Raw genomic sequence first — 111,858 nt, forward strand, 5'->3', positions numbered from 1 at the left:
TCTTCTGGGTCATGCCGGTCGCGTCGTCGGTCTCGTCGCGGACCGACAGGCCCGTCGCAAGATCGACGAACTTCGCCACACCGCCCCGTTCAGCGATGATCGGCAGCGTGTAGGGGTCCCATTCATAAAGCTTGGCGCCACGGATCACGCGATCGCCTTCCTTGACGAACAGCTTCGAGCCGTAGAACAGCTTGTGACTGGCGCGTTCCTGGCCCTGATCGTCCATGATCAGCAGCTGCATGCTGCGTGACATGACGACCATTTCGCCAAAGGCGTTCTCCAGCAGGTTTTCGTTGCGGAAAAGCACCTTGCCTTCATGCGATGCTGCCTGGAACGACTGCTGACCGCCCTGTGCGATGCCGCCAATGTGGAAGGTCCGCATCGTCAGCTGCGTGCCCGGTTCGCCGATCGACTGCGCAGCGATGATGCCGACAGCCTCGCCGATATTGACCAGCGTGCCGCGTGCAAGGTCGCGACCATAGCACAGCGCGCAAACGCCATCCTCGGATTCGCAGGTCAGCGCCGAGCGGATACGGACCGCCAGGACGCCGGCCTGTTCCACCGAGTCGGCCTTGCGCTCGTCGATCAGCTCGCCCTCGCGCACGATGATCTCGTCCTCTCCCGGGACCAGCACATCCTCGGCCGCGGTGCGGCCCAGAATACGCTCGCCCAAGGGCGCGATGACCTCGCCGTCGTTGATGGCTGCGGACGCCGTGATCGATTGCAGCGTGCCGCAATCATGCTCGCGGATGATGCAGTCCTGTGCCACGTCGACCAGACGACGGGTCAGGTAGCCCGAGTTCGCGGTCTTCAACGCGGTGTCCGACAGACCTTTCCGAGCGCCGTGGGTGGAGTTGAAGTATTCAAGAACGGTCAGGCCCTCCTTGAAGTTCGAGATGATCGGCGTCTCGATGATCTCGCCGTTCGGCTTGGCCATCAGGCCGCGCATGCCGCCAAGCTGCTTCATCTGGTTGGTCGAGCCGCGGGCGCCGGAATGGGCCATCATGTAGACCGAGTTGGGCTCTAGCTCGGCGCCATTCTCGTCCTTCTTGACGGCCGAGATGGTGGACATCATGGCCTCGGTCACCCGGTCGTTGCATTTCGACCAGGCGTCCACGACCTTGTTGTACTTCTCGCCCTGGGTGATCAGACCATCCAGATATTGCTGCTCGAACTCTTTGACCTGAGCCTGGACCTCGTCCACGATGGTCCACTTGTTGTCCGGGATCACCATGTCGTCCTTGCCGAAGCTGATACCGGCGCGGAACGCTTCACGGAAGCCAAGCGTCATGATCTGGTCACAGAAAATCACCGATTCCTTCTGGCCGCAGTAGCGGTAGACGGTGTCGATGACGTGCTGCACGTCCTTCTTGCGCTGCAGGCGGTTGGCCAGCTCGAACGGGGCCTTGGCATTCAGCGGCAGCAGCGCCCCCAGCCGGATGCGGCCCGGCGTGGTCTCGTAGCGGCGGATGACCTCCTGACCGTTCTCGTCGATCTGCTTGATGCGGGCGGTGATCTTGGCATGCAGATGCACCGCGCCGGCGGCGAGCGCATGTTCGACTTCTTCGACATTGGCGAAGGCCATGCCCTCGCCCTTCATGCCTTCGCGCATCATCGAGACGTAATAGAGGCCCAGGACCATATCCTGCGAAGGCACGATGATCGGCGCGCCGTTGGCGGGCGACAACACGTTGTTCGTCGACATCATCAGCACGCGCGCTTCAAGCTGCGCTTCCAGCGACAGCGGAACATGCACGGCCATCTGGTCGCCGTCGAAGTCGGCGTTGAAGGCCGAGCAGACCAGCGGGTGCAGCTGGATCGCCTTGCCTTCGATCAGGATCGGCTCGAACGCCTGGATGCCCAGCCGGTGCAGCGTGGGCGCGCGGTTCAGCAGGACCGGATGCTCGCGAATGACCTCGTCGAGGATGTCCCACACCTCGGGACGTTCCTTTTCGACCAGCTTCTTGGCCTGCTTGACGGTCGAGGACAGGCCCTTGGCCTCAAGCCGCGAATAGATGAACGGCTTGAACAGCTCGAGCGCCATCTTCTTGGGAAGACCGCACTGGTGCAGCTTCAACTCGGGGCCGGTCACGATGACCGAACGGCCCGAGAAGTCCACGCGCTTGCCCAGAAGGTTCTGGCGGAAGCGGCCCTGCTTGCCCTTGAGCATGTCGGAAAGCGACTTCAGCGGGCGACGATTGTTGCCCGTGATGACGCGGCCGCGACGGCCGTTGTCGAACAGCGCATCGACCGATTCCTGCAACATCCGCTTTTCGTTGCGGACGATGATGTCGGGCGCGCGCAGCTCGATCAGCCGCTTGAGGCGGTTGTTGCGGTTGATGACGCGGCGATAGAGGTCGTTCAGGTCAGAGGTCGCGAACCGGCCACCATCCAGCGGAACCAGCGGGCGCAGCTCCGGCGGGATGACCGGGATCACGGTCAGCACCATCCATTCCGGACGGTTGCCCGATTCCAGGAACGATTCGACGATTTTCAGCCGCTTGATGATCTTCTTCGGCTTCAGTTCGCCGGTTGCTTCCTTCAGATCCTCGCGCAGCTGATCTGCCGTCGCCGCCAGATCGATATTGGCCAGCATCGCGCGGATCGCCTCGGCGCCGATATCGGCGGTGAAGGCGTCGGCGCCGTAGTTGTCCTGGGCGTCAAGAAATTCCTCTTCGCTCAGCAGCTGTCCATAGGTCAGGTCGGTCAGGCCAGGCTCGATGACGACGTAGTTCTCGAAGTAGAGGATCCGCTCGAGGTCGCGCAGGGTCATGTCCAGCATCAGGCCGATGCGCGAGGGCAGCGACTTGAGGAACCAGATATGGGCGACCGGGGCGGCCAGTTCGATATGGCCCATCCGCTCGCGGCGGACCTTCTGCAAGGTCACTTCCACGCCGCATTTCTCGCAGACCAGGCCACGATACTTCATGCGCTTGTACTTGCCGCACAGGCATTCGTAATCCTTGATCGGACCAAAGATGCGCGCGCAGAACAACCCGTCACGCTCGGGCTTGAACGTCCGGTAGTTGATCGTTTCCGGTTTCTTCACCTCGCCGAAGGACCAGGCCAGAATTTCTTCAGGCGAAGCCAGCGAGATCTTGATTTCGCTGAACTGACGAGGCGCGGCCATCGGGTTCAGGGGGTTGGTGGCGAGTTCCTGGTTCATTTTTCAATCCTTGAAAGGGCGCGTTGGGGGTGAATGAGGGCTGGCGCCCTCACTCCTCCTCTTCCGCATCCAGGAGTTCCATGTTGAGGCCCAGACCCCGGACCTCCTTGACCAGCACGTTGAACGATTCCGGCACGCCAGCCTCGAAATTGTCCTCGCCCTTGACGATGGACTCGTAGACCTTGGTGCGGCCTGCAACGTCGTCCGACTTCACGGTCAGCATTTCCTGCAAGGTGTAGGCGGCGCCATAGGCTTCCAGTGCCCAGACCTCCATCTCACCCAGACGCTGGCCACCGAACTGGGCCTTGCCGCCCAAAGGCTGCTGCGTGACAAGGCTGTACGGTCCCGTCGAGCGGGCGTGCATCTTGTCATCGACCAGATGGTGCAGCTTGAGGACGTATTTCATCCCCACCGTGACCTTGCGGGCGAACTGTTCACCCGTCCGGCCATCGAACACCACCGACTGCCCCGAAGTGTCGAACCCGGCGCGCGTCAGCGCGTCGTTCACGTCAGCCTCTTTCGCGCCATCGAAGACCGGCGTGGCGATCGGCACGCCGGATCGCACCGTATCGGCGTGATCGCGCAGCGTCTCGTCGGCCATGCCCTCGAATGTCTCGGCATACAGATCGTCGCCGTAACCGATCCGCATTGCCTCCCGCACCGGAGCCATGTCGCCATTCCGGCGATAATTCTCCAGCGCCTCGTCGATCCTGATGCCCAGACCACGGCTGGCCCAGCCCATATGGGTTTCCAGGATCTGACCGACATTCATGCGCGACGGCACGCCCAGAGGGTTCAGCACCAGATCGACAGGGGTGCCATCCGCCAGGAACGGCATGTCCTCCATCGGCACGACCTTGGACACGACGCCCTTGTTGCCGTGACGACCGGCCATCTTGTCGCCGGCCTGCAGCTTGCGCTTCACGGCGACAAAGACCTTGACCATCTTCATGACGCCCGGCGGCAGGTCGTCGCCCTGGCGGACCTTTTCGACCTTGTCCTCGAAGCGATGCTCCAGCGCCTTCTTCTGGCTGTCGTATTGCTGGTTCAGCGCCTCGACTTCCTTGGCGATGTCCTCTTCGGCAACAGCAAGCTGCCACCACTGGCCGCGGCTCAGCGTGCCCAGCAGATCCTCGGTGATCTCGCTGTTCGGCTTGACGCCCTTGGGCCCCTTGACGGCGACCTTGCCCATGATCAGCGATTTCAGACGCGCATAGATGTTGCGGTCCAGGATCGCCTGTTCGTCGTCACGGTCGCGCGCCAGACGCTCGACTTCCTCGCGCTCGATCTGCAGGGCGCGTTCGTCCTTGTCCACGCCATGACGGTTGAAGACGCGCACCTCGACGATCGTGCCATAGGCCCCCGGCGGCAACCGCAGCGAAGTGTCGCGAACGTCGGACGCCTTTTCACCAAAGATGGCGCGCAGCAGCTTTTCTTCCGGCGTCATCGGGCTTTCGCCCTTGGGCGTGATCTTGCCCACAAGGATGTCGCCCGGCCCGACCTCGGCGCCAATATAGACGATGCCGGCCTCATCCAGATTGCGCAGCGCCTCTTCGCCCACGTTCGGGATGTCGCGGGTGATCTCTTCCGGCCCCAGCTTGGTGTCGCGGGCCGCCACCTCGTATTCGTCGATATGGATCGAGGTGAACACGTCGTCGCGGTGGATCCGCTCGGAAATGAGGATCGAGTCCTCGTAGTTGTAGCCATTCCAGGGCATGAACGCGACGACCACGTTGCGACCGATGGCCAGTTCACCCTGATCGGTCGAGGGGCCGTCGGCGATGACCTGCCCGCCCTCGACCTTCTCGCCCACCTTGACCAGCGGGCGCTGGTTGATGGTCGAGGACTGGTTCGAACGCTTGAACTTGCGCAGACGATAGATGTCCACGCCCGCGTCGCCCGCCTCCAGGCTTTCGGTGGCACGCACGACGATCCGCTGCGCATCGACCTGGTCGATGACCCCGCCCCGTCGCGCCATGATCGCGGCGCCGGAATCGCGGGCCACGATGGCCTCCATCCCGGTGCCGACGAACGGTGCCTCGGCGCGCAGCAGCGGCACGGCCTGACGCTGCATGTTCGAGCCCATCAGGGCGCGGTTTGCGTCGTCGTTTTCCAGGAACGGGATCAGTGCGGCGGCGACCGACACAAGCTGCTTGGGCGACACGTCGATCAGATCGACGGCATCGACCGGGTTCAGCATGAAGTCGCCCGACTGGCGCGTGCTGATCAGCTCGTCCACGAAATTGCCGTCCGCGTCCAGCGTCGCGTTGGCCTGCGCCACGGTATGGCGCATTTCCTCGGTCGCGGACATGTAGACCACGTCATCGGTGACCTTGCCCTCGATCACCTTGCGGTAAGGGGTTTCGATGAAGCCGTATTTGTTCACGCGCGCGAAGGTGGCCAGCGAGTTGATCAGGCCGATGTTCTGACCTTCCGGCGTCTCGATCGGGCACATCCGGCCGTAATGCGTCGGGTGAACGTCGCGGACCTCGAAGCCCGCACGCTCGCGCGTCAGACCGCCCGGCCCGAGCGCCGACAGGCGACGCTTGTGCGTCACTTCGGACAGCGGGTTGGTCTGGTCCATGAACTGCGACAGCTGGCTGCTGCCAAAGAATTCACGCACCGCCGCCGCCGCCGGCTTGGCGTTGATCAGATCCTGCGGCATCACCGTGTCGATCTCGACACCGGACATGCGCTCGCGGATCGCGCGCTCCATCCGCAGCAGACCGATGCGGTACTGGTTCTCCATCAATTCGCCGACCGACCTCACGCGGCGGTTGCCGAGATGGTCGATGTCGTCGATCTCGCCCTTGCCGTCGCGCAGTTCCACCAGGCCGCTCACGCAGGCCACGATATCCTCGTGGCGCAGCGTGCGCTGGGTGTCGGGCGCGTCCAGATTGAGACGCATGTTCATCTTGACGCGACCCACGGCCGAAAGGTCGTAGCGCTCGCTGTCAAAGAACAGGCTGTTGAACAACGTGCTGGCGGCCTCGACGGTGGGCGGCTCGCCGGGGCGCATGACGCGATAGATGTCCATCAGCGCCTGGTCGCGGTTCATGTTCTTGTCCGCAGCCATGGTATTGCGGATATAGGGACCGACATTGATGTGGTCGATGTCGAGGACCGGAACGTCGGTCACATCGTTGTCCAGCAGCACCTTCAGCAGGCCACCCGACAGGTCGCCCTGCTTGTCGTATTCGGCTGTGATCTCGTCGCCTGCTTCGGCATAGATCAGGCCGGTTTCCTCGTTGATGATGTCCTTGGAAACAAAGCGGCCGATGATGCGCTCGAACGGCACCAGCAGATTGACCTCCTCGCCCGTCTCCTGCAGCTTCTTCACCAGGCGCGGCGTGACCTTTTCGCCAGCCTTGGTGATGACCTCGCCGGTCTCGGCGTTGACCAGATCGAAGGCCGGGCGGGTGCCGCGCACGCGCTCGGGGAAGAACCTGGTGACCCAGCCCTGCTCGCGCCCCGATTTGCGCAGCCTGTAGTCCACCGTCTCGTAGAAGGCATCCATGATGCCTTCCTGATCCATGCCAAGCGCATAGAGCAGGGTCGTGACCGGCAGTTTCCGGCGCCTGTCGATGCGCGCGAAGACCAGGTCCTTGGCGTCGAATTCGAAGTCCAGCCAGCTGCCGCGATAGGGAATGATGCGGCAGGCGAACAGCAGCTTGCCCGAGGAATGGGTCTTGCCGCGATCATGGTCGAAGAACACGCCCGGGCTGCGGTGCATCTGCGACACGACGACGCGCTCGGTCCCGTTCACGATGAACGTGCCGTTCTGCGTCATCAGGGGCATGTCGCCCATGAAGACGTCCTGTTCCTTGATGTCCTTGACGGATTTCGCCCCGGTGTTCTCGTCCACATCGAACACGATCAGACGCAGCGTCACCTTCAGCGGTGCGGCATAGGTCATGTCGCGCTGCTGGCATTCCTCGACGTCGTATTTGGGCTTCTCCAGATCGTATTTCACGAATTCCAGCGTCGCTGTCTCGTTGAAATCCTTGATCGGGAACACCGACTGGAACACGCCCTGAATGCCGTCGCCATCATTGTGGCCGGTGCCCTCACCTGAATTCAGGAACAGGTCATACGAGGATTTCTGAACCTCGATCAGGTTCGGCATCTCCAGAACTTCACGGATGTTGCCATAGTAGCGCCGGATACGCTTCTGGCCGACATAAGCTTGCGCCATGGGGTCTTGTCACCTTTCGTCTTCGCGCGCGTTCCGGGTCGGGGCCCCCGGAACGCACCTACGAATGCAGGGGTGAGGTTCCATTCGTGCCGTGCGTCCCACCGCGCAGCTCCCGAACCTCGAACATGCCCTGAAGGAAGGTCTGACGGGCCTCAGCGCCCAAACCGCCCTTCAAGACAGGTTCGGCAGGGACCGGGATATCCCGGACCCTGCCCATTTCCGATCAGCCTGTCGGCCGATTACTTCAGCTCGACCTTGGCGCCAGCCGCTTCGAGCTTTTTCTTGATCTCTTCGGCGTCGGCCTTGGCAGCGCCTTCCTTGACCTTGCCGCCGGCTTCGACCAGGTCCTTGGCTTCCTTCAGGCCCAGGCCGGTGATGCCGCGAACTTCCTTGATCACGTTGATCTTGTTCGCGCCGGCTTCCAGCAGGACGACGTCGAATTCGGTCTTTTCCTCGACCTCTTCGGCGGCGGCCGCAGGGCCAGCCATCATCACGGCGCCGCCAGCGGCGGGCTCGATGCCGTATTCGTCTTTCAGGATGGTTTTCAGTTCCTGGGCTTCCAGCAGGGTCAGGCCCACGATTTCTTCGGCGAGTTTTTTCAGATCAGCCATTTTTCCGTTCTTTCCAGTTAGTGTTCCAACGTCGGGTCTTCAACCACCAGTCGGGAATGGGTTGCTTACGCAGCCTCACGTTCCTCAAGGGTCGTGAGGATGCTCGCGATGTTCGAAGCAGGCGCACCAATCGCACCGGCAATGCTGGAAGCAGGCGCACCGAGGCACGACACGATCTGAGCAATCAGCTCATCACGCGACGGCATCGAGGCGACGGCTTTCACACCGGCCGGATCCAGTGCCGAGTCACCCATCGCACCGCCCAGGATCACGAAACGATCGTTGTCCTTGGCGTATTTGTCGGCGATCCGGGCCGCAGCGGTCGGATCTTCCGAATAGGTGATCACGGTCATGCCCGTCAGGTAGTCTGCGATGCTCGCGCAGGGCTTACCTTCAAGGGCGATCTTGGCGAGCTTGTTCTTGGCGACGCGAACCGAACCACCGGCTTCGCGCATGCGCGAGCGGAGGTCCTGCATATGTGCAACCGTCATTCCCTCGTAGTGGGCAACCACCACGACGCCAGAGCTTTCAAAGATCTGGCCGAGTTCGTCGACCACCTGTTCTTTTTGCGCTCTATCCACGGTTTCACTCCAAGTTGGGGGTTTCCCCCCCGGCTCTCACTTTCCCGCGCCCGGAACCGGGCAACGGGTCGGGTCCGCAAGGGGCAAGATCGCCCGAAGATGTCCCCGAAAGGTATCCTCGGAAAAATGCTTCCCCATCTCAGGAAGGACATTAAGCGGGTCAGATCGAAATCGGGTCCCGCACCCTCCGTCTCGGACAGGACGGGGCGGCCTTGGCTGCCCCGTCATCCCCGGCTTTCGCCGGGAAACTCTCAGTTGGCGGTCGCCGAAACGACGTCCACCGACACGCCCGGTCCCATGGTCGAGCTGATCGAGACCTTTTTCATGTAGGTCCCTTTCGCGCCCGACGGCTTGGCCTTCTGCACCGCGTCGACGAAGGCGCGCAGGTTCTGGGCCAGCTTGTCCTCGTCGAACGAGACCTTGCCGATCCCGGCATGCACGACGCCCGCCTTCTCGGCCTTGAACTGGACCTCGCCGCCCTTGGCGTTGTTGACCGCGGCGGTCACGTCCATGGTCACCGTCCCGACCTTGGGGTTCGGCATCAGGTTGCGCGGACCCAGGATCTTGCCCAGGCGGCCGACCAGCGGCATCATGTCCGGCGTCGCGATGCAGCGGTCGAACTCGATCTTGCCGGACTGGATGGTCTCCATCAGGTCCTCGGCGCCGACGATATCCGCACCGGCGGCCGTGGCTTCGTCAGCCTTGGGGCCACGGGCGAACACGGCGACGCGAACGTCCTTGCCGGTCCCGGCCGGCAGCGTCACGACGCCCCGCACCATCTGGTCCGCATGGCGTGGATCGACGCCAAGGTTCAGCGCGATCTCGACGGTCTCGTCGAACCGGGCCGACGCGTTGCCCTTGACCAGCTTGACCGCGTCCTCGACGGTCAGATTGCTCTTGCCTTCGAAGGCGGCGCGGCCCGCGGCTTTTTTCTTTGCGATCTTCGCCATGGTCTAGCCCTTTACCTCGATACCGATCGACCGGGCCGAGCCCAGGATGATCTTCATCGCCTGATCGACATCGTTGGCGCTGAGATCGGCCATCTTGGCCTCGGCAATCTCGCGCACCTGCTTCACGGTCACATGGCCCGCGACATTGCGGCCCGGCTTGTCCGAGCCTTTCGGGCGGTTCCGCTTGCCGACCGACTTCAGGCCGGCCGCCTTTTTCAGCAGGAACGACGCCGGCGGCGTCTTCGTCTCGAAGCTGAACGACTTGTCGCCGTAATAGGTGATCACCACGGGAACGGGCGAACCCTGCTCCATTTCCTGCGTCCGAGCGTTGAACTCTTTGCAGAACGCCATGATGTTGATGCCGCGCTGACCCAGTGCGGGGCCAACGGGGGGCGACGGGTTCGCCTGACCCGCCTTGATTTGCAGCTTAAGCTGCCCGACGACTTTCTTGGCCATCTGGCCTTCTCCTTATCATCACGCCCCGGAAAGGGGCCGACTTAGCGGTGCGGCGTCAGCCTCCCGCGTCCAATCACGAGGCCTTGGAGACCTGCGTGAATTCCAGTTCGACCGGCGTCGGCCGGCCAAAGATCGAAACGGTGACCTTGATGCGCGACGACACCTCGTCCACCTCTTCGACCATCCCCGAAAAGCCCTCGAACGGCCCGTCGGTGACGTTCACCTTCTCACCCACATCAAAGCGAATCAGGTTCCGCGGCGCCGCCACCTCACCGTCAGCGGTGCGGTTGAGGATGGTGTTCACCTCCTCGTCACGCATCGGCATGGGCTTGCCCTGCGCACCGAGGAAGCCGGTGACACGATTGATCGAGTTCACCAGGTGATAGGTCCGGTCCGACATGTCCATGCGAACCAGGACATAGCCGGGCATGAAGCGACGCTCGGACGTGACCTTCTTGCCGCGACGGATCTCGATCACCTCTTCCGTGGGAACCAGAACCTCTTCGATTTCTTCCTCGAGGCCCTTCTCGACGGCGGCCTGCCGAATCGCCTCGGCGACCTTCTTCTCGAAGTTCGACAGGACGCTGACCGAATACCAACGTTTTGCCATGTGCCGATCGACCCCTGCTCGTGCCTGGGGAATCACCCGCGTGCTGCGTGCAACCCCCTGAATTCAAATCAGTCCAGAAAAATTGAAACAGGCGCGCATGCGAATTCGATGCACGCCGTTTGCCGGACAGTCGGGGGCAGATACCGCCGCGCGCCCGGGATTGCAAGCCCCGATCAGCCGCCCAGTGCCCGCAGCCCTTCGGTGAGGCCAAAGCGGATCGCCAGATCCACGAGGAAAAAGAACAGGCTGGTCAGCGCGGCCATGATGAACACCATGATCGTCGTGGTGATCACCTCGCGGCGGTTGGGCCAGGTGATCCGGGCGGCCTCGGCGCGGACCTGATTGATGAACTGGACGGGATTGGCCACGGACGGCTCCTTCGCGAAATCAAGCTGTCGTGTAACCGGCGGCGCCCGGCGATTCAAGCCCGCAGAAGGTCATCTCAAGCGCAGGTTATTGCCGCAACCACGCCCGGCCTACCGGACCGCCGCTCCATCACCGGCCAGGACTGCCACGCCGCGAGGGACAGGAGGCCAGCTTCGCCTCTCCAGCCAAGGCTGCCAGAAGGTCACCGGCTGGTGCTTGCGAACGGCCTGGCAGGGGCAGGGGGACTCGAACCCACGACCCTCGGTTTTGGAGACCGATGCTCTACCAACTGAGCTATACCCCTGTGGCCGTGGGACCGTTTACGGCAGAGCCGCGAACGGTGCAAGAGACTTTGAGCGATTGAGAAAGGCCGCGGGCGGCGGGCGCGGCGATACCGGTCTGGCGGTGATCGTCGTCAGCCGTGCCGGGGCCACCGGCGGCAAAACACCCCCTATTCTGCTGCATCGGCGGCAAGAAACCCGCCGGACTGGCGTGACCACAGCCGCGCATACAGTCCGCCGCCCTGCAACAGTTCGGCATGGCTGCCCTGTTCCACGATCCGCCCCTGATCCATCACCACCAGACGGTCCATCGCCGCGATGGTCGATAGCCGATGGGCGATCGCGATCACCGTCTTGCCCTGCATCAGCATCTCCAGACGCGACTGGATCGCCGCCTCGACCTCGCTGTCCAGTGCGCTGGTCGCCTCGTCCAGGATCAGGATCGGGGCGTCCTTCAGCGCCACCCGCGCGATCGCGATTCGCTGGCGCTGGCCGCCAGACAGCTTGACGCCCCGCTCTCCGACATGGGCGTCCAGCCCGCGCCGGCCGTAGCTGTCCGACAGACCCGGAACGAAGCCATGCGCCTCGGCCATCTGCAGCGCCTGCGAAATCTGATCCTCGGCCGCATCGGGGCGGCCATAGGCGATATTCTCGCGCACGGAACGATGCAGCAGCGAGCTGTCCTGCGTCACCACCCCGATGGCCGCGCGCAGGCTGTCCTGGGTGACCCGCGCGATGTCCTGGCCGTCGATGCTGATCCGCCCGCCCTCGATATCGTGAAACCGCAGCAGCAGGTTCACCAGGGTGGACTTGCCGGCGCCGGACCGGCCGACCAGCCCCACCCGCTCGCCAGGCGCGACCTGCAACGTCAGATCGTCAAGCACCGGCAGGGGGCGCGCGCCGGGAATGCCGCCATAGCGAAAGGTGACGCGGTCAAAGCGCACCTCGCCCGGCCCGGGTCGCAACGCGACCGCGCCCGGCGCATCCAGCACCTGCCGCGGCAAGGCGAGGCTGGAGATGCCGTCGCGCACGGTCCCGATATTCTCGAACAGAGAGGCGAACTCCCACGTGATCCAATGCGCCATGTTGTTCAGCCTCAGCGCCAGCGGGACCGCGACCGCCACGGCGCCGACCGCGACCCGCCCCTCGGACCACAGCCACAATCCCAGCGCGGTGACGGACCCGACCAGCGCCACGTTGATGATGTTCAGTGCCACGTCCTGAATCGTGCTGAGCCGCATCTGGCGGTGAACGGTGTGCAGGAAGGCGTCCATTCCGTCGCGCATCCAGGCCTCTTCCCGTGTCGAATGCGAGAACAGCTTGACCGTCGCGATATTGGTATAGCTGTCCACCACGCGCCCGGTCATGGCCGAGCGCGCATCGGCCTGATCCTGGGCGACCCGCCCCAACCGCGGGACGACCTGCCAAAGCATCACGCCATACGCGACCGCCCAAGCCAGGAAGGGCAGTGCCAGGCGCCAGTCCTGGCTGGCCGCCAGCGCGAGCGCGCCAAGGAAGTAGACCAGCACATAGCTGCCCACATCCATGATCTTCATGGCGACCTCGCGGACGGCCAGCGCCGTCTGCATCAGACGTTGCGCAATCCGGCCCGCGAACTCGTCCTGGAAATAGCCGATCGACTGGCGCAGCAGATAGCGGTGCGCCTGCCATCGGATGCGCTGGGGAAAATTGCCCATCAGCGACTGGTGCAGGACCAGAGAGGCAAACAGGTTCAGGACCGGCAGGCAGACCAGCAACACGACCGCGATGACCGCCAGCCGTGCCCCCTCCTGGGACCAGAAAACCTCGCGCGGGGTGTCGGACAGGCGATCGACCAGATCGCCCAGCCAGCCGAAAAGCATCACCTCGATCACGGCGATCACGGCCGAAAACAGGCCGACCGCCACCAGCCAGGGCATCGCGCCATGGCTGTAATGCAGCAGGAACGGCCACAAGCCGCGCGGCGGCGTGCCGGGGATATCGGACGGATAGGGATCGATGCGTCGTTCGAACCACGCGAACATGGGGTCCCCGGATTTGCGGCGGCACAGTCGGCAGGACAGAAGTGCTGGCCCGGGCGCGCGGCCAAGTCAAGCGGGCCGGCAACGGACGACCGTGCCGCGCTGATCTTTGATGGTCGATGGAACGATCCCCGGCCGGGCCGTGTTGACGTGCCGAATGCCGCGCGGGAAGCGTGGCCACGCCAGCCGCAAGGAGAATGCGATGACCATCAAGAACCTCAAGGACCTGTATCTGGACCAGCTGAAAGACCTGCATTCGGCCTGCAAGCAGTCGATGCCCGTGGTGACCGATCTTGGCCGCGCCGCGCAGTCGAAAGAGCTTACCGAGGCGCTTATCGCCGGCAATCAGGGCATCTCGCGCGGGATGGAGGTGCTGGCCGAGTTGTGCAACCGCCACGGCGTCGATCCGACCGGCGAACATTGCAAGGGCATGGAAGGTCTGGTCTTCGAGGCCAGAAAACACGGGATCGACACCGACTACGCCGATGCGGATGCCCGGGATGCGGCAATCATCACCCAGTATCAGCGCATGGCGCATTACGCGATCGCCGGTTATGGTTGCGTGCGGACATTCGCCAACCGGCTTGGCCTCGACGCTGACGCGGGTGCGTTGCAGGAATGCCTCGACCACACCTGGGAAGGTGACCGCAGGATGACGAAGATCGCCGAGAGCGGCGTCAACATGGCGGCTGTGGACGGCAAGTGATGCCGTCTGCGGGCGGGGCCTGTGGCCCCGTGGCTCAGTCTCGCGGCGGCGCGGTCATGCACCAGTGCCGCCGTTCTTTCGGGTTGAGGCGCACGGCCTCGATCATCCGCCGCAGGCGCTTGCCCATCCCCCAACCGCGATAGCGGATCTGCGATTGCTGCAGCAACGCGACCAGTTCGCCCGCATCAAGCCCCGCGACGCGGCGTTCCTGAAGATCCTCACGGGTCGGCGTGCGAATGCAGCGAAACAGCAGTGATGTCTTGCCGACATGGGCGAGAGGCTGGAAGAATTCCGCCAGCAGCAGCATGTGGGGAGGCAGCCAGAACTGGTCCCAGGCCAGAAAATCCTGATGATTGACGACCGATCGTCCGGCCACCAGGTGGGGGTAGAACGCGTCGGCGATGTGGTCTGTCAGCTGCGGCGTCTTTGCGGCGTCCACGATCAGCAGCGAGATGGGGCCGTCATCGATGCTCCAACCCATCTGCAGGATGTCGCCGCGATGAAGATGCAGACGGTCCTGCCAGGGCGCGAGCAGGCGGCGCGCGAGCGGCAGCATGTCCTCTCCATCGAAGGGCGGAATGCCGTGGGCATAGAGATGCGCCTGCTTGGCCTTGGGATCGGCGGTGAACCGATCATAGGCGTGGATCGCCGCAGGGCTTCCTGCGTCTTGCAGCCCCTGTGCCAGTCGCGCGGTCGAGCCACCTGCAAACGACCCCAGATCGACCACCGCGCCGTCGCCTCCGATCGCGTTTCTGGCCAGCCAATAGTAAAGTCGCTGCTCATGCGGATGAAGCATGGTCGGAACCGACCGGGCGCTGCCGAGCGCCGAGTTCGGCACCGCGCGCCACGGATGAGCCGCGTAATCAGAGGGGATCGAAAAGGCGCCGGACATGGGCGCGACCTTGCCGCGGGCCGGGCGAAAGTCAAGCCTCGCCTGGGAAGCGGCCTATCGGCGTGGCGATGCATCAGGCCTGAATTGCGCCTTCCGCCCCCTTTGGCCCGGGCCCGGGCGCCGAGCTGGGCGCACATTCGGTCACCCCGTGTAATCCGCATCCGTGACGTGGTCCTGCCAGTCCACCGCGCGGCCGTCCTGGCGTTCCTGAATGGCCAGGTGGCACATCGCGCGATCTGGCGAGGCGCCGTGCCAATGGCGTTCGCCCGGCTCGAACCAGACCACGTCGCCCGGATGCAGTTCCTCGATCCGGCCGCCTTCGCGCTGCGCGCGCCCAAGACCCGAGACGACAAGCAGTGTCTGGCCAAGCGGATGCGTGTGCCAGGCGGTCCGCGCGCCGGGTTCGAACGTCACCAGCACCGCGGCCACGCGCGCAGGATCGGGCGCCGTGACAACAGGCTCCATGCGGACCCTGCCGCTGAACCACTCGGCAGGGCCCGTGGTCGAGGCGCGGCTGGCGTTTCGGGTAATCTGCATGGCGGGCTCCTTTCGCGTGACGCTGGCACTCAAGCCTGCCAGCGATCATGCCGAATTGCCAAGGGCAATGTGGCCGCCTCGACGCAGGTCGGGGCGGCCCGCTGCGGCGAGGCGCTGCCGGTCAGAGATTGCCAGCCGACATCTCGCTGGCGATATGGTCCGCCTGCCGGATCGCCAGGGCGACGATCGTCAGGGTCGGATTCTCGGCCGCGCCGGTGGTGAACTGGCTGCCGTCGCTGACGAACAGGTTCGCGATGTCATGGCTTTGCCCCCATTTGTTGACCACGCCGTCCTCGGCCCGTTCCGACATGCGATTGGTCCCCAGATTGTGCGTCGATGGGTAGGGAGGCGTCGGCAGGGTGCGCGTCGCACCGACCGCCTTGTAGATCGCCTGTCCCTGCCCGTAGGCGTGGTTGCGCATCGCGATATCGTTCGGGTGGTCGGTGAAATGGACATTCGCCACCTTCAGCCCGAACTTGTCCTCGGTGTCGGACAGGGTCACGCGATTGTCGGCCTGGGGCATGTCCTCGCCCACGATCCACAGGCCGGCCATGTTCTCGTAGCTGTCCAGCGCCGTGGTGAATTCGCGCCCCCAGGCACCGGGATCAAGGAACGCCGCCATGAACGGCAGGCCCAGCGCCAGCGTCTCAAGCTCGTATCCGCCGACGAAACCGCGCGAGGGGTCGTGCCTTGCCTCGTCGCGGATGATCCCGGCCATGGTCGTGCCGCGCCACATGCGCACCGGCCGTTCGAAGGTCGCATAGACCGAGCCGGTGGTGTGCCGCATGTAGTTGCGCCCGACCTGGCCGCTGCTGTTGGCCAGCCCGTCCGGGAACCGGGACGAGGCCGAATTCAGCAGCAGCCGTGGACTTTCGAAGCTGTTCCCCGCGACGCAGACGATCCGCGCCCTCTGCATCTGCAGATTGCCATCCTTGTCGAAATACTCGACGCCGGTGACCTTGCCGGCATCGTCATGCCGGATGCGGGCGGCATGGGCATTGTCGCGAACCTCCAGATTGCCGGTCGCCTCGCCGCGCGGGATGTCGGTATAGGCCGCGGACCATTTCGCGCCCCATTTGCAGCCCTGAAAGCAGAAGCCGGTCTGCTGGCACGCCATCCGGTCATCGTATTCGACGCTGTTGATCGCCATGTTGCCGGTGTGGACGTCCTGGTAGCCAAGCGCCTTGGCGCCCTTCTCGAAGACCAGATAGTTGTTGCAGCCCGGCAGGCGCGGCCGGTCGCCCGTGCCGGTCACGCCAAGCTTGGCCTCGGCCTTGTCATACCACGGTGCCATCTCGGCCGCGTCGATGGGCCAGTCCAGCAGGTTTGCGCCCGCGACCGGACCGTAACTGGACAAGGCCTTCCATTCGTGGTCCTGAAAGCGCAGCGACGCGCCGGCCCAATGGACCGAGGTCCCGCCCACCGCCTTCACGATCCACGCGGGAAGTCCCGAGAAATCTCTGGCCACCCGCCAGTCGCCACTGGTCGGTCCAGGCCAGTTGCCCGAAGCTCTCCCATTCGTCGTTGAGATAGTCCTCGGGCAGGTAGCGCCCGCCCGCTTCCAGCGCCACGACCCTGACTCCCTTCTGCGCCAGTTCGTTGGCCAGCACGCCGCCACCCGCACCGGTGCCCACGATGACGACCACGCTGTCGTCGGTCAGTTCGAATTTTTTTGCCTCAGCCATGGTTGCTTGCCCTCCTCACAGCCAGTCGATGTCGTCGAAGCCGCGGTTGACATAACCGCCCTCAGAAAAGGACTCGCCCTGATAGCCGAAGATCGGCCAGATCTCTTTCTGGTTATAGAGCCCGGTCACCAGCCCGCCCCGCACGGTCTGGAAGAACGCGGTATCCTCGACACTGTGCAGGATCGCGACCCGCTCGGCCTCCCAGCCGGCGGCCAGATAGCTGTCAAAGCCCGCGGCCTGCGCGGCGGCATCCAGCGCGGCGATGCCATCGGCCACCTCGGCCTTGTGGTCCTCGGCGTCATAGCCCTTGACGGCAATGGCGTAGAAGCGGTCGCCCACCTTGTCATGCGGATAGATGTCGCGCGCCATCTGCAGCAGCGTTGCCATTTCGTGCTCGCTGATCGCGCTGACCTCGACCGCCCATGCGGCATCGGGCGCGGCGATGAAGCCCGCCCCCGCCACCGCCATGGCACCGGCCGCCGCGGCCCGCGACAACAGCGCGCGCCGGGTCAGCCCCTGCTTGCTCGGTTGAGACATGGTTCCTCCTCCCCTGTTGTTGGTCGGCGGTCCCTCCCCGGACCGCCGTTTTCGTCACTTGAAGCGGCCACCCCGCTTCAGCACCTCGATCTGGTAGCCATCCGGGTCGGCAATGAAGAAGAAGCGCGCGATCACCTCGCCGCCGGGCGCGAAATCCACCAGCTTGCGCGGGCCAAGGCCCAGAGCCTCCAGACGTGCATGCAGCCCGTCCACATCCTCGACGGAAAAGGCGACATGGCCATAGCCGTCGCCAAGGTCGTAGGGCTCGGTCCGGCCCTTGTTCACCGTCAGCTCAAGCTCGGTGTCGCTTTCCGCATTCGCGAGATAGATCAGCGTGAAGCTGTCGAAATCCAGCCGGTCAACGACCGTCAGCCCGAAACAGGTCTCGTAGAACGCAACCGAACGCGCCTCGTCCAGAACGCGGATCATCGAATGGATGTATTTCGCCATGCCGGGCCTCCCATGCCTGTCCGTCATCGGGCAAGTCTAGAAGGCGCGGTGCGGGCGCGGGTAGTAACGGGCTACTACAGGGGCGATTTCGCGCTATTCGGCGGCGATCGCCGGGCGCGACAGGTGGGGATCCTCGCCCAGATGGATGGTGCAGGCGCAGCGCAGCAGCGAGGTGAAGTTGCGCGCCTCGCCATGCCGTTCCAGCACCTCGCCATGCAGCCTGGAAATGAACGCCGGGGTGCTGAGCCCCTCGCGCGTGGCGATGTCGTCAAGAATGCGCCAGAAGGCCCGCTCGAGCCGGATCGAGGTCGATTGCCCGTTCAGCCGCAGGCTGCGGGTGACGGTTTCATAGCGTTCGGGGTCCTGGCCCGCGAAGATCTGGCACATCTTCATGATCTCGGATGATGGTGGATACGCAATTTTGCGGCAGATCGCCGGTTCGGTCAACGTATCCCTTCGGATGGTCCGGCTGTCCGGTGCGGTGTCGCGGTCAGGAAAAGTCGGCTCCCTGGTCGGGGTTGATGGTCCATGTGAAGGTGATCTCGTCGCGGTCATCGCCTCGATAAGCATCCCTGATATCAAGCACGTGAACAAGCGCTTGGTGACCTGCGGTGTTCCGCAAGACCACAATCTGGCCCTCTCGCGGCAGGACATGGCGGCTGCTGAAATCGAAGACGGTCGCATCGCGGATCTCCTCGAATGTCCCCGCACCTTGCGCCAGGGCGACAGCCTCCACGTCGGAAGTATCACGATAAAAAATATATTCTCTCGCCGCTCGCCCCTGAAAATTGCAAGGTGAACGAAAGCTCTTCACGACCGATGCTGAATCTGCGGTCGTTGCTGGAATGGTCGCATGACGCGCGGCCGCTCAGACGGCGATCGCGATAGCTGGGCTTCCAGGGCCAATACGATGCCATCAGGGTGGCGGTCCCGCCAACGAAGACCACCATGGGCTCCATCGGAAACGCCGAGCCGATGACCTCCAGCACGAACCAGATCAGCGACAGCGCCAGGAACACTAGTCCAAGCGCTGCGAGTATCCTTTTCTGACCCTTGGCAAGCCGGTATAGTTGCGTATGAGTCATCGTTCAGCAGGACCTTTCCGTTCAGCGTTATCCGACCGGACATAAGAGAAGGGGCCGCCCTTTCGGACGGCCCCTGTCACGCAATGTCGTTGCGGATCACTCGATGATTTTCGAGACGACGCCTGCGCCGACGGTGCGGCCGCCTTCGCGGATGGCGAAGCGCAGCTTTTCTTCCATGGCGATCGGGGCGATCAGCTCGACCTCGAATTTCAGGTTGTCGCCCGGCATCACCATCTCGGTGCCTTCCGGCAGCTTGACGGTCCCGGTGACATCCGTGGTGCGGAAGTAGAATTGCGGGCGGTAGTTCGCGAAGAACGGCGTGTGGCGGCCGCCTTCCTCCTTGGTCAGGATATAGGCCTCGGCCTCGAACTTGGTGTGCGGGTTGACCGATTTCGGCTTGCACAGCACCTGGCCGCGCTCGACCCCGTCACGCTCGATTCCGCGCAGCAGAACGCCCACATTGTCGCCCGCCTCTCCGCGGTCCAGCAGCTTGCGGAACATCTCGACGCCGGTGCAGGTGGTCTTCTTGGTCGGGCGGATGCCGACGATTTCCAGCTCGTCGCCCACGTTCACCGCGCCACGCTCGACCCGGCCCGTCACGACCGTGCCGCGGCCCGAGATCGAGAACACGTCCTCGATCGGCATCAGGAACGGCTGGTCCACGGCGCGCTCGGGCGTCGGGATGTAATCGTCCACCGCCTTGATCAGCTCGCGGATCGAGTTCTCGCCGATCTCGGGATCGCGGCCTTCCATCGCCGCCAGCGCCGAGCCCTTGACGATCGGAATGTCGTCGCCCGGATAGTCGTAGGAGGACAGCAGCTCGCGCACCTCCATCTCGACCAGTTCCAGCAGCTCCTCGTCATCCACCTGGTCGACCTTGTTCAGGTACACGACCATGTAGGGGATGCCGACCTGGCGGCCCAGAAGGATGTGCTCGCGCGTCTGCGGCATCGGGCCGTCGGCCGCGTTCACCACCAGGATCGCGCCGTCCATCTGCGCCGCTCCGGTGATCATGTTCTTCACGTAGTCGGCGTGGCCCGGGCAGTCCACATGCGCATAGTGGCGCGCATCGGATTCGTATTCCACATGCGCCGTCGAGATCGTGATCCCGCGCGCCTTCTCCTCGGGGGCCCCGTCGATCTGGTCATAGGCCCGGAAATCGCCGAAATACTTCGTGATCGCTGCCGTCAGAGTCGTCTTGCCGTGGTCAACGTGACCAATCGTCCCGATGTTAACATGCGGTTTGTTACGTTCGAACTTTGCCTTTGCCATCTAGGGCCTCCTGATCGCGGGGCGTGGCGTGACAGGCCCCCGGAATTTTGCGTGCGCCGCGATGTATAAGGCAGCACGGAAAAAATCAAGGGTGCCCGGACCGGCCGTCGCAGGTTCCTGCGGATCGCCGGAAACCTTGCGGCGGGCGCCTGGAACCGCTTTGCTGTCAGCGGCGTTCACAGTCTCAAACGGGTCGGCTTCTGCGGCCCTCCGACAACGAGAGGATGGATCATGAGCTTGATGAAAACCCTTGCCCGCGTGGCGGCCGGCGTGATGCTTGCCAAGGGAGTCGGTGCCGTGATGAGCAACCGCCAGCAGCAATCGCGCAACGACAGCGGCCGGACAGCGCGGCAGGGCAGCAGTGGCGGGTTGCTGGGCGACCTTCTTGGCAACAACACCACCGGTTCGGGCGGCAGCCTGACCGATCGGCTTGGTCAGGTGCTGGGCGGCCGCAGCGGCGCGGCCGGCACCGGTCGCCCCTATGGCGGGGCAGGCTCGACCGGCGCCCAGGGCGGCCTTGGCGGCATCCTCGACAGCCTGACGAATCGCGGCGGCAGCAGCGGTGGCGGGCTGAGTGACATTCTGGGTCAGTTGGGCGGCGGCGGCACGGGCCGCGGCACGGGCGGATCGGCGGGCGGATCGGCGGGCGGATCCGCGGGCGGCGGCCTGGGGGACCTGCTTGGCGGCCTTCTGGGTGGCGGCGCGGCGGGTGGCGCGGCGGGCGGGTCACTGGCGCGGAAGGATTCGCAGGATCGCAACGACGCCACCTTCGGCGAGCTTTTCAACGACGCCGTGGCGAAGGCCGACGAGCCCGAAATCGCCCCGACGCCGGAACAGAACGCCGTCGCGGGGTTGATGCTGAAGGCGATGATCCAGGCCGCCAAGTCGGACGGCAAGATCGATGAGGCCGAAAAACAGCGCCTGCTGGGCCATCTGGGCGATGATCTTGACGATGACGAACGCCAGTTCATCCGCGAGCAGATGGCCGCGCCGGTTGATGCCGCGGCGCTGGCGCAAGACGTCCCGAAGGGTCTGGAGGCGCAGGTCTATCTGATGTCGCTGATGGCCATCGACTTCGACAGCAAGGAAGAAGCGCAATATCTGCACAGCCTCGCAACGGCGCTTGGGATCGACCGGCAGGTCGTGAACGACCTGCACCGGGAGGTCGGCGTCACTTTGCTGTACAGCTGAAAACGCAGGATTCGCGCTCGCGGTGCAGGGCCTTCCGCCAACCGGGCCTGGCAAGCTTTCGGGCCATGGAAGTCGCGTGATCGGCCTTCAGTCCGGTTGATCGATCGCCACCTGTCTGGCACTGTACCCACCATAGGCAATCATCATATTTTTCAGAAGGATCAAACCATGCGCCTGATCAAGTCAGCCCTTGTCGCCGGCCTCATCGCCGTTCCTGTTCTCGCAACCGCTCAGTCGGGCGAAGACGCGCTTGAGGCGCGCCACGGTTACATGCGGATGCTGGCCATCAACATGGGCACGCTGGCCGGCATGGCGAAGGGCGAGATCGAGTACGACGAAGCCGCGGCCTCGACCGCCGGCGCGAATATCGCGGCTCTCAGCCAGTACGGCGCCGTGGCGCTGTTCGTGCCGGGAACCGCCAATGGCGAGATCGACGAGTCGGACGCGCTGCCTGCGATCTGGGAAAAGCCCGAGCAGTTCGCCCAGAAATTCACCGCCTTTGCCGAAGTTGCCTCCGGCGCATCGGAGGCGGTGAAAGGCGGGCAGGACAATGTCGGTCCGGCGCTGCAAAAGCTGGGTGGCACCTGCAAGGATTGCCATGACGACTTCCGCAAGCCCGAATGAGTCCTGTTCGAGAGGCGCGACGCGCCCGGGTCTGGGACCCGGCGCTGAGGGCATTTCACTGGATTCTGGCGGCGCTCGTGATCGCGAACTGGCTGCTTGGCCAGTTCGGACCCAACGTGATGACGCTGCATTTCTGGCTTGGTTACAGCATCGCCGGGTTGCTGCTGTTCAGGATCGTCTGGGGGTTGGTCGGTCCGGCACCGGCGCGGTTTGTCAGCTTCATCCGCGGTCCGCGCGCCATCCTGGACTACATGCGCCATCTCGGCAAACGCGAACCGAGCCTTTGGCCGGGCCACAATCCGCTTGGGGCATTGTCCGTCGTGGCGATGTTGCTGGCGCTGATCTGGCAGGTCGGGACCGGTCTGATCTCGGACCCGGAGGACTTCATCAATGTCGGGCCGCTGGCCGATCAGGTCTCGTCTGCCACCGCCCGAAAGGCGGTCGGCTGGCACCATCTTGGCGGCTCGATCATCCTGATCCTTGTGCTGCTGCACGTCGCGGTGATCCTGTATTACCGCTTCTGGAAGAACGAGGATCTGGTGCGACCGATGATCACCGGCTGGAAGTGGGTTCGACGCCGCTAGAGCCCAGCCTGCCGGATCGGGGAAGACGGTCGCGTGAACCGGAGGATGGCGCCGAAGCCGTCGCCCGGCATCAGGCGAACCGGTTGTCGCGGGGGAAGCCGCGCGGTGCCATGCGCCCCGCGGTGGCGCGCTTGCCCAGCCATTCCGTCAGGTCGCTTTCGGTGCGGGTCTTGCCGCCTGCCATCGGCCAGCTCAGCCCATCCGCCAATGTCAGGCACACGGCGTCGCTGAGACCGCCATCCTTGAACTTCTGAAGCCTCACACCCTTGCCGCGCGCCATCTCGGGCAGTTCCGACAGGGGGAAGACCAGCATCTTGCGATTGTCGCCGACCACCGCGACATGGTCGCCCGATACCTTGCGGCAAAGCAGCGCCGTGCCGTTCAGAACCTGCTTGCCGGTCTTGGTCTGGGCCAGAATGTCGCCTGCCTGGACGACGAACCCGTCCCCGGCCTTCGATGCGAGCAGATATTTCTCGCCCTCGCGCCACGGAAAGACGCAGATGACCTCGGCCTCGTTGGGCATGTCGACCATCAGTCTCAAGGGCTCGCCCATGCCACGCCCGCCGGGCAGGGTGTTGGCGGGCAGCGTGTAGAAGCGGCCGTTGCTGGCAAAGACCATCAGCTTGTCGGTCGTTTCGGCGTGCAGCGCCAGCCCCGGCCCGTCGCCATCCTTGAATTTCAGCTCTGCATCCAGCGGCTGATGACCCTTCATTGCGCGGATCCAGCCCATCTTCGACAGGATCACGGTCAGGGGCTCGCGTTCGATCATGGAATCCATGTCGATCGGTTCGACATCGGCCGCCTCGGTAATGCGGGTCCGGCGCTGGCCCTCGGGGGTGGACTTCCCGAACAGGTTGCGCACGTCTTTCAACTGGTCGCCGATGCTCGCCCATTGCGCGCCCTCGTCGGCCAGCATGGCCTGCAACCCCTCGCGTTCCTCAAGCAATGCGTCACGCTCGGCGCGCAGTTCGATTTCCTCAAGCTTGCGCAGCGCCCGCAAGCGCATGTTCAGGATTGCCTCGACCTGGATGTCGGACAGCGAAAATTCGGCCATCATCACCGATTTCGGCTCGTCTTCGTAACGGATGATCTCGATGACCCGGTCCAGATTCAGATAGGCGACCAGATAGCCCTCCAGCACCTCGAGCCGGGCGGCGATCTTGTCCAGCCGGAACGTCGCGCGCCGGATCAGAACCTCGCGGCGGTGATCCAGGAAGGCCCGCAACACCTCCTTGAGGGAACAGACCCTGGGCACCCTGCCGTCGATCAGAACGTTCATGTTCAGGCTGAACCGCACCTCGAGATCGCTGACGCGATACAGCGCGGCCATCAGCTGTTCGGGATCCACGGCGCGGGTGCGGGGCTCCAGCACGATCCGCACATCCTCGGCGGATTCGTCGCGGACATCGGCCAGGATCGGTATCTTCCTGGTCTGGATCAGTTCGGCGAGCCGTTCGATCAGCCTGGATTTCTGGACCTGGTAGGGGATCTGCGTGACAACGATCTGCCACTGGCCGCGCCCCAGATCCTCCTGCTGCCAGCTTGCCCTGACGCGAAAGCCGCCGCGACCGGTGCGATAGCTTTCAGCGATCGAATCGCGGCTTTCCACGATCACCCCGCCGGTCGGGAAATCCGGCCCCTGGATGATGCCCGCCAGCGTGTCGTCGCGCGCATCCGGCGTCTTGATCAGGTGCAGGCAGGCGTCGATGACCTCGTGCAGGTTATGCGGCGGAATGTTGGTGGCCATGCCGACCGCGATGCCCGATGCACCATTCGCCAGAAGGTTCGGAAAGGCCGCGGGCAGCACCACGGGCTCGGTCAGCGTGCCGTCGTAGTTGGGGCGGAAATCGACCGAGTTCTCGGCCAGGCCGTCCATCAGCGATTCCGACGCCTGCGCCAGTCGCGCCTCGGTGTAGCGGGCGGCGGCGGGATTGTCGCCGTCGATATTGCCGAAGTTCCCCTGCCCGTCCACCAGCGGATAACGCATCGCGAAATCCTGCGCGAGCCGCGCCATCGCGTCATAGATCGCCGCGTCGCCATGCGGGTGGTAATTGCCCATCACGTCACCGGTGATCTTCGCCGATTTCCGGAACGCGCCATTCGGCGACAGCCGCAACTCACGCATCGCGTAAAGGATGCGGCGATGCACCGGCTTCAGGCCGTCGCGCGCATCGGGCAGCGCGCGGTTCATGATCGTTGACAGCGCATAGGTCAGATAACGCTCGCCGATGGCGCGGCTCAGCGGTTCGGCCTGGGTGTTCTGTTCGGGGTCGAAGGGCAGATCGTCGGACATGCGCCACTGGATAGGCCGCGCCGCCGCCCCGGTCCAGCCGGAAAATCGTGGCGACGGAACGGTACCGGACGCGATGGCGTTGACCATCGCGATGGGTTAAGCAGACGGCAACGCGGCCTGCGAGGGACGATGACAGCGGGATGATACGACTGTTTGTGCTGATGGCGGTGACGCTGGCCGCGCTTTATGCGGTGATGTCGGTCTATGGTGCGGGCAACCCGCGCGCCGAACTTCGGCAGGCGCAACCCGCCCCGTCGCGCAGCGCCGCACGGGATGCCGGCAGTCGCAGCGTCCTGTCTGCGCCAGATCCGGCGCCGCTTGTCCTCGAGCCTGACGATCCGCCGCCTGCCGAGATGGTGCCGGCAAGCGAGCAGACGCCCGCAAGGGTCCGGGACTTTCCCGGCCCGCCGCTGCGCCCCTCGCCCGAGTATCGGGGCGCAGCCTCCGAGGCTTCTGCGCCCGGGCCGTCCGGCGCGACCGGGCCGATCCTGTATGTCACCGGCACGCGGGTGAATTTCCGCGCCGGCCCGTCCACCGGCGACCGGGTGATCGGGGCCCTGAACGGGGGCGAGGCTGTCGAGGCCCTTGGCCCCCCCGACAGCGACTGGGTCAATATCCGCGACAGCGACGGGCGCGTCGGATACATGTCCGGCCGGTTCCTGTCCGACACTCCGCCAGGCTGAGATGGCAGGCCGGGTCCTGATCACCGGATGCTCGTCCGGGATCGGCCTCGATGCCGCACGACGGCTACAGGCCGAGGGCTGGCAGGTCGTCGCGACCTGCCGGAACGCAGACGACATCGCGGCCCGGCAGGCTGAGGGGATGTCCTGCCTTCACCTCGAACTGTCCGATCCCGACAGCGTCGCGCGGCTGGTGGATCAGGTGCTGGCGGGTGGGCCACTGGACGCCCTGGTCAACAACGCGGCCTTCGCCCTGCCCGGCGCGGTCGAGGACATCTCTCGCGATGCGCTGCGCTCGATCTTCGAGGCGAACCTGTTCGGGACGCACGACCTGACGGTTCGCCTGATTCCGCATTTCCGTGCGCGCGGGGGCCGGATCGTCACCATAAGCTCGGTCCTGGGGCTGGTCGGCATTCCCTGGCGCGGCCCGTATGTGGCGACGAAATTCGCGCTGGAAGGGCTGAGCGACGTGCTGCGGATCGAGATGGCCAATACCGGCGTCAAGGTCATCCTGATCGAGCCCGGCCCGATCACCAGTCGCATCCGCCTGAACGCCATCCCGCATTTCGAGGCCTGGGTAAACTGGCGGGGCAGCGCGCGCGCGGATGAATACCGGTCTGTCCTGCTGAAGCGGCTCTACGAGCCCTCCGGCAAGGACCGTTTCGAACTGCCGCCCTCGGCGGTCAGCGACCGGATCCTGCGCGCCCTGACCGCTTCGCGACCAGCGCCGCGCTATTATGTCACGACCCCCACACGGCTGTCAGGCATCGGTCGGAGGATTTTGCCAACCCGCGCACTGGACTGGTTCGCGCGCCGCAGCTAGGGTCGCCGGCGAAAGGCGGTTTCCATGCAAGACAAGCCCCTGTTCTACGTCGTCGTTCTGGCGGTCCTGCTGGTCCTGGTCATCCTGGCGACCGGCATCGGCGGCTTTGCCCGCGGCGGCGAATTCAACCGCAAGCACGGCAACCGGCTGATGCGCTGGCGGATCATCGCGCAGGCCGTGGCCATCGCCCTGATCCTGCTGTTCATCTGGCTGAGGTCACGCTGATGGTCGTCCTGAACAAGATCTACACCCGCACCGGCGACAAGGGCGACACCGCACTGTCGGACGGCAGTCGCGTGGCCAAGCACGATCCGCGCGTCGAGGCCTATGGCAGCGTGGACGAATTGAACGCGACGCTCGGGCTGTGCCGACTGCACGCCAGCGGCCGGATGGCCGATCGGCTTGCGGTCATCCAGAACGACCTGTTCGACCTGGGTGCGGATCTGGCGCGCCCCGGCATGGCGGCCGACGAACAGGCGCCCTATCCGGTGCTGCGAATCATCGACGCTCAGGTCGTCCGGCTGGAATCCGAGATCGACGAGATGAACGCCGATCTGCGCCCGCTCCGCAGCTTCATCCTGCCCGGAGGGTCAGCCCTGGCCGCATATCTGCACCTGTCGCGCACCGTGGCGCGCCGGGCCGAACGTCGCGCGACAGAGCTTGCAGCGGCTGGCGATGTGAACGGCGCCGCGGTGCGTTACCTGAATCGGCTCAGCGACTGGCTGTTCGTGGCCAGCCGCCAGGCCAATGGCGGCGGGACCGAGGATGTGCTGTGGGTTCCCGGCGCCAGCCGTTAGCGACGGACTTTCTCGCATCGCGTCGCCTCGCCGCCGCAAACGCTGCGTCCAAGGACGTTTTTCCGCTGTAAATGCGCAAGGCCTGCCGCTAACAACGCCTCGACATATGACGCAATCAAGGGAGAGAAGCCCATGAAGGTTCTCGTGCCGGTCAAGCGCGTGATCGACTACAACGTGAAGGCTCGCGTAAAGGCGGACGGATCGGGGGTCGATCTGGCGAATGTGAAGATGTCGATGAACCCCTTTGACGAGATCGCCGTGGAAGAGGCGATCCGGCTCAAGGAAAAGGGTTTGGCCTCGGAGGTCGTCGCGGTCAGCATCGGCGTCAAGCAGGCCGCCGAGACGCTGCGCACGGCGCTGGCGATGGGCGCCGATCGCGCCATTCTCGTCATCGCCTCCGATGACGTTCATCAGGACATCGAGCCGCTGGCGGTCGCCAAGATTCTGGCGAAGCTGGTCGAAGAGGAGGCGCCTCAGCTGGTCATCGCCGGCAAGCAGGCAATCGACAACGACATGAATGCGACCGGCCAGATGCTGGCCGCGCTGCTGGGCTGGAGCCAGGCCACCTTTGCCAGCAAGCTGGAACTGGACGGCGAGACCGCCAGGGTCACGCGCGAGGTCGATGGCGGCTTGCAGACCATCGAGGTCAAGCTGCCCGCGATCGTGACCGCCGATCTGCGGCTGAACGAACCGCGCTATGCCAGCCTGCCCAATATCATGAAGGCGAAAAAGAAGCCGCTGGACGAAAAGACCGCCGCCGATCTGGGCGTCGATGTCAGCCCGCGGCTGGAAATCACCGGCACGCGCGAGCCTGAAGGCCGCAGCGCCGGCATCAAGGTCGGCTCGGTTGACGAGCTGGTGTCGAAACTGAAAGAAGCGGGGGTGATCTGATGGCTGTTCTGCTGCTGGGTGAAGTCACGAATGGCGAACTGAGCCGCGACTCGACCGCCAAGGCCGTGACCGCGCTGAAGACCCTGGGCGATGTGACGGTGCTGTGCGCCGGCGCATCCGCGAATGCGGCTGGCGAGGAGGCCGCGAAGATCGACGGCGTGGCCAAGGTGCTGGTGGCCGAGGACGCGCTTTACGGCCATCGGCTCGCCGAACCGGCCGCAGCGCTGCTGGTCAGCCTTGCGGGCGATTACGACCACATCGCCGCGCCGGCCACGACCGACGCCAAGAACATCATGCCGCGCGTCGCCGCGCTCTTGGACGTGATGGTCATCTCGGACGTGTCGGCGGTCATCGATGCGGACACGTTCGAACGCCCGGTCTATGCCGGCAACGCCATCCAGACCGTCAAGACGAAGGACCCCAAGAAGGTCCTGACGGTCCGCACGGCCAGCTACGATGCGGCGGGCGAAGGCGGCCCCGCACCGGTCGAGGCCATCGCCAAAGGCGAGGATCCGGCGCTGTCGAAATGGGTCGGAGACGAGGTCGCGGAAAGCGACCGGCCGGACCTGACCTCGGCAGGGCGCGTGGTGTCGGGCGGTCGCGGCGTGGGTTCCAAGGACGACTTCGCGATCATCGAGAAGCTGGCCGACAAGCTGGGCGCGGCCGTGGGCGCGTCCCGCGCGGCAGTCGATTCGGGCTATGCGCCGAACGACTGGCAGGTCGGCCAGACCGGCAAGGTCGTCGCACCGGAACTCTATGTCGCGATCGGCATCTCGGGCGCGATCCAGCATCTTGCGGGCATGAAGGACAGCAAGGTCATCGTCGCCATCAACAAGGACGAGGAGGCCCCGATCTTCCAGATCGCCGATTACGGGCTGGTGGGTGATCTGTTCACCACCGTCCCGGAACTGACGGAAAAGCTGTAGTCCGCACCGTCATCGTGACGATCGCCTGAGGGGCGCCGCATGGCGCCCCCACGCCGGCCGCCCCTGATCGTCAGGGGCGGTTTTGCATTGCAGCGTGCAGCCGCCCGCCCTATCGTCCCGGCGACACAGAACGAGGTGCGGACATGGCGATACAGTCGGTTGGGGTCATCGGAGCGGGCCAGATGGGCAACGGCATCGCGCATGTCTTTGCGCTTGCCGGCTATGACGTCCTGATGACCGATATCAGCCAGGACGCGCTGGACAAGGCGGTGTCGCTGATCGACCGCAACCTTGAACGCCAGGTCAGCCGCGAGAAGGTCTCGGCCAAGGACAAGAAGGCGGCGATGGACCGCATCTCGACCACGCTGACATTGTCGGAACTGGGGCAGACCGATCTGGTGATCGAGGCCGCGACCGAACGTGAAACGGTCAAGCACGCGATCTTCGAGGACCTTGTCCCGCATCTCAAGCCGGACACGATCCTGACCTCGAACACCTCGTCGATCTCGATCACGCGGCTGGCAAGCCGCACGGACCGGCCCGAGAAGTTCATGGGCTTCCATTTCATGAACCCGGTCCCGGTCATGCAGCTTGTCGAACTGATCCGCGGAATCGCAACCGACGAACCGACATACAAGGCGTTGATCGGGGTCGTCGAGAAGCTGGGCAAGACCGCCGCCAGCGCCGAGGATTTCCCCGGCTTCATCGTCAACCGGATCCTGATGCCGATGATCAACGAGGCCGTGTACACGCTGTATGAGGGCGTCGGCAACGTGAAGTCCATCGACAGCGCCATGAAGCTGGGGACCAATCACCCGATGGGGCCGCTGGAACTGGCCGATTTCATCGGGCTGGACACCTGCCTTGCGATCATGAACGTGCTGCATGAAGGCTTGGCGGACACCAAGTACCGCCCCTGCCCGCTGCTGACAAAATATGTCGAGGCCGGGTGGCTGGGCCGCAAGACCGGCCGCGGCTTCTATGACTATCGCGGCGAGGCCCCGGTCCCGACGCGTTGATACGGACGGCATCCACGCCCCTGCCCGCGCTCGCCGGCAACGCGGCAATCGGCGTCAGGGTCTGCTGATCCGATCCCGGCCGGACCGCCATCACCGTCACCAATGGTGTCGCCGCCGGCACGAGCGAGGCGTTGGTCGGCAATCTCGAAGGCGCCACGTTCACGCTCGCCGACAACAGGCCGGGTGCCGCCGCCATGATGGACGCCCGCAGGCTGTTCAGACAGCTGGTTTTCGATGCTCCCATCAAGTCCTCCTGATGGGCAGGATCCGGGCGAAGGAATGCAGCCGACGGCGGCCGCCGGCGCCTGGATCGCAGGAAATCCTCGCTCCGAGGCCGGGTGGCCGGAGGGCGTTAAGCCGCCGGACGCGCAACCCGGGACGGTCGCGATCATGGCGGCGGTGGGCAGGTGACGCCCAGGATCATCCTGATCCTGCTGGCGGACCAGCTGTCGGGGTTGCTTCTCCCCGATGGCCCCGCCGAATTTCCGCACACACCGAATCTGCTTCGACCTGCCGAACGCTCGACCCGCTTTGCCAACAGCCATGGCGGCAGCCCGGTTTGCGCCCCGGGGCCAGCCAGCCGCACGGGTTCGAAGAGCGGCTGACCGCCGACATCTGCCCTGCCGATTTCGGCTGGAAGCCAGATTGGCGCAACCCGGGCGAGCGCATCGACTGATGGTCCCGCAAGCTGGGCTCGGTTATGGACCCGAACCTGCTGGAAGACAGCCCGCGTTTTCCTCGCGGCGATTGAGACAGGGGGCCGGGTCTCGACCCGCCCCCCTGATCCAGGCGTCAGGCGTCGTCCTTGTGAGCGCGCTTTTCCATGAACTGGTCGAACTCCGCCTTGTCCTTGGCTTCCCGCAGTTTCTGCAGGAAGTCGACAAACTCGCGGTGCTCGTCCTCCAGCCGCTTCAGCGTCTCGTCGCGATAGGCGTCGAAAGCCGAATTGCCGGTGGGGGCCGCGTGATAGCGCGGCGCGTGGCTGCGTTTGCTGCATCCGAACATGCGTTTGCTCCAGATCATGTAGGCAAGGATGGCCAGACCGACCGGCCAGAAGGCGACGAAGCCCAGGATCATGGTGATGATCCAGGCGGGTCTGCCGCGTTCGTCCAGCCAGTCCCGCACCCGGGCCAGCGGGCCGGGGCCGCGCGAAGCCCGCATCGGATAGGCCGACATCTCGTGCGATGCACTCTGCATCTTTGTGATCCCTCCATGTTAATGTTAATCACATTTACATAGATGGGCGGTCCAGAGGCTGCGTCAAGAGAGCCGGAACATTTTTCTTATTCGGGAATAAGCCCCAGCCCGCGCAGATAGATGATGACGCCGCTTTCCAGCATCTCGGCCGGCTCGACCGAACTGCGCCCCCCCGGCTTGCCGCGCGAGAACAATTCCACGACGCCGTGGCTCATCGCCCAGACATGGTTGGCCACCATGCGCGCGGGCGGCCTTTGATCCGGCGGCAGCCGGCTCGCCAACGCCTCGGCCGCGCGCAGCAGGGTTCCCTGAGCGCGTTCGGACGCCTGCGCCAGTTGTGCATTCCCGGCGATGGAGACGCCCGATTCGAACATTGCCATGTAATGGCCGGGACGGTCCGACGCGAAATCCAGATAGGCCTGACCCATCCGGAGAAACGCGGTGAGCACGCGCGGGCGGCCCTCATCGAACGCCACCTCCAACCGGGTCGCGAAGTCCAGAAAGCCCTGACGTGCGACCTCTTCGATCAACTCGTCCCGGCCCTTGAAATGCCGATAGGGCGCAGCCGGAGAAACACCGGCACGCCGCGCGGCCTCTGCCAGCGTGAAGGCGTGCGGGCCAAGCTGTTCCACCAGCACGGCGGTCGCCTCGACCAGGGCCTGCCGCAGATTCCCGTGATGATAGGATTTCCGGTCGATCAAGTCAGATGACCTACATGCCTTCGCCAAAGTAGTCCGCGACCAGCGTCTCCAGAGCGTCGGCAAGCGGCAGCGCGTCCGGACCCGAGGTCGTGACGGTGATGCTGGAACCGCGCGGCGCGGTCAGCATCAGCAGCCCCATGATGGAATCGCCCGAGACACTCATCCCGTCCTTCGCGACCATGGCCTGCGCGTCGAACCGCTCGACCACGTCGACGAATTTGGCGCTGGCGCGGGCGTGCAGACCCTTTTCATTGATGATCGCCAGTTCCCGCGTGATCGATGCGCTCATCCCGCCTTGGTCCCCGCGTCCAGATCCGCTGCCGGCGGGACATTGTACGAGTTGATGTATTTGCGGCCCGCTTCCTTGGCAAAGGCCACCGCATCAACGACCGGCAGGTGACGCGACTTCGCCAGCTTGACCAGCATTGGCAGGTTGGCACCATAGAGGATCGTCCGGTCGCGGACCGCGCAGGCCGGCAAGGACAGGTTGGACGGCGAGCCGCCGAAAAGATCGGTCACCAGCACCACGCCGTCGCCGACATCCACGGAATCCGCCGCGACCTGAATCTCGGCGGTTTTTGCCGCACGGTCGTGGTCATCCTCGATCGCCACGACAGCGATTCCCGTCTGGGGCCCCACAACATGCAGGACCGCAGAGCGGTATTCCCGCGCCAGTCCGCCATGTGCAACGATGACAATCCCGATCAACGCGCCTCACCAAATTCCGAAGCCTGAAACCCGCCACCTTCCCGGTTGCCGCCAGGTTTTGGCTGCCTATCGCCCGAACGCTTTCCGCCGAAAGACAAGGGAATTGGCGCACGCCGTTCAAGCTCTCTGTGCCTTATTGACACCGGCCAACCGGCATCTGCAAGCGCGACCGCCATTTTTTCGGCCAGAGTGACGGAACGGTGTTGCCCACCGGTACACCCGAAACCGACCGAGAGATGCGTCTTGCCTTCGTCCAGATGCGCCGGCAGCAGGAACAGGATCAGGTCACGGATGCGGCTGAAGAACTCGTCGAACCGGGAATCCCGCGCGACGAAGTCCTGGACCGCCTGGTCCTGGCCCGTCATGCGACGCAAACCCTCTTCCCAATGCGGGTTGGCAAGGCAGCGGCAATCGAACATCAGATCGATGCCGCGCGGCACGCCGCGCTTGTAGCTGAAGGAATGCAGCGAAAGGCTGAGGCGATGGTCCTTGCGTGTATCGAACCAGCGCGTCAGTTCCGCCTTCAGGTCGTGGGGCGACAGTTCGCTGGTATCGACCAGCACGTCGGCCCGCGAGCGGATCGGCCCCAGAAGATCCAGTTCGGTTGTGACGCCGGTCAGCGGCGACCCGTCCGGCGCAAGCGGGTGACGCCGACGCGTCTCGTTGTAGCGGCGCACAAGCACCTCCAGCGCACAGTCCAGAAACAGAACCTCGGGGGCGTAGTCGGGATTGCGGGTCAGACGGTCGATCAACTCGATCACGTTCGAGGCCGAGAAGTCACGGTTCCGCACATCCAGCCCAAGCGCCAGCGGCGTCGGACGCCCCGGCCCGTCCAGCAAACGCGGGATCAGCGACAGCGGAAGGTTGTCGATCGCCTCGAAGCCCAGATCCTCAAGCACGTTGATCGCCGTCGACCGCCCCGCGCCCGACGGCCCGGTGACCAACACCAGTCGCTGCGCCTGGGGAACGCGGGCAATTCCCTGATCCTGAATTGCATCGTCCTGCGGCATGCAAAGAAAATCCTTCATCGGCGGTGCGCCATCGGTCATGCGACGCGTTCCGTCAGCAACAGCTGCCGCAACGCAGCATAAAGATGCGGTCGATACGGCCCCAGAACAAGTGGCAAGGCGAGCCCCAGCAAATCATAGCTTCGCGACTGTGGCAGCCGCGCGTCCTCTGACCGGCCCAGATCGACCACGGCCGCCAGCCGCACCGGTCCGTGCGCGGCACAGCGCAATATTCCCACCCCGCGCGCCTCGATCCGGCCGCGCAGCGGCTCCGGGCAGGACCCGACGACCCCGTCACCCTCGCGCCGCAGGTCGGTTCGGTCATCCGCCACCAGCTCCGCGCCCACCGCAATCATCTGCAAGGCCAGGCTCGACTTTCCCGCGCCGGCCGGCCCCAGGATCAGCAGGCCCCGCCCCGCAAGCGCAATCGTGGACGCGTGAATCTGGGTCATGCGAATCGCCTCCTGTCCCGATGATCCGGCAAAATGGTTAACCGCTGGCTCACATGCCCGCCAGATTCGGATTGTTGGCGATAACATTTGGTGTTTGCGTTAACCGTTAGCGCGCTCGGCTTTTTTCAACTCCCGGCCGTGCTATAGCCCGCGCATACTGTGTCACGGAATTGTCGCAGGCGAACTTGTAGTCAGGAGCGTTACGAAGATGAGCACGCGCGTGAACCCGAACTGCCGACTGGAGGATCAGGGAATCGAGGGACTCGGCCGGGTTTACTACAACCTGCTGGAGCCCGCGCTGATGACCGAAGCCATTGCCCGCGGCGAAGGCGTCCTGGGTCTGGGCGGCACCTTTCTTGCCACGACCGGCGACCATACCGGCCGGTCGCCCAAGGACAAGTTCGTCGTCCGGACCCCGGATGTCGAGGACAGCATCTGGTGGGAAAACAACGCTCCGATGCCGCCCGAGGCGTTCGACCGCCTGCATGCCGACATGCTTGGCCACATGAAGGGCCGCGACTATTTCGTCCAGGATCTTTACGGCGGCGCCGATCCCAGGGAACGGCTGGACGTCCGTGTCGTGACCGAACTGGCCTGGCACGGCCTCTTCATCCGCCACCTGCTGCGTCGCCCCGAGCCAGCCGAACTGGTTGGTTTCTCTCCGGAATTCACGATCATCAACTGCCCCGGCTTCAAGGCCGACCCGCAACGCCACGGCTGCCGCAGCGAGACCGTGATCGCGCTGAATTTCGAGAAGAAGCTGATCCTGATCGCCAACACCGCCTACGCCGGCGAGAACAAGAAGTCGGTCTTCACGCTGCTCAACTATCTGCTGCCGGCCAAGGGCATCATGCCGATGCATTGCAGCGCAAACCACGCGCCCGGGGACCCCGACGACAGCGCGATCTTCTTCGGCCTTTCCGGCACCGGCAAGACCACGCTTTCCGCCTGCGCGTCCCGGGTGCTGATCGGCGACGACGAGCATGGCTGGTCCGACGAGGGCATCTTCAACTTCGAGGGCGGCTGCTACGCCAAGACTCTCAACCTCTCGGCCAAGGCTGAACCCGAGATCTTCTCGACCACGTCGCGCTTCGGGACCGTGATCGAGAACATGGTCTACGACAAGGACACGCTGGAACTGGATTTCGAGGACAACTCGATCACCGACAACATGCGCTGCGCCTATCCGCTGGACGCAATCTCGAACGCGTCGGAAACCAGCCTCGGCGGGCATCCCAGGAACGTGATCATGCTGACCTGCGATGCGTTCGGCGTGCTGCCGCCCATCGCGCGGCTGACGCCCGCGCAGGCGATGTATCACTTCCTGTCCGGATTCACCGCGAAAACCCCGGGGACCGAGGTCGGCGTGGTCGAGCCGATCCCGACCTTCTCGACCTGTTTCGGCGCGCCCTTCATGCCGCGCCGCCCCGAAGTCTATGGCAAGCTGCTGGCCGAAAAGATCGCCCAGCACGGCGCATCCTGCTGGCTGGTCAACACGGGCTGGACCGGCGGCGCGTTCGGCACCGGCTCGCGGATGCCGATCAAGGCCACCCGCGCTCTGCTGGCGGCGGCGCTGGATGGCAGCCTGAACGACGTCGAATTCCGCCGGGATCCGAATTTCGGCTTCGAAGTTCCAGTGTCGGTCCCGGGCATATCGGACGTGCTGCTGGACCCTCGCCGGACCTGGGACGATCGGGCGTCCTATGATCGCCAGGCCGCAAAGCTGGTTCAGATGTTCAGCGAGAATTTCGCGCAGTATCTGGAAGGCATCGACGACGAGGTGCGCGCGGTCGCCATCGGCTGAACCCGCCGCCATCAGCAATTCACGGCCGCGCCCATCGCGCGGCCGTTTGCACAAGCCGCGACATCTCAGCCGTCCGCGGCGACCACGAACCCCGCCTCGGCCAGTTCCGCGAGAAGGCACCATGTGTCGGACAACAGCGTGGCCCGCGGCACGTCCGGATACAGGTCGGCCAGAAGCTCGGCCAGTTCGGTCACGTCGCCCGGGATCTCCAGCGCGGACCAGATGACATGCCCGACCGGATTGAGATGCCAGACCGTCTTGCCGCCGCGCGTCCAGAGAAAGGCGCTGCCCTCGACCTGTCGCAGCATGACGTTCGGGCGCTGTTTCCAGACCCGGTCGGGGTCGAAAGGCCGCGCCGGGCGCTCGGGTGGCGGCGGGGTCAGCGGGACGTGCAGTTCCGGACCGGGCTCCGGCTCACATTCGTCCGGCGCATCGGTCGCGAAATTGCGGCGCAGCAGGGCGACGGCTTCCTCAAGGTCGGAATACACCATCCGCAGGACCGTCAGCCGGCCCAGCAGGCACCTTGCCCCGGCGAAGGCGGCTTCGGCATCACCCAGATGCGCCATGTTCTGCGCCAGCAGATGGTGCAGCGCCTGATCCTGCGCCATCCGGTGCAACCGCGCCGCGCCATTCGCGCGTCGGTCCAGAACGATCAGGGTGGAGGGCTCCGCCATGGTGCCGTGCGGCGCCAGATTGTCCGACCGCAGATAGGCATAGCAGCGGTCGCGCGCCCCCGGCGTCTTGCGGACATGACGGAGGAAGTCGGGATGGCTGCGTCTGGGCATCGGCAGACGGATGCGCGGCGCGATGCCCAGCCCGACCGCCAGGCCCGAAGGGGTCAGCGGCAGCACATCGTCGCAGAAGATCGTGGCGTCGACCTCGGCGCCCAGGCGCGCGATCAGCGTGCTTTTTCCGGCACGTCTCGGGCCGGTCAGCATCACCAGGCCGCCCTGGAAACGGAACGCGCCGCAATGCAGTGCGAAGCTGCCGGGATTGGCATCAATCCACGATTCCGTCAGATCCGAGAGGACGGCGCAGCAGGCTTCCGCCAGGCCCAGCCCCGACAATTCATCCTCGTAAAAGGGCGACGCGGCCGTGAAGCCGTCGCGCCGGACAGCCACGCGGCTCAGCCGTTTCGCGTGCGCGCCCGAGGCAGGCGTCGGCCGGATTTCGGGTCGCCAGCCTTTGACCACCGAACTCAGCCCGCAGCGTAACCGATCGGCATCCACCAGCCGGATCGTCAGATCGGCCCCCGGAAAATGCAGGTCGGTCAGGCGTGCCGCGCCCGTGCCGTCCCGCGGTGGATCGGAGGCGCGCACTGCGCGCGCCTCCGGCTTGTCAGCATGCATCCGCATGGGCTAGCGCCGCGACGGGCGGGCGAAATTCCGCCGGCCATCGCTGGTCCGCGAAGGGCGCTGCTGCCGATTGCCGGCGCGGTCGGACCGGCTGCTGCGGCGCTGGCCGGACCGGTCGCGACCACGGCCACGACCACGGCCACGACCGCTGCCACTGCGACCGCTGCCGCCACGACCGCTGCCGTCACCACGGCCGCTGCCGTCACCACGGCCGCTGCCGCCACCACGGCCGCTGCCGCCACCCTGACCGCTGCCGCCACCCTGACCGCTGCCGCTGCTGGCGCGTGCGGAATCCAGACCCACAAGCGCGGGGGCGACATAAGCCACCCCGGCGGCAAGGCCAAGCTTGGCCAGCAGGCCACGGCGAGACAGATTCTTGTCGGTTTCGTCGGACATCTCATCCTCCTCGTGCTGTTGCAGACCGATCGTGCCGATCGGACCTCAAGGAAAACGTAGCACAAGGGGTTTTATTCCGCACAGCCTCTGCAGGGTTCGCGGAACCGGCACCGTTCGCCGGAATGGACCGTGCTCAGAGACCCAGACAGTATCGCATGATGGCCTTCTGGGCGTGCAGCCGGTTCTCGGCTTCGTCCCAGATGACCGAATGCAGACCGTCCATCACGGCACTGGTCACCTCATCCTCGCGATGGGCCGGCAGACAGTGCATGAACAGCGAATCCGGCTTGGCGCGCGCCATCAGCGCCTCGTTGACCTGATAGCCGCGCAGCTGGTTGTGGCGGCGTTCCTTGGCCGATTGCGGATCGTGCATGCTGACCCAGGTGTCGGCAAAGACCAGGTCCGCCCCCTCGACGGCCTTCGCCGGATCGCGCTCGATGAGGACGTTCACGCCCTGCGCCCGCGCGAAGTCCAGCGCCTCGCGTTCCGGATCCAGCGGCGGCGGGCCGGTGAAGGTGAAATCGAAACCGAACTGACCTGCCGCATGGATCACGCTGGCGCAGACATTGTTGCCGTCGCCCACCCAGACCACCTTGCGGCCGCCGATCGGGCCGCGATGTTCCTCGAATGTCATCACATCGGCCATGATCTGGCACGGATGGGTGCGGTTGGTCAGCCCGTTGATCACCGGCACATCGGCGTATTCGGCCATCTCTTGCAGCGTGGCCTCCTCGAAGGTGCGGATCATGATCAGGTCCACATAGCGCGACAGGACACGGGCGGTATCCGCGATCGTCTCGCCATGGCCAAGCTGCATTTCCGACCCCGACAGCACCATGGTCTGGCCGCCCATCTGGCGCACACCGACATCAAAGCTGACGCGGGTGCGGGTCGAGGGTTTCTCGAAGATCAGCGCGACCATCCGGCCAGCCAGCGGCTGATCGTCATCCGGTGTGCCCTTGGGACGGTTGTTTCGCGCGGTCTTCATGGCCTGCGCCTGGTCGATGATCGATCTCAGATCGTCCTTGGCGGTGTCGTGGATGTCCAGGAAATGCTTCATCTTGATGTCTTTCGGCGATTTCTTGCAGCAAGCCCGCTTGTGGCGGGCGGGTCAAGGGGGCGCTGTTCCCGCCGCGCGTTCCGCGCGACTCCCCCGGGATAGTTCGACACGGACGATGGGCTATCGTCGGCGCGTCATGACGCGGACGGTCTGGCCTGCCGAATCGGTGCGGGTCAGGTCGCCCGAAAAGCCCGCCTTTTCATAGGCGCGGATGGCGCGCAGGTTTTCGGGCGCCGGATCAATGACCAGCATCGAGGCGTCGCGCAGCAGCAGATCGCCAAGCACGCGCAGCCACGCGCCGCCCTTGCCCCGGCCCTGCGGCGAACCGAAAACGTCGATGGCGATGCTGTCCTGCGGCAGGCCCGCGAATTGTGGCGCGGGCCAGTGAAAGGCCGGATAGGTTTGTGCATAGCCAAGCGGCGTGTCGTTCTGCAGCGCGATCACCTGCCGGATCACCTCGTGTCCCAGATCCTCGCGCAGCAACGCGATCTGACGGTCAGGCCCCGGCCACCAGCGGGCGATCTGCGGATCGCGCAGCCATTCGGACAGCATCGGCAGATCGGCCTGCGTGACCGGTCTGAACCGGTAGTCAGGCATCGAGGCTTGCGGCGGCACGGTCCAGCCTTGCGACGGCCTCGGCGATGTCTTCGTCGCTGATGTTGAGCGGTGGCAGAAGGCGCAGCGTGTTGTCGGCTGCCGGCACGGTCAGGATATGCTGCGCATAGCCTTCCTTGACCAGATCGGCGGGCGCGGCCCTGCATTTCAAGCCCAGCATCAGCCCCTGGCCGCGCACGCCCTCGAAGATTTCGGGATGGCTTGCGACCAGACCCTCAAGCTTCTGGCGGAACAGCGCGGATTTGCGGTTCACCTCGGCCAGAAACGCGTCATCCGCGACGATCTCCATGACCCGGGCACCGACAGCGCAGGCCAGCGGATTGCCGCCATAGGTCGAGCCATGCGTCCCGGCGATCATCCCGGCCGCAGCCTCCTCGGTCGCCAGGACCGCGCCCAGCGGGAAGCCGCCGCCGATGCCCTTGGCGACCATCATGATGTCGGGCGCGATCCCCGCATATTCATGCGCGAACAGCCGGCCCGTGCGGCCCATCCCGCACTGCACCTCGTCCAGCACCAGCAAAGCGCCGGTCTGGTCGCACAGCGCCCGGATCTGGCGCAGGTCTTCATCGGCGATGGGGCGGATCCCCCCCTCGCCCTGCACCGGCTCCAGCATGACCGCTGCGGTGGCCCTGGTGATCGCCTCCTTCAGCGCGCCCATGTCGCCCCACGGCAATTGCCGGAAACCGGGCATCAGCGGGCCGAACCCCTTGACCATCTTTTCCGACCCCGCCGCCGCGATCGCACCGGTCGAGCGGCCGTGAAACGCGCCCTCGAAGGTCAGGATCTCGATGCGGTCCGGATCGCCGGCGTGATCCCAGTATTTGCGGACCATCTTGATCGCCAGCTCGGCCGCCTCGGTGCCGGAATTGGTGAAGAAGACGGTATCCGCGAACGTCCTTTCGACCAGAAGATCGGCCAGTTTTTCCTGCTGAGGGATCTGGTACAGGTTCGAGACATGCCAGATCCTGCCGGCCTGCTCGGTCAGCGCCGCGACCAGATCGGGGTTGGCGTGCCCCAGCACGTTGACCGCGATCCCCGATCCAAGATCCAGATAGCGGCTGCCGTCCGTGGCGATGGCCCAGGCACCCTCGCCGCGTTCAAAGGCGATGGGCGCGCGATTATAGGTTGGCAAAACGTGCGAAATCATGGCGGATTCCCCGGATGGCATGACAGGATTGAGGGCAGGCAGGATCGGACGGCGACTGTAACCCCGCAGGGCGGGGCGTCAACGTCGGGGACGGGTGCTGGGTACGGTCCATGCGATCATGGCAAAGCCATTAGCGCCGATTCGCCGCCCGTGCAATCAGGGTTTCATCCGATACCCCGAATTCAGCCAGCGCCAGCCCAGGGCCAGGATCGCCACCACCACCGCGACGCAGATCAGGAGTCCGCGCAGCGGCGGAGCGTCGCTGACCCCGGTCACGCCATAGCGCGCCCCGTCGATCAGATAGAAGATCGGGTTCCAGTGCGACAGGCTGCGGAACGGCTCGGGCAGGGACTGGACGGAATAGAATGTGCCGGACAGGAACGAAAGCGGCGTGATGACGAAATTCGTGATCGCCGCCATCTGGTCGAATTTCTGCGCCATGATCCCGGCCAGAATTCCCAGCCCGCCCAGCAGCAGCGCCGCCAGCAGCACGAATGTCGCCGCCCAGAACGGGTGGGCGATGCCCGCGCCGGTGACGATGACCATGCCGGTGCCGATCACCGCCGCCACCAGCCCGGCCCGCGCGACCGACCCGGCGAGATAGCCCGCCAGCAGTTCGGCCGCCGACAGCGGCGGCATCAGCGTATCGACGATGTTGCCCTGAACCTTGGCGGCGGTGATCGAGGACGAGGTGTTGGCGAAGGAATTCTGGATCACCGTCATCATCAGGATGCCGGGCCCCAGGAATTGCAGATAGGGAATCCCCATGATCAGCCCGCGTCCCTGCCCCAGCGCCAGCGCGAAGACCAGCACGAACAGGGCCGCCGTCATCAGCGGCGCAAAGATCGTCTGCTGCCAGACCGCCATGAAGCGCATCACCTCACGCCGCGCAAGCGTGGCCAGCCCCAGCCAGTTGACTCGGCCGAAACGGCGAACGCCCATCGCCGGGCGATCCTTGATCGTGATGCGGTTCATGCTGGCGGTCCTTGAATTCCTGCGCCCCGAGGTCTAGATCTCGGCATCCCGTTTGTGACGGGAGCAATCGCAGGTTTCAAGATGGGGCGGCAGGTCGGACCCGCCCGGAAAGGCAACCATGTCCTGGACGGATGAACGCGTCGAGACGCTGAAGCGCATGTGGGGCGAGGGCCAGTCGGCCAGCGCGATCGCCAAGGAGTTGGGCGGTGTGACCCGAAACGCGGTGATCGGCAAGGTCCATCGCCTGGGTCTGTCGAACCGCAACGAAGAGCCCGAGGCCGCGCCGGTTGCCGCCGCTGTCGCGGCCGAACCCGTGGCCGAAAAGAAACCCGCCAGCAAGCCCGCCGCCAATCCCGAACCCGCCGCCGAGCCGGTCGCGGAAAAGCCCGAGGCCGCGGCCGAGGAACCTGCGACCCAGCCGGCCTTCACCCCCGCCCTGCGACGCCCGATCGTCCCGGCAGGCCAGCCGCTACCGCCCCAGCCTTCGGCCAACGAGATCAGCCCCGAAGCCCTGGCCTCGGTCCGCGAGATCGAAAAGAAGGCCCGCAAGCTGACCCTGATGGAACTGACCGAACGCACCTGCAAATGGCCCATCGGCGATCCCGCGACCGAAAAATTCTGGTTCTGCGGCCTGCCCAGCCAGGCCGGGAAGCCCTATTGCGAAGCCCATGTCGGCGTCGCCTTCCAGCCCATGAGCTCGCGCCGCGACCGCCGTCGCTGATCGCCCGACGCACACGGATTGAGGGGCCGCCCGCGTGGCGGCCTTTTGTCGTGTGTCCCGGTTCCGTGCGCGCGTCACCGCATCCGCTTCGACCCGATACCCGGCCCTCTTCGCCGGGGCCCTTGGCGAAAGCGCGTGGCCGAAGCGCCGGCTCGCGCCCGCAGCCGGACCCGCACAGCCTCAGTCAGCGGACGGGATCACCCCATCGACCCAGGCCCGCAGGATCACCTGCGCCACAGCGCCCTTGCGGGCCGGCGCGATGCGGTCGTGCCGCCCCGCCAGCGCCTCGGCGATCTCGGCCTTGCCGACCCAGATCGCGTCCTCCAGCTCGTGCGGATCACGCGTGATCGCGGTCGTTTCGGCCCGGCCGGTGCAACCGATCATCAGCGACGCCGGAAATGGCCAGGGCTGCGAAGTGACATAGCGTACCTCGCCCACCATGATCCCGGCCTCTTCGGACACCTCGCGGCGAACCGCCTCTTCGATGGTTTCGCCGGGCTCCATGAAACCGGCCAGCAGCGAATACATGCGTTCGGGCCAGCCGGATTGCCGCCCAAGCAGCACCCGGTCGCCATCCAGAACCAGCATGATGACGACCGGGTCGGTGCGCGGGAAATGCAGGCGTCCGCAGGCCCGGCACTCAAAGCGCCAGCCCGCGTGGCTGACCGCATTCCGGCCGCCGCACATGGCGCAGAATCCGTGCGTCAGGCGCCATTCGAAGATGCCCTTGGCCGCCGCCGCGATGCCGGCGTCGCGATGGTCGATATCGGCCATGATGGCCCGCAGATCGATGAATTTGCGCGTCTCGGACAGGTCCAGCGTCTGGTGGTCGATGAAAGCGGCAGGGGCCTGGTCGGGCGGGGCCAGATGGGACAGATCGGCCGCGAAATGCGCCGTGCCCGCCTCGTCCAGCCCCATGAACAGCAGCGGCTCGGGGCAGGCAAGGATCAAGGGGTCGACCGCCGACAGCCAGGCCAGCCGAGGCCCATCTTCGGTCAGGTCGAACAGCGGCTTGCCGCGCCAGAAGGGCAGCACCCGGCTGACCGGGTCGGCCAGCCGTTGCGCCATGCCCTCGGCATCGGCGCGCAGCCGGTCGGCGCGGTCCAGAAAGCTGCCAGCGAAGGTGACGTCGGTCTCGGGAATCATGGACCGCAGGCTGGAACGCCGCGACGCCCAAGGCAAGACGCGCAATCGCCCCCCCTCCGCCCCGGCCGGGCGCGCAACGGGCAGCGTGCGCAAGCGGTGTACAGCCGGTGCATATGCGGTGGCTCGCCGGTGCATCGTCGGTGCGCGGCTGTGGCCAGCAAATGCAGGCGTCCCGGGACCGGCCAGCCAGGCTGTTGCGCCCCGGGCCGCTGCAACGCCCGCCGGACTTTCATTCGCTGTGCAACGCGGCTACACACGGCGCCGATCACCAAGGACACAACGCGCATGGCCCGCCACCTCATCACCTCTGCCCTGCCCTATATCAACGGCATCAAGCATCTGGGAAACCTTGTGGGGTCGCAGCTGCCAGCCGATCTTTACGCGCGCTACCTGCGCGCGCGCGGCCATGAGGTGATGTTCATCTGCGCCACGGACGAACACGGCACGCCAGCCGAACTGGCGGCCGCCAAGACCGGCGAGCCGGTGGCCGAATACTGCGCCCGCATGCACAAGGTCCAGACCGACCTGGCGCGCGGCTTCGGCCTCAGCTTCGACCATTACGGCCGGTCCTCCAGCGACCGCAACCGGGCCTTGACCCAGCATCTCGCGGGCCGCCTTGCCGACAATGGCTATATCCGCGAAGTTTCTGAAAAACAGGTCTATTCCATCGACGATGGCCGCTTTCTGCCGGACCGCTACATCGAGGGCACCTGCCCCAATTGCGGCTACGACAAGGCCCGCGGCGACCAATGCGAGAACTGCACCAAGCAGCTTGACCCGACCGACCTGATCGCCCCCCGCAGCGCCATCTCGGGCAGCACCAATCTTGAAGTGCGCGAGACCAAGCATCTCTATCTGCGCCAGTCCGCGCTGAAGGGCGAGATCGCCGCCTGGATCGACAGCAAGACCGACTGGCCGATCCTGACCACCTCGATCGCCAGGAAATGGCTGAACGACGGCGACGGCTTGCAGGATCGCGGCATCACCCGCGACCTCAGCTGGGGCATCCCGGTCCGGCGCGGCGATCAGGACTGGCCGGGGATGGAAGGCAAGGTCTTCTATGTCTGGTTCGACGCGCCCATCGAATATATCGGCGCAACCGCCGAATGGGCCGACGAAACCGGCCGCAGCGACGCAGACTGGCGCCGCTGGTGGCGCACCGATGAAGGCGCGGACGACGTCACCTACACCCAGTTCATGGGCAAGGATAACGTGCCTTTCCATACGCTTGGCTTCCCTGCCACGATGATCGGCTCGGGCGAACCGTGGAAGATGGTCGACTACATCAAATCCTTCAACTACCTGACCTATGACGGCGGCCAGTTCAGCACCTCGCAGGGTCGCGGGGTGTTCATGGATCACGCGCTGGACATCCTGCCCGCCGATTACTGGCGCTGGTGGCTTCTGTCCCACGCCCCGGAATCCGGAGACAGCGAATTCACCTGGGAGAATTTCCAGCAATCGGTGAACAAGGATCTGGCCGATGTGCTGGGCAATTTCGTCAGCCGCATCACCAAGTTCTGCCGCAGCAAGTTCGGCGAAGCCGTTCCCGCGGGCGGCGAATACGGCGACGAAGAGCGGCAGCTCATCGCCTCGCTGACGACCCGATTGCGCGCATACGAAGGCGGGATGTCGCGCATCGAGGTTCGCAAATCGGCCTCGGAACTGCGCGCGATCTGGGTGCTTGGCAACGAATATCTGCAGACCGCCGCGCCCTGGTCCAGCTTCAAGACCGATCCGGAAAAGGCCGCCATGCAGGTCCGTCTGGCGCTGAACCTGATCCGGCTCTACGCCGTCCTTTCCGCGCCGTTCATTCCGTTCGCTGCCGACGCGATGCTGACGGCGATGCGAACCGAGGATCGCGACTGGCCGGACGACATGGCCGGCGCGCTTGCGGCCCTCACGCCCGGGCATGAGTTCACTGTTCCCGAGGTGCTGTTCGCCAAGATCACCGACGATCAGCGCGCCGAATGGGAACAGCGGTTCCAGGGCGCAAGGGACTGACGCAAGGTTGACTTCCCAGCCCCGCCGACCTGGCGGGCCCCGATCCTACAGGAGACCCGGATGACCCATTGCATCCTGATTGGCGCGCCCGTCGACGAGGGGCAGCGCCGCCCCGGCTGCCTTATGGGCCCGGCGGCCTATCGCACCGCCGGGCTTGCCGCCACGCTCAATGCACTCGGCCACAGCACCGAGGATCGCGGCGACGTCACCCCCGGCCCGATCGGCGTCGAAACCTGCGCCAACCCCGCGGTCCATCACCTGCCTGAAACCATCGCGTGGACGCGCGCCCTCAGCGCCGCCACCGCGGCCGCGCTTGCCGACGGCATGCCCATCATCATGGGCGGCGATCATTCGCTGGCGTTGGGTACGGTCGCGGGCGTCGCGACCCATGCGGCCCGCCTCGGACGCCCTCAATTCGTGATCTGGCTGGATGCCCACAGCGATTTCCATACCATCGAATCGACCACGTCCGGCAATCTTCACGGCACCCCGATGGCCTATGCCCGCGGAATGCCGGGTTTCGAACCGATGCCGCCGTTCCCCGATCCGATCCGGGGGGAAAACATCTGCATGTTCGGGATCCGCAGCGTCGACCCCGCCGAACATGCCGCCATGCAGGACGCCGACATCACCGTGAACGACATGCGCGTGCTGGACGAACAGGGGATCGTCGCACCGCTGCGACAGTTCCTGGATCGCGTGCGCGACGCTGGCGGCCTTCTGCATGTCAGCCTCGATGTCGATTTTCTCGATCCCTCGATCGCGCCAGCCGTCGGCACGACCGTTCCCGGCGGCACCACGTTCCGCGAGGCCCATCTGGTCATGGAGTTGCTGCACGAATCGGGCCTGGTCACCTCGCTGGATCTGGTCGAACTGAACCCGTTCCTCGATGAGCGCGGCCGCACCGCGAAGCTGATGGTCGATCTTGTCGGCAGCCTGATGGGCCGCAAGGTGTTCGACCGCCCGACGCGCAGCTATGGCTGAACGGACGCATCGGCCCGCCCCTTTGCTTTGATCCCGATATCGCGTGGGACCGGGGGCTATGCCCCCGGCCCTGCGTCACCACAAGCGCGCTTCGCGTTTGTAGAAGCGCTGCGCGGCGGCCCTGAGGAACGCGTCCGGTTCCAGTCCGGTCACGCCATCATCGGACTGGACCCCGGCCGCCTGCAGCAATGGCATGGCGGCGTCGTCGGCGCCGATCGCCTTCAGATGTGCATGGGCGTCCGAGACGAAATCGATCGCCGGCTTGTAGGTCGACAGCGCCTGCGCATCCTCGGCGCCCAGCACCAGCGCGATCGCGTCCAGAAGGACCGAGGGCGTACCGGCCAGCTGTTCGTCGGCGTGGCCGCGTTCCTTCGCGATCATCACGACCGTCCCGCCTTCGGCCTCGACGGCCGACCGGATCGCCTCGGCCTTGTCCATGTCACCGCCCTGCCCGATCAGGATGCCGACCTTGCGGCCCTGCAGCGTGTGCCTGGCCTTCTTGACGATCGAAAGCGCATCAGAGGGCGTCATGTCCACCGGCTCGCGCTGGGGCGTCGCAGCATTCGGCAGCGGCTCGGCCAGCCCCTCTGCAACCTCGGCGGCGAGGTCTTCGTCGATGACCCGCAGATGCGACAGGATGCGCTGACGCACATGGTCAAGCGACACCTTCGACAGTTCGAACACCAGCGCGTCGGCCATATGTCCCTGTTCGGCGCCGGTCTGGCTGAGATAGAACAGCCGCGCCTGGCTGTAATGATCGCCGAACAGCTCTGGCCGGAGCCGCAGTTTCTCATCCGGCTCGTTGCCCAGGTCGGTCATCGATCTGGCGGTGGAAAACCCGCTGTCCACCGCTCGCGGTCCGGCCTCTTCCCCGGCCTCGTCCAGCGAATTCGGCTCGTAGTTGGCGCGGCCCTTCGGCACGGCCATCTGCATCTGGCCGTCACGCTGGAAGTTGTGCATGGGGCATTTCGGCGCGTTGATCGGCAACTGATGGAAATTCGCCGTCCCAAGCCGTGATTTCTGCGTGTCGAGATAGGAAAACAGCCGACCCTGCAGCAGCGGGTCGTCGGTGAAGTCGATTCCCGGAACGATGTTTGCGGGACAGAATGCCACCTGCTCGGTTTCGGCAAAGAAATTGTCCGGATTGCGGTCCAGGACCATCCGCCCGACGATCCGCACCGGGATTTCTTCCTCGGGGATCAGCTTGGTCGAGTCCAGCACGTCGTAAGGCTGGCGTTCGGCCCATTCTGCGTCGAAAGTCTGGATCCCCAGCTCCCATTCCGGAAAATCGCCCCTGTCGATCGCCTCGAAAAGGTCGCGGCGGTGGAAATCGGGATCAGCACCGGCGGTCTTGACGGCTTCGTTCCAGACCTGGCTCTGCAAGCCCAGCCTGGGCTTCCAGTGGAACTTGGCGAAGGTCGACCGGCCCTCGGCGTTGACCAGACGGAAGGTATGGATGCCGAACCCCTCGATCATCCGGAGACTGCGCGGAATTGCACGGTCCGACATCGCCCACATGATCATGTGCAGCGATTCCGGCATGAGAGAGACGAAATCCCAGAATGTGTCATGGGCGCTGGCGGCCTGAGGGTAGCCGCGATCGGCCTCCATCTTGACCGCGTGGATCAGGTCCGGAAACTTGATCGCATCCTGGATGAAGAAAACCGGGATATTGTTGCCGACCAGATCCCAGTTGCCTTCGTCGGTATAGAACTTCACCGCAAAGCCGCGGACGTCACGGGGCGTATCGACGCTACCCGCCCCACCGGCGACGGTCGAGAACCGGGCAAAGACCGGGACCCTGCCCTTCCTGGACAGCAGGCCTGCCCGCGACAATTCCGGGATGGGGTCGGTGCACTCGAAATACCCGTGCGCACCCGAGCCGCGCGCGTGGACGATCCGTTCCGGAATCCGCTCGTGATCGAAATGAAAAATCTTCTCGCGCAGCACGAAGTCTTCAAGCAGTGTCGGCCCGCGCTTGCCGGCCTTCAGGCTGTTCTGGTTGTCGGAAACCGGGATCCCCTGGTTCGTGGTCAGGGTCTCGCCGCCACGCTGGTGCCGTTCGCCTGCCTCGCCGCGCTTGTCGGTAGTGCCACCGGTCATGGCGTCCTCCTGTCAGGATGAATCTGTCTTGCGGCAGTCAACACCCGGTCCAACACCGAGGTTCCGCTTGATTAATCAAAACTGCTTGGCTAGCCACATCCGACAATGCGCGGCTTCGGCGGCGCGGCGGCGCGGGCGTGGTGGAACGGTAGACACAAGCGACTTAAAATCGCTAGGGCCTGGCCCGTGCGGGTTCGACTCCCGCCGCCCGCACCATGCGTCCGCAACCGATATCTGCCATTTCGGGGTCGTCGCAACGGCCTTCGACGACGAGCTGCCGGAAGCCCTCGTCCGACAGAACCGGCCGTCCCCGCAGCAGCGGTGCGACTGAACGCCCGCCGGTCGAAATTCAAGACGGCGGCAACGGATACGCGTTGCTGTCCGAGCCGATCCCGGATCGACGCTGAAATCGGCGAAACCCTGCCCCAGATCCGAAGAGCGCGGTGGTCCGCCATGCAGAGCGATGACGTAAAGAATCTTTCGCACTTTCAGATTTGACGGCTCCTTCCACAGTGACGGAAGGAGCGAAAGGATGGCTGACGAGAAGAAGGACGGTGCGATGGGTCAGGTGATCCAGATCGATGAGGGCCGGATCCGGGATCACCTTGGCGAGATGGTGCGCGGGACGGTCGAAGAGGCACTGAATGCGATGCTTGACGCCGAAGCCGATCAGCTGTGTGGCGCAGGGCGCTATGAGCGCAACGAAGGCCGCAAGGACACGCGCGCGGGCAGCTATGAACGTGCGCTGCACGCCAAGGCCGGCGAGGTGAAGCTGAAGGTGCCGAAGCTGCGGCGCCAGACCTTTGAAACCGCGATCATCGAGCGCTACCGGCGCCGGGAAAGCTCGGTCGAGGAGGCGCTGATAGAGATGTATCTGGCGGGCGTGTCGGTGCGGCGTGTCGAGGATATCACCGAGGCGCTGTGGGGCACCCGCGTGAGCCCGGGCACGGTGTCGAACCTCAACAAGAAGATCTACGCCAAGATCGAGGAATGGCGGAACCGACCGATCGAGGGCGAGCACCCGTATCTCTATCTCGACGGGATCGTCATGAAGCGGACATGGGCAGGCGAGGTGCGCAATGTCTCGCTGCTGGTGGCGAGCGCCGTCAATTCCGAAGGATATCGCGAGATATTGGGCATCTGTGAAGGCGCCAAGGAGCACAAGTCTGGCTGGTCGGTCTTTCTGCGCCACCTGGTCGATCGCGGCCTCAGCGGCGTGCAGTTGATCATCTCGGACGCCTGCCGCGGCCTCGTCGAGAGTATTGCGGACTATCTGCCGGACGCGCGCTGGCAGCGCTGCATGGTGCATTTCTACCGCAATGTGTTCAGCCATGTGCCCTCGACAAAGGTGCGCGAGATCAGCCACATGCTGAAGGCGATCCACGCCCAGGAAAGCCGCCAAGCGGCGCAGGAGAAGGCCGCCACCGTCGTCGAGGACCTGCGCCGCCAGAAGCTGGGGAAGGCGGCCGAGCTGATCGAGACGCATATCGACGAGACGCTGAGCTACTACAGCTTCCCCGACAGCCATTGGCTGAAGATCAGGACCAACAATCCACTGGAGCGCATCATGAAGGAAATCCGCCGCCGCACCCGCGTCGTAGGCGCATTCCCGGACGGGCAGAGCTGCTTGAACCTGGCAGCGGCGCGTCTGCGTCACATCGCCGGCAGCCAATGGTCGACACGCAAATACATGAACATGGACCCGCTCTACGCAGAGCAAACCTCAACACACGGAGCCGTCGCCTGAGAAAATGTGCGAAAGATCTTTGACACTACCTGCAGAGCCCTGATCTGGCGCGGATCGACATGCATCCGGTCGGCGGGCGAAGAGTGGCGGCCTGCGGGGGCGTGGGGCGGGTCGTGTGGACGGCGCAACCGTCTCGGCCCGGGACCGGCGCTCATGCGGGCATCCCGATCCTGTGACCGCTGCTGCGGGAGCCTGAATGGAAAGGGCTTGCACCTCGCACCCTGGCGCGACTGCAAGCCCGTGCTTCAAACACCCTGGTGCCGGTGAAGGGACTCGAACCCCCGACCCCATCATTACGAATGACGTGCTCTACCAGCTGAGCTACACCGGCATCAGGCTGTGCGGCGCCGGATAGCAGGTTCCGACGAAGGGGGGAAGAGGGGCAGATTGTTTTTTGCCCCCCACGAACGCCACTTCAGCTGCGCCTGCCCGCCACCGTATCGGCCCACTCGTCGCCATTCGGCGGCTCGACATCGGGACGCACGGGCTTGGGTTCGTCCGTGGTCTCGGCCGGCTTCGATTTCTCGTCCTTGCTGTCCGCCGGCTTCGATGGGGCCGCGGGCTCGGGCGAGCGATCCGTGCTTGCCGGCTCGACCTCGATAAAGTCCTGTTCGCGCGGCACCATGCCCGGCGCGACATCCGCGACCTCGACCTTCTTCGCGGTCGCGGATCTGGCTGATGGCGCGGCCGTTGCGCCGTCCCGGGGCGCCGCCTCGGCCCGAGGCGCCGAGACGGCACCGGACATGGTTTCGACCGGGACTTCGGCCTTGGCGTCCGGGGCGGTCTTGGGCGTGCCGACCAGCAGCGGCAACATCTCTGCACCTGCGGTCGGGTTCACGCCGTTGCCGCGCCGGATTTCGGGCTCTTTCCAGCTCAGCGTGTCGAACCCGCCGCAGCTGTCGCAGACCGGTGCCCATTCATCCATCACGTTGTGGCAGCTGTCGCAGACCCATTGCGGCCCGCGCGAGGCGGTGATGGCCTTGGCAAGCCAGCCGCGCACGACGCTGTCGTCGGCACCTTCGCCACGTTCGACAGCCGCCATGATCGACAGCGTGCGCACGGTGGGGTGGGTTTCTGCCAGGTCGCCAAGTGCCCGGCGCGCGCCAGGAAAATCCTCTGCGGCCAGCAGAAGCTCTGCCTTCAGCAGGCGCGATTCCTCGTTATCGGGGTTCTTCTTGATAAGGCGGTCGAAGCGCGTCAGCCTCGCCGACGCCTTTTCGTCCGGAACGATCTCGGCATAGGCGGCCGCGATGTCGGGGTGCGGACGCACCGACCAGGTCTTTTCCAGGACGCGCGACGCGTTGCGGAAATCCTTCTGGTCGATATAGCTGCGCGCAGCCAGCACGGCGGCAGGGATCAGGTCCGGCGAGGCACGGTTGGCCGAAATCGCCGCCTCGCGCGCGCTTACCGAATTGCCGTGCGCCAATACCTCGCTGGCCTCCTGCAATGCCAGGACCGCATCGCGGCGCAGATGCACGTCCTTCGGCAGATCCCCCTGCTTGCGCTTGTCCTTCAGCAGCTTGCGCGCACCCTTCCAGTCGTGTTCGCGCATCTCCAGTTCCAGCAGCGTATCCTGGACTTCCTTGTGACGCGGTTTCAGGGCATAGGCCTTCTGCGCCAGCTGCAAGGCCGTCGCGGTATCGCCGGCGTCCAGCCTTTGCCGCATCAGGCCCCGGACCCCGACGAAGCGGGTTCGATCATCCTCCAGCAGCTTGCGATAGACCGTTTCCGCCTTCGCGTTGTCACCCGCAACCTCGGCGGCCTGAGCGGCAAGCAGATTGGTGATATGCGGCTTGTCCAGATACTTGGCGGCCTTGATCGCCTTGTCCTGCGCCAGCTTGCCTTCGCCCGAGGCGACCGCAAGCATGCCTTCACCCAGGGCGTCATAGCCCTTGCGCTCTCGCGAGCGGGCGAAATAGCGGTCGATGGCGGTTTCATCGCCCGCCAGGAACCGGATGAAGGCCAGCGCAAGGGCCAGCAGCTTGAAGACCAGCCAGGCGACCACCATCAGCACCAGCAATCCGATGATCGCCTTGACCGGCGTCAGCGCGATCTCGGTCCCGGCATATTCAAGGCGCAGCACTTGCCCGGTTTCCGACAGCTGCATCGCCCCAAGGGCTATGGCCAGGACGACCGCGAAGAAGAACAGGATTTTCAGCAGGGACAAAAACATGACCGGGCCCTCAGTTCGAATTGGCCGACAGATCGGACAGCGCGTCATGCGCGTCCCGATAGGCAGTGGCGCCCTCCAGCCATTCGGCCATCGCCGGGGCAGAGCGCGCGGTGTCCGACAACGCCGCGATCTCGTCAAGCGCGGCGGTGATCCGACCCGCCTCGACCTCGGCATTGGCGCGCGACAGCACCGCGTCGGGATCGTCGCCTTCACGGGGCGCCACCGAACGCGCGCCGGTCTGGGCCCGCAGGAAGTTGGCCAATACATTGCTGCCGCCGCTCGAGCTGTCCTCGCGAAGCGTGGCGCGCAGGGCCGCGCGCGAGGCGTCGCCGAACGTGGCCTGAAGCCGATCGAGGCTGGGAACCTCGCGCGTCAGGGCATCCGGGGCCTCGACTCCGGCATCCGCAAGCGTCTGGCGCATCTCGTCAGGCGTCACGCCGCGATCCAGCGCAGCCTGAAGGGACGCGATCGCGGCCACCGCCTCGGCCCGCCTGGTGCTTTCCGCGGCAGCGTCCTGCATCTTCTCGGCCTCTTCCTGCGCTGCGGTCAGCTGCGCCCGCGCGGCCTCCGCGGCGGACTGGATCTGCTGTTCAAGCGCCGCAGCCTGGTCGGCCAGCGACTGCATCCGTTCGGCCGCATCCGGGTCCGGGACGGGGCGCGCGGCCAGTTCCTCGATTCGGGCGGCCTGCTCTTCCAGCCGGGCTTGCAGGCCTGCGATCAGCGTGGCGGTCTGATCTGCGCCATCGTCGGCACCCGCGGCCGGATCGTCCGGCACCTCGGAAGCGGGCCGCGTGGCGGCGGCTTCGGCCAGCTCGGCGCGCAACGCCTCGACCTGCTCGCGCGCGGCCGCCTCGGCGGCGGCGGTGGCATCGGCGCGCAACGCCTCGACCTGTTCGCCCGCGGCCGCCTCGGCGGCGGCGGTGGCATCGGCGCGCAACGCCTCGACCTGCTCGCGCGCGGCCGCCTCGGCCGCCGCGACGGCGTCGGCGCGGATCGCATCGGCATCAACCTGCGGGGCCGCTTCGACCTCCTGGGCCACTTCTTCGCCCAGCCAGCCCGCCGGCAGTTGCGGCAGCGCCCACAGCGTGGCTGCGGCGCCGATCCCCGCCGCGACCACTCCGCCGAAGGCAACCGGCCAGAAGCCGGTCTTCTGGACCGTAACATTCTGCGTCGGCGCGGGCGTCGAGGCGGGCGTGTCGCGCAGGATCGCTTCGGGCGGCACATCCTTCAAAGGCCCTTTCGGACCCGGCTCGGCCCGCTTTTCCTTGCCGTTCCCGGACATGTCCTTGTCCGCGCCGCCAGAACTGCCCCCGCCTTCCGCATCGGCCTGAGACGGAGATTTCGCCTTGGCTGCGGATCGGCCCTTCGCCGGGTCCCCGACCAGGCTCGATTCGGCCGGGGCGACGGTGCCGCCCGTGGCCGCAGCCGAGGATCCGTCGCCGGAACCGACATCGCTCGACTTGATTGCTCCCGGCTTGGCCGCCGGCTTTTTGGTGACGTCGCTTGCGGTTTCGGCAGCCTTGCCGGCCTGGGCGCCCTTGGTGGCGTCGCTTGCGGTTTCGCCAGCCTTGCCGGCCTGGGCGCCCTTGGTGACGTCGCTTGCGGTTTCGCCAGCCTTGTGGACCTGGGCGCCCTTGGTGGCGTCGCTTGCGGTTTCGCCAGCCTTGCCGGCCTGGGCGCCCTTGGTGGCGTCATGTGCGGTTTCGCCAGCCTTGTCGGCCTTCGCGGCCTTGGACTTGCTGGCGGTCTTCTCGTCTTCCGGTTTTTTCACGTACTGTCCCCGTCATCGCATGCCGTCGCGGCACTGCCGCCAAGCTGATCAACGTCAGACTAATGAGCCGCGGCCGTTTGCTCAACCCGCCGTGATCAGCATTGTTCCGCTTGCCTCAAGCGGCAGATCGCCGCTGCCAGGGCATCGGCGTCGGGGCTTGCCGCCGTGATCGCACGATCCGACGGGCTGTCCCACATCTCAAGCACCGCTCCGCTGAGCGCAGCCACCCAAAGCGGCGCGCGCGGCGAACGCACGGCGTCCGCCAGCAGCCGCGCCGACCGGGGCGAGAACAGCGGCACGATCACCGGGTCGTCGCCTGCCAGAAGTCGCGTCGCCTCGTTGCTCAAGGGCCACTGGACCTGATCATAGACCACCATCCCCTCGACCGGCAGGCGGCGAGCCAGATGCGTACCGTGCGGATGGACCAGCCGCATCGTCCGGTCGGGGATCAGGGCCGCCAGCCCCGCGGCATCGCCCGGGCCCTGAATCACGTCGAACCCTGCCTTGCGGGCGGCCTCGGCGGTGTGCGAGCCCACGCAGAAGGCCGACCGGCCCCGGCCCGGCCCCGCCGCGGGGATCGCATGGCGCGAGGTGAAGACGAGGGCCTCGGCCTTGGCCAGGCGCTCTGCGTCGTGGGGCACCGGCACGATGCGCAGAATGGGTGAGATGACCGCCGGCAGGTCGGGCAGCATCGCCGCGAAACGTCGCGAATCCGCCAGAGGCCGTGTCAGCAGAAGCGTGGGCGTCGCCCCCCTTGGCATTGGCATCCCCTCTGGCCGGTGCTACGCCCTTCTGCGTAAGCGCCCCATACCCGCCCGGCAAGAGCATGGACGACCTGATTTTCCTCGGCATCGAAAGCAGCTGCGACGATACGGCCGCGGCCGTCGTCACCGGCGATCGGCGAATCCTGTCGTCGGTGGTCAGCAGCCAGACCGATCTGCATGCCGATTTCGGTGGGGTCGTTCCGGAAATCGCCGCCCGCGCGCATGCCGAGCGTCTGGACCTGGCGGTCGAGCAGGCGCTGTCAGGGGCCGGGCTGAGCGTGCACGACCTGTCGGGCATTGCCGTGACGGCTGGCCCCGGGCTGATCGGCGGGGTCATGGCCGGCGTGATGTGCGCCAAGGGCATCGCCGCCGGGGCCGGGCTGCCTCTGGTCGGGGTGAACCATCTGGCGGGCCACGCGCTGACGCCGCGACTGACCGACGGCATTGATTTTCCCTATCTGATGCTGCTCGTCTCGGGCGGGCATTGCCAGTTCCTGCGCGTCGATGGCGCCGAGGATTTCACCCGTCTGGGCGGCACCATCGACGATGCGCCAGGCGAGGCTTTCGACAAGCTTGCCAAGTTGCTGGCACTGCCACAGCCCGGCGGCCCCTCGGTCGAGTCCGAGGCGGCCGATGGCGATCCCGATCGCTTTGCCCTGCCCCGACCGTTGCTGGACCGTCCGGGCTGCGATCTGTCCTTTTCCGGCCTCAAGACGGCAGCCCTGCGGCTGCGCGACCAATTGATCGCCGAACAGGGCGGATTGCGCCAGGGCGACCGCCGCGACCTGTGTGCGGGATTTCAGGCCGCGGTCGCCGAAATCCTGGCCGAAAAATCCCGCCGCGCCCTGTCGGCAAGCGCCGCGCCGTTGCTGGCGGTCGCCGGTGGCGTCGCCGCCAATCGCGCGATCAGGACCGCGCTGGAACGGGTCGCACGAAACGTCGGTGCCGGATTCCTTGCGCCGCCCCAAGCGCTTTGCACGGATAATGGCGCGATGATCGCCTGGGCGGGAATCGAGCGGTTTCAGTTGGGCCATCGCGACGGCATGGATCTGGTCGCACGTCCGCGCTGGCCACTGGACAGTCGCGCCGCGCCGATGCTGGGCGGTGGCAAAAGGGGGGCCAAGGCATGACCATCTCGATCCTCGGGGCGGGCGCGTTCGGCACGGCGCTGGCCGTGGCGCTGTCCGCGAAAGGCAAGGTGACGCTGTGGGGCCGCAAGACGGGCTGGGGTCGCGACAATCCCCGCCTGCCGGGCATCACGCTGCCCGACGCCGTGACGATCACCGACGATCTGGGAACCGCGGCGATCGCCGACACGATCCTGCTGGCGCTGCCCGCGCAGGCGCTTGGCGCATTCCTGACAGAGCATGCCTCGGTGCTGGACGGCAAGACCCTTGTCAGCACCGCGAAGGGGATCGACCTGACGCATCTGACCGGTCCCTCGGCGCTGATTTCGACGGCGTGTCCCACGGCCGCGATCGCAGTCCTGACCGGACCGTCCTTCGCCGCAGACATCGCGCGTGGCCTGCCGACGGCGCTGACGCTGGCCTGCGCCGAAGCGCCGGCCGGGCTGAGGCTTCAGCATGCCTTGTCCACGCCGGTGCTGCGGCTCTATCGCACCACCGATGTCATCGGGGCCGAGCTGGGCGGCGCACTGAAGAACGTCATCGCCATCGCGGCGGGGATCGTGATCGGCGCGGGGTTCGGAGACAGCGCCCGCGCCGCGACCATCACCCGCGGCTTTGCCGAAATGACGCGCATGGCCACCCGCCTGGGCGCGCGCCCCGAGACCCTGACCGGACTTTCGGGGCTGGGCGACCTGACCCTGACCTGCACCTCGCCGCAATCGCGCAATTTCCGGTTCGGTCGCGCGCTGGGTACGGGTCAGAACTTCGACGCCAGCACCACTGTCGAGGGCATCGCGACCGCCCGCGCCGTCTCGGCCCTGGCCGTGCGGATGGGTGAGGAAATGCCCATCGCCGCGATGGTCGCGCGGCTTGCCGACGGCGCGGTTTCGTTGGAAAAGGCCATGGAACATCTGATGAGCCGTCCGCTGAAGGAGGAATGATGCCGCTTTTTGCCGTGATCTGCCGGGACAGGCCCGGCGCGTTGCAGACCCGTCTTGATACCCGTCAGGCGCATCTGGCCCATATCGAGGACAGCGGCATCGTCCGCATGGCGGGCCCACTGATCCAGGACGGCGAGATGCGCGGCTCGCTGGTCATCCTCGAAGCCCCGGACATCGCGACGGCGCAGGGCTGGGCGGCCTCGGATCCGTACCGGGCGGCCGGCCTCTTCGAGAGCGTCGAGGTGATCGAGTGGAAAAAGGTGATCGGCTGATGGCGTACTGGCTGTTCAAATCCGAGCCCGACGTGTTCGGATGGGACGATCTGGTGGCGCGCGGCGATCGTGGCGAGGAATGGGACGGCGTGCGCAACTACCAGGCCCGCAACAACATGCGCGCCATGAAGAAGGGCGAACTTGGCCTGTTCTATCATTCGAATATCGGGAAAGAGGCGGTCGGCATCGTCGAGGTTGTCGCCGAGGCGCATCCCGATTCGACGGCCGCGGACCCGAAATGGGAATGCGTGGACCTGAAGGCCGTCCGGCCTCTGCCCCGTCCCGTCTCGCTTGATCTGGCCAAAGAAGAGCCTCGCCTGAAGGACATGGTGCTGGTCAACAACAGCCGCCTGTCGGTTCAGCCGGTCAGCGACCGGGAATGGGCGATCGTGATGGAACTCGCCGGTCTCTGACCGGCCACGGGCGTGATGGAACTCGCCGGTCTCTGACCGGCCACGGGCGTGATGGAACTCGCCGGTCTCTGACCGGCCACGGGATTGCGGCGACGCCGGCCTTGGCCCGTCTCGGCGGAGAACGGCGTTTCGGGGCGCCCGGAGGCAGGAATGCGACGAAGGGGTCCCGGCCGCCAACAGCCGGAACCCCTCACCCTCAGGGTCGCGCGCCACACCCTCGCACGCCCCCGCGGGAACCGAAATCCGGCCTTCTGGCCCTGTCGCGCCCACCTAGCGCGACGCCGTCGCCCCGGCAAATCCAAAGCCCGCCGTGTTTTAGACAAACACGCTTCATCTTGCTGCACCGCCGCGCTAGGGTCCCGGCATTCCAGCAGACCGGAGGTCCCATGAGCCAGCGTCTTCACCTCGTCTTCGGCGGCGAACTGATCGATCCGCAGTCCACGCAGTTCCGCGATACGAACGACATCCATATCGTCGGGGTCTTCCCGAACTATGAACAGGCCTACAGCGCCTGGAAGGACGCGGCGCAGCGCACCGTCGACAGCGCCCATACCCGCTATTTCATTGCCCATCTTCACCGCCTTCGCGATGAGGAAACCGAGGTCAGCCCGACCGAGGAACTCGGCAACTGATGCCTCCGTCGGGGCTGGGCAGGCTGGGGCTGTGGCTGCATCTGCGCGGCGCATCCGGCACCGCGAACGCCCCCTGGACCCTGCCCGAGGGTGATGGTCCGCTGCTGATCCTGCACGTGTCGCCGGATGCCCGGCGCGCGGCGGATCAGGTCATGCAGCGTCTGATGCACGCCCGACCCGATCTGCGTGTCATCGAGCCGGGTCGGGACGGCGTTCCCGATAGCGGCGCCGACCTTCCCGCCGCGCAGATGCTTCTGGACAAGGCCAGGCCGGCCGCGATGCTGCTACTGGGACCCGATCTGCCGGTCGCGCTGATCGTTGCTGCGGCGCAGCGGCGCCTGCCCGTGGTGCTGGGCGAGGCGCGGCTGGATGCCGACACGTCGCGCTGGGGTCCGCGGGCGGCGATGCGGCGACAATTGCTGGCCGGTCTGCGGGCGGTGCTGGTGACCGATGTCGCCAGCCACCGGGCCGCGATCCGCATGGGTGCCGACCCCGCCCATGTCGTGCTGACCGGCCCGGTCGCCGAAATCCGCGATCCGCTAGGCTGCACCGAGGCCGAACGCGCCGGCTTTGCACAGCTGCTGAACGGTCGGCACGCCTGGCTCGCGGCGTCGGTGCCGCAATCCGAGGAGCAGGCGGTCCTGACCGCGCACCGCGCAGCGATGCGGCACTCTCATCGTTCCCTGCTGTTCCTCGCACCCCGCGATCCCGGCCGCATCGACATCCTGACCGAAAGCCTCGAGGCCGAGGGACTGCTTGTCGCGCGTCGCACCCTTGATGAAGAGCCGACCGAAGAGGTGCATGTCATGATAACCGACGGTCCGACCGAATTGGGCCTTTGGTACCGCCTTGCACCGGTCACCTATATGGGCGGCACGTTGTCGGGCGACGACGACGAGGCCCGCCATCCGTTCGAGCCCGCGGCCCTTGGATCGGCGATCGTGCATGGCCCGGCCACCGCCCGCCACCGGACCGAGTGGCAGCAACTCGACGGCGCGGACGCGGCGCGTCAGGTCGGCAATGCGGATGAAATGGCCTCGGTCATCGCGGAGTTGACCCAGCCGGATCTGGTCGCCGCCCTGGCCAACAGCGCCTGGACCGTCAGCACCGGCGGTGCCGACGTCGCCATCCGCATCGCCACGCCGGTCCTCGAGGCGTTGCGCGAGGCCGGCCAGTGAGGCGCGCGCCCGGATTCTGGTATCTGCGGCCGCCCACCGTCCTGGCGCGCCTGCTGTCGCCGCTTGGCGCGCTGTATGCGGGCGCGACCGCCCGCCGGCTGAAAAAGGGTCGCCCTGCCCGGGTCGGGGTCCCGGTGATCTGCGTCGGAAATCTGAACGCAGGCGGCACCGGCAAAACCCCGACCGTGATCTATCTTCAGCAATTGCTGGGGTCGTGGGGCATCGCCGCCCATGTCGTGTCGCGCGGCTATGGCGGGTCCGCCGAGGGGCCGCTGCGCGTGGACGAACGCCATCATCAGGCCAGGCTGACCGGCGATGAGCCCCTGCTGATGTCTGCGTTCGGTCCGGTCTGGGTATCCCGGGACCGGCTGGCCGGCGCACAGGCCGCGGCCAATAGCGGCGCGCGGGCGATCATCCTTGACGACGGATTTCAGGACCCGGCGCTGGCGCATGACCTTTCGCTGGTGGTCGTGGATGCCGCCAAGGGCTTTGGAAACGGGCTGTGCCTGCCCGCGGGCCCGCTGCGCGAGCCTGTGGAAGACGGTCTCGCACGGGCCGACCTGCTGCTGTCGATCGGCGATCCCCCCGCGCAGGACAGGTTCGCCGCGCCAGCCCCGCCGCCGATGCATCTGCGCGGCCGACTGGCCCCGTTGCCGACGGGAATCGACTGGCCGGGACAGCGCGTGCTTGCCTTCGCCGGGATCGGGCACCCCGAAAAGTTCTTTGCGACACTGACGGGGCTCGGTGCCGATCTGGTGCGGGGGGAATCCCTGGACGACCACCAGCCGTTCACCCCGGCGCTGCTGACCCGGCTGGAAAACGACGCCCGCACCTCTGGCGCGCAACTTGTGACCACCGAAAAGGACGCGGTCCGGCTGCCGCCCGGTTTTCGAACCCGGGTGCTGGCGGTTCCGGTTCGCCTGACGCTGGACGACGAGAGGCCGCTGACCGCGGCGCTGGAACAGCTGTTTCCCGGGCGGGCCGGCACCGCATGACCTCGCAGGCACGCGCCGCCGACCGCCATGACCGGCCCGCCGGAAGCATCCGTCAGCGGCGCTCCGGCGCAGCTTGGACTTTGCAATTAAGCCGATAGTGCCGATATAGGATTCGAACGATCGCGCACGACGCGCGCGCCGCCATGGACCGAACCGCCTGGAAAGGACCACAATGTCCCGCAACGCGATGCAAAGGCTGAGCTTCTATCTGCTGGTCATGCTGACGCTTTACGCGTCGCTGGCCGGGGCCGGCTGAGGGCGCGCGGATGGCAATCCGGTTCGGAGGCCGCCACTCACCCGACATGCCCGGGCAGCCGGGCGCGGCCGCCGGTCGCACCCCCGCCGCACCGCGGCTGCACCGGCTGGCCTCGCGACCCAAATGGGTCACGATCGCGGCTACGCCCTTCCTTTTCAGCGCTTTTTTCCAGGCCCCGCTTGGCATGGCGATCGACCTTGCCGCGTTCGGCGTGATCGCCACCGCGATGTGGATGACGCGCGAGGGACTGGCCGCCGAGGCAGCCTATGACGCGCGGCGCGTGGCGCGCCGTCCAGCCATCCCGCGCAAGTTGTTCGGCGGCATTCTGGCCGGTCTGGGGCTTGGGCTGGGCGCGGCCGAGCCGGGCTCGATTGCAGGTGCGGCGGTGATCGGGCTGGCCGGGCTAGCGCTGCATGCGCTGGCCTTCGGGGCCGATCCGATGCGCGACAAGGGCATGGAGGGCGGCGACAGTTTCCAGCGCGACCGGGCGACACGGATGATCGAAGAGGGCCAGGCGCATCTGGCGGAAATGCTGTCGGCCATCGCAGCAACCGGCGACCGGCGGCTGGAATCGCGGGTCGCGGGGTTCGCGGCAACGGCCGAGGCGCTGTTTGATCGCGTGCGCGACAATCCGGGCGACCTCTCCGTGGCGAGGCGTTACATGGGCGTCTATCTGATGGGCGCGCGCGATGCGACCGTCAAGTTCGCCGCACTCTACCAAAGGACCGGCGACCCGCAGACGCGCGCCGCCTACGAGACGTTTCTGGACGATCTGGAAAAGGATTTCAGCGCGCGCGTTGACAGGTTGCTGGATGGTGACCGCGCCGATCTTGAGATCGAGATATCGGTGCTGCGCGAAAGACTCGCGCGCGAGGGGGTGCGGGCCCGGACCGGACCGACGGAACCTCCGACGCTGACCAGCGACGATGCACGCACGATGGACCACTTGCTCGCACCCGACCGCGACCAGACGTCGCGGCGACGTTAGACATCCATGCCCCGGTTTGCGTTGAAGATCGAATATGACGGGCGTCCCTTTGCCGGATGGCAGGCGCAGGCCGACCAACCATCGGTTCAGCAGGCGGTCGAGACCGCGCTGGGGCGACTGGACTCGGGCTTTGCCGCGGGCGCACGGATATCGGCCGCCGGCCGGACGGATGCCGGCGTGCATGCCACCGGACAGGTCGCCCACGCCGATCTGAAACGGGACTGGGACCCTTTCCGGCTGTGCGAAGCGCTGAATTTTCACCTGAAGCCGTCCCCGGTGGCGGTGTTGGTCGCAGCCCGCGTCGGCGACAGTTTTCACGCCCGCTTCTCGGCCACCGAACGCCGATACCTGTTCCGGCTGATGTCGCGTCGCGCGCCCGCCACGCATCTGCGCGGCATGGTCTGGCAGGTGCAGCACGCGCTGGATTGCGACGCGATGCGCCGCGGAGCCAGGATGCTGATCGGGCATCATGATTTCACGACCTTCCGGTCGTCCATCTGTCAGGCGAAAAGTCCTCTGAAGACGCTTGACGAGATCCGCATCGAGGAAAGGCAGATCCCGCATGGGCGGGAATTCCGCTTTCACCTGCGGGCGCGGTCGTTCCTGCACAACCAGGTCAGGTCGATCGTGGGGACATTGGAACGGGTGGGCGCCGGATCATGGGCGCCGGATCGGGTCGGAGAGGCGCTGGCGGCGCGCGATCGCGCGGCCTGCGGGCCGGTCTGCCCTCCCCATGGGCTTTACCTGACCGACGTCGCCTACCGGGCCGATCCCTTCGCGGAATGATGCGTAGCGGCCGCTCCTGCGGCGCGTCCGCGGCGGCGCGGCCGTTCGTCCCGGCGCGAAACAACGATCTTCAGCGTGCTCCACAAGATCCACAGATCGAGGCGCAGATCGCGATGACGCTGATAGATCAAGTCGATCTTCAGCTTGGCAGGCAGGCAGCGGCGATAATAGGCGGCCTCGGTCGCCTCGGCGCTTTCGCAGCGCGCGAGAATCCTGTCCTCATGCCGGTGATAGATCAGCGTGGCCAGACCGGTCACGCCCGGCCGACTTTTCAGAACCTGGGCGTAGACGGCCGGAAAGCGTTCGACATATTCACGCAGCGGCGGGCGCGGGCCGACAAAGCTCATGTCGCCCTTCAGAATATTGAAAAGCTGCGGCAATTCGTCGATCCGCGTGCGACGGAGGAAATGCCCGATGGGCGTGATCCGCCAATGCTTGTGCGCCCCGGTGGCGCCGAAATCACCGTCCTGGCGCAGCATTGTCCGAAACTTGATCTGCGTGAACGCCCGGCCCGGCGCACGCATCCGTTGCGCCGAGTAAAAGACCGGACGACCCTGAAAGGCTAGCAGCGTCACGGCGACAAGCGCCATCACGACCGAGAGCGGCACCAGCAGCAGCAGCGCCAGAGCAATATCGAACATGCGCTTGGTCGGCGGCATCGGCACGACAGCGTCCGCCGATGCCTCGCCCAGGAACCACGCCATCTTGGGCGCGGTCAGCGTGGCAAGGCGGCGCGCTTCGGTCTTGTCCCAATCGTGGTGGATTGTCACGACGCCATCCGCTGCCTCAGTTAACATTCGGATTTTGCGGTAGCATAACGTCGGGGACATGGAAACCGGCCCGGGACGTTTTGGTGCAATCACTTGCACGATCATGGCAGTTCGGCCACTGTATCGGCGAGAATCCACCTGAACGGCCCGACAATGCGCAAATTCCTGGTGCTACTGGACGACAGCCGCGAATGCCTGAACGCGATGCGCTTCGCTGCGATGCGGGCCGCGAACAGCGGCGGAGGGGTCGTGATCCTTTCGGTCATCCCCGCCGACGACATCCAGCACGGCCTTGGCGTCGCCGATCTCATGCGCGCAGAAGCGCATGAGCGAATCGAGGCTCATTTCGAGGTGTTCGCCAAATGGATGCGGTCACGGCCCAAGGTCGAGCCGGAACTGGTGGTGCGCGAAGGCGACCCGGCCGAGGAACTGATTGCCCAGATCACCGAAGATCCCGAGATCGGCGTGGTCGTGCTGGGTCTGGACAGCGACAAGGGTGGCCAGAACCCGGTCCTGACCCGGCTTCTGCGCGAAGCGTCGACATTGGCCTGCCCGATCACCATCGTGCCGGGCGACATCTCCAAGGAAAGGCTCGAGGCGATCACGTGACGCCCCTCTCCTGCGGCCCCTGCGGCTTGACCCGGCGCCTTGCCGTCGCCATATCAGCATCAAAGGAGCGCCCCCATGTTCATCCAGACCGAAACCACGCCGAACCCCGCCACGCTGAAATTCCTGCCCGGCGAGAGCGTCCTGGGTTCGGGCACGGCGGATTTCCCCGCCCCCGAAGCCGGCGAGAAATCGCCGCTGGCCCGACGCATCTTCGCGGTCGATGGGGTGACTGGCGTCTTTCTGGGACGTGATTTCGTGACGGTAACGAAGGCCGAGACCTTTGCCTGGGACCATCTCAAGCCGTCGGTGCTGGGCGCGATCATGGAGCATTTCCAGTCCGGCGCCCCGGCGATCGAGGGCGATGCCCCTGAAAGCGCGGGCCATGCCGATCATGACGGACCGGATTCCGAGATCATCGTGCAGATCAAGGAATTGCTGGACACTCGCGTCAGGCCGGCGGTGGCCCAGGATGGCGGCGACATCACCTTTCACGGATTCGATCGCGGCGTGGTCTATCTGCACATGCAGGGCGCCTGCGCCGGCTGCCCCTCGTCGACGCTGACGCTGAAGATGGGGATCGAGAACCTGCTGCGTCACTACATCCCCGAGGTGATCGAGGTCAGGCCGATTGCCTGATCTGGTCGTCCTGGGCTTTGACACATCGGCCGCGCATTGCGCGGCCGCTTTGCTGTGCGGCGACAGGCTTCTGACACTCCGTCACGAAGAGATGGGAACCGGCCAGGCCGAGCGGCTGTTCCCGATGCTGGAGGAGATGCTGGGCGAGGCCGGTCTGGGCTGGAGCGACATCGCCGTGATCGGGGTCGGGACCGGTCCCGGCAATTTCACCGGCATCCGCGTGGCGGTCGCGGCTGCGCGCGGGCTGGCGCTTGCGCTTGGGGTTCCGGCCGTCGGCGTTACAGCGACCGAAGCGGCCGCTTTCGGCCTGCCGAGACCGTGCAGAGTTGCGATCGGCGCGCGCCGTGATCAGGTGATATGGCAGGATTTCGGCACCAGCGAACCGCAGGCCGGGGGCCGGCCGCAGCAAGCTGCGGCCGGCGCGCTGCCGCCCGGCCCGGCGCCGGCTGCGCCGGCGGTTCCGCTGGCCGAGGCCATTGCACGGCTGGCGCTGGAGCGACGCGAAGCGCCTGGCCCGCGACCCGCGCCGGTCTATCTGCGGCCGGCCGACGCCGCACCCGCCCGCCATGGCGCACCGGTCATCCTGCCGTGACGCCCGCAGAGCTGTCTGCGCTGCACAGGCAATGCTTCACGCTCGCACCGCGCCCGTGGTCGGCGGATGAATTCAGCGCGCTGATCGCGTCGCCGGGTGCCTTTCTGCTGGTGCGCGGCCAGGGCTTCCTGCTGGGGCGCGTCATCCTTGACGAAGCCGAGTTGCTGACGCTGGCCGTCGCGTCGCAAGCCCGGCGCCAGGGTCTGGGGCGCACGCTCGCCGAGGCATTTGCCGCAACGTCACGCCGGAAACATGCCGAGACCGCCTTCCTGGAAGTGGCCGAGAGCAATCACTCCGCCAGGGCGCTTTATGGGCGCCTTGGCTGGTGCGAGGCGGGACGCAGGCCGCAATATTACGGACCCGGGCTGGACGCGCTGATCCTGAAACTTGCACTTTGACGTCACGAAGAAGACGGTTGACCGTCTCTGGACGATGCGCCCTAATCGTCCCATCATGCGGGCGGCCTGGATCGCCTGCAACAACAGGATGGGGCTCACCATGACCTTGATGAAATCGCTTCTGGCCGGCTGCGCGCTGTCGACCCTGACCACCGGTGCCGCACTGGCCGATCCGGCACTGATCTTCGACCTGGGCGGCAAGTTCGACAAGTCCTTCAACGAGGCCGCCTACGCAGGCGCGACCCGTTGGGTCGAAGAGACCGGCGGCAGCTACAAGGAACTGGAGATGCAGTCCGAGGCGCAGCGCGAGCAGGCATTGCGCCGGCTGGCCGAGACCGGGGCGAACCCGATCGTGATGACCGGATTTGCATTCGGCGACGTGCTCAACAAGATCGCCCCCGATTATCCGGACACGAAATTCTCGATCATCGACATGGTCGTGGACCAGCCAAATGTTCAATCGGTCGTCTTTACCGAGGAACAGGGCAGCTATCTGGCGGGGATCATGGCCGGGATGGCGTCGCAGACCGACATCGTCGGCTTCATCGGCGGCATGGACATTCCGCTGATCCACAAGTTCGAATGCGGCTATGCACAGGGCTTCAAGGCGACCAGACCCGACGGAAAGGTTCTGATCAATTATACCGGCACCACACCCGCGGCCTGGAACGATCCGGTGAAGGGCGGCGAACTGGCCAAGGCCCAGATCTCGCAGGGCGCTGACGTCATCTATGCGGCGGCTGGCGGGACCGGGATAGGCGTTCTTCAGGCGGTTGCCGATGAGGACAAGCTGGCGATCGGCGTCGACAGCAACCAGAACCATCTGCACCCGGGCAACATGCTGACATCGATGGTCAAGCGCGTGGACAACGCGGTCTATGATACCTTCGTGGCCGGAACCGAGATGGTTCCGGGCGTCAAGGTCATGGACCTGGCCGCGGATGGCGTGGGCGTTGCCATCGATGACGCCAACAAGGACCTGGTGACCGCAGAGATGCAGGCCGCGGTCGATGACGCGAAGGCGAAGATCGCCTCGGGCGAGATCGCGGTGCACGATTACATGACCGACAACACCTGCCCGGTCGAGTAAATGGCCGCGGCGGCGCAGCATGCGGGGGGGCGGCCGGAGACGGCTGCCCCCCATGCCATAGAACTCAGGGGTATATCCAAGGCGTTCGGGCCGGTTCAGGCGAACAAGGACATCGACCTGTGCGTCCGCAAGGGCAGCATTCACGGAATCATCGGCGAGAACGGCGCGGGCAAGTCCACGCTGATGTCGATCCTCTACGGCTTTTACAAACCCGATCGGGGCCAGATCCTGATCAACGGCAAACCAACCACCATCACCGACAGCCAGACCGCGATCCGCGCCGGCGTCGGCATGGTGTTCCAGCATTTCAAGCTGGTCCAGAACTTCACGGTACTCGAAAACATCATTCTGGGGGTCGAGGACGGGGCCCTGCTGCGTCCGTCGCTGGCCAAGGCGCGCGGCGTGCTGAAAAAGCTGGCCGCCGAATACCAGCTTAACGTCGACCCCGACGAGACCATCGACGAATTGTCGGTCGGCCACCAGCAGCGCGTGGAAATCCTGAAGGCGCTGTATCGACAGGCCGACATCCTGATCCTGGACGAGCCGACCGGCGTGCTGACACCGGCCGAGGCCGATCACCTGTTCCGCATCCTCGAAGGGCTGAAGGCCGAGGGCAAGACGATCGTCCTCATCACGCACAAGCTGCGCGAGATCATGGAGATCACCGACACCGTCAGCGTGATGCGGCGCGGCGAGATGGTCGCCTCGGTCGAAACCGCCGGGACAAGTCCGGAAGAGCTGGCCGAGCTGATGGTCGGCCGCAAGGTGCTTCTGAATGTCGAGAAGGCCCCTGCCGACCCCGGTGCGCCGGTACTTGAGGTCCGCGACCTGAGGCTGGTCGACGACGAGGGCGTGGAGCGATTGCGCGGCATCAGCTTCGACATCCGGGCCGGTGAGATCATGGGCATAGCGGGCGTCTCCGGCAACGGTCAGACCCAACTGCTGGAACTGCTGGGCGGCTTTCCCGCGGCGGGTGCCAAGGTCAGTGGCAGCATCCGCATGAACGGGCAGGAACTGGACCTGACCGGCAGCAGATCGGACGCCGCCACCCGGCGCGCACGCGGGATCGGCCACGTCCCCGAGGACCGGCAGGCCGAGGGTCTCATCATGGACTTCACCGCGTGGGAAAACGTCGCATTCGGCTATCACCACGCGCCCGAATACAATCGCGGCCTGTTGATGGACAACGCCGCCATCCGCCGCGATGCCGAACAGAAGATGGAACGTTTCGATGTCCGCCCCCGAAACCCGAATCTGGCGGCGCGCAATTTTTCCGGTGGGAACCAGCAGAAGCTGGTTGTCGCCCGCGAGATCGAACGCAACCCCGCCCTGCTGCTGGTCGGCCAGCCGACCCGCGGCGTCGATATCGGCGCGATCGAATTCATCCACAAGCGCATCGTCGAATTGCGCGATGCCGGAAAGGCCGTCCTTCTGGTCAGCGTCGAACTGGACGAGATCCTGTCCTTGTCGGACCGGATCGCGGTGATGTTCGACGGACGCATCATGGGTGAAAGGCTGCCCTCCGCGACGACCACCGGAGAGCTGGGGCTGCTTATGGCGGGCATTACCGATGTCGATCAACACGCCGCCGACGAGGGGATCCCGCCCGAACATCGCCATGTCGAGTCGTTGCCCGATGACAACGCCCCCGGGGAGGCCCGCTGATGGACAAGATGCCGAAATGGGCCGACGTGGTCCTGACGCCGGTGATCTCGCTGGTGCTTGCGATGGCCATCTCGGCCCTGGTGATCCTGGCGATCGGCGAAAGCCCGACCCTCGCGCTGAAGACCATGGTCGATGGCGCCCTCGGCTCCAGCTATGGCTGGGGCTTCACGCTGTATTACACCACCAACTTCATTTTCACCGGGTTGGCGGTCGCGGTGGCCTACCACGCCAGCCTCTTCAATATCGGCGGTGAAGGTCAGGCGATGATGGGCGGGCTTGGGGTCGCGCTGGTCTGCCTGATGATAGACTGGCCGCATTGGGGCATCGCCCTGCCCGCCGCGATGGTCGGGGCGGCGCTGTTCGGCGCTGCCTGGGCGCTGATTCCGGCCTGGCTTCAGGCCCGGCGCGGCAGCCATATCGTCATCACCACAATCATGTTCAACTTCATCGCCGCCGCGTTGCTGAACTATGTGCTGGTGAACATCCTGCGCCCGGTGGGCAGCATGGACCCGGCCTCGGCGCGCTTTCCCGAAGGCACACATCTGCCCGCGCTGACCGACATGGCGGCGGCGCTTGGCATCGAATGGGGCAAGCACACGCCCGTCAACATCACCTTCTTCATCGCGCTGTCGGCCTGCCTGCTTGTCTGGCTGCTGATCTGGCGCAGCCGGCTGGGCTACGAGATCCGCGCCCTCGGCCGGTCCGAGCCCGGTGCGCTTTACGCCGGCATCTCGCCGGTCAGGATCACCGTCCTCGCCATGCTGATATCGGGCGGGCTGGCGGGACTGATGGCGATCAACAACGTGATGGGTGAATCCGAGAGGCTGGTGCTGAATGCCGTCGAGGGCGCGGGCTTCATCGGCATCGCGGTCGCACTGATGGGTCGCAACCACCCGCTCGGCGTGCTTCTGGCCGCGCTGCTGTTCGGCTTTCTGTATCAGGGCGGCGGCGAGCTGGCGCTGTGGACCAGCATTCCGCGCGAACTGATCATCGTGATCCAGGCGCTTGTGATCCTGTTCACCGGTGCCCTGGACAACATGGTCAGGATGCCGCTGGAGCGGATCTTCCTGTCGCTGCGCAAGCGGAGGGTTATCTGATGGATTTCGCGACCGTCATCCAGATCCTCGACAGCGCGGTGCGGCTGATGACGCCGCTTCTGCTGGCCTGTCTGGCGGGGCTTTATTCCGAACGGTCGGGCGTCTTCGATATCGGGCTGGAAGGCAAGATGCTGATGGCGGCCTTCACGGCGGCCTCGGTCGCCTATGTGACGGGAAGCGCCTGGCTGGGGCTGCTGGCGGGCATCGCCGGGTCGATGGCACTGTCGCTGATCCATGGGCTCGCCTCGATCACGTTCTGCGGCAATCAGCTGATCTCGGGCGTGGCGATCAATTTCCTCGCCTCCGGGCTGACGGTTCTGCTGGGTATCAAGATATTCGGCCTTGGCGGACGCACGCCCGCGCTGAGTGGCGGAGGCCGATTCGGCGAGATCACCCTGCCCTTCGCCGATGCGCTGCGCGACGTTCCCGTGCTTGGCCCCATCTATTCGGAACTGATCTCGGGCCATTCGATTCTGGTCTATGTCGCCTTCCTTGCGGTGCCGCTGACCTGGTGGGTGCTGTTCCGGACCCGCTTTGGCCTGCGCCTGCGCGCGGTGGGCGAAAACCCAGCTTCAGTGGATACCGCCGGCGTGTCGGTCACGCGCCTGCGCTTCGCGGCAATCGCCATCGCGGGCATCCTGTGCGGGCTGGCGGGGGCCTATCTGGCTACCGGGTTGTCGGCGGGCTTCGTGAAGGAAATGACGGCCGGGCGCGGATTCATCGCCCTCGCCGCGCTGATCTTTGCGAAGTGGCGGCCATGGAACGCCTTGTTCGCCACCTTCCTGTTCGGCCTGCTCGAGGCGATCGCCAACCGGTATCCGAACCTGGATCTTGGAATCGTCACGGTGCCCTCGATGTTCATGAACGCACTGCCCTATATCCTGACCGTCATCATCCTGGCCGGTTTCGTGGGTCGTGCGATCCCGCCGCGCGCCGGAGGAGAACCCTATGTCAAAGAGCGTTGAGCTTGCCGCCCTGATCCGCGACCGCGCTGGCGATCAGGCGCCGGAATACGGGCTGATCCTCGGCTCTGGCCTTGGCCATCTGTCGGCACATGTCGCGGGCACGGCAATTCCCTATGACGAACTGCCGGGATTTCCCCATGCGGGCGTCTCGGGGCATGTCCCGCAACTGGTCGTCGGCCAGCTTGAAGGACGTCGTGTCGCCGTCCTCGGCGGGCGGTCGCACTATTACGAATCCGGTCGCGCCGACGTGATGCGCCTGCCGCTCGAGGTTCTGGCCGCGCTGGGAACGCGCCGGCTGATCCTGACCAACGCGGCGGGTTCGCTGCGGCCCGACATCCAGCCGGGCGGCCTGATGCTGCTGGACGACCACATCGCCTTTGCCGGTGCAAACCCGCTGATCGGCGAGCCGACCGAGGCGCGCTTCGTGCCGATGACCGACGCCCATGACGGCGCGCTTCGCGCCGAATTGTCGGCCGCCGCGCGGGCCGAGGGGGTCGAGCTGCCAGAGGGTGTCTATTGCTGGTTCTCGGGTCCCAGCTTCGAAACGCCCGCCGAAATCCGCGCCGCGCGCACGCTTGGCGCCGACGCGGTCGGAATGTCGACCGTGCCGGAAATCATCCTGGCGCGTTTCCTCGGCCTGCGCTGCGCCGCGATCTCGGTCATCACGAATATGGGCGCCGGACTCAGCGACGAAGCGATCAGCCACGACCACACCAAGGCCATGGCCCCGATCGGCGCAGCCAAGCTGGAGGCGGTGCTGCGCCGCTTTCTGCGCGACGCTCAGGACGTCAGGTAACGCCCGAACCAGTCCAGCGTCCGTTGCCAGGCCAGATCGGCCGCCGCCTCGTCATGGCGCGGCGTCGAATCGTTGTGGAAGCCGTGGTTCACGCCGGGATAGACATGCGCCTCGCAGGTCTTGCCATGGGCCTTCAGCGCCTCTTCGTAAGCGGGCCAGCCCTCGTTGATGCGTTCGTCAAGCTCGGCATAATGCAGCAGCAGCGGGACCTCGATCCCGGGAACATCCTCGATCGCCGCCTGCCGCCCATAGAACGGGACCGAGGCCGAAAGCCCGGGATGGGCGACGGCCAGCGCGTTGCAGACACCGCCACCGTAGCAGAACCCGACGCAACCGACCTTGCCCGTGGAATCCTCGCGCGTCATCGGATGCTCGGCCCCGGCAAAGAAATCGCTCATCAGCTTCCGAGGATCGACCCGGGCTTGCAGTTCCCGGCCCCCGACGTCGTTGCCCGGATAACCGCGCCGCCGGCCGCGCCCGTTCACAAGACGGCGACCCGGGTGATTTCGGCACAGGATTCATCATGCGATGTCGCTGCCAGCGCGCCCCTCTGGCCGCGGACGGGGCCCGCAACCGCCGCCTCGACCCGGTCCGCGGCGGCGTCCAGATCGCGCAGATCATTCAGCTTTACGACCACCTCTTCGCATTCAGCATAGCGGTCGCGATGCCTACGGTAGCGCGGGTCATAGTGATCTCGCATCAGGCCCTCGGCCAGCCTCATCCAGTCGCCGGCATCGGCCTGTGCCTGCCACTGCCGGATCCGTTCCGCCGGATGCAGGGTTGCCAGCGAAGCGATGATCGCGCCCAGCCTGTCCGCATCAGCGCGCAGATCGCCATAATCGCGAACCGAATAGGCGGCGCGCGCGGCGACCGGAACGTCCAGGCGGATCCGCCGGCCGGTGCAGATCGCCTGCCACATCGCCTTTGGAACCGAAATCTCGCCGATCCGGCTGCTTTCGGCCTCGACCAACAGCGGCCGCGCGGGGTCCAGCGCTTCCAGCGCCCGCGCCAGGCGGCCCTCGAACATCTTCTGGCTGGGCTGGGCGGTCGCCATCGCGCCGAACAGACTGCCGCGATGCTGCGCCAGGCCTTCGAGATCGATCACCTGCATCCCGCGCGCGGCCAGTCGCTGAAGGATGGCGGTCTTGGCGCTGCCGGTATTGCCATCCAGAACCAGCACGGGCGACTGGACCGGCATGTCCTGCACGCGCTGGACAACGCGGGCACGCCACGCCTTGTAACCGCCCTCGATGCGATCGACCCGCCAGCCGATCTGCGACAGGATGGACTGAAAGCTGCCTGACCGCTGACCGCCGCGCCAGCAATAGATCAGCGCCCTCCATCCGCCGCCGCGATTGGCCAGCGGCCCGGCGATGTGGCGCGCGGCATTCGCGGCCACCAGCGCCGCACCGAGCTTGCGCGCATCGAAGGGCGAGACCTGCTTGTAGATCGTGCCGACGCGGGCCCGTTCCTCATCGTCCAGCACCGGCAGGTTGATCGCGCCGGGCAGGTGGTCATGAGCGAATTCCGACGGTGCGCGCACGTCGATGATGTCGTCGAATCCCGCGAATGCGGGGTCCGACACACGGGTCAGCGAGACGGACAAGGCTTAATAGACGTAGACGGGCGTTCCGATCGGAACCTTGTCGAAAAGGCTCATCACCGCTTCGTTGCGCATCCGCAAACAGCCGTTCGACACCGCCCGACCGATCGAATTGGGCTCGGTCGTGCCGTGGATGCGGATGGCCGTATCCTGCCCCCTGGCGTTGTACAGATACAGCGCGCGCGCACCCAGCGGGTTCCGGGGGCCGCCCGGCATGCCGTCGGCATATTTGGCATATGCGTTGGGGTTTCGCTTGATCATGTCGGGGGTGGGTGTCCAGCTGGGCCACTCGACCTTGCGCCCGACCGTCGCCCTGCCCTTCCAGACCAGCTCGTCCTTGCCGACGGCGACGCCGTAGCGGACGGCACGGCCCGGCGCGATCACATGGTAAAGGAAGAAATCCTTGCTGACCACGACGATGCTGCCAACCTCGAAATCATTGCGGATCGCGACTTCGGTCGGGGCATAGGGGTCGCTTGCGACGACGGGGGTGACCTTGGCAGCCTGCGCCAGCGCCAGCGAGGGCGCGGCAATCAGCGGCAAGGCCAGTGATATCAACTGACGGCGGTTCATGGTTCGATTGTCCTCAAGCCTGTATCTCTTGTGCATTATACGGCAAATTACAGGACATGGTGGGCGGCTTGCAACTCAAGAGGCCGTATTTGACGTATTTCCGACTTGACCCGGGGGCCTGCCGGACACATCTGTGCAGCCATGAACGCGTCAATCGTCCCTGGCAAGGCCTGCTGCGCCGGTCGCCGGCCCCGCACGCCGTCGATCAGGGCGGCGCATCTTTGCCGTGGCCGCGGCGACCGCTCGTGCCGATGCCATGTCGTCGCGCGCGCTATCCTGTCGCAACCGCGCAGGCGACCCAAGCGCCTGCGTCGCGAAGGCGGGACATTGCGCATCCAGTCGCCGACGATCACGCCGGCCCGGCCGCAAGGCCCCCCTGTTTCCTGACCATGCCGCCACATCACCGCATGATCACAGGAAACGGACATGACCGCATCGACTGAATTCGACCTGACCATCCCCGGCATCAGTTGCGCAAGCTGCGCTGGCCGGGTGGAACGCGCATTGGCCACGCTGCCCGGCGTCAGCGACATCAATGTGAACCCCGTCACGCGGCGCGCCCATCTGCGGGCCGATGGCGTGACGCTGCCACAGATCGGCGCGGCGCTGGCCGATGCAGGCTATCCGGCCCAACTGGCCACCACGAGGCTGCAGATCGAGGGGATGAGCTGCGCGTCCTGCTCTGGCCGCGTGGAACGTGCCCTGACCGGACGTCCCGACGTGACCGAGGCGGTCGTCAACCTGGTCGCCAGCAGTGCCAGCGTGACGCACGCCCCTGGCGTCGCAGCCGGGGATCTGGCCCGGACCGTGACGGAGATCGGCTATCCTGCACACCCGATCACGCCCGACACCGCTCCCGACATGCAGGGCGACGGGCACGAGGCGCGCGATCTGCGCCGCGCCTTCCTGCTGTCGCTCGTGCTGACCCTGCCGGTTTTCATCGCCGAGATGGGCGGACATATGCTGCCGGGCTTTCATCACTGGATGATCGGCCTGATCGGCAAGGGCCCGCTCTGGGTCGGAGAAATGCTGCTGACCGCCGCGGTGCTGGCGGGGCCGGGAAGCCGCTTCTTCCTCACAGGGTTCCCGGCGCTGCTGCGCGGCGCGCCCGAGATGAACAGCCTTGTTGCCCTTGGTTCAGGCGCGGCGTTTCTGTTCTCGACCGTGGTCACTTTGGCGCCAGATATCGTTCCCGCCCCCTCGCGGCAGGTCTATTTCGAGGCGGCGGCAGTCATCGTCACGCTGATCCTGATGGGCCGCTGGATGGAGGCCCGCGCCAAGGGACGGGCCGGCCAGGCGATCCGCAGCCTGATAGAGCTGGTTCCCGATCACGCCACCGCGCTGCGGGACGGGCAACCGGTGCAGGTGCCGGTCGCCGAATTGCGGACCGGCGATCTGGTCCATCTGGCACCGGGCGAACGCGTCGCCGTCGATGGCGTGGTGACCGAGGGGCATGGCCATATCGACGAATCGATGCTGACGGGAGAGCCCATTCCGGCCCGCAAACAGCCCGACGATCCGGTTACCGGCGGCACCATCAACGGATCGGCCGCGCTGACCTATCGGGTGACGGCGACCGGCGCTGACACGGCGCTGTCGCGGATCGTTGCGATGGTCGAGGCCGCGCAGTCCAGCAAGCTGCCCGTCCAGGCGCTGGTCGACCGGATCACGCGCGTCTTCGTGCCCGTCGTCATGGCGCTGGCCGTTCTGACCCTGGCGCTGTGGCTGGCGTTCGGGCCCGGTCTGGCCGAGGCCGTCGTCGCAAGCGTCGCCGTGCTGATCATCGCCTGCCCCTGTGCGATGGGGCTGGCGGTGCCGGTTTCGATCATGGTCGGGACCGGGCGCGGCGCCGAGATGGGCGTGCTGTTCCGCCGCGGCGAGGCGCTGCAAAGACTGGCCCGCGCCCAGAGCGTCGCCTTCGACAAGACCGGCACACTGACCATCGGGCGTCCACAGCTGACCGGAATCTGGACCGATGGGCTGTCGCAGGACCAGGCCCTGCGGCTGGCCGCCTCGGCCGAGGCGCGGTCCGAACATCCGCTTGGCGCCGCGATCGTGTCGGCCGCGCAGCACCAGGGACTGGACCTGCCCGCCGCAGAGAAGGTCGATGCCGCAGCCGGTCGCGGCCTGACGGCGCAAGTCGAGGGACAGTCCCTGCTGATCGGCAACCGGGCGGCGCTGGAAGAAGCCGGCATCGTCCTGTCCGCGGGACTTGCCGAATCGGCCGAGGCTGCCGCGGCACAAGGCGCGACCCCTGTGCATCTGGCCATTGACGGCCGCCATGCCGCAAGCTTTGCGCTGGCCGATCCCGAACGCCCCGAATCCGCCGCAACGATCGCGGCGCTTCATGATCTGGGCCTGCGCTGCGTGATGCTGTCGGGCGACACGCAGGCAACGGCACAGGCGGTCGGCCGGCGGCTGGGTATCGACGATATCCAGGGCGGGCTGCGCCCCGATGACAAGCTGCGGGCGATCCGGAACCTTGGGGACGAGACCGTGTTCGTCGGCGACGGCATCAACGACGCGCCCGCGCTGGCCGCGGCAGGAACCGGCATTGCCATCGGCACCGGCACCGACATCGCGATCGAATCGGCCGACGCGGTGCTGATGTCGGGCGATCCCTCCGGCGTGGTCCGCGCGATCAGGCTGTCGCGCGCGGTCATGCGGAATATCCACCAGAACCTGTTCTGGGCCTTTGCCTATAACGCCGCGCTGATCCCCGTGGCGATGGGCGCGCTCGTGCCCTTTGGCGGGCCGCAATTGTCGCCGATGCTGGGCGCCGCCGCGATGGCCCTGTCTTCGGTCTTCGTGGTCGGCAACGCGCTGCGCCTGCGCAGAGCGCATTGACCGGGCGGCGCGCATGTCTGGCGCTGAGGGGCGCGGCATGCGCCGCCGCCCCCGCCGAGGCAGCGAACGGTTCCGCCGGGCGGACCCGTTCGAACCGTCCAGGCTGAACGTCAGCGCGCACGCGGTCTCGCGACGGGACGGTCCAAGGGAGCTCTAGGGCTGGCCGCCGCCCATCTTCATCCTGTTCGCGCCCATGCCGTGCCGTGGCATCCGCTGGTTATCCACCGCGACCTGCATCTCGACGGTCCCGCAATCGCCGAAATCGAGGCTGAGAGGGACAGAATCGCCGTCATTCAGCGGGGCCTTCAGGCCCAGGAACATGACGTGATCGCCGCCGCGCGCCAGGCTGTGCTCGCCATGAGCGGCCACGATGAACCCTTCCTCGACATGGATCATCTTCATGACTCCATCGACTTCCTGGTGGGTGTGCAATTCGACCCGCTCGGCCACGTCCGATGCGGCGCCGGTCAGCCGGCAGTCGGTATCCCCGGAATTCTTCAGGACCATGAAGGCCGCCCCGGTCACGGGATTGGCGCTGCGGGCATAGGCATCCTCGACCGCGATCGGGTCCTGCGCGACCGCAGCCACGGGGATCAGTGCCGCGACGGCGGCGAGTATCATTCGTTTCATTTCAGCTATTCCTCTTGCTCAAGACAGTGCGCGAAAAAAATCGGGACTGTCAAACCGGAGGATCGCGCGCCGCCGCCTTCGGTGGCTGATGGGTCACGATGGCAATGTCGCGCCGGCCCGGCACCATCGCGCGAAGTGTCGCAAGCGAGGCTTGAAAAGCCGGGGGCAACGCCGTGGCCGAAAGCAGCATCAGGGCCATGTCCGGACAGACATGGGCCTGTCCACCCGGCTGACCGTCATCGCGATAGGTGACGACCACCGCCGCGCCGCTGCACAAGACAACCTGTCCGTCGATCTGCACGGTGCCACGAGCCGCGCCAAGACCGACCCCGGTCAGGGTCAGGCACAGGATCAGGGCAAGCCGAAGCACCGGTTTCATGTGCGCCACACTGGCCTGACTAACGGGTTTCGGCCATCAGCCATTCTGTCGCATCCGGGGTTGTCGCAACCATTTCCCAGGTCATGACCGGCAGATCATAGGGGTGCAGATCGCGGATCAGACCGATCAGTTCGTCGCGCCGCGCCTCGGTGGTCTTGAAAACCAGCTGCACCTCGGGCTCTTCGTCGATGGTTTCCTGCCAGTGAAAAAGGCTGAGTATCCCGGGCTGGATACTCGCGCAGGCCGCAAGGCGTCGCTCAAGCGCGTTGCGCGCCAGGTCGCGGGCCGTGTCGATATCCGGGCAGGTGGTCGTCAGGTGCAGCATCGTCTTTACCTTTCGCGGGGCTGCAGCAACGCTGCATCGGTGGCGAAGGGACAGGTCAGGGACACATCTGAAAAAGCCCCGCCAAGGCGGGGCAAACGCAGCGTTGCCGCAACGATCAGGCCTGAAGTTCGGCCGGTCCGTCTTTCTTGGCGATTTCACGCTTGATCTTTAGCGCACGCAGCGACAGATCGGTGTCTTTCGCCTTGGCCAGGAACTCGTCCAGACCGCCGCGGTGGTCGACCGAGCGCAGCGCAGCCGCCGAGATCCGAAGCGAATAGCCACGCCCCATCTTTTCAGAGGTCAGCGTCACCTCGTTCAGGTTCGGCAGGAACCGCCGACGGGTCCTGTTGTTGGCGTGGCTGACATTGTTGCCGGTCATCGGGCCTTTGCCGGTCAGTTCGCAGACGCGCGACATGGGTTCTATCCTTCGTCTCAGCTTCGCGGGCGTTCCCGAGCGGGGGTCCGGCCCAATGTGAAAGGGCGCCGCGAGGCAGCGCCCGGAATTCCGTTCGCGGGGGATTACAGCGACTGGCGGGTGGCGTCAACCGAAAACTCTGAGAACACGCCGCGCCATGCGCCGAGGTCAGGCATATCTTCGTTCAGCCTCGATCAGCTTTTCCTTGCGCCACAAGCCACCGGCATAGCCGGTCATGCTGCCATCCGCGCCGATGACGCGATGGCAGGGCACGACCACGGCGACGCGATTCGTGGCGTTGGCGCGGGCGACGGCGCGGCTGGCCGTTGGCTGGCCGATCTGGCCTGCCAGCCATGCATAGCTGCGCGTCTGACCCGCGGGAATGGCCTGCAATGTCTGCCATACCCGGCATTGAAACGCGGTCCCGTGCAGACGAACGGGCACGGTAAAGCGCGGATTGCGGCCTTCGAAATAGCTGTCCAGTTCTGCCTCGGTCCGGTCCGTGGCCGCACTGCGGCCCAGTCCGATCCGGCCCCCTGCCAGCCTCGACAATCGGCGCAGCCCCTCGGGCAAGGCCTTTCGGTCGATGAATTCCAGCAGATGCAGCGCCTGATCGTCAGCGATCGCGATCATCCCTCCCAGGGGCGTATCGATCCAGTCGGCGCGCAGCTCGGCCCCGCCCCGCATCTGGTGCGGGGGATGGCCGAACAGCCGCGCAAAGGCGTGCCGGAACCCCGACGCGGAATCGAACCCGGCATCCAGTTGCGCCTCGATCATCGCTGCCCCTTTCGCCAATGTCTGCAACCCGCCCCGCAGCCGCGACGCGCGCGCCATCTGCAGGAAGCTTTGCCCGAAATGGCGCCGGAACGCCCGCCGCACCGTCGAGGGGTCCAGCCCCATCGCCGACAGATCGCTCTCGGTCCAGCGGCGGGTGGGGTCTGCCTTGAGCCGTGCGGTCAGGTCCGAGACGATCCGGTCCCCTTCGGCCCTGGCGGCGAGCGGCCAGCAGCGGCGGCAGGGCCGGAACCCGGCGTGCTGCGCGGCGGTCACGTCGCTGAACCAGCGGCAGTTCTCGCGCAAGGGTTTGCGGGCGGGACAGGTCAGCCGGCAAAAGATGCCGGTCGTGATCACGCCGACATAGGCGCGCCCTTCATAGGCCGGATCGCGCGCCAGAAGCGCTGCATAGAGCGTGTCGGCTTCGGTGAGATCAAGCATGGCGGATTCCTTTCTCATGCTTTCATCTTACCCTGTGCGCTTGCGTTGCGGGGCGCAGAAACGGGCGTTTATTCCGGCAAGCCGGTCAGCTGCTCCAGCATCCGGGCGGCTGCGACCCCTGGGGGCAGATCGCCAGAGGCCACCGCGTCGCCAAGCTGTTGAAGCTGCGCCTTGGCATCGGGCCGGTCAAGCCTTGCCAGCAGACCGGCGCGCAGTTCCGCCATGAACCAGTGCCGGGCCTGCGCGGCGCGGTTGGCGTCGAAATGCCCCTGCTGACGCCGCCATTCGGCCAGCGCGCTCATTTCCTCCCAGGCGCGCTGCAAGCCATCGCCCGAGGCGGCCGAGACCGGCAACGCCTTGGGAAAGCCCTCGGGGTCCTGGGGGCGCTTTCGCAGCAGGCGCAACGCACCGGCATAGTCCGCGACGGTGCGGCGCGCCGTGGCCAGCAGATCGCCATCCGCCTTGTTGACCAGGATCAGGTCCGCCATTTCCATGATGCCGCGCTTGACGCCTTGCAACTCATCCCCGCCTGCGGGCGCCAGAAGCAGCACGAACAGATCCGTCATTTCGGACACCAGCGTTTCCGACTGGCCGACGCCGACCGTTTCGATCAGCACCACGTCATAGCCCGCTGCCTCGCACAGCCGGATCGCCTCGCGGGTGCGACGCGCGACGCCTCCAAGTTCCGTGCGTGACGGCGAGGGTCGGATGAAGGCGTCCGGGTTTCGGGCCAAGGTCTCCATTCGGGTCTTGTCGCCCAGGATCGAGCCGCCCGATCTTGCCGAGGACGGGTCGACGGCCAGCACGGCGACCTTCATGCCGCCCTGGGTCAGCATGCCGCCGAAGGCTTCGATGAAGGTCGATTTGCCGACGCCGGGAGTGCCAGACAGCCCGATGCGCAAGGCCTGCCGGTCGGGCAAGCGCGCCAACAGCTCGATGGCCCGCTTGCGATGGTCGGGGCGGGTCGATTCGATCAGCGTTATGGCACGCGACAACGCGCGACGATCACCGCTGACCAGTTTTTCGAGAAGATCGTCCATACGGCCCCATCGGAGTACGGAGGCTGTTTGCCCCCGCACCCCCGTGGATATTTCCAGACCGATGAAATGCCAAGCCTTGCGCTTGCCCCCCTAGGGATGGGTGCGCAGATAGGCGATTACCGCGTCGATCTCTTCCGACGTCCTCAGTCCCGCAAAGGACATCTTGTTCTTGGGAACAAACCCCCTTGGATCGGCCAGAAACCCGTGAAGATTCTCATCGTCCCAGACCATGCCCGACGCGCCTGCCTCGGCCAGCGCCGGAGAGTACCTGAAGTCCTCGACCTCGCCGGCTGCACGGCCGACAACGCCGTTCAGCGCCGGTCCCACGCGATTCTTGGCATCATCGCCGACCATGTGGCACGCCTTGCACTTGGCAAAGACCTTTTCGCCGGCCGCGACCAGTTCAGGATCGGGCGCGGCGTCGGCTGCCGCCATGCTGCTGGCCTCGTCGTCCGCTGCCGGTTCCGCAGGCGCGTCCTCGGCCGCGGCTTCCTCGACCGGCGGTTCGGTGCCTGATTCGCCCGCAGGCGGATCTTCGGAACTTTCTTCCACCGCGGCGTCCTCGCTATTGGCAGGTGCGTCGTCGTTGGGGTCATTCGGCGTCACGTCAAGAATCGACGCGCGCATGGTGATCTCGACCTCTTCCTTGCAGTTTTCCATGCAGGGTTCGCCGGTGAAACCCGGATATTCGGTTTCGTCGCGGTCATCGACGATGAAGCCGTCCGCGTTCGGCATCTCGACTTCCAGGAAATTGTCTCGCGACAGTACGAAGTCATCCTCGACCAGAAAGTTGGAAAAGAGGATATAGGCCGTGATCGCATAGGTTTCGTCGGCCGTCAGGACCTGCGCCTGCCCGAACGGCATCGAGCGGTGGACATAGTCCCAGACCGTCGAAAGGTAGGGCCAGTAGCTGCCAACCGTCTTGACCGGGTCCCTGCGGTCCAGCGTATCCATGCCGCCGGCCAGTTTTGGCCAATTCCCCAGACCCTCGGCGAAATCGCCGTGGCACGCCGCGCAGTGCAGCAGATATTTTTCCTCGCCGGTCATCACGTCGCCCGAACCTTCCGGCAGGCCGCGTCCGTCCGGCATGATCTTGACGTCCCAGGCGGCCAGCTCCTCGGGATGGGCTTCGCGGCCAATCCCAAGCGGCTCGGCGGCGGCGGGGGCGGCGGCGGCAACCGCCAGCGCGAGGGCAAGGTTACGAGACTTCGACATTTTCCGCGCTCCCGTCTGCACGCACCCACCAGGTCTGGATGCAGTTGTTGTGATAGACCGAATTCTCGCCGCGGATCTCGCGAAGCGCGGTCTTGGTCGGCTGGACATAGCCGGTTTCGTCCATGGCACGGGACTGCAGCAGCATCTCGCTGCCGTCCCAGTCGTGATCCAGCCAGAAACGGGTCATCTGCATCGGCTGGCCCGGCGCGGCAAGGCGGGCGGTCTTCCATGTCTTGCCGCCATCGGTCGAGACATCCACGCGGGATATCGCACCCCTGCCTGACCAGGCCAGGCCGGTGATGACCAGCGGTCCCTTGCCATGCGTGATGGGCACCTGCGGGCTGGGCGCGGTGACGACCGATTTCGCGTCCATGACCCAGGTCCATTTGCGGCTGATGCCGTTATCCAGCGTGTCGGTATATTTGCTGGTTTCCTCGCGGCTTTCAACGGGACCGTCGGTCACTTCGATCCGGCGAAGCCACTTGACCCACAGATTGCCCTCCCAGCCTGGTACGACCAGCCGCGCGGGATAGCCATGTTCCTTGCGCAGCGCCTCGCCATTGGCCTTGAAGGCAACCATGCAGTCGTCCAGCGCCTTTTCGATCGGGATCGATCGGCCATTCGAGGACGCATCGGCACCCTCGACATAGATCCATTTGCCCTCGGGCTTGATGCCCGCTTCGTCCAGCAAGGTCTTCAGGCTGACGCCGACATATTCCATGTTGTGGATCATGCCATGCGTGAATTGCGAGCCGTTGAGCTGCGCACCAGCCCATTCCATGCCGGTATTGGCGGCGCATTCGCAGAAATAGATTCCGGAGACGCGCGGAAAGCGCTCCAGATCCTCGTAGGTGAAGACCAGCGGGCGATCGACGAGGCCGTTGATCATCAGCCGGTAGTCGGGCTTGGCCAGTTCGATCGCGCCGGAATGATGACGCTCGAAAGCGCAGCCGGCGGGGGTGATGGTGCCGTCCAGCGCGTGGATCGGCGTGAAGTTGATCGAACTGATCGGATCGGCGGTCAACCACGGCACGTTGCGGCGCACGACGTCGGACTCGAACCGGATCGGCAAGCCATAGGGCGTCTCGTCCACGCCTTCCCCGGTATAGCGGGCCCAATCCTGAACCTCGGTGATCAGCGGATCAGGGCCGCCCTGAGCGCGGGCCGACAGCGCCGCGGCGGGCAAGGCGACGCCTGCCGCAAGACCCGCCCGCAGGATGCCGCGGCGGCTGGTCGTTGCAGAATTTGCGGACATGTGGGTAAGTCCTCCCTCAGTCTCCGTGGACGGTGATGGATGTGTTGGGCGCAAGGGAAACCGTGCCAATCTTGCGGATATGGTCCTCGACCACGTCCCAGATCTGGGGCCCCTCGGTGCCTTCGTTGACAGAAGCCCAGCCGGCGACGATATAGTTGCGCGCAGGATCGATCGGGCTGTCGTCCTTGAGCAACCTCATGTCGCTGATGCGGTTGCCGATCCGGGCATAGGGATCGATGGTGTAGCCAAGGCCACCCACGCGGACCATGTCCCCGCCCTGCTGGTAATAGGGATCCTCGTTGAAGATGTTGTCGGCCACATCCTCCATGACCGTCTTCAACATCTCTCCCGACATCTCGTTGCGGTAGACCTGCCCGTAGGTCATCGACGTGACCGAATGGATGGCCTCGCGTGTGATGTCGCCCGGCAGGACCGAGGCCCCCCAGCGGACACCCGGCGACAGCGCGATCTCGGCGTCGCGTTCGGACATGATGGCCTCGCAGATCAGGTCGTCCCAGCTGCCGTTGAAATTGCCGCGCCGGTAAAGCAGATCCTCGGACTTGCCGATCACCTCGGTCAGTTCGGCCTCGTAGGGCGCGCGGATCTCGTCGACCAGGCCAGCCATCTCGGCATCGGGTTCGATCACGTCGGAAAAGATCGGGATCAGCTTGTGGCGGAAGCCCATCATCTTTCCATCGCGCACATCCAGATCGACGCGGCTGACGAATTTTCCGTGGCTGCCGCTGGCAATGATGATCGTCTCGCCCACCACGACCGGTTCGGGGATCGCGTCATGGGTGTGACCCGACAGGATCACGTCGATACCCCTGACCCGGCTGGCCATCTTGTGATCGACGTCGAAGCCGTTATGGGACAGGCAGACGACCAGATCGACGCCTTCGGCGCGCAACTCGTCAACGACCTGCTGCATCCGTTCCTCGCGGATGCCAAAGCTGTATTCGGGGAAAATCCAGCCAGGATTCGCGATCGGCAGATAGGGGAAGGCCTGGCCCACCACCCCGACGCGCAGCCCGCCCGTCTCGAAGATCTTCGACGGCTCGAAGGCCGGCTCGTCCCATACCTTGTCGAAGATGTTCGCGCCCAGCAGCGGCTGCTGCATCATCGCCATCAATTCCGTCACCCGCTCGGTGCCGAAGGTGAATTCCCAATGCGCGGTCATCGCCTGCGAGCCCAGCAGGTTCATGACCCGCACCATGTCCTCGCCACCCGTCTTCAGACTGGTATAGCTGCCATGCCAGGTATCGCCGCCGTCCAGCAGAAGCGAGTTCGGACGCGCTGCCCGGATCGACTTGACCACCGTCGCGATGCGATCGAACCCGCCCATCTGGCCATAGGTCCGGGCAAGATCGACGAAGTCGGGATAGGTCAGGGCATAGGCCTCGGCGCTGCCCGGCGCGATGTCGAACATCTGCTGGAACGCCTCGCCCACCACATGGGGCACCCGTCCCCTGGCCTCGCCCACGCCAATATTCGTGTCGGGTTCGCGGAACCAGACCGGTTTCAGATGAGCGTGGCAATCGGTGATGTGGATCAGCGTCAGATTGCCGAAATCGTCGAATTGCAGCAACTGGTCCTGAGTCAGCGCCTGCTGAGCGAAGGCGCGCGAAAGATTGCCAAATCCAAGCCCCGCAAGCGCGGCCGAGCTGGCAAGACCCCACTGCAACATTTCACGGCGTGAAATCATCGACATCCCCAAATATTCATATATTTGCACGGCTTGGTGCGAAAAAGGCCCGCGCGAGGCAATCGCGCGGACAAGCCTCAGTGGCGGACGCTGACGCCCTCGACCGGCAGACCGTTGCCGCGCGACGCGACATACAGTTCCAGCGCCCGGAATTCATCGCTGCCGATCGCGAAGGTCTCGGCACGGGTGTCACGGACACAGCCGCGGAAGCGGTTGTGCTGCGATACCAGCCCGGCGTCCTTCAGGCGGTATACCGGGAATCCGTTGGTCTGACCCTGGCTCAGGTGGTCCGCCCGGATCCAGTCGCCATAGTGATCTTCGTGGCAGTTGGAACAGGACAGTTCAAGCTGGCCGTAGCGGGTGTAATACATCTCCTTGCCCTGTTCCCAGAAAGGCTGGGCCGGGCCGTCGATGGCGACATCCACCGGCATCCCACGCGACTGCATCGAGATGGCGGCGGTCAGGTTCTTCATCCGGTCGCCGTTCCAGTCCAGCGCCTCGGCCTCCATCCGGTTCACACGGCAGTCGTTCACATAATCCTCGACCGACCACAGCACGCCGTCCTTGTTGACCTTGGGCGTGGTCGCGCGGAGACCCTTCATCGCCACCGAGATGTCTTCATGGCAGGACGCGCAGCTTTTCTCGGCAGCGCCCTCGACGGTGTTCCATTCCGTGATTCCCTGGTCGACGAAAATCATGCCGGGGTTCTGGAAATCATCCGTCTGCATGACCTGCGTGGCGGCGTCGCGGAACAGCCACCCGGAATAGATCTCTGGCACTGCGCCATCGAGATGCGCCGGCGGGGGCACCGCGGTCGGCAGTTCCAGCTCGCCTGCGTTGATGACGATCGGATCGGTGTTTTCGGGGGCCGTCTCGGCCAGCGCGGGCAGGGACAACGCGCAGGCCATCGCGGCCGCGGCAGCCATGCGGAACGGGGTTGTCATGATCTTTCCTCCCTTGATTGGCACCCGGCCGATCATTCATTGCCGGCCGGGGCGGCCTTGCCTCAGTCTCGTAGCGTTGCGGTCAGGACACTTCGACGGAATGCTTGTCCTCGTAGACCGAGCCGTCGTCGTCATACCAGGTGAAGACGAACTCGCCGGATTCCGGGACTTTCGCCTCGAATTCGACATAGGGATTCGTGCTGATCGCCGGCTCCAGGGTCATGTCGATGACATCCGTGCCATTGAACGTGACATGGAAGCGGTTGATGATCGAACGCGGGATCAGGTTGCCATCCTTGTCCTTGCGCTGCCCCGATTCCATGGGATGCGAGATCAGCGTCTTGATCTGGATGACCTCGTCCTTGGACGCGGTCTTCGGGACGCGCACGCGGGGTGTGACGTTTTCTGCCATGATATTCTCTCCTACCCGATCAGCCGCCGCAGCCGCCGATGGTGACCTTCACATTGGAAGACGCCTTCACGAACGACCCATCGGCCAGCTTCGCGACTGCCACCACATCCTGCGTCTGCGCCAGTCGGATGCGCGTTGACGCCGTGTGCGCGCCCGCCAGTTCACCGAATCGGAACGTCGCGACCGGGGGGGTCGGGTTGCCGGCCGCCAGCACGAGGATCGCGCTTGCGCCGGGTGCCTCGACCGAGATCGGCACGGTGTTGCCGTTCTCGGCGATCTCGGGGGCATTGAGGCTCACGCCCTCGCCCTCGGTCACTTCGGCGCCACCCGTGAATTCCGCGATCAGTTCATCCACGGTCTTTGCGGCACCTGCCTCCTGGGCCATGGCGGCCCAGGGCATCGAGACGAGCGCAACCGCGCCCGCTCCTGCGACCAGAACGTCTCGTCTTTGGATCTTCATTGCTGACATCACTCCTTCAACGTCGCCAGATAGGCGACGACATCTTCGATCTGCTGCGCCGTCAACAGCGGCGGCAACGGTTCGGTACCGGCCTTGCCCGTGAAGGCGTCACCCGGGCGGATGTAACCCGACGTCTTGTACATGCTGGGCATCATCGATTCGGGGAATGTGCGCTTGGCGTCGGCCACGATGCCGCGCAGCTGCTCGGTGGTCCATCGGTCGCCAGCACCATCCAGTGATGGGCCGATATTGCCCTGGAAGTCGGCATCGGTGCGGTCCGCGATCGCGTGACAGGCAACACAGTTCCCGGTACTCCTGTCGACATAGACGACCGCGCCCTGCTCGGCGTTGCCGGCTGTATCGGAAAGCGGTTCCGCTATCGACCCAAAGTCGTCGAAGACAACGTCTTGCGGCGCAGTCTCGGCGGCCAGAGGTGCGGCCAAAGCCATCACCATCAGCGCCGCCGGTGCCAGAAACACGGCATGGCGTGACATCGGTTCCTCCCCTTTTCTTCTACTTCTTGCAACGAAGGTAAGAGCCATCGCGATCACTTTGCAACAAGAAATTCGCATCTTGCTATATGAAACCGTCCCGATTGCGCTAATATCATGAGAGTATGGCGCTGTTTGCACGAGCGATGTCCTGAAGCTTGGCATATCGACAGCCAGCGACTAACTATTGTTTATCGTTCCGGGGGAACTGCCGATGCGGCGTCCTGTCTTGTATCTTGCGGCGGTCGTTGCCGCGCTGTCGGCCGCACCGGCGACTCTGCCGGGCGGAATGGCCGTGTCCGCCAGCGGCGTTGAGCCGGACGAGGTGGACTGGACGTCCGCTCCGGTCCGCCTGCTGATGGTCGAGGCGCCCGGCTGCATCTATTGCGAAGCGTGGCAACGCGAGATCGGCCCCGGTTATCCCAAATCGACCGAAGGAAAGACCGCGCCGCTGCTGGTCACCGATCTCGACGGACCATGGCCGGATGGAATTGCCCTGCAAAGACGGCCCACGATCACCCCCACCTTCATCCTGCTGGACCAGGGCAAGGAAGTATCCCGTCTGGAAGGCTATCCCGGGGACAGGTTCTTCTATCCGCTGATCGAGCAGATGCTGACAGCGGCGGGGCTGCATTCCGCAGAAGGAAGGGACGAGGGATGACAAGTTCCCAGAATGAGATGGCCTTCGCAGACCAGACCGGCGCCGCCCAGGGTCAGCCCGGCATTGACGCCGACGAGATGATGCGCCGCGCGTCCGAGGCGACGGCGCTGATGAAAGCCTTGGCGCATGAGGGTCGGATGATGATCCTGTGCCACCTGTCGGCCGGGGAAAAGACCGTAACGCAGTTGGAGGACCTGCTGATGCAAAGGCAGGCCGCGGTCAGCCAGCAGCTTTCACGGCTGCGCGGCGAAGGACTGGTGACGTGCCGGCGAGAAGGCAAGGTCCGGCTGTATTCGGTATCGGACCCGCGCGCGGCCGAGATCGTCGATCTGATGTATCGCCTGTTCTGCGCGCGCTGACCCCCGCGCGAAAGGCGTCCGGGGGCGGTCCGGTCGCGCTGACGGCGATCCGCAAGGGATATTTCCGCGCCGAGGACGGAGACGGGGTTTTGTCCCTGCGTGGCTTGCGCTAGTCAGTGGCGGGATCAACCTTCCTCACCGGTGACAGCCATGCACGACATTCGCGCCATTCGTGAAAACCCCGCCCAGTTCGATGCCACATTGACGCGGCGCGGGGTCGAAGCGATCTCGGCAAGGCTGCTGGCGCTGGACGCCGATCGCCGCGCCAAGATCGCCGAATCCGAGACCGCTCAGGCCGAACAGAACCGCGCCAGCAAGGAAGTCGGGGCGGCCAAGGGGCGTGGCGACGAGGCCGAATTCGAACGCCTGCGGGCGCTGGTGGCCGAGAAGAAAGCGCACGTGATCCGGATGCAGGCCGAGGCCGCGATGCTGGATGGCCGGCTGCGCGACATGCTGCTACAGATCCCGAACCTGCCTCTGGACGATGTTCCCGACGGCGCCGACGAAGACGACAACGTCGAGCTGAAGCGCTGGGGCACCCCGCGCCGGTTCGATTTTGCCCCGGTCGAGCATTTCGAGATCGAAGGCGTCGTCCCCGGCATGGATTTCGAAACCGCCGCCAAGCTGTCCGGCAGCCGGTTCGTTCTGCTGAGGGGCGGCGTCGCGCGCATCCAGCGCGCATTGGCGCAGTTCATGCTGGACCTGCACACCACCCGGCACGGCCTGGAAGAGACCTGGACCCCGGTCCTGGTCCACGAGGAGATGATGGTCGGCACCGGGCAATTGCCGAAATTCGGCGAGGACAGCTATCAGTCGCGCGAGGGGCACTGGCTGATCCCGACGGCTGAGGTCACGTTGACCAACACGGTGCATGGCGATCTGGTCGATCACGCCAGCCTTCCGCGCCGCATGGTCGCCCACAGCCAGTGTTTCCGGTCCGAGGCGGGCAGCGCGGGCCGCGACACCAAGGGCATGCTGCGCCAGCACCAGTTCGAGAAGGTCGAGATGGTCTCGATCACCGATGCCGAAAACGGTCTTGCGGAACACGCGCGCATGACCCGCTGCGCCGAGGCGGTGCTTGAGGCGTTGGACCTGCCCTATCGCACGATCGTGCTTTGCACCGGCGACATGGGCTTCGGCGCGCGCATCACCCATGACATCGAGGTGTGGCTGCCCGGTCAGGACCGCTATCGCGAGATCAGCAGCGTCAGCTATTGCGGCGATTTCCAGGCAAGGCGGATGAATGCCCGCTATCGCCCCGCCGCAGGCGGCAAGCCGGAATTCGTCCACACGCTGAACGGTTCGGGGCTGGCGGTCGGCCGGACGCTGATCGCGGTGCTGGAAAACGGCCAGCAGGCCGACGGGTCGGTGAGGCTGCCCGAGGCGCTGGCCCCCTATCTCGGCGGCGCGACAAGCCTGGACGCCACAGGGCGACTGGTCTGAGCCTGCGCGAACCGGCTGGCGTGGATTGACGCACAGGATGCGAAACCGGCGAGGCATGGCGGGCGTTGCCTTTGCATGACCCGTACTGGCCAAATCGCATATCTGGCATCGACAATCGCTTTCGTGACCAGCGGACTGCTGATGGCATCCAGAACATGGCCATCTGCAGGGCTCAGCGGCGCCGAGCGCTCCCTTACGTCCCTGTCGCCCGCCATCCGCGATGCGGCGGCCTCGACATCGTTCCCGCAGCTGTTCGTCCGGCCCGAGAACCCCGTGATGTGGGCGCTGCTGCTGTCGCTGTTCGTGTTGCTCGCAATGGATGCGGCCGGGCAATGGACCGACCCCTCGCGCAGCCAGGACATGCAGGTCTGGTGGCTGCTTTCCTTCGCTCTGCTGGTGTGCAGCGTCTGGCCCTGGCTGATGGGCCATGCCGACGTGGCGGCCACCATCGGCGCGATCGCGGCGGCGATGGCCGCCATAGCCGCCGCGATCCGCACCGTTGGGCAGAGCCGACCCGCGATCGGCTTTTTCGCCGGATGGCTGACCGGACTGGCGGCCGCGACCCTGGCCACGCTGCTGGGAACGTGGGCGGCGCTGCCGGACGGTCAGATCGCAATCCTTTCGATCCTTCCGGCGGCGATGGTCGGGGTGGCACTTCAGCGCCGTCTTGGCCGGGCCTTCGCCTATTCCGTCGCGATCACATGGGGGTTCTGCGGTCTTGCCGTGTCGACGATGGGCAACACCCCGATATCCGCGCTGGCGGCCATTCTGGGCATTACCGCAATGGCCGCTGCGCTGATCCGCGCCGCCAGCTGACCCACGCCCGCCGGTCAACGCGACGCCACGCTGGCAGCGCGTCCCGGGACCGGGCTAGGCGCTTTTCGGACGCTGCCGGTTCTTGTGCTTGGACAGCGCGCCCGACTGGCTGATCTTGTTGGCCTTGTGGCGATAGGGATTGTCGCCGCCCTGATCGCGGAAGAACAGCCGGATCGGCGTGCCCGGCATGTCGAAGTCGGCGCGCAAGCCATTGATGAGGTAGCGCTGATAGCTGTCAGGCAATTTGTCGGTATAGGTGGCCTTGACGATGAAGGCCGGCGGCCGGGTCTTGACCTGCGTCATGTAGCGCAGGCGAATCCGCCGCCCTCCCGGCGCGGGGGGCGGATGGCTTTCGGTCATCGCTTCAAGCCACCGGTTCAGCTTGGCGGTCGAGATGCGCCGATTCCACACCTCATGCGCCTTCAGCACGGCTGCGTGCAGCCGATCCAGGCCCTTGCCGGTCTTGGCCGACACGGTCACCAGCGGTGCGCCCTTCAATTGCGGCAGAAGCTTTTCGAAGCTGGCGCGCAACTCGTTCAGCTTGTGCGGCTTGTCATCTTCCAGATCCCACTTGTTGGCGGCAACGACAACCGCCCGGCCTTCGGTCTCGGCAAAGTCGGCGATCCGCAGATCCTGCTGCTCGAACGGAATCGCGACATCCAGCAACACGACCACGACCTCGGCGAAACGCACGGCGCGCAACCCGTCGGCAACCGACAATTTCTCGACCTTGTCGACCACCCGGGCACGCTTGCGCATGCCGGCCGTGTCGAAGATGCGCATCGGCGTGCCCATGAATTCGGTCAGCACACTGATCGAATCGCGGGTGATGCCCGCTTCAGGGCCGGTCAGAAGCCGGTCCTCGCCGATGATCTTGTTGATCAGCGTCGATTTTCCGGCATTGGGACGGCCAATCACCGCCAGCTGCAGCGGCCGTTCCTCGGACGGCCGCCACTCCTCGGCCCCCTCGCCGGATTCAGCGTCCTCTTCGGACAGATCCACGTCGGTGGCGGCCTCGATCGGGGCGGGACGCGCGGCCTCGACACTGTCGGCCAACGGCGCCAGCACCGAATACAGATCATCCAGCCCTTCGCCATGCTCGGCCGAGATCCGCAGCGGCTCGCCCAAGCCCAGGCCATAAGCCTCGATCGCGCCGGATTCGCCGGCGCGGCCTTCGGCCTTGTTGGCGGCCACAATGACATGCTTGGCGCGGCGGCGCAGGATCTCGGCGAAATATTCGTCGGCGGCGGTCACACCGACACGCGCATCGATCACGAAAAGGCAGATATCGGCCTCGTCCACGGCGCGCTCTGTCAGGCGCCGCATCCGGCCCTGAAGGCTGTCGTCATCGGCCATTTCCAGACCGGCGCTGTCGATCACGACGAAGCGCAGGTCGCCCAGACGACCCGCCCCTTCGCGCAGGTCGCGCGTGACGCCGGGCTGGTCATCGACCAGCGCCAGACGCTTGCCGACAAGCCGGTTGAACAGCGTGGACTTGCCCACATTGGGGCGACCGACGATGGCGAGGGTAAAGCTCATCTGTATGCGTGCAACTGGCCGCTGCGCGACACGACGAAAAGGGTCTGCCCTGCGACGACCGGCGCGACGGCGGCGCCGCCCGGAATCGCGGCCTGTCCGACCAGCGTTCCCGAACCCGGATCGAACACGCGCAACACGCCGTCCGACGAGGCGACGAACAGCCTCCCGCCCGCCAGAACCGGGCCATAATGTCCGTAGATCGTTTCCTGTTTCTTGACCCGCCTGTCGGTGTAATAGGGCAGGTCGATCCGCCAGATCACACCGCCGGTCGCGGCGTCCAGCCGAATCAGCTGCGCCTGATCGTTGATGGCAAAGACCGAGCCACCCGCAACCACCACCGGGCTGCTGGCGCCGTCCTTCGACGACCAGCCCTGGATCCCCGAACCCAGCTCGACAGCATTGATGCGCCCGGACGAGGTGCCGCCATAGACCATGCCCCCCGAGATGACGGGATCGCCGGTCATGTCGCGGATCGAGGCGATCGCCCGGCCGATGCGGCTGCCGGCCACCTGTGCGGTCCACAGCGTTGCGCCGCTCGCGGTGTCCGCCGCCAGAAGCTGACCGGACGAGAAGGGGAAAACCACGGTAGTGCCTTGCACGGCCGGCACCGAGACCCCCATGACGCCCGACGAGGAAGGCGTGCCGGAACTGCGCCACAGAACCTTGCCGTCTGCGGCCCGCACGGCCCAGCCGACATTGTTGCGGGCGACGACATAGACCACGCCATCGGCCACCGCGGGACCGCCGCCGACCGGCGCATCGACGCGCTGGCGCCACAGGACACCGCCCGAGACGGCGTCCAGCGCGACCAGCTCGCCAAATCCGGTGGTGGCATAGACACGGCCACCCTCATAGGCCAGCCCGCCGCCCGACGCGCTGTCCCGGCTTTCCAGTGCAGGCGTGATGTCGGTGGACCATGCGGTGCCTCCCGACAGGGCGGTTGCGGTCACGCGCGCATGGCTGTCCAGCGTGAAGACCCGCCCGGCGGCCACGATCGGGTCGGCGGAGATGCGGTGGCGGCGGTCATTGCCCTGACCGACATCGCTGGACCAGACCCGGGTCGTGCCACCCGACAGCGCGACATGTCCGGGCTGATGCGCCACATTGCCGCCGCGATGCGTCCATTCCGCGTTGACGCGCGGCGCCGCAAGCGACAGCGCGGTCGTCGAGACCGCCGCCGGTCCCTCGACCGCGGGACCGTCGGGCGACGTCACCGCCAGCGGATCAAGCCGTTCACCCGGCAGGATGACATCGCGGTCACCGCAGGCCGACAGGCTCAACGCGGCCGCCAGGGCCATGGTCAGTCGCAGCGTTGCGCTCATCCTCGCCTCTCCCTCGTCTGTCGTCGTTGGCCGGACCTGTCAGCCGGCTTTCATGCTGTCGGTCGGCTCTGGCTCGACCCCCAGCGCGATCATCATCTCGGACAGGCGGCGACGCAAGGTCTCGCTGAGCCCGTCCTTCTGCTGGATCTGGCGGATCAGGCTGACGGCGTCCTCGTGCCGCCCGGCCTCTATCAGCGCAATCGCCTTCTGTTCCAGCGCCAGCAATTCGAACGGCGCACCGGCGCGCGACAGTCTGGCCAGCACCGCGTCCCGTTCCGACGGGTCCATCGCAGCACCGTTCAGCATCACCAGCTTCAGTTCGGCCAACTCGTGCAGCAGAGGATCCTCCGCATCGGATTCGACGACCTCGCGCAACGCGGCAGCGGCGGCGTTCGTGCCGCCGGCTTCAAGCCAGGCAGCGGATGCCAGCATCCCGGCAATCGCCTGGCGCCCCGGCGAACCTTCGGCGTCAACCTGCATCAGCGCGGCGGGATCGCCGGTCGCCTCGGCCACCAGCACCCGGTCGCCCCAGGCCTCGGCCTTGGCCTGCTGTCTGGCCTGTGCATATTCCCGCCAGGAGACCCCGCCGACCAGCAGCAGGATCAGCAGGATCGCGATCCAGCCATAGCGCCGGAAAACCCCGAACAACCTGTCACGTCGCAGATCTTCGGTCACTTCGTCGACGAAGCTGTCATTCTGGTTGGCCATTGGCGCCTTCCGCAATTTCGTATTCGCAGGCCGTCTTATACAACGCACAGCGGGATTGCCAATGCCGCGGCAGGCCGAACAGGCGCCGCGATCGCGCCCCGGTCGGTGAGACCCGTCGCCGCGCAGGCTGCACGCGACCGGAAGCGGCCGGCTCACATGCAAGGGGTCCCGCCAGCGGACCGCCGGCGGGACCCCGAATCCTGATCGGTCCTGGCGCCTACATGCGCGACGCGACGTTTTCCCAGTTCACGAGATTGTCGAGAAAGTTCGACAGGTATTTGGGACGCGCATTGCGGAAGTCGATGTAATAGCTGTGCTCCCAGACGTCGCACCCCAGCAACGCGGTCTGCCCGAAGCACAGCGGGTTCACGCCGTTTTCTGTCGAGGTGACCTCAAGTTTGCCGTCGGCATTCTTGACCAGCCATGCCCAGCCCGAGCCGAACTGACCGCCGCCCTTGGCCGAGAACTGTTTCTTGAACTCATCGACCGACCCGAAACTGTCCGTCAGCGCCTTCTCCAGTTCGGACGGGATCGCACCCGACTTGGGCGCCATCATTTCCCAGAACTGGCTGTGATTCCAATGCTGGCTGGCGTTGTTGAAGATGCCGTTCTGGGCCACGGCGCCTTTCTGATAGGTGCCCTTGACGATCTCTTCCAGCGACTTGCCTTCCCACTCGGTGCCCGAGATCAACTCGTTCAGCTTGTCGACATAGGCGTTGTGGTGCTTGTCATGATGGTATTCCAGCGTCTCCCTGGACATGCCCGCCGCTGCCAGAGCGTCGTGCGAGTAAGGAAGATCGGGAAGGTTGAAAGCCATTTTCCTCTCCTTTCTGAAAGGTTTGAGCCTTTGAGCCGGGCGCAGCGTCCCGCATTCGTGAACTCAACGCAAGGGCGTTGGGCAGGTTCCTTGCCGAATGGCAGAAACGGCACGTCCGCGCGATCAGCGCGGTGCCAGCCGGCTTCCGGGGATCGCGGCGTTCCGCAGGATCAGGCCCAGATAGTCGGCGGTGGAACGGAACCCGATCAGTCGCATTCCGCCCTCGATCCGCCAGAGCGCGACCGCCGTCTGCGCGGCGCGCGACCGGCGCAGACCGTCAGATGGCAGCGCGTCCAGATCGGCCGGGCTCAGCTTCGCGATCACGTCCCCGGCGTGCGGCCCAAGCACATCGAAGACCGCGCGCGCGTCCGAGACATCGACGACCAGCGCATGTTCGCCGGTCAGGGCCTGATCCAGCGCCGACAAGGCTTCGGGCAGTTCCTGCGCGGGCAGGATCAGCAGCAATTCGTCGGGCGACATCCAGCCCAGGGTGCGACTGCCGTCGGTCGTGTGCCGCGTGACATCGGGGATGGCCAGCCCTGCCGCCCCGGCGATGGCATCGCCGGCCCGCGACAGGTCGGCGCGGATGGCGATCATGCCCAGACCCTCGACGCGGACGACGCTTGCAAGTGCCTCAGCCATTCAGGCGGCTCCCTTCCTTGTCATAAAACACCGGGTCGCAGATCCTGGCCTTCAGCACTTCGCCCGAAGGCATCGGGAATTCCAGTATCTGTCCCATCCGTTCGGGTCCGTGGCGGACCAGGCCCATGGCGATCGGCCTGTCCAGCGTCGGAGAATGATAGCTCGAGGTGACCCGGCCCTGCGTCTTGCGCTGGCCGTTGGCGTTCGTGCCCTCGTCCACCGCGTAGGCGCCGTCGGGGATCACCCGATCGTCGAGGCTTTCAATACCGACAAGTTGCCAGCGCGTGCGGTCCTTCATGAAGCTGCGGGACTGCGCGCGCTTGCCGATATAGTCGGACTTCTTCTTGCTGATCGCCCAGCCCAGGCCCAGGTCCTGCGGAATGATGGTGCCGTCGGTTTCGTCGCCGATCATGATGAAGCCCTTTTCGGCGCGCATGACATGCATGGCTTCGGTGCCGTAGGGCGTGATCCCCAGGTCGCGCCCGGCCTCGTGCAGCCTGTCCCACAGCTCCAGGCCGCGCCCGGCCGGCACGGCGATCTCATAGCTGAGTTCACCCGAAAAGCTGATCCGGTAGATGCGTGCAGGGATGCCTGCGATATCGCCCTCGGCCCACTGCATGAAGGGTAGCGCGTCCTGCGACACGTCGATACTGCCGGGTAGCCGATCAAGAAGTTCGCGCGCCTTGGGGCCGGCGACGGCGATCTGGGCGTATTGTTCCGTCAGATTCGCCGTGTAGACCTGCCAGTCCCACCACTCGCATTGCAGCCAGTCCTCCATGTGGCCATGGATCCGGTCCGCGCCGCCGGTCGTGGTGTGGCAAAGCCAGGTATCGTCGGACAATCGCGCGACCACGCCGTCATCCATGAGAAAACCGTTCTCGCCGCACATCAGCCCGTAGCGGCATTTGCCGACCGGCAGGCTGGACATCATGTTGGTATACATCATGTCGAGGAAACGCCCGGCGTCAGGCCCCTTGACGATGATCTTGCCCAGTGTGGACGCGTCCAGCGTGCCCACGGACTTGCGCACGGCAAGGATCTCGCGGTTGATCGCCGAATGCCGGTCCTCGCCGGCCCGGGGATAGCTGTAGGGCCGGCGCCAGTGGCCCACCGGCTCCCACGAGGCACCGTGTCTTTCGTGCCATTCATGCATCGCGGTCTTGCGCAGCGGCTGAAATGCATCGCCGCGCGCGTCGGCGGCGATCGTGGCCAGGGTCAGCGGGGTGTAGGGCGGCCGGAACGTGGTGGTGCCGGTCTGCGGGATCGGCTGGTCCAGCGCCGTGGACAGGACCGCCAGACCGTTGATGTTGCTGATCTTGCCCTGATCGGTCGCCATGCCAAGCGTGGTATAGCGCTTGGTATGTTCAACCGAGGCATAGCCTTCGCGGGCCGCCAGCTGGACATCCGTGACCTTCACATCGTTCTGATAATCGAGCCACATCTTCGCGCGCAGCCTGTAGGGCGCGTCTTTCGGCATGCACCAGACCGGCATGGTCGCGGCCTCGGCGCGTTCCAGATCGCCCGCGCAGCGCAGATCGCCGTTCGCGGCGCCCACGGCCGTCACGTTGCCCTGGCCGTCGGCACCCAGCGGCGGACGATCCGGGTCCGGTCGGAACATCGCCCGCGCGTCGTCCCAGATCAGCCTGCCGCCGCAATGGCTGTACAGGTGGACGACGGGCGACCAGCCGCCTGACATCGCGACCACATCGCAGTCGATGCCGCCGGTCGGCTTGCCGTCACCATCCTGGGCGCACAGCACCACGCCCTCGACATGCCGGCTGCCCTTGACCTTGGCGATGCCGGTGCCGGTCAGGACCGGGATGTTACGGGCCCGCGCCGCCTGCGGCAGATCGCCGTCGGCCTGATCGCGGGCGTCGATGACGGTCACCTCAAGCCCCTCGGCCGCAGCGGTCAGCGCCGTCCGATAGGCATCATCGTTGTTCGTGACCACGACGATGCGCTGGCCCGGGGCGATGGCGTGATTCACGAGGAAGTCGCGCACCGCCGACGCCAGCATCACCCCCGGCACATCATTGCAGGCGAAGGCCAGCGGCCGTTCGAGCGCGCCCGTTGCGGTGATGATCCGGCGCGCACGAATGCGCCACAGCCGCTGCCGCGGGATGCCTGCGTTCGGATCGTGATCCGCAAGCGCTTCGCGCGCAAGAAGATAGCCGTGGTCGTAAAGCCCGGTCGCCATGGTGTTGCGGCGCAGGGTGACGTTCTGGCGCGCGCGCAGATCGTCCAGAAGCCGGGCGATGGCTGCCGGACCGTCCTTGTGGTCGACGGGGGTGCGGCCGCCCCAGACCGCTTCCTGCTCGAGGACAAGCACCTTCTGTCCGTCCTCGGCTGCATCGCGCGCCGCGCGCAGTCCGGCGATCCCGCCACCGACGACCACCAGATCCACATGCGCGTAGGCCTGTTCGTAGCGATCGGGATCGGGGTCGGTCGGCGCCCGGCCCAGACCTGCGCTGCGGCGGATGATCGGCTCGAACAGATGTTTCCAGAAGGGCCGCGGATGGATGAAGGTCTTGTAGTAGAAACCGGCGGGAAGCATCGGCGACAGCCAGTTGTTGACGGCACCGATATCGGCATCCAGAGAGGGCCAGCAATTCTGGCTTCGCAGCACCATTCCGTGCGTCAGCAGGGTGGTGGTGGCGCGCTGGTTGGGTTCGAATCGCCCGCCCTGTCCAAGCCCGAACAGGGCGTTCGGCTCTTCGGCGCCGGATGCGATCGGGCCGCGGGGACGGTGATACTTGAAGGACCGGCCCATCAGCATCTGGCCATTCGCCAGCAGCGCCGACGCCAGCGTATCGCCCTGCACCCCGCGCAGATGCCGGCCATCGAAGCGGAAGGGAATCTGGAAGGCGCGGTCGATCAGGCGGCCGCCCTTGGCCAGGCGGAAAGGAGGCGTATGGGTCATTCGGCTTGGGTCCAGTCGGGCTGCCAGTCGGGGCGGGATTTGCGGATTTCGCTGACCACGTCGGCCGGCGGGTGCGTGGTCTGCGCCTTGTAGGTGCCATAGACCTGCAGCGTGGCGGTGTCCCGTGCCGCAAGGAACCACTTGCCGCAGCCATACGCATGGCGCCAGCGTTCGAAATGGACGCCCTTCGGGTTCTTTCGGGCGAACAGATAGCCTTCCAACTCGTCGTCGGATCCTTCCGGGCCGACGCGCTTGAGATGCGCCTCGCCGCCGGGCTGAAGTTCGGTTTCCTCGGCGGCAACGCCGCAGTACGGGCAGGTCAGGATCAGCATTCAGTCATCCTTGCGCGAAAAGGGTCGGGCGACGGTCGCAAAGTCCAGAGGTCCCGCCCCGATGGTCCCAAGCCCCAGGGCGCATGCGAAAGCCGGGCGCTGGTTGCACCCGGCTCCGCGGTAGCCGCGGCTGCAATCCGCAGGCAGGCCCCGAACCTGCGGCCTCAGTCGACCGGTGCGGGCTCTTCCTCGGCCGCATCAGGCTCGGCCGGATCAGGCTCGGCCGGATCGGCAGGCGCGTCATCGACGGCATCGCCATCCACCGAAGCGTCGGGCGCGGTATCCACATTGACGGTGGTGTCAGCGGGCGCACCGGTGTCCGTCGCCGCATCCATGTCGTCGCCTGCCATGAAGAAGAACAGCAGCGCGACGACCACCACGATGGCGCCGACGATGAAGTAGATCGTGTTGTTGTTCTTGCCCTCGGACATGATCGGTCCTTTCCATTGAAAAGTTTCTCAAAGCACAATGCGGTTGGTGGGGGTTGTGTTCCCGTGTCCAGGGCCATTGCCGGAGCCTCGCCTAATGCGCCACGCCGGCGGCGACGGATTCATCGATGAACCGGCCTTCCCGGAACCGGCCCAACCCGAAATCGGCCGCCAGCGGTCCGGGCGAGCCGTTCGCGACCAGTTCGGCCATCGCCCATCCCGATCCCGGGATCCCCTTGAACCCGCCCGTCCCCCAGCCGCAATTGACGTAAAGATTGCCGACCGGGGTTCCGGACAGGATCGGCGAGCGATCACCCGTCATGTCCACGATCCCGCCCCATTGGCGCAGCATCTTGAGCCGCGAGATCATCGGGAATGTCTCGACCAGTGCGCGCACCGTTTCCTCGACATGATGCCAGGACCCACGCTGCGTGAAGTTGTTGTACCCATCGGTGCCGCCGCCGACCACCATCTCGCCCTTGTCGGATTGTGACAGGTAGCCATGCACGGTGTTCGCCATCACGACCACGTCCATGCAGGGCTTGATGGGCTCGCTGACCAGCGCCTGGAGGGCAACGCTTTCGATCGGCAGCCGGAAGCCGGCCATTTCCGCCAGCTGCGAGGAATGCCCGGCCACGACCAGCGCCAGTTTCTCGCAGCCGATCCGGCCCTTCGAGGTGTTGACGGCGCGGACCTGGCCCGAATCGGTCTCGATCCCCGTGACCTCGCAGTTCTGGATGATGTGCATGCCCATGTCGGAACAGGCCCGTGCGTAACCCCAGGCGACCGCGTCATGCCGCGCCGTGCCTCCGCGCGCCTGGTAAAGCCCGCCAAGCACCGGATAGCGCGGCCCGTCCAGATTGATGATCGGCACCAGCTCCTTGAGGCGGGCCGGCTCGATCCATTCCGTCGAGACGCCCTGCAGATTGTTGGCATAGACGGTGCGCTTGTAGCCGCGGACCTCGTGTTCGGTCTGGGCCAGCATGATCAGGCCGCGCGGGCTGAACATGACATTGTAGTTCAGGTCCTGCGACAGGGTCTCGTACAGCTTCAGCGACTTGTCATAGATCGCTGCGGACGGGTCCTGCAGATAGTTCGACCGGATGATCGTCGTGTTGCGCCCGGTATTGCCGCCACCCAGCCAGCCTTTCTCGATCACCGCAATGTCGGTGATGCCGAAATTCTTGCCCAGGTAATAGGCCGTGGCCAGCCCGTGTCCGCCCGCCCCGACGATCACAACCTTGTAACGCTCGCGAGGCTCGGGGCTGACCCAGGCGCGACCCCAGTTCTGGTGCTGGCGCAACGCCTGGCGCGCGATCGCGAAAACGGAATAGCGGCCGGAAGGCGTCGCAGTCGGCATGAATATCCCCTGGCTGAATTGGTCTCAGAATGACCGCAGGCTTCCTGTCTCTCAAGACAGCATGCGGCAGATTGGATCAGATTGCGACACGCGCGGCAAGATCGCTTGCGCGCGGCCGCCTGGCGGGCAGACTGGCGGGCAGACTGGCGGGCAGACTGGCGGGCAGACTGGCGGGCAGACTGGCGCGGACAGGCAACGAGGGGCGCGATGGCGGAATTCGAACTGGTCGAGCAGGCCCTGAGGGCCAAATCCCGCGATGGCGGCGAAGGCGAGGATCGTCTGGTCATTCAGGATCACTGTGCCGCGGTCATCGACGGCGCGACCGACAAGACCGGCTGGCGCGACGACGGCAGGACCGGCGGCCAGATCGTCGCCGACACGGTGGCCGCGGAGCTGGCAAGACCCCTGGCCGAGCACGATCCCCACGCGCTGGTCATGCGCCTGTCCGACGCCGTGGCCGCGCGGCTGGGTGCCTGCGCGATTCCGCCGCAGGGCCGCCCGAACGCGGTCTTTGCCGCCTGCATTCCCGCGTGGGGTTGCGTGGTCCGGGTGGGCGATCCGGGTGTGATGATCGACGGCAGCCAGCGTCCTGCGGTCAAGCGCGTCGACGATCTGCTGGCCGAGGCGCGGGCGCTGTATCGGCATCTGTGTCCCGCCTTGCCGGGTGCGGGCGACCCGGGTCGCGCGGCGATCATGCCGTGGCTGAGCCGCCAGCATCTTCTGCAGAACGACGCCAGCACGCCCTGGGGTTTCGGCTGCATCGACGGCAACCCGGTGCCGGCCCGTTTCATCGAGCTGTTCCCGCTGTCGGATGCGCGCGAGGTGGTGCTGTGCAGCGACGGCTATCCCGCACCGCGTCCCTCGCTGGCCGAGTCCGAAGCGTTGCTGGAAAGGCTGCTCGCCGAGGACCCCGACTGCGTCGCCGCGCTGCGCGGCACGAAGGGCTGGGACCCGCGAACCGCGCGGTCCCATGACGACCGCAGCTATCTGCGGCTGAGGCTGCGCGCGGGGCCGGGCGCAGGGTCGGCACTGGCGGGCGCCGCCGTGATGGCGCGGTCGAAGTGATCGCGCAGCACCTGGCTGCGTTCCAGCAGCTGCAAAAGGATCAGGATCTGGTCCGACGGATCGCGCTGGACCCGGGCGGTGTCGGTCAGGTGCCGTTCCAGATAGGCGATCATCTGTCCGGCATCGCTGATCACCGCCTGCGGCAGATCGGTCAGCAACCGCGTCTCGGCCGGACTCGAGAACGGGCAGTTGTCGGGATGCAGAGGCCGCGCCTCGAGAATGCGGTCCATGCGCTGGTCGATCCGGCCAAAGCCCACGAAGATCGGCAGGCCGCCGCGGCGCAGATCGCGATACAGGCCCGCAAGCCGCAACGCGGCGGCCTGCTGACGGATCAGCGCGTAATCGCATTCGCGCAGCGAATCCTGCGGGATCAGGCGGGTTTCCTCAAGCAGTTCGCGGGCCATGCCGTACAGGATCGCGCGATCCAGACGTCCGTCGCGGCGCGCGCCCGAGTGATCCATGTCCGCCCAGTCGATCGATCCGCTGCCCGACAGCACCGCCTTGCCCTTGTTCACTTCGGCGGCGCCGCCCTGGGTGGAAAGCACGGGATACCCCTCGCGCGACAGCGCCAGCACGACCGAGCCGACATGGTTCGACATGGTCGGGCAATCCGCAAGCCGCTTCAGCAGCAAGGCAGCGCCAGGACCTGCCGGCCGCGAGACGGGATACATGTCCTCGGACCGGTCGGCGATCACCCGGTCGCCATGCTTGATCTGCTGCGCGGCCAGATCGTTGGTCAGGCAGGAGGTAAAATAGCTGGTGCGTCCGATCCGTGCCGACAGGCCGGTCTTCTGGTCCCAACGCAGCGCCGAGAGCCTGATCTTGGGCGCATCGAAAAAGGATCGTCCGCCCCGGATGCTGTTGCGACGGCGGATGCCAAGCCCCTCGGCCTGAAAGTCGCGGACCAGACCCGACATGCGGCGCATCAGGTCGCGCTCGGTCCGCTGGTCGCCATCCGGGCTGGGCAGGATTGCGATTCCGCCAGCGGCAAGCGCGCGCGCCACGTCATTGTCGAAGACATAGCCGTTCCGGTTGCCGCGCTTGCCTTCGACCACGCCCCAGATCACGTCGCCACCGTTGTCGTGGATTTCGGACACGCCGCCCTCGATCTCGGACAGGACCAGCCTGCCATCGACCGGGTCCGGGCTGCCATGATCGAAGAAATCGCGCGACAGGTCGTGTCGCCCCGATGCGGCGCTGCCAAAGACATGCGTCCGGTGCAGGTTCAGAAACTGCCAGACGATACCGGTCATGGACCAGGCGGCCCCGGCCGCGGCCAGCAGCCAGCCCCATCCCGCGGGTGTGTCGGACAGCAGTTCGTATCCGGTGAACCCGATCGCCAGCGCCAGGGCGGCCACGATCCGCACCGCCGCCCAGGGCCGCCAGATGCGCGCCACATAGGCGATGACCGACAGGTTGGTGGACAGCCGATTCTGCCACCTGCTCTCGAAAAAGCGGCCGCGCTTGAAAAGCGAACGAAAGCAGTGGCGTGTAAACATGTTCGATGACTTTTTCGTCACCAGGCCGGTCAGGACGTCGCAAGTCAAGACTTTTGAAGGAAAATTCATGCGCTGCGGGCCTGGGGCCAGTCCCGGCTGCGGCACGGCGACGCTTTCGGTTCCGGGAAAATGCCACTAAAGCTGACGCAATCGGAGGATAGGATGTTCTGGATACTGAGTGCCGTGCTGCTGCTTGGGGTGGCTGTTGCGATCCTTGCGCCGATCTGGCGTGCGGGAAGGTCGGGCGAAGCTGCGGCAACGCCCGCTGCCGCCTATGATCTGCAGGTCTATCGCGACCAGCTGCGCGAGGTCGATCGCGATCTGGAGCGCGGGGTGATCGGCGCCGATGACGCCGCGCGCCTTCGCACCGAAATCGGGCGCAAGGTTCTGGACGCCGACAACCGGCTTTCGCAGGCCGCGTCGCCGCCCCGCGACGGCAAGGCACTGCTGGCCGGTCTGGTGGTTCTGGCGCTGCTGTCGGGCACGGTCGCGCTCTATATCCGCGAGGGCGTTCCCGGTGCGCCTGATTTGCCCTTGGCCGAACGGATCGCGCAGGCCGAGCGCGCCTATGACAGCCGGCCCAGCCAGACCGAGGCCGAGGCGCAGGCGCCTGAACGCAATGCGCCCCAGGATCCCGACCCGGAATACGCCGCGCTTGTGGAAGAGCTGCGTGCCGCCGTCGCCAGGAAACCTGATGATCCGCAGGGCCTGGCGCTGCTCGCGACCAGCGAAACGCGCCTCGGCAATCTCGCCGCCGCGCGCGAGGCGCAGCAGCGTCTGGTGGATGTCCAGGGCGAGGCCGCAAGTGCCGAGACCCTGATGCGATTGTCCGCGATGATGATGGAGGCCGCCGGCGGCATCATCACACCCGAGGCCGAGGAAGTGCTTGCCCGCGCCCTGCGCAAGGATCCAGGCCAGCCTCAGGCGCGCTATCTGCTGGGGATGCTGCAATTGCAGAACGGCCGGCCCGACCGTGCGTTTCCGATCTGGCGCAGGCTGATCGAGGAGGGTCCCGACGACGCCCCATGGATTGTCCCGATCCGGCGAACCATCAGCGACCTGGCCTGGCTGGCCGGCCAGCCCGATTACGTCCCTCCGCAAACAGCCGCACCGTCGATGCCGGCGATGCCCGGTCCCGATGCCGGGGCGATGGCGGCAGCGCAGGACATGACCCCCGAGCAGCGTCAGCAGATGATCGGCGGGATGGTCGCGCAGCTTGAAGCGCGGCTGGCCGAACAGGGCGGCACGCCGGACGAATGGGCCAGGCTGATATCCTCGCTTGGGGTGCTGGGGCAGACCGATCGCGCGCGCGCCATCTGGGACGAGGCCCAGACCCGCTTTGCCCAGACGCCGGACGCCATGACGACGCTGCGTGCGGCTGCCCGGCAGGCCGGTCTGGCCGAATGATCCATGAAGACATCGCCGATTTCGCCGCCTCGCTGCCGGCGATGGGTGCCCTGGCGGGGCTTGACCTTGGCACCAAGACCATCGGCGTCGCGGTCAGCGACGGGATGCGTCAGGTTGCCTCGCCGCTGACCGTGATAAGACGGCAGAAATTCACGCTGGACGCCGCCGAATTGCTGAAGATCGCGACAGGGCGCGGGCTGTGCGGGCTGGTCCTTGGCCTGCCGCGGAACATGGATGGCAGCGAGGGACCGCGCGCGCAGTCGACGCGCGCCTTCGCGCGCAACCTGTCGCGGCTGACCGACCTGTCCATCGGCTTCTGGGACGAACGCCTTTCCACCGTCGCCGCGGAACGCGCCTTGCTGGAGGCCGACACGTCGCGTCGCCGCCGCGCCGAGGTGATCGATCAGGTCGCCGCCGGCTACATCCTGCAGGGCGCTCTGGACCGGCTGCGGCATCTTGGCGCGGCCTAGCCACGATGTCGCCGTCAAGGACCGTGCCAGCTTGCGGCGCGCCGATGCTCCGCCTAGGTTTCGCGGATGAATGATGCCACGCCTGTTTCCAGTCACGACGCGCCGCAAAGTCCTTGCGTCAATATCTGCGTGATTCATCCGCATGAGGGGCTGTGCGTCGGCTGCCTTCGGACGCTGGATGAAATTGCGTGCTGGGCCAGCCTGTCCGCCGCTGCACGCCGCCAGGTGCTGGCGGAACTGCCGGATCGAAAGCCGATGCTGAAGAAGCGGCGGGGCGGAAAGCATGGCCGCAAGTCCTGAACGCCGAAGGTCCTCGGCCGAAGATTTGCCGTGCACTGACCTCTGGGCCGACGCGCGGGCAGCGCCGGCCCTGGCCATTGGCTCGGGCCAGGACAGGCCGGTACCCGACGGGAAACATCCGAGCCGATTTTCCCTCGTTGCAAGGCCGGACATCATCGGATGATCCCCGACATGCGCGCCCGGCGTGACCACCCGGCGCATCTGCCATCCGGCCTTCGCGCAGGGCCGGAATGGCCGAAGCGCGACCGCTTCAGCGCCGGATCTGCCGCAGGCTGTGATGGATGCGCACGCGCACCTCGTCTGGTTCCGCAGCGACCGCCTGGATCAGGGCGCGCATGTCACCGCGCGCCGTGTTCAGTTGGTCGATCAGCGACATGACCATGTTCAGCGAATCCTCGGGCAGTTGGTAGCATTCGCTGAGATGGCAGACCAGTTGCAGCCGCGCGAGGTCCGCTTCGCGATAGCGGGGCCCCTGCTCCGATGGCACCGGCTCGACGATATGCGCGCCAAGATAGGCCTGAAGCCGTCCCGGCGTCAGTTCGTCGATCAGCGTCACGACTTCGGTTTCCGAGTAATAGCGGGTCATGGCATCACCCCCCCATCTTCATCTTGCTGCGCGGATCGTAGCCGTTCTTCTTGCGCCAGCTTTCCATGAATGTCGCCAGTTCGTCGTCGATCCGCTGCGGCATGACGATCTTCAGTTCCACCTGCTGATCGCCGCCATTGATGCCGCGACCGCGCAGACGCAGCCTCTGCCCGCTGCTGGCGCCTTTCGGGATGGTCAGGTTGACCGCACCCTCGATCGTCGGCGCCGCGACCTTGGCGCCCAGCACGGCCTCGTCGATGGTGATCGGCAGGGTCAGATGGATGTCGTCGCCCTCGCGCCGGAATTCGGGATGCGGCGCGACCGAGATCTCCAGATAGGCGTCGCCCGGGCCGCCCCGGCCCATGCCCGGCCCGCCCTTGCCTTTCAGCCGGATCGTCTGGCCGTCGCGGACGCCCTTGGGAATCGCGACCTCGAGATCGCCGCCCTCGGGCAGGCTGATGCGGGTCTTGCCGCCCCTGGCCGCGGTCATGAAGTCGACCTGCAGGCTGAAGCGGTAGTCCTGGCCGCGAAGATCGCCATCGCGCGCGCCACCCTGCTGGAAGCCACGCCGCTCGAAGCCGCCCTGGCTGAAGCCGGTGCGGCGGTGGCCGAACAGATCGGAGAACACATCGGACAGATCGGGATCGCCGTCGAAACCATAGCTGCGGGCATAGGGGCTTCCGGCCGCCTCGGCATGTTCGCGATAGGTGCGCTGCTGCGGCCGCTCCTGCCCCTGCGCGTCGATTTCGCCAGCGTCAAAGCGGCGGCGCTGCTCGGGGTCCTTCAGCAGATCATAGGCAGCCGCCGCCGCCCTGAAGCGTTCGACCGCCACCGGGTCCGGGTTCAGGTCGGGGTGGTCGGTCTTGGCGATCTTGCGATAGGCCTTCTTGATCTCGGCATCGCTGGCGGATTTCGTCAGTCCCAGTGCGGCATACGGATCGTCCGCCATGTCTGCCCCCATTGCTTGTCTTTCATATCAGGAAGATAGGCTCGCGCCCGGCATCATCAATAGGGCAGCGGATGCTCCTTGTGCAGACGGTCGATGGCCTTCGCCAGATCCCGGGGCACGGTTGTGCCGAAACCCTCGATCAGATGCTGCAACTGCTCCATGTCCGTGGCGCCGATGATCGGGATCGTCTTGAAGGGCCGGGTCAGCTGCCAGGCAATCGCCAGATGAAGCGGGTCCCAGCCGTGATCGACGGCAAGCCGGTGATAGGCATCGGTGGCGGCGATGCCGCGCGCTGTCCTGCGCCCGCCCAGGTTGCCCAGCCCGCCATGCGCCTTGTCCACCTGCGCGCGGCTGGCCTCGGGAATGGCACCGCTGCGATACTTGCCGGTCAGCAGCCCCGCCGCCAGCGGCGAAAAGGCCAGCAGGGTCACATCTTCCTGGATCGCGGTTTCGGCCAGATCGGTGTCGTAGATCCTGTGCAGCAGCGAGTATTCGTTCTGGATCGCGGCGACGCGCGGCGCACCGGTCCGGTCGGCCATGTCGCACCAGCGCGCCAGCCCCCAGGCGGTCTCGTTCGACAGCCCGAAGGCGCGAAGCTTGCCGGCCTGCACGGCCTGTTCCACGGCCGCCAGCACATCGGCCATGTGGTCCAGCACCTCGGCCTTGCAGGCGGTCGGTGCATAGGCCCAGTTCTGCCGGAACGCCCAGGTTCCGCGCACCGGCCAGTGCAGCTGGAACAGGTCGATGCGGTCGGTCTGCAGCCTTTTCAGCGAGGCGTCGATACAGGCCGACACGGTTGCGCCGTCATAGGGCGCGCCATCGCGCACCATCTGGCTTGGCCCGGTGATCTTGGTGGCGATCTCGATCCGGTCGCGCTGGCCGGTCCGGGCCAGCCAGCGCCCGACGATCTGTTCGGTGACGCCGATGGTTTCGCGTCGCACCGGATTCACAGGATACATCTCGGCGGTGTCGAAGAACGTCATCCCGACCTCGAGCGCGCGGTCCATCTGGGCATGCGCGCCGGCTTCGTCAGTCTGACAGCCGAAGGTCATGGTCCCAAGACAGATCTCGCTGACCTCGACATCGCTGCCACCCAGCGTCACCCTTTTCATCGCGCATCCCCATCTTTGCTTGTGGTCACCGGCGACGCTAACCGGATCGACGCCGGGTGCAACCCCGCGAGGCCGCGGCGCGAACGCGGCTGTTCCCCACAGGCCCGTTCAGACCCGTTCGTAGCCTGCCGAGGCGTGAATCAGGTGCCGGGTATAGTCCTGGCGCGCCGCCCCCTGGCGCAACGCATCGACAGTCATCACCTCGACGATCCGGCCATGCTGCATCACCGCCAGGCGGTCGCACATATGCCCCACAACGGCGAGGTCGTGGCTTACCATCAGATAGGTCAGCCGGTGTTCGGCGCGCAGATCGGCCAGCAGGTTCAGGATCTCGGCCTGGACGCTGACATCCAGCGCGCTGGTCGGTTCGTCCAGAAGCAGAAGGCGCGGCTCGCCCGCCAATGCGCGCGCGATCGCGACCCGCTGGCGCTGGCCACCCGACAACTGATGGGGATAGCGGAAGCGGAAACCTCGTCCCAGCCCGACATCGTCAAGCAGCCGCTGGATACGGTTGTCGATGTCATCCATGCCCTGAAGCCGGAGGGCCTCGCTGAGGACCGCATCGACCGAGTGGCGCGGATGGAGGCTGGCATAAGGGTCCTGAAAGACCATCTGCACGGTCTTGTAGAACGCCCGGTCGCGGCGATCGCCGGTCACGGAACGCCCCGCGACCTCGATTCGCCCCGACCAGCTGTCGATCAGTCCGGCGATGGCCCGCAGGATCGTCGATTTGCCCGAACCGGATTCGCCCACCAGACCAAAGCTTTCGCCTTGCGCCACGCTGAAATCAGCCGAGCGGACCGCATCGACGCGATCGGGCGGAAAGCCGAACCAGACATCCAGGTTCTCGACCGTCAGCATCGGGGCGCCTGTCGAAGCGGGACAGTCAAGGCCGCGCGGCCTGGAGGGATGGTCGCGGCCAGAAGATGCGGCATGGATCACAAACCTCCGGGCAGATCGGTTTCAAGGCTCTCGCCGACGGGACCGCCGTCGCGCCAGCTGTCCTGCCGCGGCAGGACCGGCAGGCGGTCCACCGGCGCATCCAGCCGGGGCAGGCTGTTCAGCAGGCCTTGCGTGTAGGGGTGCCTGGCCTCGTGCAGGGTTCTGGCGGAAAGCGTCTCGACGATACGGCCAGCATACATGATCAGCACGCGGTCGCAGAACTGCGCGACCAGATTGAGGTCGTGGCTGATGAAGATCAGCCCCATTCCGCGGTCGCGAACCAGCCGGTCCAGGATGTTCAGCACCTCGGTGCGGACCGAGACGTCCAGCGCCGAGGTGGGCTCATCCGCGATCAGGATCTCGGGGTCCGGGGCCAGCATCATGGCGATCATGATCCGCTGGCCCATGCCGCCCGACATCTCGTGCGGATAGGCTGCCATCACGCGCTCGGGCTCGCGGATCTGCACCGCGGCCAGCATGTCCAGGGCCTTCTGCCTGGCCTGGCCCTTCGCGCCGCCGGCATGCAGGCGGTAGGCCTCGATGATCTGGTCGCCGATTGTCATGACGGGGTTGAGGCTGAATTTCGGGTCCTGCATCACCATGCTGATCCGGCTGCCACGGATCCTGCGCATCTTGCGCTCGGACAGGTTCAGGATCGACTGCCCCTCAAGCTCCATCCGGTCGGCGGTGACCCGGCCCGGCGGACGGACAAGGCCAAGGATCGCGCGGCCGGTCATGGATTTCCCGCTACCGGATTCGCCCACCACCCCCAGCCGCTCTCGGCCAAGGTCGAAGCCGACGCCGCGCACCGCCTGGAACTCGCCCTGACGGGTCGCAAAGGTCACGCGCAGGTTGCGGACCGACAGAAGCGGATCGGTCATGACTTGTCCCCCTTCGGGTCCAGCACGTCGCGCAGCCCGTCCCCCAGCAGGTTGAAGGCAAGCGACACGATGAATATCGCAAGGCCCGGCATCGCCGCCACCCACCAGAAATCCAGGATATAGGCCCGCCCGTCCGAGATCATCGCCCCCCATTCGGGCATCGGCGGCTGTGCCCCCAGCCCCAGAAACCCGAGGCCGGCCGCCGACAGGATGATCCCCGCCATGTCCAGCGCCACGCGCACGATCAGCGAGCTGATGCAGAGCGGCCAGATATGGCGGACCAGAAGGCGCATCGGTCCCGCGCCCTGCAACCGCGCCGCAGCGATGAAATCGGCGTTGCGGACGGTCAGTGTCTCGGCCCGCGCAAGCCGCGCATAGGGTGGCCATGCGGTCAGCGCGAGGGCCAGGACGGCATTGCCGATGCTGGGCCCCAGCGCCGCGACGAAGGCCAGCGCCAGGATCAGCTTCGGGAAGGCCAGGAAGATGTCTGTGATCCGCATCAGGACCTGATCGATCCAGCCGCCCGCGAATCCCGCCACGGTGCCGATGAACAGGCCGATGATCGGTGCGATCAGCGCCACCGTGCCGACGATGAACAGCGTGATGCGCGAGCCGTGGATCAGCCGCGACAGGATATCCCGGCCAAGCGCGTCGGTTCCCAGCCAGTGCTCGGCCGAGGGCGGCGCCAGCCTGCCCGCAAGGTTCTGGGCGAACGGGCTTTGCGGGGCGATCCAGGGCGCCAGGATCGCCATGCCGATCAGCAGGATCAGGATCACCAGCCCGAACATCGCCAGCTTGTTGGCGCGAAAGGTCAGCCAGCCCTGATACAGCGCGCCAAGCCGCGCCTGCCGCCGAGTCAGGGGCGCGTCCGAAAGAAGCCATTCGCGGCGGGTCATGCCGGTGACGCTCATTTCGACCTCGGATCCAGAACGCGATACAGCAGGTCGCTGAGCAGGTTCAGCGCGATGAAGCAGACCCCGACCACGATGGTGCCGCCCAGCACCGCGCTCATGTCGCCGGCCAGCAGCGATTTGGTGATGTACTGGCCCAGTCCCGGCCACGAGAAGATGATCTCGGTCAGGACCGACCCCTCCAGCAGCGAGCCGAAGGACAATGCGATCACGGTAACCAGCGGGATCGAGATGTTGCGGAACGCGTGCCGCCAGATCACCGCGCCTTCCGACAGGCCCTTGACGCGGGCCGTCGTGATGTATTCCGCGCCAAGCTGTTCCAGCATGAAGCTGCGGGTCATGCGGCTGATATAGGCCAGGCTGAAATAGCCCAGCAGGCTGGCCGGCAGGATGATGTGGGAAAACGCGTCCCTGAAGGCCGCCCAATCGCCCGCGATCAGCGAATCCACCAGGATCAACCCGGTCACGGAGGGCACCATGCCGTCAAAGATGATGCCCTGCCGGCCCGGTCCGCCGACCCAGCCGAGGATGCCGTAGAACACCAGCAACCCCATCAGACCCAGCCAGAAGATCGGCATGGAGTAGCCGACCAGCGCCACCACCCGGGCGACCTGGTCGATGATCCCGCCGCGCCGCGCCGCCGCGATCACCCCCAGCGGAACGCCGATGCTGACCCCGATCAGCGTGCCGAGCGTCGCCAGTTCCAGCGTCGCGGGAAAGACATGCCTGATGTCGTCGATCACCAGCTGCCCGGTCGAGATCGAGCGCCCGAAATTGCCGGTCAGCACGTCGCCGATATATCCGAAGAACTGCACCACCAGCGGCTTGTCGAGGCCCATCGCCTGATAGGCCGCCTCGTATTGCGCCTGCGACGCGCGGTCGCCCACCACCTTCAGCACCGGGTCGATCGGCATGACGCGGCCGATGATGAAGGTGACCAGCAGCAGCCCCAGAAGGGTCAGCGCCAGCGACAGCAATGTTCCCGCAATGCCGTGCAACCGCCTGCGCCGGGCGGCGCGCCTGTCGGATGCCGAGGCAGGCGCGGTCGGCGGGGGTGGGGTCGGGGGGGGCGGAGTCTGGCCCCGCCCGCCCGGATCGGCATCGGTCGCGGACAAGGCCTATTCGCCCTTGGTGACCTGATGATACATCACCGAGGTCACCGAGCCGCCTGCGTTCCAGTTCTGGACATTCTGCCGCAGCCCGGTGTTCTCGATCCGCTGGAACAGCGGGATGATCGGCGCTTCGGCCTGGTACTGTCTCTGGATGTCCTGATACATCTGCGCCCGCTTGTCGCTGTCCTGTTCCAGCGTGGCGGCGACGGTCGCCTCGTTCATCGAATCGGGGACTGCATAGGCATTGCGCCAGGCCAGAAGCCCGGTGGCCATCGCCTCGTCGCTGTTGTCGGGATTGTAGGCGAAGGTGGCGGCGTTGGTGTTGGGGTCGGAATAGTCCGGGCCCCATTCGCCCAGGAAGATCGGCACCTCGCGGGCACGATAGGCGTCAAGGACCTGCGCGCCGGTCATCTGTTCGATGTTCAACGTCAGTCCGGCCTCGGCCATGCTGGCCTGCAAGGTCTGGGCCACGTCGACATATTCGCGCAGGTCGCGGACCTTGG

General features: G+C 65.8%; 113 protein-coding genes, 3 tRNA genes and 2 pseudogenes (2 of these 118 only partly in view). 46 read left to right on the forward strand and 72 right to left on the reverse strand.

Going from position 1 to position 111,858, the window contains the following annotated elements; translation table 11 throughout:
• From rpoC to L1965_RS07995, 10 genes are all read right to left on the reverse strand, one after another.
• Window positions 1-3,166: the 5' portion of a DNA-directed RNA polymerase subunit beta' gene (gene rpoC, locus L1965_RS07950; protein ID WP_235755887.1), read on the reverse strand. 1,091 nt of this gene lie to the left of the window's left edge; only the first 3,166 of its 4,257 coding nucleotides appear in the window; its start codon is at window positions 3,164-3,166; its stop codon lies off the left edge, out of view.
• 49 nt (window positions 3,167-3,215) lie between these two features.
• On the reverse strand, window positions 3,216-7,361 hold the full coding sequence (gene rpoB, locus L1965_RS07955; protein ID WP_235755888.1) for a DNA-directed RNA polymerase subunit beta: 4,146 nt from the start codon (window positions 7,359-7,361) through the stop codon (window positions 3,216-3,218).
• A gap of 239 nt (window positions 7,362-7,600) precedes the next feature.
• Window positions 7,601-7,972 carry a 50S ribosomal protein L7/L12 gene (rplL, locus tag L1965_RS07960; protein ID WP_235755889.1) on the reverse strand — a complete coding sequence of 124 codons (372 nt, stop codon included), beginning with the start codon at window positions 7,970-7,972 and terminating at the stop codon, window positions 7,601-7,603.
• Between the two features lie 65 nt (window positions 7,973-8,037).
• Window positions 8,038-8,553, reverse strand: coding sequence for a 50S ribosomal protein L10 (gene rplJ, locus L1965_RS07965; protein ID WP_235755890.1), 516 nt, complete (start codon window positions 8,551-8,553; stop codon window positions 8,038-8,040).
• 251 nt (window positions 8,554-8,804) lie between these two features.
• Complete coding sequence (gene rplA / locus L1965_RS07970) at window positions 8,805-9,503, reverse strand: 50S ribosomal protein L1 (protein WP_235755891.1); 699 nt, start codon at window positions 9,501-9,503, stop codon at window positions 8,805-8,807.
• Window positions 9,504-9,506: 3 nt separating this feature from the next.
• Window positions 9,507-9,959, reverse strand: a complete 453-nt coding sequence (gene rplK, locus L1965_RS07975; protein WP_235755892.1) for a 50S ribosomal protein L11 — start codon at window positions 9,957-9,959, stop codon at window positions 9,507-9,509.
• A 73-nt stretch (window positions 9,960-10,032) separates the two neighbouring features.
• Window positions 10,033-10,569, reverse strand: coding sequence for a transcription termination/antitermination protein NusG (nusG, locus tag L1965_RS07980; protein WP_235755893.1), 537 nt, complete (start codon window positions 10,567-10,569; stop codon window positions 10,033-10,035).
• A 173-nt stretch (window positions 10,570-10,742) separates the two neighbouring features.
• Window positions 10,743-10,937, reverse strand: coding sequence for a preprotein translocase subunit SecE (gene secE, locus L1965_RS07985; protein WP_235755894.1), 195 nt, complete (start codon window positions 10,935-10,937; stop codon window positions 10,743-10,745).
• Between the two features lie 226 nt (window positions 10,938-11,163).
• A tRNA-Trp gene (locus tag L1965_RS07990) sits at window positions 11,164-11,239 on the reverse strand.
• A 147-nt stretch (window positions 11,240-11,386) separates the two neighbouring features.
• Window positions 11,387-13,240 (reverse strand): ABC transporter ATP-binding protein, encoded by a 1,854-nt coding sequence (locus L1965_RS07995; RefSeq protein WP_235755895.1) that lies wholly within the window; start codon window positions 13,238-13,240, stop codon window positions 11,387-11,389.
• A 199-nt stretch (window positions 13,241-13,439) separates the two neighbouring features.
• Here L1965_RS07995 and L1965_RS08000 point away from each other — a divergent pair, with 199 nt between their 5' ends.
• Window positions 13,440-13,943, forward strand: a complete 504-nt coding sequence (locus L1965_RS08000; RefSeq protein ID WP_235755896.1) for a DUF892 family protein — start codon at window positions 13,440-13,442, stop codon at window positions 13,941-13,943.
• A 34-nt stretch (window positions 13,944-13,977) separates the two neighbouring features.
• Here the strand turns inward: L1965_RS08000 and L1965_RS08005 are convergent, their stop codons facing one another.
• The 6 genes and pseudogenes from L1965_RS08005 to L1965_RS08030 all read right to left on the reverse strand — a co-directional run bounded on the left by L1965_RS08005 (window position 13,978) and on the right by L1965_RS08030 (window position 18,431).
• Complete coding sequence (locus tag L1965_RS08005) at window positions 13,978-14,835, reverse strand: class I SAM-dependent methyltransferase (protein ID WP_235755897.1); 858 nt, start codon at window positions 14,833-14,835, stop codon at window positions 13,978-13,980.
• Window positions 14,836-14,976: 141 nt separating this feature from the next.
• Window positions 14,977-15,372, reverse strand: a complete 396-nt coding sequence (locus tag L1965_RS08010; RefSeq protein WP_235755898.1) for a (R)-mandelonitrile lyase — start codon at window positions 15,370-15,372, stop codon at window positions 14,977-14,979.
• A 121-nt stretch (window positions 15,373-15,493) separates the two neighbouring features.
• A pseudogene (locus L1965_RS08015) lies at window positions 15,494-17,057 on the reverse strand (GMC family oxidoreductase).
• 15 nt (window positions 17,058-17,072) lie between these two features.
• Window positions 17,073-17,594: a Twin-arginine translocation pathway signal gene (locus tag L1965_RS08020; protein ID WP_235755899.1), complete on the reverse strand. Its 522-nt coding sequence runs from the start codon at window positions 17,592-17,594 to the stop codon at window positions 17,073-17,075.
• 54 nt (window positions 17,595-17,648) lie between these two features.
• Window positions 17,649-18,044 (reverse strand): VOC family protein, encoded by a 396-nt coding sequence (locus L1965_RS08025; protein WP_235755900.1) that lies wholly within the window; start codon window positions 18,042-18,044, stop codon window positions 17,649-17,651.
• 93 nt (window positions 18,045-18,137) lie between these two features.
• A complete protein-coding gene (locus L1965_RS08030) occupies window positions 18,138-18,431 on the reverse strand; it encodes a ribbon-helix-helix domain-containing protein (protein WP_235756133.1) in 294 nt (97 codons plus the stop codon).
• Between the two features lie 4 nt (window positions 18,432-18,435).
• Between L1965_RS08030 and L1965_RS08035 the strand changes: the two genes are divergently transcribed.
• Window positions 18,436-18,843 carry a hypothetical protein gene (locus L1965_RS08035; protein WP_235755901.1) on the forward strand — a complete coding sequence of 136 codons (408 nt, stop codon included), beginning with the start codon at window positions 18,436-18,438 and terminating at the stop codon, window positions 18,841-18,843.
• Here L1965_RS08035 and L1965_RS08040 read toward each other — a convergent pair.
• Window positions 18,791-19,129, reverse strand: coding sequence for a hypothetical protein (locus L1965_RS08040; protein ID WP_235755902.1), 339 nt, complete (start codon window positions 19,127-19,129; stop codon window positions 18,791-18,793). The two genes, L1965_RS08035 and L1965_RS08040, sit on opposite strands and share 53 nt — an antisense overlap.
• 96 nt (window positions 19,130-19,225) lie before the next feature.
• Window positions 19,226-20,401, reverse strand: a complete 1,176-nt coding sequence (gene tuf / locus L1965_RS08045; protein ID WP_235755881.1) for an elongation factor Tu — start codon at window positions 20,399-20,401, stop codon at window positions 19,226-19,228.
• Between the two features lie 231 nt (window positions 20,402-20,632).
• On the opposite strand from tuf, the gene L1965_RS16045 reads away from it, so the two are divergent.
• From L1965_RS16045 to L1965_RS08060, 3 genes are all read left to right on the forward strand, one after another.
• Entirely contained in the window at window positions 20,633-21,592 is a 960-nt protein-coding gene (locus tag L1965_RS16045; RefSeq protein WP_277882949.1) for a DUF533 domain-containing protein, read from the forward strand.
• A 168-nt stretch (window positions 21,593-21,760) separates the two neighbouring features.
• Entirely contained in the window at window positions 21,761-22,216 is a 456-nt protein-coding gene (locus tag L1965_RS08055; RefSeq protein ID WP_235755903.1) for a c-type cytochrome, read from the forward strand.
• Window positions 22,213-22,800, forward strand: coding sequence for a cytochrome b/b6 domain-containing protein (locus tag L1965_RS08060; RefSeq protein WP_235755904.1), 588 nt, complete (start codon window positions 22,213-22,215; stop codon window positions 22,798-22,800). The genes L1965_RS08055 and L1965_RS08060 overlap by 4 nt, the downstream gene beginning before the upstream one ends.
• Window positions 22,801-22,870: 70 nt before the next feature.
• Here L1965_RS08060 and parC read toward each other — a convergent pair whose 3' ends face one another.
• Entirely contained in the window at window positions 22,871-25,093 is a 2,223-nt protein-coding gene (gene parC, locus L1965_RS08065) for a DNA topoisomerase IV subunit A (RefSeq protein WP_235755905.1), read from the reverse strand.
• 140 nt (window positions 25,094-25,233) lie between these two features.
• Here parC and L1965_RS08070 point away from each other — a divergent pair, with 140 nt between their 5' ends.
• From L1965_RS08070 to L1965_RS16050, 8 genes are all read left to right on the forward strand, one after another.
• Entirely contained in the window at window positions 25,234-25,776 is a 543-nt protein-coding gene (locus tag L1965_RS08070; RefSeq protein WP_235755906.1) for an SH3 domain-containing protein, read from the forward strand.
• A gap of 1 nt (window position 25,777) precedes the next feature.
• Window positions 25,778-26,596, forward strand: a complete 819-nt coding sequence (locus L1965_RS08075; RefSeq protein ID WP_235755907.1) for an SDR family NAD(P)-dependent oxidoreductase — start codon at window positions 25,778-25,780, stop codon at window positions 26,594-26,596.
• A gap of 24 nt (window positions 26,597-26,620) precedes the next feature.
• Window positions 26,621-26,821 carry a twin transmembrane helix small protein gene (locus tag L1965_RS08080; RefSeq protein WP_235755908.1) on the forward strand — a complete coding sequence of 67 codons (201 nt, stop codon included), beginning with the start codon at window positions 26,621-26,623 and terminating at the stop codon, window positions 26,819-26,821.
• A complete protein-coding gene (locus L1965_RS08085; protein WP_235755909.1) occupies window positions 26,821-27,393 on the forward strand; it encodes a cob(I)yrinic acid a,c-diamide adenosyltransferase in 573 nt (190 codons plus the stop codon). Before L1965_RS08080 ends, L1965_RS08085 begins: the two co-directional genes overlap by 1 nt.
• A 132-nt stretch (window positions 27,394-27,525) precedes the next feature.
• A complete protein-coding gene (locus tag L1965_RS08090) occupies window positions 27,526-28,284 on the forward strand; it encodes an electron transfer flavoprotein subunit beta/FixA family protein (RefSeq protein WP_235755910.1) in 759 nt (252 codons plus the stop codon).
• Window positions 28,284-29,210 carry an electron transfer flavoprotein subunit alpha/FixB family protein gene (locus L1965_RS08095; protein WP_235755911.1) on the forward strand — a complete coding sequence of 309 codons (927 nt, stop codon included), beginning with the start codon at window positions 28,284-28,286 and terminating at the stop codon, window positions 29,208-29,210. The genes L1965_RS08090 and L1965_RS08095 overlap by 1 nt, the downstream gene beginning before the upstream one ends.
• A gap of 143 nt (window positions 29,211-29,353) precedes the next feature.
• Window positions 29,354-30,229, forward strand: coding sequence for a 3-hydroxybutyryl-CoA dehydrogenase (locus L1965_RS08100; RefSeq protein ID WP_235755912.1), 876 nt, complete (start codon window positions 29,354-29,356; stop codon window positions 30,227-30,229).
• A 131-nt stretch (window positions 30,230-30,360) separates the two neighbouring features.
• Window positions 30,361-30,486 (forward strand): hypothetical protein, encoded by a 126-nt coding sequence (locus L1965_RS16050; protein WP_277882950.1) that lies wholly within the window; start codon window positions 30,361-30,363, stop codon window positions 30,484-30,486.
• A 535-nt stretch (window positions 30,487-31,021) separates the two neighbouring features.
• Here L1965_RS16050 and L1965_RS08110 read toward each other — a convergent pair.
• From L1965_RS08110 to L1965_RS08135, 6 genes are all read right to left on the reverse strand, one after another.
• The gene (locus tag L1965_RS08110; RefSeq protein WP_235756134.1) at window positions 31,022-31,405 is read right to left on the reverse strand and encodes a DUF2852 domain-containing protein; all 384 of its coding nucleotides are present in this window, start codon (window positions 31,403-31,405) and stop codon (window positions 31,022-31,024) included.
• A gap of 107 nt (window positions 31,406-31,512) precedes the next feature.
• Window positions 31,513-32,124 (reverse strand): TetR/AcrR family transcriptional regulator, encoded by a 612-nt coding sequence (locus L1965_RS08115; RefSeq protein ID WP_235756135.1) that lies wholly within the window; start codon window positions 32,122-32,124, stop codon window positions 31,513-31,515.
• Window positions 32,125-32,137: 13 nt separating this feature from the next.
• The gene (locus tag L1965_RS08120; protein WP_235755913.1) at window positions 32,138-32,416 is read right to left on the reverse strand and encodes an HPr family phosphocarrier protein; all 279 of its coding nucleotides are present in this window, start codon (window positions 32,414-32,416) and stop codon (window positions 32,138-32,140) included.
• The gene (locus tag L1965_RS08125; protein WP_235755914.1) at window positions 32,413-32,835 is read right to left on the reverse strand and encodes a PTS sugar transporter subunit IIA; all 423 of its coding nucleotides are present in this window, start codon (window positions 32,833-32,835) and stop codon (window positions 32,413-32,415) included. Before L1965_RS08125 ends, L1965_RS08120 begins: the two co-directional genes overlap by 4 nt.
• Complete coding sequence (gene rapZ, locus L1965_RS08130) at window positions 32,832-33,845, reverse strand: RNase adapter RapZ (protein WP_235756136.1); 1,014 nt, start codon at window positions 33,843-33,845, stop codon at window positions 32,832-32,834. Before rapZ ends, L1965_RS08125 begins: the two co-directional genes overlap by 4 nt.
• 35 nt (window positions 33,846-33,880) lie before the next feature.
• Window positions 33,881-34,294, reverse strand: coding sequence for an HPr kinase/phosphorylase (locus L1965_RS08135; RefSeq protein ID WP_235755915.1), 414 nt, complete (start codon window positions 34,292-34,294; stop codon window positions 33,881-33,883).
• Between the two features lie 208 nt (window positions 34,295-34,502).
• Here L1965_RS08135 and L1965_RS08140 point away from each other — a divergent pair, with 208 nt between their 5' ends.
• Window positions 34,503-36,098, forward strand: a complete 1,596-nt coding sequence (locus L1965_RS08140) for a phosphoenolpyruvate carboxykinase (RefSeq protein WP_235755916.1) — start codon at window positions 34,503-34,505, stop codon at window positions 36,096-36,098.
• 65 nt (window positions 36,099-36,163) lie between these two features.
• On the opposite strand, the gene L1965_RS08145 is transcribed toward L1965_RS08140, so the two are convergent.
• The 6 genes from L1965_RS08145 to L1965_RS08170 form a co-directional block, all read right to left on the reverse strand.
• Window positions 36,164-37,453, reverse strand: coding sequence for a PqqD family protein (locus L1965_RS08145; RefSeq protein WP_235755917.1), 1,290 nt, complete (start codon window positions 37,451-37,453; stop codon window positions 36,164-36,166).
• 3 nt (window positions 37,454-37,456) lie between these two features.
• Window positions 37,457-37,849: a hypothetical protein gene (locus L1965_RS08150; RefSeq protein WP_235755918.1), complete on the reverse strand. Its 393-nt coding sequence runs from the start codon at window positions 37,847-37,849 to the stop codon at window positions 37,457-37,459.
• A 133-nt stretch (window positions 37,850-37,982) separates the two neighbouring features.
• Window positions 37,983-38,909 (reverse strand): ornithine carbamoyltransferase, encoded by a 927-nt coding sequence (gene argF, locus L1965_RS08155; protein WP_235755919.1) that lies wholly within the window; start codon window positions 38,907-38,909, stop codon window positions 37,983-37,985.
• A gap of 120 nt (window positions 38,910-39,029) precedes the next feature.
• A complete protein-coding gene (locus L1965_RS08160; RefSeq protein ID WP_235755920.1) occupies window positions 39,030-39,506 on the reverse strand; it encodes a GNAT family N-acetyltransferase in 477 nt (158 codons plus the stop codon).
• Window positions 39,499-40,671, reverse strand: coding sequence for an aspartate aminotransferase family protein (locus L1965_RS08165; RefSeq protein ID WP_235755921.1), 1,173 nt, complete (start codon window positions 40,669-40,671; stop codon window positions 39,499-39,501). Before L1965_RS08165 ends, L1965_RS08160 begins: the two co-directional genes overlap by 8 nt.
• Window positions 40,672-40,827: 156 nt before the next feature.
• Complete coding sequence (locus tag L1965_RS08170) at window positions 40,828-41,646, reverse strand: ABC transporter permease (protein ID WP_235755922.1); 819 nt, start codon at window positions 41,644-41,646, stop codon at window positions 40,828-40,830.
• 118 nt (window positions 41,647-41,764) lie between these two features.
• On the opposite strand from L1965_RS08170, the gene L1965_RS08175 reads away from it, so the two are divergent.
• Window positions 41,765-42,367: a GcrA family cell cycle regulator gene (locus tag L1965_RS08175; protein ID WP_235755923.1), complete on the forward strand. Its 603-nt coding sequence runs from the start codon at window positions 41,765-41,767 to the stop codon at window positions 42,365-42,367.
• Window positions 42,368-42,547: 180 nt separating this feature from the next.
• On the opposite strand, the gene nudC is transcribed toward L1965_RS08175, so the two are convergent.
• Window positions 42,548-43,513 (reverse strand): NAD(+) diphosphatase, encoded by a 966-nt coding sequence (gene nudC / locus L1965_RS08180; protein ID WP_235755924.1) that lies wholly within the window; start codon window positions 43,511-43,513, stop codon window positions 42,548-42,550.
• A gap of 285 nt (window positions 43,514-43,798) precedes the next feature.
• Between nudC and metG the strand changes: the two genes are divergently transcribed.
• Both metG and rocF read left to right on the forward strand, forming a co-directional pair.
• A complete protein-coding gene (gene metG / locus L1965_RS08185; RefSeq protein ID WP_235755925.1) occupies window positions 43,799-45,517 on the forward strand; it encodes a methionine--tRNA ligase in 1,719 nt (572 codons plus the stop codon).
• 60 nt (window positions 45,518-45,577) lie between these two features.
• Window positions 45,578-46,501, forward strand: coding sequence for an arginase (gene rocF, locus L1965_RS08190; protein WP_235755926.1), 924 nt, complete (start codon window positions 45,578-45,580; stop codon window positions 46,499-46,501).
• A gap of 75 nt (window positions 46,502-46,576) precedes the next feature.
• Here rocF and L1965_RS08195 read toward each other — a convergent pair whose 3' ends face one another.
• Window positions 46,577-48,604: a catalase gene (locus L1965_RS08195; RefSeq protein ID WP_235755927.1), complete on the reverse strand. Its 2,028-nt coding sequence runs from the start codon at window positions 48,602-48,604 to the stop codon at window positions 46,577-46,579.
• A 131-nt stretch (window positions 48,605-48,735) separates the two neighbouring features.
• On the opposite strand from L1965_RS08195, the gene L1965_RS08200 reads away from it, so the two are divergent.
• A tRNA-Leu gene (locus tag L1965_RS08200) sits at window positions 48,736-48,820 on the forward strand.
• A 343-nt stretch (window positions 48,821-49,163) separates the two neighbouring features.
• Window positions 49,164-50,351 (forward strand): IS256 family transposase, encoded by a 1,188-nt coding sequence (locus L1965_RS08205; RefSeq protein ID WP_235756137.1) that lies wholly within the window; start codon window positions 49,164-49,166, stop codon window positions 50,349-50,351.
• Window positions 50,352-50,606: 255 nt separating this feature from the next.
• Here L1965_RS08205 and L1965_RS08210 read toward each other — a convergent pair.
• The 4 genes from L1965_RS08210 to L1965_RS08225 all read right to left on the reverse strand — a co-directional run bounded on the left by L1965_RS08210 (window position 50,607) and on the right by L1965_RS08225 (window position 55,056).
• Window positions 50,607-50,682: transfer RNA gene (locus L1965_RS08210), tRNA-Thr, on the reverse strand.
• 84 nt (window positions 50,683-50,766) lie between these two features.
• On the reverse strand, window positions 50,767-52,524 hold the full coding sequence (locus L1965_RS08215) for a heme biosynthesis HemY N-terminal domain-containing protein (protein ID WP_235755928.1): 1,758 nt from the start codon (window positions 52,522-52,524) through the stop codon (window positions 50,767-50,769).
• Window positions 52,525-52,534: 10 nt separating this feature from the next.
• Complete coding sequence (locus L1965_RS08220) at window positions 52,535-54,295, reverse strand: hypothetical protein (protein ID WP_235755929.1); 1,761 nt, start codon at window positions 54,293-54,295, stop codon at window positions 52,535-52,537.
• 95 nt (window positions 54,296-54,390) lie between these two features.
• A complete protein-coding gene (locus L1965_RS08225; RefSeq protein ID WP_235755930.1) occupies window positions 54,391-55,056 on the reverse strand; it encodes a uroporphyrinogen-III synthase in 666 nt (221 codons plus the stop codon).
• Window positions 55,057-55,121: 65 nt separating this feature from the next.
• On the opposite strand from L1965_RS08225, the gene tsaD reads away from it, so the two are divergent.
• The 9 genes from tsaD (at window position 55,122) to truA (ending at window position 62,647) form a co-directional block, all read left to right on the forward strand.
• The gene (tsaD, locus tag L1965_RS08230) at window positions 55,122-56,189 is read left to right on the forward strand and encodes a tRNA (adenosine(37)-N6)-threonylcarbamoyltransferase complex transferase subunit TsaD (protein WP_235755931.1); all 1,068 of its coding nucleotides are present in this window, start codon (window positions 55,122-55,124) and stop codon (window positions 56,187-56,189) included.
• Window positions 56,186-57,127 (forward strand): NAD(P)H-dependent glycerol-3-phosphate dehydrogenase, encoded by a 942-nt coding sequence (locus tag L1965_RS08235; protein ID WP_235755932.1) that lies wholly within the window; start codon window positions 56,186-56,188, stop codon window positions 57,125-57,127. Before tsaD ends, L1965_RS08235 begins: the two co-directional genes overlap by 4 nt.
• Complete coding sequence (locus L1965_RS08240) at window positions 57,124-57,399, forward strand: YciI family protein (protein ID WP_235755933.1); 276 nt, start codon at window positions 57,124-57,126, stop codon at window positions 57,397-57,399. Before L1965_RS08235 ends, L1965_RS08240 begins: the two co-directional genes overlap by 4 nt.
• Window positions 57,399-57,812, forward strand: a complete 414-nt coding sequence (locus L1965_RS08245; protein WP_235755934.1) for an EVE domain-containing protein — start codon at window positions 57,399-57,401, stop codon at window positions 57,810-57,812. Before L1965_RS08240 ends, L1965_RS08245 begins: the two co-directional genes overlap by 1 nt.
• Window positions 57,813-58,198: 386 nt before the next feature.
• Window positions 58,199-58,444 carry a DUF4170 domain-containing protein gene (locus tag L1965_RS08250; protein ID WP_235755935.1) on the forward strand — a complete coding sequence of 82 codons (246 nt, stop codon included), beginning with the start codon at window positions 58,199-58,201 and terminating at the stop codon, window positions 58,442-58,444.
• Window positions 58,444-59,622 (forward strand): 3-deoxy-D-manno-octulosonic acid transferase, encoded by a 1,179-nt coding sequence (locus L1965_RS08255; protein ID WP_235755936.1) that lies wholly within the window; start codon window positions 58,444-58,446, stop codon window positions 59,620-59,622. Before L1965_RS08250 ends, L1965_RS08255 begins: the two co-directional genes overlap by 1 nt.
• Window positions 59,619-60,617, forward strand: coding sequence for a tetraacyldisaccharide 4'-kinase (gene lpxK / locus L1965_RS08260; protein ID WP_235755937.1), 999 nt, complete (start codon window positions 59,619-59,621; stop codon window positions 60,615-60,617). The genes L1965_RS08255 and lpxK overlap by 4 nt, the downstream gene beginning before the upstream one ends.
• 266 nt (window positions 60,618-60,883) lie before the next feature.
• Window positions 60,884-61,861: a 5-bromo-4-chloroindolyl phosphate hydrolysis family protein gene (locus L1965_RS08265; RefSeq protein ID WP_235755938.1), complete on the forward strand. Its 978-nt coding sequence runs from the start codon at window positions 60,884-60,886 to the stop codon at window positions 61,859-61,861.
• Between the two features lie 6 nt (window positions 61,862-61,867).
• On the forward strand, window positions 61,868-62,647 hold the full coding sequence (gene truA / locus L1965_RS08270; RefSeq protein WP_235755939.1) for a tRNA pseudouridine(38-40) synthase TruA: 780 nt from the start codon (window positions 61,868-61,870) through the stop codon (window positions 62,645-62,647).
• On the opposite strand, the gene L1965_RS08275 is transcribed toward truA, so the two are convergent.
• Entirely contained in the window at window positions 62,620-63,417 is a 798-nt protein-coding gene (locus L1965_RS08275) for a sugar transferase (protein ID WP_338421477.1), read from the reverse strand. The genes truA and L1965_RS08275 overlap by 28 nt on opposite strands.
• 153 nt (window positions 63,418-63,570) lie before the next feature.
• Between L1965_RS08275 and L1965_RS08280 the strand changes: the two genes are divergently transcribed.
• From L1965_RS08280 to L1965_RS08320, 9 genes are all read left to right on the forward strand, one after another.
• Complete coding sequence (locus tag L1965_RS08280; protein WP_235755940.1) at window positions 63,571-64,026, forward strand: universal stress protein; 456 nt, start codon at window positions 63,571-63,573, stop codon at window positions 64,024-64,026.
• Window positions 64,027-64,101: 75 nt separating this feature from the next.
• Window positions 64,102-64,662, forward strand: coding sequence for a NifU family protein (locus L1965_RS08285; RefSeq protein WP_235755941.1), 561 nt, complete (start codon window positions 64,102-64,104; stop codon window positions 64,660-64,662).
• A complete protein-coding gene (gene tsaB, locus L1965_RS08290; RefSeq protein ID WP_235755942.1) occupies window positions 64,655-65,254 on the forward strand; it encodes a tRNA (adenosine(37)-N6)-threonylcarbamoyltransferase complex dimerization subunit type 1 TsaB in 600 nt (199 codons plus the stop codon). The genes L1965_RS08285 and tsaB overlap by 8 nt, the downstream gene beginning before the upstream one ends.
• Window positions 65,251-65,652: a GNAT family N-acetyltransferase gene (locus L1965_RS08295; RefSeq protein ID WP_235755943.1), complete on the forward strand. Its 402-nt coding sequence runs from the start codon at window positions 65,251-65,253 to the stop codon at window positions 65,650-65,652. The genes tsaB and L1965_RS08295 overlap by 4 nt, the downstream gene beginning before the upstream one ends.
• 100 nt (window positions 65,653-65,752) lie before the next feature.
• Complete coding sequence (locus L1965_RS08300; RefSeq protein WP_235755944.1) at window positions 65,753-66,742, forward strand: BMP family lipoprotein; 990 nt, start codon at window positions 65,753-65,755, stop codon at window positions 66,740-66,742.
• The gene (locus L1965_RS08305; protein ID WP_235755945.1) at window positions 66,743-68,407 is read left to right on the forward strand and encodes an ABC transporter ATP-binding protein; all 1,665 of its coding nucleotides are present in this window, start codon (window positions 66,743-66,745) and stop codon (window positions 68,405-68,407) included. It begins immediately after the preceding gene.
• On the forward strand, window positions 68,407-69,504 hold the full coding sequence (locus tag L1965_RS08310) for an ABC transporter permease (protein ID WP_235755946.1): 1,098 nt from the start codon (window positions 68,407-68,409) through the stop codon (window positions 69,502-69,504). The genes L1965_RS08305 and L1965_RS08310 overlap by 1 nt, the downstream gene beginning before the upstream one ends.
• Window positions 69,504-70,469, forward strand: a complete 966-nt coding sequence (locus L1965_RS08315; RefSeq protein ID WP_235755947.1) for an ABC transporter permease — start codon at window positions 69,504-69,506, stop codon at window positions 70,467-70,469. Before L1965_RS08310 ends, L1965_RS08315 begins: the two co-directional genes overlap by 1 nt.
• Window positions 70,453-71,265 (forward strand): purine-nucleoside phosphorylase, encoded by an 813-nt coding sequence (locus L1965_RS08320; protein ID WP_235755948.1) that lies wholly within the window; start codon window positions 70,453-70,455, stop codon window positions 71,263-71,265. Before L1965_RS08315 ends, L1965_RS08320 begins: the two co-directional genes overlap by 17 nt.
• On the opposite strand, the pseudogene L1965_RS08325 reads toward L1965_RS08320, so the two are convergent.
• The 3 genes and pseudogenes from L1965_RS08325 to L1965_RS08335 all read right to left on the reverse strand — a co-directional run.
• Window positions 71,250-71,726, reverse strand: a pseudogene (locus L1965_RS08325) (dienelactone hydrolase family protein); the annotation flags it as partial. The gene L1965_RS08320 and the pseudogene L1965_RS08325 sit on opposite strands and share 16 nt — an antisense overlap.
• 20 nt (window positions 71,727-71,746) lie before the next feature.
• Window positions 71,747-72,871 (reverse strand): tRNA 2-selenouridine(34) synthase MnmH, encoded by a 1,125-nt coding sequence (gene mnmH / locus L1965_RS08330; protein ID WP_235755949.1) that lies wholly within the window; start codon window positions 72,869-72,871, stop codon window positions 71,747-71,749.
• A gap of 3 nt (window positions 72,872-72,874) precedes the next feature.
• Window positions 72,875-73,441, reverse strand: a complete 567-nt coding sequence (locus tag L1965_RS08335) for a L,D-transpeptidase (RefSeq protein WP_235755950.1) — start codon at window positions 73,439-73,441, stop codon at window positions 72,875-72,877.
• Window positions 73,442-73,867: 426 nt separating this feature from the next.
• On the opposite strand from L1965_RS08335, the gene L1965_RS08340 reads away from it, so the two are divergent.
• Entirely contained in the window at window positions 73,868-76,288 is a 2,421-nt protein-coding gene (locus L1965_RS08340) for a heavy metal translocating P-type ATPase (protein ID WP_235755951.1), read from the forward strand.
• Between the two features lie 153 nt (window positions 76,289-76,441).
• Here the strand turns inward: L1965_RS08340 and L1965_RS08345 are convergent, their stop codons facing one another.
• The 13 genes from L1965_RS08345 to soxX form a co-directional block, all read right to left on the reverse strand.
• Complete coding sequence (locus tag L1965_RS08345) at window positions 76,442-76,918, reverse strand: copper chaperone PCu(A)C (RefSeq protein ID WP_235755952.1); 477 nt, start codon at window positions 76,916-76,918, stop codon at window positions 76,442-76,444.
• A 49-nt stretch (window positions 76,919-76,967) separates the two neighbouring features.
• Entirely contained in the window at window positions 76,968-77,297 is a 330-nt protein-coding gene (locus L1965_RS08350; RefSeq protein ID WP_235755953.1) for a hypothetical protein, read from the reverse strand.
• Between the two features lie 19 nt (window positions 77,298-77,316).
• Window positions 77,317-77,622, reverse strand: a complete 306-nt coding sequence (gene cutA, locus L1965_RS08355; RefSeq protein WP_235755954.1) for a divalent-cation tolerance protein CutA — start codon at window positions 77,620-77,622, stop codon at window positions 77,317-77,319.
• 115 nt (window positions 77,623-77,737) lie between these two features.
• Window positions 77,738-78,037 carry a 50S ribosomal protein L28 gene (gene rpmB / locus L1965_RS08360; RefSeq protein WP_235755955.1) on the reverse strand — a complete coding sequence of 100 codons (300 nt, stop codon included), beginning with the start codon at window positions 78,035-78,037 and terminating at the stop codon, window positions 77,738-77,740.
• Between the two features lie 168 nt (window positions 78,038-78,205).
• A complete protein-coding gene (locus tag L1965_RS08365) occupies window positions 78,206-79,252 on the reverse strand; it encodes a bifunctional transcriptional activator/DNA repair enzyme AdaA (protein WP_235755956.1) in 1,047 nt (348 codons plus the stop codon).
• Window positions 79,253-79,320: 68 nt separating this feature from the next.
• On the reverse strand, window positions 79,321-80,292 hold the full coding sequence (meaB, locus tag L1965_RS08370) for a methylmalonyl Co-A mutase-associated GTPase MeaB (RefSeq protein ID WP_235755957.1): 972 nt from the start codon (window positions 80,290-80,292) through the stop codon (window positions 79,321-79,323).
• A gap of 90 nt (window positions 80,293-80,382) precedes the next feature.
• Window positions 80,383-81,507, reverse strand: a complete 1,125-nt coding sequence (locus tag L1965_RS08375; protein WP_235755958.1) for a c-type cytochrome — start codon at window positions 81,505-81,507, stop codon at window positions 80,383-80,385.
• The gene (soxC, locus tag L1965_RS08380) at window positions 81,491-82,762 is read right to left on the reverse strand and encodes a sulfite dehydrogenase (protein WP_235755959.1); all 1,272 of its coding nucleotides are present in this window, start codon (window positions 82,760-82,762) and stop codon (window positions 81,491-81,493) included. Before soxC ends, L1965_RS08375 begins: the two co-directional genes overlap by 17 nt.
• A gap of 16 nt (window positions 82,763-82,778) precedes the next feature.
• Window positions 82,779-84,467, reverse strand: coding sequence for a thiosulfohydrolase SoxB (soxB, locus tag L1965_RS08385; protein ID WP_235756139.1), 1,689 nt, complete (start codon window positions 84,465-84,467; stop codon window positions 82,779-82,781).
• A 77-nt stretch (window positions 84,468-84,544) separates the two neighbouring features.
• Complete coding sequence (gene soxA, locus L1965_RS08390) at window positions 84,545-85,411, reverse strand: sulfur oxidation c-type cytochrome SoxA (RefSeq protein WP_235755960.1); 867 nt, start codon at window positions 85,409-85,411, stop codon at window positions 84,545-84,547.
• A gap of 82 nt (window positions 85,412-85,493) precedes the next feature.
• Window positions 85,494-85,823, reverse strand: a complete 330-nt coding sequence (gene soxZ / locus L1965_RS08395) for a thiosulfate oxidation carrier complex protein SoxZ (protein WP_235755961.1) — start codon at window positions 85,821-85,823, stop codon at window positions 85,494-85,496.
• A gap of 19 nt (window positions 85,824-85,842) precedes the next feature.
• On the reverse strand, window positions 85,843-86,283 hold the full coding sequence (soxY, locus tag L1965_RS08400; RefSeq protein ID WP_235755962.1) for a thiosulfate oxidation carrier protein SoxY: 441 nt from the start codon (window positions 86,281-86,283) through the stop codon (window positions 85,843-85,845).
• An 8-nt stretch (window positions 86,284-86,291) separates the two neighbouring features.
• Window positions 86,292-86,777 carry a sulfur oxidation c-type cytochrome SoxX gene (gene soxX / locus L1965_RS08405; RefSeq protein ID WP_439332069.1) on the reverse strand — a complete coding sequence of 162 codons (486 nt, stop codon included), beginning with the start codon at window positions 86,775-86,777 and terminating at the stop codon, window positions 86,292-86,294.
• A gap of 211 nt (window positions 86,778-86,988) precedes the next feature.
• Here soxX and L1965_RS08410 point away from each other — a divergent pair, with 211 nt between their 5' ends.
• The 4 genes from L1965_RS08410 (at window position 86,989) to L1965_RS08425 (ending at window position 90,053) form a co-directional block, all read left to right on the forward strand.
• Window positions 86,989-87,435 (forward strand): thioredoxin domain-containing protein, encoded by a 447-nt coding sequence (locus tag L1965_RS08410; RefSeq protein ID WP_235755963.1) that lies wholly within the window; start codon window positions 86,989-86,991, stop codon window positions 87,433-87,435.
• A gap of 17 nt (window positions 87,436-87,452) precedes the next feature.
• The gene (locus tag L1965_RS08415; RefSeq protein WP_439332070.1) at window positions 87,453-87,794 is read left to right on the forward strand and encodes an ArsR/SmtB family transcription factor; all 342 of its coding nucleotides are present in this window, start codon (window positions 87,453-87,455) and stop codon (window positions 87,792-87,794) included.
• Window positions 87,795-87,944: 150 nt separating this feature from the next.
• Window positions 87,945-89,237: a serine--tRNA ligase gene (gene serS, locus L1965_RS08420; RefSeq protein ID WP_235755964.1), complete on the forward strand. Its 1,293-nt coding sequence runs from the start codon at window positions 87,945-87,947 to the stop codon at window positions 89,235-89,237.
• Between the two features lie 141 nt (window positions 89,238-89,378).
• A complete protein-coding gene (locus L1965_RS08425; protein ID WP_235755965.1) occupies window positions 89,379-90,053 on the forward strand; it encodes a hypothetical protein in 675 nt (224 codons plus the stop codon).
• 54 nt (window positions 90,054-90,107) lie between these two features.
• Here the strand turns inward: L1965_RS08425 and der are convergent, their stop codons facing one another.
• From der to L1965_RS08470, 9 genes are all read right to left on the reverse strand, one after another.
• Window positions 90,108-91,592 carry a ribosome biogenesis GTPase Der gene (der, locus tag L1965_RS08430; protein ID WP_235755966.1) on the reverse strand — a complete coding sequence of 495 codons (1,485 nt, stop codon included), beginning with the start codon at window positions 91,590-91,592 and terminating at the stop codon, window positions 90,108-90,110.
• A complete protein-coding gene (locus L1965_RS08435) occupies window positions 91,589-92,914 on the reverse strand; it encodes an outer membrane protein assembly factor BamB family protein (protein WP_235755967.1) in 1,326 nt (441 codons plus the stop codon). The genes der and L1965_RS08435 overlap by 4 nt, the downstream gene beginning before the upstream one ends.
• 39 nt (window positions 92,915-92,953) lie before the next feature.
• Entirely contained in the window at window positions 92,954-93,622 is a 669-nt protein-coding gene (locus L1965_RS08440; RefSeq protein ID WP_235755968.1) for a tetratricopeptide repeat protein, read from the reverse strand.
• A gap of 217 nt (window positions 93,623-93,839) precedes the next feature.
• On the reverse strand, window positions 93,840-94,439 hold the full coding sequence (locus L1965_RS08445) for a superoxide dismutase (RefSeq protein ID WP_235755969.1): 600 nt from the start codon (window positions 94,437-94,439) through the stop codon (window positions 93,840-93,842).
• Window positions 94,440-94,562: 123 nt separating this feature from the next.
• Window positions 94,563-95,081 (reverse strand): sarcosine oxidase subunit gamma, encoded by a 519-nt coding sequence (locus tag L1965_RS08450; protein WP_235755970.1) that lies wholly within the window; start codon window positions 95,079-95,081, stop codon window positions 94,563-94,565.
• Window positions 95,074-98,001, reverse strand: a complete 2,928-nt coding sequence (locus L1965_RS08455) for a sarcosine oxidase subunit alpha family protein (protein WP_235755971.1) — start codon at window positions 97,999-98,001, stop codon at window positions 95,074-95,076. The genes L1965_RS08450 and L1965_RS08455 overlap by 8 nt, the downstream gene beginning before the upstream one ends.
• Window positions 97,998-98,333, reverse strand: a complete 336-nt coding sequence (locus L1965_RS08460; protein WP_235755972.1) for a sarcosine oxidase subunit delta — start codon at window positions 98,331-98,333, stop codon at window positions 97,998-98,000. The genes L1965_RS08455 and L1965_RS08460 overlap by 4 nt, the downstream gene beginning before the upstream one ends.
• A 164-nt stretch (window positions 98,334-98,497) precedes the next feature.
• The gene (locus tag L1965_RS08465; protein ID WP_235755973.1) at window positions 98,498-98,764 is read right to left on the reverse strand and encodes a hypothetical protein; all 267 of its coding nucleotides are present in this window, start codon (window positions 98,762-98,764) and stop codon (window positions 98,498-98,500) included.
• Window positions 98,765-98,855: 91 nt separating this feature from the next.
• Entirely contained in the window at window positions 98,856-100,121 is a 1,266-nt protein-coding gene (locus L1965_RS08470) for a sarcosine oxidase subunit beta family protein (protein ID WP_235755974.1), read from the reverse strand.
• 207 nt (window positions 100,122-100,328) lie between these two features.
• Here L1965_RS08470 and L1965_RS08475 point away from each other — a divergent pair, with 207 nt between their 5' ends.
• Entirely contained in the window at window positions 100,329-101,186 is an 858-nt protein-coding gene (locus L1965_RS08475; protein WP_235755975.1) for a hypothetical protein, read from the forward strand.
• Here L1965_RS08475 and L1965_RS08480 read toward each other — a convergent pair.
• A complete protein-coding gene (locus L1965_RS08480; protein ID WP_235755976.1) occupies window positions 101,105-102,685 on the reverse strand; it encodes a hypothetical protein in 1,581 nt (526 codons plus the stop codon). The two genes, L1965_RS08475 and L1965_RS08480, sit on opposite strands and share 82 nt — an antisense overlap.
• A 162-nt stretch (window positions 102,686-102,847) precedes the next feature.
• Here L1965_RS08480 and ccmI point away from each other — a divergent pair, with 162 nt between their 5' ends.
• The 3 genes from ccmI to L1965_RS08495 all read left to right on the forward strand — a co-directional run bounded on the left by ccmI (window position 102,848) and on the right by L1965_RS08495 (window position 104,862).
• A complete protein-coding gene (ccmI, locus tag L1965_RS08485) occupies window positions 102,848-104,092 on the forward strand; it encodes a c-type cytochrome biogenesis protein CcmI (RefSeq protein ID WP_235755977.1) in 1,245 nt (414 codons plus the stop codon).
• On the forward strand, window positions 104,089-104,562 hold the full coding sequence (gene ruvX, locus L1965_RS08490; protein ID WP_235755978.1) for a Holliday junction resolvase RuvX: 474 nt from the start codon (window positions 104,089-104,091) through the stop codon (window positions 104,560-104,562). The genes ccmI and ruvX overlap by 4 nt, the downstream gene beginning before the upstream one ends.
• Before the next feature lie 66 nt (window positions 104,563-104,628).
• Entirely contained in the window at window positions 104,629-104,862 is a 234-nt protein-coding gene (locus tag L1965_RS08495; RefSeq protein ID WP_235755979.1) for a DUF1289 domain-containing protein, read from the forward strand.
• Between the two features lie 250 nt (window positions 104,863-105,112).
• Here the strand turns inward: L1965_RS08495 and L1965_RS08500 are convergent, their stop codons facing one another.
• The 8 genes from L1965_RS08500 to L1965_RS08535 all read right to left on the reverse strand — a co-directional run.
• Window positions 105,113-105,448, reverse strand: a complete 336-nt coding sequence (locus tag L1965_RS08500; RefSeq protein ID WP_235755980.1) for a hypothetical protein — start codon at window positions 105,446-105,448, stop codon at window positions 105,113-105,115.
• Between the two features lie 4 nt (window positions 105,449-105,452).
• Window positions 105,453-106,397, reverse strand: coding sequence for a DnaJ C-terminal domain-containing protein (locus L1965_RS08505; RefSeq protein WP_235755981.1), 945 nt, complete (start codon window positions 106,395-106,397; stop codon window positions 105,453-105,455).
• Between the two features lie 56 nt (window positions 106,398-106,453).
• Window positions 106,454-107,509: an aldo/keto reductase gene (locus L1965_RS08510; protein WP_235755982.1), complete on the reverse strand. Its 1,056-nt coding sequence runs from the start codon at window positions 107,507-107,509 to the stop codon at window positions 106,454-106,456.
• Window positions 107,510-107,617: 108 nt separating this feature from the next.
• Window positions 107,618-108,370, reverse strand: coding sequence for an ABC transporter ATP-binding protein (locus L1965_RS08515; RefSeq protein WP_235755983.1), 753 nt, complete (start codon window positions 108,368-108,370; stop codon window positions 107,618-107,620).
• Window positions 108,371-108,447: 77 nt separating this feature from the next.
• Window positions 108,448-109,332, reverse strand: a complete 885-nt coding sequence (locus L1965_RS08520; protein ID WP_235755984.1) for an ABC transporter ATP-binding protein — start codon at window positions 109,330-109,332, stop codon at window positions 108,448-108,450.
• Window positions 109,329-110,243, reverse strand: a complete 915-nt coding sequence (gene nikC, locus L1965_RS08525; protein ID WP_235755985.1) for a nickel transporter permease — start codon at window positions 110,241-110,243, stop codon at window positions 109,329-109,331. The genes L1965_RS08520 and nikC overlap by 4 nt, the downstream gene beginning before the upstream one ends.
• A complete protein-coding gene (locus tag L1965_RS08530) occupies window positions 110,240-111,232 on the reverse strand; it encodes an ABC transporter permease (RefSeq protein ID WP_235756142.1) in 993 nt (330 codons plus the stop codon). The genes nikC and L1965_RS08530 overlap by 4 nt, the downstream gene beginning before the upstream one ends.
• Before the next feature lie 129 nt (window positions 111,233-111,361).
• Window positions 111,362-111,858, reverse strand: the 3' portion of a protein-coding gene (locus L1965_RS08535) for an ABC transporter substrate-binding protein (RefSeq protein WP_235755986.1). Its footprint extends 1,102 nt past the window's final position; only the last 497 of its 1,599 coding nucleotides appear in the window; the start codon falls outside the window, past its right edge; it ends in the stop codon at window positions 111,362-111,364.

Origin of the sequence: Paracoccus salsus (assembly GCF_021556615.1) — a bacterium.
Classification (GTDB): Bacteria; Pseudomonadota; Alphaproteobacteria; order Rhodobacterales; family Rhodobacteraceae; genus Paracoccus; species Paracoccus salsus.

Bases quoted from the DNA above. Each gene is read 5' to 3' on its own strand.
- cutA (WP_235755954.1), bottom strand. From the start codon at position 77,622: ATGCTGCACCTGACGACCACCTGCCCGGATATCGACACGGCCCGCGAC.
- L1965_RS08075 (WP_235755907.1), top strand. From the start codon at position 25,778: ATGGCAGGCCGGGTCCTGATCACCGGATGCTCGTCCGGGATCGGCCTC.
- L1965_RS08025 (WP_235755900.1), bottom strand. From the start codon at position 18,044: ATGGCGAAATACATCCATTCGATGATCCGCGTTCTGGACGAGGCGCGT.
- soxC (WP_235755959.1), bottom strand. From the start codon at position 82,762: ATGTCCGCAAATTCTGCAACGACCAGCCGCCGCGGCATCCTGCGGGCG.
- L1965_RS08175 (WP_235755923.1), top strand. From the start codon at position 41,765: ATGTCCTGGACGGATGAACGCGTCGAGACGCTGAAGCGCATGTGGGGC.
- L1965_RS08085 (WP_235755909.1), top strand. From the start codon at position 26,821: ATGGTCGTCCTGAACAAGATCTACACCCGCACCGGCGACAAGGGCGAC.
- L1965_RS08285 (WP_235755941.1), top strand. From the start codon at position 64,102: ATGTTCATCCAGACCGAAACCACGCCGAACCCCGCCACGCTGAAATTC.
- L1965_RS08445 (WP_235755969.1), bottom strand. From the start codon at position 94,439: ATGGCTTTCAACCTTCCCGATCTTCCTTACTCGCACGACGCTCTGGCA.
- L1965_RS08505 (WP_235755981.1), bottom strand. From the start codon at position 106,397: ATGGCGGACGATCCGTATGCCGCACTGGGACTGACGAAATCCGCCAGC.
- rplK (WP_235755892.1), bottom strand. From the start codon at position 9,959: ATGGCCAAGAAAGTCGTCGGGCAGCTTAAGCTGCAAATCAAGGCGGGT.
- rocF (WP_235755926.1), top strand. From the start codon at position 45,578: ATGACCCATTGCATCCTGATTGGCGCGCCCGTCGACGAGGGGCAGCGC.
- metG (WP_235755925.1), top strand. From the start codon at position 43,799: ATGGCCCGCCACCTCATCACCTCTGCCCTGCCCTATATCAACGGCATC.
- rplA (WP_235755891.1), bottom strand. From the start codon at position 9,503: ATGGCGAAGATCGCAAAGAAAAAAGCCGCGGGCCGCGCCGCCTTCGAA.
- L1965_RS08170 (WP_235755922.1), bottom strand. From the start codon at position 41,646: ATGAACCGCATCACGATCAAGGATCGCCCGGCGATGGGCGTTCGCCGT.
- L1965_RS08305 (WP_235755945.1), top strand. From the start codon at position 66,743: ATGGCCGCGGCGGCGCAGCATGCGGGGGGGCGGCCGGAGACGGCTGCC.
- L1965_RS08055 (WP_235755903.1), top strand. From the start codon at position 21,761: ATGCGCCTGATCAAGTCAGCCCTTGTCGCCGGCCTCATCGCCGTTCCT.
- L1965_RS08245 (WP_235755934.1), top strand. From the start codon at position 57,399: ATGGCGTACTGGCTGTTCAAATCCGAGCCCGACGTGTTCGGATGGGAC.
- L1965_RS08375 (WP_235755958.1), bottom strand. From the start codon at position 81,507: ATGTCGAAGTCTCGTAACCTTGCCCTCGCGCTGGCGGTTGCCGCCGCC.
- L1965_RS08340 (WP_235755951.1), top strand. From the start codon at position 73,868: ATGACCGCATCGACTGAATTCGACCTGACCATCCCCGGCATCAGTTGC.
- L1965_RS08150 (WP_235755918.1), bottom strand. From the start codon at position 37,849: ATGTCCGACGAAACCGACAAGAATCTGTCTCGCCGTGGCCTGCTGGCC.
- L1965_RS08030 (WP_235756133.1), bottom strand. From the start codon at position 18,431: ATGTGCCAGATCTTCGCGGGCCAGGACCCCGAACGCTATGAAACCGTC.
- L1965_RS08255 (WP_235755936.1), top strand. From the start codon at position 58,444: ATGCCTCCGTCGGGGCTGGGCAGGCTGGGGCTGTGGCTGCATCTGCGC.
- L1965_RS08320 (WP_235755948.1), top strand. From the start codon at position 70,453: ATGTCAAAGAGCGTTGAGCTTGCCGCCCTGATCCGCGACCGCGCTGGC.
- ruvX (WP_235755978.1), top strand. From the start codon at position 104,089: ATGATCCATGAAGACATCGCCGATTTCGCCGCCTCGCTGCCGGCGATG.
- L1965_RS08135 (WP_235755915.1), bottom strand. From the start codon at position 34,294: ATGACCCAGATTCACGCGTCCACGATTGCGCTTGCGGGGCGGGGCCTG.
- L1965_RS08005 (WP_235755897.1), bottom strand. From the start codon at position 14,835: ATGTCCGGCGCCTTTTCGATCCCCTCTGATTACGCGGCTCATCCGTGG.
- L1965_RS08010 (WP_235755898.1), bottom strand. From the start codon at position 15,372: ATGCAGATTACCCGAAACGCCAGCCGCGCCTCGACCACGGGCCCTGCC.
- L1965_RS08140 (WP_235755916.1), top strand. From the start codon at position 34,503: ATGAGCACGCGCGTGAACCCGAACTGCCGACTGGAGGATCAGGGAATC.
- L1965_RS08450 (WP_235755970.1), bottom strand. From the start codon at position 95,081: ATGGCTGAGGCACTTGCAAGCGTCGTCCGCGTCGAGGGTCTGGGCATG.
- der (WP_235755966.1), bottom strand. From the start codon at position 91,592: ATGAGCTTTACCCTCGCCATCGTCGGTCGCCCCAATGTGGGCAAGTCC.
- L1965_RS08225 (WP_235755930.1), bottom strand. From the start codon at position 55,056: ATGCCAAGGGGGGCGACGCCCACGCTTCTGCTGACACGGCCTCTGGCG.
- truA (WP_235755939.1), top strand. From the start codon at position 61,868: ATGCCCCGGTTTGCGTTGAAGATCGAATATGACGGGCGTCCCTTTGCC.
- rapZ (WP_235756136.1), bottom strand. From the start codon at position 33,845: ATGCCGCAGGACGATGCAATTCAGGATCAGGGAATTGCCCGCGTTCCC.
- L1965_RS08100 (WP_235755912.1), top strand. From the start codon at position 29,354: ATGGCGATACAGTCGGTTGGGGTCATCGGAGCGGGCCAGATGGGCAAC.
- soxB (WP_235756139.1), bottom strand. From the start codon at position 84,467: ATGATTTCACGCCGTGAAATGTTGCAGTGGGGTCTTGCCAGCTCGGCC.
- L1965_RS08365 (WP_235755956.1), bottom strand. From the start codon at position 79,252: ATGCTTGATCTCACCGAAGCCGACACGCTCTATGCAGCGCTTCTGGCG.
- soxY (WP_235755962.1), bottom strand. From the start codon at position 86,283: ATGAAGATCCAAAGACGAGACGTTCTGGTCGCAGGAGCGGGCGCGGTT.
- L1965_RS08515 (WP_235755983.1), bottom strand. From the start codon at position 108,370: ATGCTGACGGTCGAGAACCTGGATGTCTGGTTCGGCTTTCCGCCCGAT.
- L1965_RS08060 (WP_235755904.1), top strand. From the start codon at position 22,213: ATGAGTCCTGTTCGAGAGGCGCGACGCGCCCGGGTCTGGGACCCGGCG.
- L1965_RS08480 (WP_235755976.1), bottom strand. From the start codon at position 102,685: ATGTTTACACGCCACTGCTTTCGTTCGCTTTTCAAGCGCGGCCGCTTT.
- L1965_RS08335 (WP_235755950.1), bottom strand. From the start codon at position 73,441: ATGAACCGCCGTCAGTTGATATCACTGGCCTTGCCGCTGATTGCCGCG.
- L1965_RS08475 (WP_235755975.1), top strand. From the start codon at position 100,329: ATGGCGGAATTCGAACTGGTCGAGCAGGCCCTGAGGGCCAAATCCCGC.
- L1965_RS08315 (WP_235755947.1), top strand. From the start codon at position 69,504: ATGGATTTCGCGACCGTCATCCAGATCCTCGACAGCGCGGTGCGGCTG.
- nusG (WP_235755893.1), bottom strand. From the start codon at position 10,569: ATGGCAAAACGTTGGTATTCGGTCAGCGTCCTGTCGAACTTCGAGAAG.
- L1965_RS08460 (WP_235755972.1), bottom strand. From the start codon at position 98,333: ATGCTGATCCTGACCTGCCCGTACTGCGGCGTTGCCGCCGAGGAAACC.
- L1965_RS08120 (WP_235755913.1), bottom strand. From the start codon at position 32,416: ATGAGCGCATCGATCACGCGGGAACTGGCGATCATCAATGAAAAGGGT.
- L1965_RS08095 (WP_235755911.1), top strand. From the start codon at position 28,284: ATGGCTGTTCTGCTGCTGGGTGAAGTCACGAATGGCGAACTGAGCCGC.
- L1965_RS08070 (WP_235755906.1), top strand. From the start codon at position 25,234: ATGATACGACTGTTTGTGCTGATGGCGGTGACGCTGGCCGCGCTTTAT.
- L1965_RS08300 (WP_235755944.1), top strand. From the start codon at position 65,753: ATGACCTTGATGAAATCGCTTCTGGCCGGCTGCGCGCTGTCGACCCTG.
- tsaD (WP_235755931.1), top strand. From the start codon at position 55,122: ATGGACGACCTGATTTTCCTCGGCATCGAAAGCAGCTGCGACGATACG.
- L1965_RS08080 (WP_235755908.1), top strand. From the start codon at position 26,621: ATGCAAGACAAGCCCCTGTTCTACGTCGTCGTTCTGGCGGTCCTGCTG.
- L1965_RS08205 (WP_235756137.1), top strand. From the start codon at position 49,164: ATGGGTCAGGTGATCCAGATCGATGAGGGCCGGATCCGGGATCACCTT.
- L1965_RS08500 (WP_235755980.1), bottom strand. From the start codon at position 105,448: ATGACCCGCTATTACTCGGAAACCGAAGTCGTGACGCTGATCGACGAA.
- L1965_RS08410 (WP_235755963.1), top strand. From the start codon at position 86,989: ATGCGGCGTCCTGTCTTGTATCTTGCGGCGGTCGTTGCCGCGCTGTCG.
- L1965_RS08110 (WP_235756134.1), bottom strand. From the start codon at position 31,405: ATGTCGGCCTATCCGATGCGGGCTTCGCGCGGCCCCGGCCCGCTGGCC.
- argF (WP_235755919.1), bottom strand. From the start codon at position 38,909: ATGAAGCATTTCCTGGACATCCACGACACCGCCAAGGACGATCTGAGA.
- L1965_RS08040 (WP_235755902.1), bottom strand. From the start codon at position 19,129: ATGACTCATACGCAACTATACCGGCTTGCCAAGGGTCAGAAAAGGATA.
- L1965_RS08160 (WP_235755920.1), bottom strand. From the start codon at position 39,506: ATGCCTGACTACCGGTTCAGACCGGTCACGCAGGCCGATCTGCCGATG.
- rpoB (WP_235755888.1), bottom strand. From the start codon at position 7,361: ATGGCGCAAGCTTATGTCGGCCAGAAGCGTATCCGGCGCTACTATGGC.
- L1965_RS16045 (WP_277882949.1), top strand. From the start codon at position 20,633: ATGAGCTTGATGAAAACCCTTGCCCGCGTGGCGGCCGGCGTGATGCTT.
- nikC (WP_235755985.1), bottom strand. From the start codon at position 110,243: ATGAGCGTCACCGGCATGACCCGCCGCGAATGGCTTCTTTCGGACGCG.
- L1965_RS08250 (WP_235755935.1), top strand. From the start codon at position 58,199: ATGAGCCAGCGTCTTCACCTCGTCTTCGGCGGCGAACTGATCGATCCG.
- L1965_RS08280 (WP_235755940.1), top strand. From the start codon at position 63,571: ATGCGCAAATTCCTGGTGCTACTGGACGACAGCCGCGAATGCCTGAAC.
- L1965_RS08455 (WP_235755971.1), bottom strand. From the start codon at position 98,001: ATGACCCATACGCCTCCTTTCCGCCTGGCCAAGGGCGGCCGCCTGATC.
- L1965_RS08035 (WP_235755901.1), top strand. From the start codon at position 18,436: ATGATCTCGGATGATGGTGGATACGCAATTTTGCGGCAGATCGCCGGT.
- L1965_RS08470 (WP_235755974.1), bottom strand. From the start codon at position 100,121: ATGCCGACTGCGACGCCTTCCGGCCGCTATTCCGTTTTCGCGATCGCG.
- L1965_RS08265 (WP_235755938.1), top strand. From the start codon at position 60,884: ATGGCAATCCGGTTCGGAGGCCGCCACTCACCCGACATGCCCGGGCAG.
- L1965_RS08415 (WP_439332070.1), top strand. From the start codon at position 87,453: ATGGCCTTCGCAGACCAGACCGGCGCCGCCCAGGGTCAGCCCGGCATT.
- ccmI (WP_235755977.1), top strand. From the start codon at position 102,848: ATGTTCTGGATACTGAGTGCCGTGCTGCTGCTTGGGGTGGCTGTTGCG.
- L1965_RS08520 (WP_235755984.1), bottom strand. From the start codon at position 109,332: ATGACCGATCCGCTTCTGTCGGTCCGCAACCTGCGCGTGACCTTTGCG.
- parC (WP_235755905.1), bottom strand. From the start codon at position 25,093: ATGTCCGACGATCTGCCCTTCGACCCCGAACAGAACACCCAGGCCGAA.
- L1965_RS08240 (WP_235755933.1), top strand. From the start codon at position 57,124: ATGATGCCGCTTTTTGCCGTGATCTGCCGGGACAGGCCCGGCGCGTTG.
- L1965_RS08465 (WP_235755973.1), bottom strand. From the start codon at position 98,764: ATGTCCGAGGGCAAGAACAACAACACGATCTACTTCATCGTCGGCGCC.
- L1965_RS08510 (WP_235755982.1), bottom strand. From the start codon at position 107,509: ATGAAAAGGGTGACGCTGGGTGGCAGCGATGTCGAGGTCAGCGAGATC.
- L1965_RS08435 (WP_235755967.1), bottom strand. From the start codon at position 92,914: ATGAGCGCAACGCTGCGACTGACCATGGCCCTGGCGGCCGCGTTGAGC.
- L1965_RS08345 (WP_235755952.1), bottom strand. From the start codon at position 76,918: ATGAAACGAATGATACTCGCCGCCGTCGCGGCACTGATCCCCGTGGCT.
- L1965_RS07995 (WP_235755895.1), bottom strand. From the start codon at position 13,240: ATGTTCGCGTGGTTCGAACGACGCATCGATCCCTATCCGTCCGATATC.
- rpmB (WP_235755955.1), bottom strand. From the start codon at position 78,037: ATGTCGCGCGTCTGCGAACTGACCGGCAAAGGCCCGATGACCGGCAAC.
- L1965_RS08000 (WP_235755896.1), top strand. From the start codon at position 13,440: ATGACCATCAAGAACCTCAAGGACCTGTATCTGGACCAGCTGAAAGAC.
- meaB (WP_235755957.1), bottom strand. From the start codon at position 80,292: ATGGACGATCTTCTCGAAAAACTGGTCAGCGGTGATCGTCGCGCGTTG.
- L1965_RS08350 (WP_235755953.1), bottom strand. From the start codon at position 77,297: ATGAAACCGGTGCTTCGGCTTGCCCTGATCCTGTGCCTGACCCTGACC.
- L1965_RS08215 (WP_235755928.1), bottom strand. From the start codon at position 52,524: ATGTTTTTGTCCCTGCTGAAAATCCTGTTCTTCTTCGCGGTCGTCCTG.
- L1965_RS08425 (WP_235755965.1), top strand. From the start codon at position 89,379: ATGGCATCCAGAACATGGCCATCTGCAGGGCTCAGCGGCGCCGAGCGC.
- L1965_RS08195 (WP_235755927.1), bottom strand. From the start codon at position 48,604: ATGACCGGTGGCACTACCGACAAGCGCGGCGAGGCAGGCGAACGGCAC.
- L1965_RS08165 (WP_235755921.1), bottom strand. From the start codon at position 40,671: ATGATTTCGCACGTTTTGCCAACCTATAATCGCGCGCCCATCGCCTTT.
- rplL (WP_235755889.1), bottom strand. From the start codon at position 7,972: ATGGCTGATCTGAAAAAACTCGCCGAAGAAATCGTGGGCCTGACCCTG.
- tuf (WP_235755881.1), bottom strand. From the start codon at position 20,401: ATGGCAAAGGCAAAGTTCGAACGTAACAAACCGCATGTTAACATCGGG.
- soxX (WP_439332069.1), bottom strand. From the start codon at position 86,777: ATGTCACGCCATGCCGTGTTTCTGGCACCGGCGGCGCTGATGGTGATG.
- L1965_RS08310 (WP_235755946.1), top strand. From the start codon at position 68,407: ATGGACAAGATGCCGAAATGGGCCGACGTGGTCCTGACGCCGGTGATC.
- L1965_RS08440 (WP_235755968.1), bottom strand. From the start codon at position 93,622: ATGGCCAACCAGAATGACAGCTTCGTCGACGAAGTGACCGAAGATCTG.
- L1965_RS08145 (WP_235755917.1), bottom strand. From the start codon at position 37,453: ATGCGGATGCATGCTGACAAGCCGGAGGCGCGCGCAGTGCGCGCCTCC.
- L1965_RS08235 (WP_235755932.1), top strand. From the start codon at position 56,186: ATGACCATCTCGATCCTCGGGGCGGGCGCGTTCGGCACGGCGCTGGCC.
- L1965_RS08495 (WP_235755979.1), top strand. From the start codon at position 104,629: ATGAATGATGCCACGCCTGTTTCCAGTCACGACGCGCCGCAAAGTCCT.
- soxA (WP_235755960.1), bottom strand. From the start codon at position 85,411: ATGACAACCCCGTTCCGCATGGCTGCCGCGGCCGCGATGGCCTGCGCG.
- L1965_RS08020 (WP_235755899.1), bottom strand. From the start codon at position 17,594: ATGTCTCAACCGAGCAAGCAGGGGCTGACCCGGCGCGCGCTGTTGTCG.
- nudC (WP_235755924.1), bottom strand. From the start codon at position 43,513: ATGATTCCCGAGACCGACGTCACCTTCGCTGGCAGCTTTCTGGACCGC.
- L1965_RS08090 (WP_235755910.1), top strand. From the start codon at position 27,526: ATGAAGGTTCTCGTGCCGGTCAAGCGCGTGATCGACTACAACGTGAAG.
- serS (WP_235755964.1), top strand. From the start codon at position 87,945: ATGCACGACATTCGCGCCATTCGTGAAAACCCCGCCCAGTTCGATGCC.
- soxZ (WP_235755961.1), bottom strand. From the start codon at position 85,823: ATGGCAGAAAACGTCACACCCCGCGTGCGCGTCCCGAAGACCGCGTCC.